We start from the raw sequence: 108,688 nt of genomic DNA, 5'->3' as shown, positions 1-108,688 counted from the left end.
CATAGTCGGCATCCACCAGCGTGTCCCAGAACCACTTTTCACCGTGGCGCCAGTCGATCAGCAGGTGCTTCACCAGGAAGCTGGCGGTGATCATGCGCACGCGGTTGTGCATCCAGCCGGTCTTCCACAGCTGCCGCATCCCGGCATCGACGATGGGATAGCCGGTGCGGCCCATCTGCCAGGCCTCCAGTTCCTCCTGAATCACGTGGCCGCGATTGGGATTGCGCCAGAAGTTCGTGTCGTAGAGGTCGCGATAGGGTTTCTCGCCATAGTCGGGAAACTGGCAGGCCAGCGTCTGCGCATAGTCGCGCCAGATCAGCTCGGCCCGGAACATGCGCGCGCCGGAACTCGTGTGGCGGCTCATCCGGTCCCAGAGCATGCGCGGGCTGACTTCTCCGTGATGCAGGTGCGGCGACATGCGGCTCGTGGCATCCTCCGCCGGCAGGTTGCGGTCGTCGGTGTAGTCCTTGCTGACCTCCAGAAACTCATCGAACCGATCCATCGCCGCAGCGGTCCCGTGCTGCCCGCTCCAGAATTCGCGCATGCCGCCGGCCCAGTCGGGATTTGACGGCAGCAGGCCCCAGTCGTCCAGCTTGTCGCTGTCGGGCCAGCTGTCCGGGCTGGAAAGGCTTGGTTCGGGCAGGATGTCGAACCCGTCGATCGCATCGAACATCGAATCCTTGAACGGCGTGAAGATTTTGTAGGGAGTGCCGCTGCCGGTAGTGACGGTGCCCGGCGGCAACAGGTAGTTGCCGTCGTGCAACTCCAGCGGAACGGTGTCCTTCAACTTGCCCTGCGCCTTGCGCCACCAGGGTTCGTAATGGCGCAGCGCATGGACGCATCCGGCGCCGGTCTCCTCCACCAGAGCGGGCAGTACGTCGCAGACGTTGCCGCGCCGCAACACCAGCCTAGACCCGTGGCGGCCAAGGTCCTTGCCCAGTTCCTCCAGCGCATGGTGAAGCCACCAACGGCTGGCTCCGCCCAGCTTGCGCCCCTCGGCAAAATCCTCGGGGGTTTCGTCGTCCAGTATGTAGACCGGAATGACCGGCCCTGCCTGCGCTGCAGCGGTAAAGGCCTGGTGATCGCAAAGGCGCAGGTCGCGCCGCAGCCAGACGATTTGTGGTGCCGAGATACTCCGTCTCCAGAAGCCGTGGTTCGTGTCTGCAATTAATCTAGTTGGGCCGCGGTTCCGAACATAGACCATCGGGCAGGGTCACGCTGAAACGCCCTTCGGTGACGCTGTAATAGCGGGCATCGCCCAGCAGGTATCGACTGTCCTTCAGCCTCGTGATCACCGGTGCCCTGCTCCAGAACAGAAACGCGTCCACCTGATCGCTGCGCTGGCGCCCGGCGGCCAGATCGCAGGCGGAAAGCGGCACGTTGCCCACCCGCTCCCCATTCACGAAGTAGCTGCCGCTGCCGCTTACCCCGATGCTCTCGCGCTGCCAGAAAGTCAGCGGCGGCGGCGAGGATATCGTCTCCACGAATGCCGTATCGGCCATCCTGTCCACTTGCGAGATTGCATAGTTGGCGACGATGTAGATGCCGCAGAGCCCCAGCGCCGCGCGCGCCGCACCGCGCCATTCGCCCCCGCGCTTCTCGCGCCGTCGCGAAAGCCAGGTTCCGCCGATGAGCAGCGCCCACAACCAGACATCGATGATGAACAGCACGTCGCCGTAGAACCAGCGACTGGAAAACGGCTCCAGCAAGCGGATGCCGTAGACGTTCAGCCAGTCGAGCGCCGGATGGCTGAGGCACGCGATCAGCGTAACGCCGTAGAGCCATCCGAAATGGACGGGGATTCTGCCTTCCGGCCGCTTGCCGCGAGAGCCCTGCCAGCGATCCCACCCCCACAACAGCGTCGCCAGCACCAGTGGCAGCAATACGAGTGCAATCGGCCCGTGGGTAATTCCGCGACGGAAGGCCAGGTGCTCGACGCCCTCCAGCCAGAAGAAGCATGCCGCATCCACATCGGGCAGGTTGGCGCCAAGGATCAGCGCGGGCATTGCCAGCCCGGTCTTCTTCTTCAGCCCGGCCTGACCGATCAGCGCGCCCGTCAGCGAATGTGTGAGATTGTCCATCGAGGCGCGACCTTAATGCGCACCTATCAAAGCACTAGCCCCCGCAGCCTCTTTTCCGCCGGCCACCATGGGGCTAGGCAGTTCGCATGAAGGGGACCTACGACGAGGCGGACTATCTCTCAAACGCACCGCGCGCGGTGCGCTGGCGTCCCGCGTGGTTACGACTGGGCCTGCCGATCGTCGGCATCTTCGTTGCGGCCGGGGGCATCGCAGCAGCCATCGGCCTGACGTCGGAGGAAATCTACGAGGCCGAAGCGGAGATCGAACTCATCACTCCGGCGGGTCTGGGCGAAGACGCTGCCCTGCCGCTCCCGGCGGAACGGATCGCCGCGGCCCGTACATCCGCCGTGGCGACCCAGGCCGTCGTGCAACTTCGCCTGCTGGACGACCCGGCGTTTCTTACAGCGCACCCCTCGCTCGATACCGCGCAGACCGATCCGGCCCAGTTGCGCGCCCGCGCGGCCTCAATCTTGCTGGCGAACATGGATACCGGGATCGATGATGGCGGCAGCATCGCCAGCATCTCATACCGCTCTCCCGATCGCTTCCTGGCAACCAGGATCGCCGATGGACTTGCCCTCGCCTTCATCCCCGTCGACGCCCAGCGCATGACGGGCGTCGCCAACGGCTCGCGAGCCGAGCTGGAAGCGCTGGTGGAACAGGTAAAGGGCGAACTCGACGCGGCCGAGCGCAGCCTGACCGAAGGCATGTCCGAAGCCGAGATCGTCGCCCTGCCCGATGCCGAGGCCGACCTGCTCGACGTGGACGGCAGCGACGCACTGAGCGCCGACGCCCGCCGCGCCCTGCAATCGCAACTGGAGCAGGTTCGGGCGCGGCTGGACGAAGTGGAGGCGGCGATCCTGAGCGGCGAGCTGGATACCAGCGATCCTGTCGTGACCCAGTTGCAGGAAAGGCGGGCCGGCCTGGACGCGGAATACCAGGCGATCGTGCAACAGTTCCGCGAGGACTATCCCGCGGCGCAGGACCTGCGCGAAAGAATGGACGTGATCGACGCCTCCCTGCAACGCGAGGCGGTGCGCCAGGCGGAGGATCTTTCGGCAGAAGCGCAGCAGTTGCGCATCCAGGAATCGGATATCCGCGCCCAGCTGGAGACACTGGGCTTCGAGGTCGCCGAACGCGGGACGGCGGGCATGGGCCTTGGCGACGTGCGGCAGGATGTCATGGAAAAGCGTGAACTCTACCAGTTGCTGCTGGCTCGCCTGGCTACGGCAGACGGAGAGGAGCTGTCCACCACGGCCCGGATAATCCAGCCCGCCTGGTTGCCGACCCGGCCCATGCTGCCGGACTGGCGCATCCTGATCGGAAGCGCATTGGCGATTGCCCTGCTGCTGTCGATCCTGCTGGTTTTCCATGACCGGCGGCGCCAGCGGGCCGCCTACTGATCACTTTGCCCCGTGGCCGGTGAGCACGACCTTGGCCGTGCGCATCAGGATCAGGAAATCCAGCCAGTACGAGAAGTTCTTGATGTAATAGAAGTCGTACTGAAGCTTGAAATCGATGTCCTGCAGATCGGTAACGTGGCCCTGGTTCACCTGCGCCCAGCCGGTGATGCCGGGCCGCACGATATGGCGATAATCGTAGAAGGGAATTTCCTGCTGGTACCATTCGCCGAGGTCCAGCGCTTCAGGCCGTGGTCCGATCCAGCTCATGTGACCGAGCAGGATGTTGATCATCTGCGGCAGCTCGTCGATCCGCGTCCGGCGCAGGAAAGCGCCCAGCCTGGTGATGCGCGGATCGTTCTCGCCCGTCATCGCCATGGCGCGTCGCTCCTCCAGGTCCTTCGATAGCTTTTCCCAGCGCATCGTGCGGAACTTGGTGACCTTGAAGGGCCTGCCCCGGAAACCGACCCGTTCCTGCCGGAACAGCACCGGGCCAGGCGAATCCAGTCTCACGAGCAAGGCCACCACCAGCAGCGGCAGGAAAAGCAGGGGAAGAAGGATCAGCACGAGGACAATGTCGAACAGCCGCTTCACGCGCATGAAGGTCATGTTCGGAAGCAGCGAGCCGAAGCTGTTTTCCGACAGGTGTTCCACCCACACGCGGCCCGTCGCCGCTTCGTAGACCTGCTTGAAATGGAATACCGGCACGCCTTCCAGCGCGGCATTGGCAAGCAACCGCTCCCAGTCGTCGTCCAAGTCGGCGTGCAGGTCGGCAACGATGATTGCCCCTTCATGCCTTGGCAGAACCGGTGCGATCAGATTCTGCACGATCAGTCCGACGTTGCTCAGCCTTTTGATCCGCCCTCCCGGCACGGTGTACAGGATCGTGCGATCCGCGCGCGTCGCGGCCGTCATCACGCCGATGTAGACGATGACGGAGCAACTGAAATTGATCAGCAGCACCTGGCTCGAATAGTCGAAGCGGAAAGCAAGGATGATCAGCGACACCGCGCCGAAACTGGCGATGAAGGTGGGCAGCACCGCGCCAAGCTGTTTCACGCCCGGATAGATGTTCACCCGCCGCGCAAAGAACACACCCGCCACCAGCGCGATGCTGGAGGCGATGACGCTGTTCTGCGCCGTGGGATTGTAGAACGCCGCGATGATCCCGTTGAAATAGAAGAACGGCGGCAGGAGAGCGCCGAAGACGATGCAGACGAGCACCTGGAAGGCGAATGACCGGTAGATGCTCCGGCCATCCTGGATCAGCTCTGATGGAGCTGCCATGCGCATGACCCGGTCCACTCCCACCTCTTGCTATCGCTTCCTTTGCCACAGGAGCCGGACAGGCCAGGCCGAAGCGGAACCATGCCTTAAGCCGACCCCGCCGGAAGCGCAAGTTAGGGCCTACACGGGGTCAGTCGCGGTACCGCTGACGGTCCAGGTCTGGCCCTTGGCCAGCAACTGCGCGAGGCTGGTATCCTTGCCTTCGCTGGCGCGGCGCTTCTCCTCGTGCACGGCTTCTTCGTAGGTAGACGCGGGATTGTCGTAGATGACGCCCAGGGGCATGGGAAACTCGCCAAACGGCAGTTCCACCAGCATGTGCGCAAGCATGCGGTTGGTGGCATCGTGCACCAGCACGCCCGCCGCCTCTGCATCGCCATCGGGCACATCGACCACGTCGAACGAGAAGGTCTGCGCGTTCAGCTTCAGGCCCTTCACGCCGCCGGTCTTCTCGCTGCCGAACAGCATGGGCTTGCCGTGTTCCAGCCAAAGCTGCTGCTGGTCGGCGCCCTTGGGCTTGGCGAAATCGTCGAACACGTCCTTGTTGTAGACGATGCAGTTCTGGAAGATCTCGATGAAGGCGGCACCCTGGTGCGCATGAGCGGCCTTCAGAACGTCGGGCAGGTTCTTCGACACGTCGATGCCGCGACCCACGAACCGCGCGCCCGATCCCAGCGCGAAGGCGCAGGGGTTGGCCGGATGGTCCACCGAGCCCAGCGGTGTCGAGGGTGTGCGGGTGTGCTCGCGGCTGGTGGGCGAATACTGTCCCTTGGTCAGGCCGTAGATCTCGTTGTTGAACAGCATGATCTGCATGTTCACGTTGCGCCGCAGCACGTGCATCATGTGGTTGCCGCCGATCGACAGGCCATCGCCGTCGCCCGTCACCAGCCACACGTCGAGATTCGGATTGGCCAGCTTGATGCCCGTGGCAAAGGCCGGCGCGCGGCCGTGGATGGTGTGGAAGCCGTAGCTCTCCATGTAATATGGGAAACGGCTGGAACACCCGATACCGCTGACGAACACGGTATTCTTGGGATCGGCGCCAAGTTGCGGCAGCGTGCGCTGCACGGCCTTGAGAATGGCATAGTCGCCGCAGCCCGGGCACCAGCGAACTTCCTGGTCCGTCTCCCAGTCCTTCAGCGTGGTTTGGATGGGTGTCATTTCGTTCATTTCTCGACTCCCACGGGGTTGGGAAGCTGATCGTCGTTGGCGCGCACCTTGCCGCCGCATTTCTGATCGAGGCAGCGGCCGATGGCCTCTTCCAGCTCGGCGATCTTGAACGGCTGGCCGCTCGTCTTCGTCAGGCTTTCTGCATCGATCAGCAATTGGTCGCGCAGCAGTGTCTTGAACTGGCCGGTGTTCATTTCGGGCACCAGCACGTGGTCGAAGCCGGAAAGCAATTCGTCCAGGTTTTTCGGCAGGGGCCAGATGTGGCGCACGTGCACGTGCGAAACCTTTGCGCCCTTGTCGATCCAGCGGTTCACCGCCTGCTTGATCGGGCCATAGGTGCTGCCCCAGCCTACGACCACCAGGTCACCGCTGTCCTCGCCCCAGGCAACTTCCTGGTCAGGCACGTCGATGCCCAGCACCTTGTCGCGGCGCAACTGCGTCATGCGCTGGTGATTGTCGGGCGAATAGTCGATGTTGCCGGTCGTCTCGTGCTTCTCGATCCCGCCCACGCGGTGCATCAGGCCGGGCGTGCCGGGCTTCACCCACGGGCGCGCGCCCTTCTCGTCGCGGCGGTAAGGCTCGAAGGTCTCGCCCTCGGGAATTTCTTCCAGGAACCTGGCCGGGAATTTCTCGTAGGCGGACGGATCGGGCACTTTCCACGGCTCGGCGGCATTGGCGATGTAGCCGTCTGTCAGCAGCATGACGGGGGTCATGTACCGGGTGGCGATGCGGCAGGCCTCAATGGCGACCTCGAAGGCGTCGGCCGGGCTGCGCGCCGCGATCACGGGCATCGGTGCGTCTCCGTTGCGGCCGTAGACCGCCTGGTAGAGGTCGCTCTGCTCCGTTTTCGTCGGCAAGCCAGTGGAGGGGCCGCCGCGCTGCGAGTTCACGATCACTAGCGGCAGTTCCACCATGATGCCGAGACCCATGGCCTCGGTCTTCAGCGCGATGCCGGGGCCGGATGAGCTGGTGACGCCCAGTTGCCCGGCATAGCTCGCTCCGATGGCGGCGCAGATGGCGGCAATCTCGTCTTCCGCCTGGAAAGTGGTGACGTCGAATTCCTTGAGCCGCGCCAGGTGGTGCAGGATCGCGCTGGCGGGCGTGATCGGATAGCCGCCGAAGAACATCGGCAGCTCGGCCAGTTGAGCGCCCGCGACGAGGCCCAGCGACACGCTCTCCGCGCCGGTGATGGTGCGGTAGAGGCCCGGTTCTGCGGGACGCGGCGGCAGATGCACCTGCTTCAGCGGGCCGGAAAGCTCTGCCGTCTCGCCATAGGCATGGCCTGCGTTCAGCGCAGCGATGTTCGCCTCGGCAATGTCGGGATTGCGGCGGAACTTCTGCCGCAGCCATTCCTGCAACGGCTCGCGCGGCCGGTCGAACATCCACAGTGCCAGGCCCAGCGTCCACATGTTCTTGGACCTGAGGGCATCCTTGTTGCCGAGGCCGAATTCCTTCACCGCCTCGATCGTGCGTTCGGAAATGTCGAAGGCCAGCAGGTCGTATTCGGCAAGGCTGCCGTCTTCCAGCGGGTTGGTCTGGTAATGCGCCTTGTCGAGATTGCGCTGCGTGAAGGCACCGCTGTCGGCGATGATCAGGCCGCCGGGTGCCAGCGATGCGAGATTCACCTTCAGCGCCGCCGGGTTCATCGCCACAAGCACATCGGGCGCGTCGCCGGCGGTGTTGATCTGGCGGCTGCCGAAATTGATCTGGAAAGCCGAAACTCCGAACAGCGTGCCCTGCGGCGCGCGGATTTCGGCGGGGAAATCGGGGAATGTCGCAAGGTCATTGCCAGCCAGCGCGGTGGACAGCGTAAACTGTCCGCCGGTCAACTGCATGCCGTCGCCACTATCGCCCGCGAAACGGACGACCATGGAATCCAGTGCTTGGGTATCGGCCTGTGTGTCAGCCGTCTGTCTCGCCATCAAAAACTCTTTCTGCCGCTCAGGAGCATATGGCCCCAAGGGTATGACGGCGACCTAGGTTCCCGTTGCGTCCGAAACAATCAAGTTTTTCTGTTTCGGCGGCAATAGCTGGCATTCGCCTCTCCACCATCCTAGATCGCTCGCCATGACGAGACCCGACCGCCTGCAATACCGCCCCTGCGTGGGTACCATGATGATCAACGCCGCCGGAGAAGCCTTTGTCGGCAAGCGGATCGACAACAAGGAAGGCGACTGGTGGCAGATGCCGCAGGGCGGCGTGGACGAGGGCGAGGACCTGGACGAGGCCATGTTCCGCGAACTGGGCGAGGAAACCGGAGTGTCCACGCGGCACCTTCAGATCGTCCACCGGCTGGAGGAAGAGCTTTTCTACGACCTGCCCAAGGAACTGCACGGGAAGCTGTGGGGCGGCAAGTACAAGGGTCAGCGCCAGGCCTGGTATCTGGTCCGCTTTACCGGAGAGGACCGGGACATCGACCTGGAGGCGCACAAGCACCCCGAGTTCTGCGAATGGAAGTGGGTCGACCCGGACCTGCTGCCCGAGCTGATCGTGCCCTTCAAGCGTGGCGTTTACGAAACGGTGCTCGCCGGGTTCAAGGACAAGCTCTGAACGCAAAGGTCCAGAGGCCGGCTCAGTTCTGAATCAGTTCGTCTTCCCCAGGCATGACCTCTGCGGTCATCATCGGCGGACCGCGATCGATGGCGGCGGCAAGCTGCACCGTCTCCACGCAGGTATCGCCGCAAATGCTCTGCAGCTTTTCCAGGTTCTCCCGCGCGGCGGTCAGGGCGCCCTTCTCCACCAGCGCCTCGCCTTCGCCGGTGATGGCGGCGAGGTTTTCCGGATCGCGCTCCTGCGCTTCGCGGTAATAATGGATGGCCTTGCCCTGCAGTCCCTCGACGCGGGCTGCATTGGCCAGTTCCAGGTAGACGGCCGTGTAGCCGGGGTCGACGGTCAGCGCTGCTTCGAATGCATCGATCGCGGCTTGCGTATTGCCCATGTCGAGCGCCGAGCGCCCCTCGGTAACCAGCGCCTGCGCCCTCGGATCGACCTGATATTCGTTCGCGTTGCCGATACTTGCCTGCACAGCGAGTGCGAGAGAAAGGGCTGCGGCAACGGGTCCGAAACGCATGGCGTACTCCTTGAAGCTGGACGGGTAAGAGGTGTGAGATGCGTCCATCAACTCAGGTGTTAACACGCCTTAGCTATACGTGCGATGAAAAATCCGTCCGTTCCGTCACGGGACGGTGAGAGGCGAATTCCGGCGCCCCTGGGCGTTCCAAGCGGCAGATCCAGCGCCTGCGCCGTCCAGTCGGGATTTCCGGCCAGGAAGGCGTCGACCTGCCCTGCCCCCTCCTCGTCCAGCAGCGAACAGGTGACGTAGGTGATGGTGCCGCCCGGCTTCACCAGTTCCGCCGCGAGACCCAGCAGCCGCGCCTGCAACTGGACAAGCCGCTTCAGGTCGCCGTCCGACAGCCGCCAGCGCGCCTCGGGATTGCGTCGCCAGGTGCCCGTGCCCGAACACGGCGCATCGACAAGCACCCGGTCGGCCTCTCCCAGCCACGCCGCCAGCGCATCGGCCTCGCGGCCCGGATCGAGCAGCACCTCGGCTTCGATCTGCGCCCCTGCCCGCGCGGCCCGCGGACCCAGCTGCGACAGGCGGCGGCGATCGGTATCGGCGGCAACGAGCGTGCCCCGGTTTTCCATCGCGGCGGCAAGAGCAAGCGTCTTGCCCCCTGCCCCGGCGCACAGGTCCACCACAGTCTCACCCGCCTGCGCGCCAATCGCCTTGCAGGCCAGCTGGCTGCCCAGGTCCTGCACCTCGATCAGCCCTTTCTCGTAGGCATCCCAGCCGGTGACGGGAGTACCCGTCGGGAATCGAAGGGCGTCGGGCAGGGAAAGGCTCTCTCCCTCCTCGGGCAGGTCGGGTGCACCCTGGCGCACCTTGAGCCGGTTGATCCGAACATCCAGCGGCGCGCGGCCCAGCAAGGCCGCGGCCTCTTCCTGCGTCACGCCGGAGGCGATCAGGCGGTCTTCCAGCCATTCGGGCGCGATACCGCCTTCCGCAGGCCGTTCGTTCTCGCCGATAGCCGCGGGGCCATATTGCGAGCCGTCGAACAGGGCGCGCAGGTCCGGCTGCTCTTCCGCCAGTCCGAGCATGGCCGCCCGCCCGCTGTCAGGCACCGGGCCACAGGCGCGAACGGCTTCGAAAACGTGCTCGCGAATGGCGCGCTTGTCCTTCGATCCGGCGAAGCGGTGCGACTTGAACCAGTCGGCCACCAGCCTGTCTGCCGGCGGCCCGTTGCCGCGCGCGGCGGCGATGACCTGGTCGAGGATCTCGATAGCTGCCTGTACGCGGGCCGAAGGGGTCATTTGCTCTCCATCATGGAACGCGAACCGCCCCTTTTTCAAAAACTCGTGCGGGCCAGATAATCCTTACAGAACATGATCTTGCCGCGAAACCCGGCGCACAACGTGTAACCTTCGGCGATCGAGCGGGGTCGGCGTGCAAATCCTGCCTCACGCCCTGCCGGCTAGGCCGCCTTGCCACGCAGGCAAAACCGGGCCGGCCGCGCCCTACCGCGTCGGGTAATTGGGCGCCTCGCGCGTGATGCTGACATCGTGCACGTGGCTTTCCGAAAGGCCTGCATTGGTGATGCGGATGAAGTTGGCATTGGTCTTGAGGTCGGCGATGGTGGCGCTGCCGGTGTAGCCCATGGCCGCCTTGATGCCGCCCACCAGCTGGTGGATCACGTCGCGCGCCGGGCCCTTGTACGGCACCTGTCCTTCGATACCCTCGGGAACCAGCTTCATCTGGTCCTTGATGTCCTGCTGGAAATAACGATCCGCACTTCCGCGGGCCATCGCCGAGACGCTGCCCATGCCGCGATAGGCCTTGTAGCTGCGGCCCTGGTAGAGGAACGTCTCGCCCGGCGCTTCCTCCGTTCCCGCCAGCAGACTGCCGACCATTACCGTGGAGGCACCCGCGGCCAGCGCCTTTGCCGCGTCGCCGCTGGTGCGAAGGCCGCCGTCGGCGATCACCGGAACGTCGCCCGCCGCGCTGGCGGCGTCCATGATCGCGGTCAGCTGCGGCACGCCGACGCCCGCCACGATGCGCGTGGTGCAGATGGAGCCGGGGCCGATCCCCACCTTGATCGCGTCCGCGCCCGAACCGATCAGCGATTTCGCGGCCTCGGCCGTGGCGATGTTGCCCGCAATCACCTGGACGTTGTTGGAAAGCTTCTTCACCCGGTCCACCGCTTCGCCAACGGCCTTGTTGTGACCGTGCGCGGTGTCGATGATGATCACGTCGCACTCGGCATCGACAAGCGCCTCGGTGCGGGCGAAGCCCTTGTCGCCCACGGTGGTTGCCGCGGCGACGCGCAGGCGACCGCCGGTATCCTTCGTGGCATCGGGGTTGAGCACGGCCTTCTCGATGTCCTTCACCGTGATCAGGCCGACGCAGTGATAGTCGTCGTCCACCACCAGCAGCTTTTCGATCCGGCGCTGATGCAGGATCTTGCGCGCCTCGGCCTGGGTCACGGCCTCGCTGACGGTGGCGAGATTGTCGCTCGTCATCAGTTCCTTCACCGGCTGACCGGGATTATCGGCAAACCGCACGTCGCGGTTGGTGAGGATGCCCACCAGCTTGCCGCTCTTGTCGGTTACCGGGATGCCGCTGATGTTGTGACGATCCATCAGCGTCTGCGCATCGCCCAGCGTCGCATCGGGATGGATGGTGATGGGATTCACCACCATGCCGCTTTCGAAACGCTTCACGCGGCGCACGGCGTCGCACTGTTCCTCAACGGTCAGGTTGCGATGGAGAACGCCGATCCCGCCCAGCTGCGCCAGCACGATGGCCATTTCGGACTCCGTCACCGTGTCCATGGCAGCGGAGACGATCGGGATGTTCAGCCCGATCTCGCGCGTCAGCCGCGTTCTGGTGCTGACCTGCGAGGGAAGGATTTCGCTTTCGGCGGGCTGCAGAAGCACGTCGTCGAAAGTAAGGCCGGTACGGATTTCCATGAGGCGTGCCACTTCTTGGGTCGGGGTGATTCGTGGCGGCCCATGTAAACGCGGAATGTGGCAATCGCTAGGGGGCCAGGCATGGAAAACGCACAAGAGGCGACATTCGCAGCCTGCTTCATTTCGAGACGGCCGGTATCGAACGGTTGAGTCGATCGCCCGGATAGCAGTTTCTTGGCGCTCCAAGATCGGAGCGAGTGCAATGAATGTCTCTGAAGACAGGGCCAATGAGGGACAGCGTGCCGCCAAGCGGCCGGCACTGAAGGAATACCGGCTGATCTACCTTGCCGGCGAGGACGGCATCGGGAAACGCGTGGAATTCAGCGCCCCCAATCTGGAAGACGCCGTCGCCAGGACCTTGCATGACGCGATGGGCCGGGTCGTGCAGGTGTGGGAAAACGGCGAGTTCGTTCGCACCGTCTACCCCGCCAAGCAATCCTGAGACTGCCCCCGGCCAATGCGCCGTTGTCTCCTGGTTACGTCAGCCGAGCGAGTCGATCGCCGCTTGCAGTCGTCCGCGAACCTCTTCGGCTGCAGCGTTCAGACCTGAATTGCCGATGGCCTGCATGGAAGCGACGGGATCGATTGCTGCCACCTCGGTCTTGCCGTCCCCTGCATCCTGCACGATGACATTGCAGGGCAGCATGGTGCCCACCTTGTCTTCCAGTTGCAGCGCCTCGTGCGCCAGCTTTGGATTGCAGGCCCCCAGGATCACGTAGGGGCGAAAATCGACATCGATCTTCGTCTTCAGAGTTTCCTTGATATCGATGGACGTGATTATTCCGAAGCCCTGTTCCTTCAGCGCCTCTTCCGTGCGTGCGACAGTTTGCTCGAAAGGTAGGTCAAGCGTGGTCGGGATATAGTAACTCATGATCTTCTCCTTCCCCCCGCCAAGGCGGCAACGTGCCAAAGGTTCCTGTCACTGGGCGGTCCATCCGCCGTCGATCTCGTAGTTCGCGCCGGTGATATTCTGCGCCACGTCGCGGCACAGGAACACGGCCAACGCGCCAACCTCCTCCACCTGCACAAATTTCTTGGTCGGCTGACGGGCCAGCAGCACGTCGTTCATCACCTGCTCGCGCGTCATGTTGCGGCTCTTCATGGTGTCCGGTATCTGGCTTTCCACAAGCGGGGTCCAGACATAGGCGGGACTGATGCAGTTGGCGGTCACGTTGTGCTCGGCCAGTTCCAGCGCAAGCGTCTTCGTCAGGCCCGCGATGCCGTGCTTGGCGGCGACGTAGGCAGCCTTGAACGGGCTGGCGGTCAGCGAGTGGGCGCTGGCGGTGTTGATGATGCGGCCCCAGCCCTTGGCCTTCATGTGCGGCACGGCGAGGCGCGCGGTGTGGAAGGCGCTGGAAAGGTTGAGCGCGATGATCGCGTTCCACTTCTCGACCGGGAACTCCTCCACCGGGGCGACATGCTGCATCCCGGCATTGTTGACGAGCACGTCCACCCCGCCCGCGGCTTCCATCAGTTCCTCGGCCCCTTCCACCGTGGTGAGGTCGGTGTTGATGTGGCGGGCCGTCATTTCCTCGCACAGGCTGGCGATCTCGGCCTCGTCGCCAAATCCGTTCAGGACCACGTCGGCACCCTCGGCATGCAGGGCGCGGGCGATGGCAAGGCCAATGCCCGAGGTCGATCCGGTGACGAGGGCACGCTTGCCTTCGAGGAACATAACGGTCTCCTTACAATTGATATGTGGCTAGGGACTTAGTGCCCTGTCGGCTACGGTCCAGCCAATTCGGCGGGAAATAGCAAGGGGATGCGGCGTGCGACTGAATCCGTTCAACCAGGGGGACATCAAGGTGCGCCGCGGTGGCAGCGGTGGCGGCATGCCGGGTGGCAAGCTGGGCTGCGGCGGCATCGCCATCGTGCTGATCGGCGCGCTGGTATTCGGCCTCGATCCCGCGCAGATGCTGGGCACGGTGGAGCAGATGGGCACGCAGGGGCCGCCGCGGCAGGAGGCACCGTCCAACGAGAGCGCGATGGAAATCTGCGACGACAACCAGTTCGCGATGGAAACCTGCAACGCCCTCGCCTCGCTCAACCAGACCTGGGAAGATCGCTTCAACGAAGCAGGCAACGCCAACCTGTTTGCGCAGCCCACGCTTACCTTTATCCAGGGCAGCAGCGTCAATTCCGCCTGCGGCGCGGCATCGGCAGGGGTCGGGCCGTTCTACTGCCCGGCGGACCAGGGCATCTACATCCACACCGGGTTCTACGAACAGCTGGCGCAGATGGCGGGCGAAGGCGGCGACTTCGCGCGGCTGTATGTCGTGGCCCACGAATACGGGCATCATGTCCAGTCCCTCTGGGGCATTTCCGACCAGATTCGCAGCGCCCAGGCGCAGAATCCGCGCATGCAGAACCAGTTGCAGGTGCGCATGGAACTGCACGCCGACTGCTATGCCGGGGTGTGGGCCGGCCGCAACCGCAACGCCATCGAGCCCGGCGATTTCGAGGAAGGCATGAACGCCGCCGCCGCCATCGGCGACGATACGCTGACCGGTGGCCGCGTGAGCAGCGAGAACTTCACCCACGGCACCAGCCGCCAGCGCATGGAAGCACTGCGCCTGGGCCTGGAAACCGGCGATGACGAGCGGTGCGATGCAGCATACCTCCGCGCCTGACCGCCTCCTTCGCACCGGGCCGCTCGCGGGCGTCCTGATGGCTCTGTCGGCAGCTGTTGCTGCCGTCCCCGCCGCCGCGCAGGAAGACGTGACCGAGACCGATCCCGACATCGTGGACGTCGCGCTGACGCCGCTCTCGGATCTCAACCTCGCTCGCGACCCGATCCCGCCGATCCTCGTCTGGGCGCTCGAAAATCCCTACACCAACGATGGCCTGGAGGACTGCGCCGCCATTCGCGCCAATATCGCGGATCTTGACGCGGTTCTGGGTGACGACATCGACACCGAGGCGCCCGACGAACGGCGGCTGACCGTCACCAGCGTGGCCCAGCGCGCCATCGGCATGTTCATCCCCTTCCGGGGCATCATCCGCGAGATATCCGGCGCGAGCGAGCACGAGCACGACTTTCGCCAGGCGATTGCCGCCGGGCTGATGCGCCGTTCATACCTGAAGGGTCTGGGCGAGGCGCGCGGCTGTCCCTACCCCGCGCGCCCGATGCCCGATGCCATGCTGACCGCACTGAAGGAGGGCAAACCGCTGGTGGCGGCGCCGCCCCAGCCCGAAGCGGCCGAGGTCGACTTCGAAATCCGCTTCGTTCCAAGCCCCGTCGTACAGTCTACCGACTGAGCGGCGGAAATCAGGCGCGCGTGGCGTGCACCGCGATTTCGCGGTCTTCCTCGCAATCCTCGTCCCTGTCGAGGGCAGGCGCGAAGACCGGAGCCGGTACGCTGACGCGCATCGGAGCGGATACCTGGATCGGCGAAACCATTTGGCCGCGCCAGCTCCAGGCAACCGATGCCGCGCGGGCGTTGGGTGCCGCGGTGCGCGCTTCAGCCTTGGCTTCGACGCGGCTCATCATCCGCCGTTCGCGCTGCAATTCCTCGATGGCTTCCTGCAGCTCGCGAACGGCTTCCTCGCGTTCCATGGCAGGAATGTCGCGGTTGTTGCGAATCTCGCGAAGGGCAGCCCGCATGCCGGCGACTGCGCCGTCCATGCCCAATAGGGCACTGTCGCGGATAATGCTTTCGCAGATCACCAGCGCCGACCGGCCGTTGCCGAGATCGCGTTCGACGACGCCGCTTTCGTCCACGCCTTCGCAATCCAGTTCCACGTGCGGAGCGCGCGCGGCCACCACGCGTGCATGTTCGGCCTGCTCGCGGGCATGGGCGCTCATTTCGGCGGCATGTTCGGCCTGCTCCCTGGCTCGCTCGACGATGACCTCGATTTCCTCCTGGCGCAGTTCCATTTCTTCCTCGAGGCGCTCCATCATCGCCTCGATCTCCCGTTCGGCAATGGGTGAGCCGTTGCGGCTGAAGCGATGGCGGATTACGCGGCGCTCGCCGGTTTCCTCGTCGACATGCACCATGACGTGCTCTTCATCGGGATTGATGCTTTCAATCGAGGGCGCTTCGGGTGCCTCCGGCGCAAGCGGAGCATCCGGCGCCAGCGGAGCGGCGCCCGGCTGCGGAGCCATCGGCGGTTCAGGCGGCAACGGGGCCTCGGCCTGCGCGTAGGTGATCGACGCGGTCAGCGGCAGGGCCAGCGCGGTGGTGGTGATGGCCGCGATGCCGATACGGCGGCGACGGCTGGAAACTTCGGACATTGTGAGGCTCCTCAAACGGTGAATGATCGATTTCTCGCCAAGCACCGGACAAGCCATGGGAGCGGCCAGGGCAAGATGCTGACCGGTCGCGAAACCGGCAATCACCTTGGCATAGGCCGCCCGTTCGGGCTGCGCGCGACCGGCGACAACGCGCGCATCGCACGCTGCCTCCTGGTCCCGCCGCATCGCTCGCCAGCCCCACCAGGCGAGCGGATTGAACCAGTGCAGGGCCAACAGCGGCTGGGCCGCGATGTTGGCAACGAGATCGTAGCCGCGATGGTGCGCAAGCTCGTGCGCAATCGCCAGGTCGCGGGCATTAATGTCGTGGTGCGCCATGAAGGCGGGCGGCAGCGCCACCACCTTGTCGGCGATGCCGAAGGCAACCGGGCTGGACACGGCGGGCGTTTCCACCAGCCGCACCTTGCCCGCTTCTCCCACGGGGATGCTGTCCTCCAGCAGGTCGCACCGCATGCGAACGTATTCGCGCACGCGCCAGCCGAGGAATATCAGTGCCCCGCCGATCCACAGCGGCAGCAACAGGTCGGTGACGGTAATGCCCACCATCGGCGCAGCGGCCGCGGCGGCGTCGGATACGGCGGCCTTTGCCGCCGGATCGGAAATGATCACCATCAGCGGCTGGGCGGCTTCGGCGGCCAGCGCCTCCGGCTCTGCCGGGGCCATCCACGCCGGCAGCACGATCGGCGGCATGATGAAGCGCAGGAAAGGCAGCGCCCACAGCGCGTAGGCGACCTGCGGGCCGCACCAGCGCGAAATCGGGCGGCGAACAAGCAGCACCAGGCCGATCAGCAGGCCGGTGTAAATGAAGGTATCGACCAACCAGTCCCCAAACCCGCTCATTTCTTCATCTCCTGCAGGAGGCGTTCGATTTCGGCGATGTCATCGTCGCTCAAGGCTTCCGCCTGGGCCAGGTGCGCGAACAACGGCGCGGCACGGCCTCCGAAAAGGCGTTCCATCAGCCGCTTGCTCTCGGTACCGACATAGGCGGAACGAGCGATGAGAGGGGTATAGAGAAAACGGCGACCGTCAGGCTGGGTCGCAAGGGCGCCCTTCTGAACCAGCCGCGAAAGCAGGGTCTTCACCGTGGGAATGGACCAACCGCGTTCCTTGCACACGGAATCGCAAACTTCGGCGGCGGTTTGCGGGCTGCGTTTCCACAGCGCCTCCATCACCGCGTGTTCGGCATCGCTGATGCGTTCCGCACCGGCTTCGCCTTGGTCTGTTTCAATCCGGGCAACCACATCGTCCTCCCTGAACGATTACGTTTGTAGGCAGTACGATTACGCCTGTAATCTGAATTGTCGATGAATGCAAGTTTCAGCAGCTACTTTCTCCGCCGCCTCGCCACCGAGGCTGGGCGATAACCGGAAAATGTGTAACCTCGATGGCGGAAGGGACGAATGGACGAGCAGGCGAACATTCCCGCCGACAGGCTGGACCAGCTGATGGCATCCGCCCGCGAGGGGAATTCCGCGGCCTACCGGCTATTTCTGGCCGAGGCCGCGCAGCGTATCCGCGCCCGGCTGGCCCGCAAGATGGGCGCGGACAGTGAAGTGGAGGATCTGGTGCAGGAAAGCCTGATCGCCATCCATGAAAAGCGTCACACGCTCGACCCCGGTCGGCCGGTGGCCCCGTGGATGTACGCGATCGCCAATTACAAGCTGATCGATCACTGGCGCAGGCGCGGCCGCAGCCCGGTCGACCTGGACGAGGACGCGGACATGGCCATCGCCGCCGATACGCTGGCGGGCATGGATATCGAATCGCTGCTGGATCGCCTGCCCGCCCCGCAGGCGGAGGCGATCCGCCTGACGCATATCGAGGGGCTGACCAATCGCGAGGCCGGAAAGCGCATCGGCATCGGCGTTTCCGCCATGAAGCTGCGCGTGCATCGCGGCATGGCACGGCTGCGGGAAATCATCGGCGAAGACAGGACATGAGACAGACCGAAACCCTGATCGATTCGCTGGCGCACGAAGGCGGCGCCCCGCCCGCCGGTGCGCTTGCGCGCTTTGCTGGCCCGCTGGTGGTCGCAGCGCTGCTGTGCGCCCTGGGCGTATCTCTGGTGCTGGAGGGCGCCTTCTCGTCCAGCGCAATAAACGGATACGCACCGATCTTCGTCAAATGGGGTTTTTCCATCGCCCTCGTCCTGCTCAGCGGCTCTGCCCTGTGGGCCATCGGCCATCCCGGCAAGCGCACGGGCGGCGCGTTGATCGCCTTGTCGGTGCCTTTCATCCTCGTGGCGATCCTGCTGGCGCTGGACCTGGCGGTGGGCGAGCGGACCTTTCCCGGTGAAACCTGGCGGCGCTGCCTTTCCGCCATGACCATCATGAGCCCGCTGGCCTTTGCCGGCGCGATCATGGCCACCCGCTGGCTCGCGCCCACGAACCTGCGCCTCGCGGGGCTGGCCGCGGGCCTGTTCGGCGGGGCCGTGGCGATGACCGCCTATTCGCCGTACTGCCCGGAACTTGGCATGGCCTACATGGCGGTGTTCTATTGCCTGCCCATCCTGGCAATGGCAGGGATCGGCTGGATGATCGGGCCAAGATTGCTTCGCTGGTGAGAGACAAGGACGACTACTCCGTCCGCCGCCTGTCGGACTGCCACAAGATCGCCGATTTCCGCGCCCTGGCGCGGCGGCGGCTGCCTTACCCCGTGTTCAACTACATTGACGGCGCGGCGGACGACGAGGCGACGAAGGACCGCAACACCGCCGCCTTTGCCGATGTGGACCTCGTGCCCGACGTGCTGGTGGGCGCCGACGGGCTGGACCTTTCCACCACCATCATGGGCCGTGAGAGCGCCCTTCCCCTGATGCTAAGCCCCACCGCGCTGCAACGCATCTTTCACTGGCAGGGCGAGCGTGCCGTCGCCGCCGTGGCCGAAAGGCACGGGCTGTGGTTCGGCATTTCCAGCCTCTCCACCGTCAGCATCGAGGAAGTTGGCGAGCGCTGGAGCGGCCCCAAGATGCTGCAATACTACTACCACAAGGATCGCGGTCTCAACGCCGCGCTGGTGGAGCGTGCGAGGGCAGCCAAGTTCGATGCCATCACGCTGACCGTCGACACGATCGTTTCCGGCAATCGCGAACGCTGCAAGCGCACCGGCTTCACCACCCCGCCGCGTTTCACGCCGTCCAACCTGGTGAGCTATGCGCTCCACCCCAGGTGGGCGATGAACTTCCTGCTGCGCGAGAAGTTCGACCTGCCCAATCTTTCCACCCATGTTTCGGCGGGCAGCGGGCAGGCCATCTCCATCCAGGACTATTTCAACTCGATGCTCGATCCGGGCCTCGACTGGAAGGCCGCGGAGCAGTTGCGGGACGACTGGGGCGGCACCTTCTGCCTGAAGGGCATCATGTCGGTGGGCGACGCGCGCCGCGCGGCGGACATGGGCGTGGATGCCATCATGGTGTCGAACCACGGCGGACGGCAACTGGATGGCGGGCGCGCGCCGTTCGACCAGCTGGCCGAGATCGTCGATGCCGTTGGGGACCGGGTCGAGGTGATCCTCGATGGCGGAGTCATGCGCGGCAGCCACGTGGTGAAAGCGCTGAGCCTGGGGGCGAAGGCGGTCAGCGGCGGGCGGCTCTACCTCTACGCGCTGGCGGCCGCGGGCGAGGCAGGCGTGGAGCGTGCGGTGACGATCCTGGAGCAGGAGATCACCCGCGCCATGCAGCTGATGGGCAAGGCTCGCCCGGCAGACCTTTCGCGCGAGAACCTTCGCTCCCGCTGACCGGAACGCCGCGCCCATGCGCCAGTTGGATGGGCATGAGCACCAAATCGGACGCCGACACCATCCGCACGAGCCCCCAACTTCGCCTGATCGGCAGCGTTGACGAAGCCATGTACGCCGAATTCCGCGACCAGCTGCACAATGCCCCCAAGAAGGGGCCGCTGGTGGTGGCCCTGACCACCCTGGGCGGCAACCCGGAAATCGCCCGCACTATGGCCGACGACGTGCGCCTGCTGCGCGAACCGGGGCGCGACATCTTCTTCCTCGGAAAATCGGCGGTCTATTCCGCAGGCGCCACCTTCATGGCGGGCTTTCCCGTGTCGCACCGCTACATGACGAAGGATTCCAGCCTGCTGATCCACGAGCGGCAGATCACCAAGACGATCAACCTTTCGGGGCCGCTGAAAAGCTGCATTTACCAGCTGAAGGCCGCGCTCAACGAGATCGAGCATTCCATCGAGATAGAGGAACAGGGCTTTCGCGAGATCGTGAACGGCAGCAACGTCTCGTTCGAGGATGTTCGCGACCGGGCGCCCGAGAACTGGTATATCGGCTGCGACAAGGCGAAGGAACTGGGCCTGATCTGCGGCGTGATCTGACCCTGCCCCCTCGCCCCCGTTCGCCTTGGCGTCAGGCGTAAGCGCCCTCGCCCTTACCCTCGCTGCGACCCACGGCGGACCAGTCCAACTTGCGCGTGGCGAACATGATACCTGCCAGGGCTGCGAACAGCAGCAGCGATCCGATCACCAGCGAGTAGGTTTCCTCGTTCAGCAGCACGTAGAGTACCGTGTAGAGCGCGGCGAGCATCGCCCCGATGAACCCCGCCCGCTTCCACGTCCCCAGGATCGCGGCGCTGTAGGCGGTCAGCAGGCCGATGATCGCCGTCGCCGCCACAAGATAGGCGAGCGCGAAGCCGATCACCTCGGCAAAGGCCAGCAGCATCACGAAGAACAGCACCAGCCCCGCGCCAGTCAGCAAATACTCCGCCGCAGCAACGCGTGCGCCGCCGACCACGTCGAACATCAGAAGCGCGGCAAAGGTGAACCCGATGAAGAGAAAGCCGTATTTCACCGCGCGGTCCACCTGGCTGTAGAGATCGACCGGCTCGACAAGGCCGATCGATGCCGCCTGCACCGTCTCCACATCGGCATCGGCGTCGCTTGCAGGCCGGTCGCCCACGGACAGCAATCCGTGCCCCAGTGCGAGGTTGGTGATGCCGGGATAGACGGCGGTGAAACCCTGCGCGCCGGTTTCAGTCTGCGAGGGTTCGGGCAAATAGCCTCCGGTAAAGCTGGGATGAGGCCAGGGTGACGTTACGCGCCATTCGGTCTCGCCCCCGCGCGGGATCAGCGAAAGCGAGCGCGTGCCTCGCAGGCCATAGCTCCAGCGCACCTGCAACGCACCCTCCCCGTCCCAACGGGAAAGGGCAGCGGAGAAACCCGATCCGCCGGTGGCCGAGGGACCATTGCCGGGCCTGAGGTCGAGCGCCTCCCCGCCTGCGGTGACACTGGCCCCATCGGAGAGGCCGCGCGTGTCGGAAATGCCGAAACGCAGTTCGGCCTCGTCGAACAGCAACGTGTCGCGGGCAATTCCGAGACTGTCCAGCTCGCTCGTCAGCGCAAAGCGGGCGGTGCCTTCCAGCGCGCCCGAATAGACCACGCTCTGGTAGATCGCGTAACCCTTGCGATCTGGGTCGAGCCGGGTCTCGACAGACTGGGATTGCGGAGAAACGAACAGTTCGCGCCGCACCTGCCGTCGCCGCTCGGTCGCCACGCCATCGACCGTCTCTGCCTCCACCACCTCATCGCGGAAGGGGATCACCAGCACGGGCCCGGTAACGGTCTGCGAGCCGCCCCAGCCGCGCGTGATATGCGCCTGCGCCTGCTGCGACTGGTTTTCCCGGTCGTAGACCAGCGCGTAGACCATCAGCAGCGGCACGATCAGCACACCGGCAACCAATCCTGCCAGCATCAGTTTCGAGCCGGGGCTTCGTTCACGTCTCATCGTTCGGTCCTCCTGTTTTCTGCGATGAACCGTGCATTGAGAGCGACGAACTGAATATCGAGTGAACTCGCGCGCGCACGCGAGGTGCATGTTCATTGCTGCGCCAACCCCGTCGTTGCAGGATGGGAGGCATGCTGAAACGATTCGCCTTCCTGCTCGCCCTCGCCGCTTCTCCCCTTGCCGCGCAGGAAGCCAGCGAGCTCCCTGCCCAGCGCGAGTACGCGACCACCGACGTGGTGCTGGAAACCACCATGGGCGACATCGTCATCGCCCTGGAAACCGAGCGCGCACCTGTCACGGCGGCGAATTTCCTGCGCTACGTGGAAGAGGACCGTTTCGACGGCACGGTGTTCTACCGCGCCATGCCGCTCGACTGGGGCGAGCAACCCAATGGCCTGATACAGGGCGGCACGCAGTGGGATCCCGAGAGGGTGCTGCCGGGCATCGAGCACGAGCCGACCAGCGAGACGGGCCTCAGCCACACGCGCGGGGCGCTGTCGATGGCGATGGGCGAGCCGGGCACGGCCAACGGCGACTTCTCGATCATGCTGGGCGATCAGACCGGGCTCGACGCCGATCCCGATTCAGAAGACCCCACGCGTCGCGCAGGCTACGCCGTGTTCGGCTACGTGACCGAGGGGATGGACGTGGTCGAAGCCATCCACGCCCAGCCGACCGACCCGGAAAAGGGCGAAGGCTGGATGAAGGGCCAGATGCTTGCAGAGCCGGTGGAGATCGTGGAAGCGCGGGTCCACGAACCCGCTGCCGAGTAGTCCGGCACGAGACTGCCATCAATCCGGCAGGACAATCCTTTGTGTCCTGGGGTTCTCTCCCAGCCTGCTCATCAGGATCGCCGCGCGCTGGGCCTGGCGGGTGAAGCTGCGCAGGTCCACGCTCTCGCCCTCGGCATGGCTGCCCGTTCCGTCCGGCCCCATGCCTGCCAGGCCGTGCGCATAGGGCGCGACGAAGCTGATATCGGCGGCCCCGCGACGTGCGGGCGGAAACACGCCCATCTCGTCCAGCCCCATGTCGGCGTTGATCGCATTCAGGGCCGTGAGCAGGGCAGTGTTGCCTTCGCTGGGCGACATCGGCGGGTAGCGGAAGGAGAATTCGATCTGCGCATCGGTGCCGGGCAGGTTCTGCTCGACGATGGCCTCCATCGCAGCGACGGTGCGGTCGGTCTGCTCCTGGGTCAGCGTGCGCAGGTCTCCGCGGGCCACGGCGCTGTCGGCGATGATGTTGGTCTTGCCGATAGCTGAGGCGGAAAGATTGTCTTCCCCCAGTTCCGCAGGCGTTCCGCCGGCCATGAAGCCAACGTTGTAGGTGAGGTTTTCCTCCGGCAGCTCCACGCGGAAGGCATCGAGGATGCGCGCCATCTCATAGATCGCCCCGTAGCCCGCGCTATCGGAGAATATGCCCGAGGAATGGCCGGTGCGGCCCGTCGTGGTTAGCGTCCAGCTGTTGGAGGAGCGGCGGGCCACCACGCCCATGTCCCTGCCATCGACGACGGACAGGCCTTCGAACCCCAGCGCTACGTCGGCCCATTGCCCCGCTTCCACCAGGTCGGCGCGCGCCTGGTCGATGGGGTTGCCGACGTCTTCCTCGTCCCCCGTCAGGGCGACGACGATATTGGCGCCATGGAGGGTTCCCGCCGCCTGCATCGCGCGCAGGGCGGACAGGATCACGACGATGCCGCCCTTGTCGTCCACGACACCGGGACCGGTGGCGGTATCGCCGTCCCTGACGAATTGCTGGAATGGCGAATCCGGCTCGAACACGGTGTCGATATGGCCGATCAGCAGGATCCTGGGCGCGTCCGAATCGCCTTCCATTCTGGCGAAGAGATGTCCCGCCCGGTCAACGTGGTCCTGCGCGATCCACTCGACATCGAAACCGAGCGCCTCGAATTCGGGCGTCAGCATCTGCCCGACTTCGCGCACGCCCTCGTGGTTGTGGGTGCCGGAATTGACGTTGGTAATCGCTTCCAGCAGCGCGACGTCCTGCGCGAAGCCTTCCTCGACCGTCTCGATGATGGTCTGCTCGGCCGGCGAAAGCTGGGCCGCGGCGGGGGTGGCAATGGAAACGGCGAGTACGGGGGCGAAGGCGGCAAGCGAGCCGCGACGAAAGAGTTCTGTCATGCCTGCGAGGCTAGTGCGGCGACCCGTCAGCGGCAAGCGCGCTCAGCATTCCTCGGCGGTGTTTTCCGGGATGGGCCCATCGGGCACGCGCGCCGGGTGGAGATGGAACGGATCCGATGCCAGCCGGTGCGATGCGGGATAGACCTGCGCCAGCGCCGCGTAGAGCGCCGGATCGTAGGCGGCCAGGTCCTGATGACCAAGGATCTGCCGCCCGTTCACGACAACCAGCTTGTTGGAATCGAACCAGAACTGCGCCCCCTCCGCCCAGTATTCGTGCAGCGTGGTGATCGCGTATTCGTTGTGCCAGCGGCCCTCCTCCTGCGCATCGGCATAGGCCTGCTCGATCTGCCCGTAGAGCGCCGGATCGGCCGCCTCTATCGCGTAGAGGATGGCGTGGGCGAATTCGTGCACCAGGATCGTCTCGCCGTAATAGCGGCTTTCGCGAAGGCCCAGCACGTCCTCTTCCGCCGCGACCGTCCGCTGCCCGCCGATCCCGCGCACTCGTGCATCCCAGTACTGGCGGTCGGTCAAGCTGCCGATACGCTCTGCGTAATGCAGCCGTTCGCACCGTGTCAGGCGCGGATCATCGGGATCGGGCTTCGCCCAGCTGGCAAACTCCGGCAGGTCGAGAAGTGCCTCGTCCCGCGCCATGATGGCGACGCGAAAGTCCTGCCGAACGAGCTCGGCAGCAAGGTCGGGCCGGGACGAAAGCATTCCGCGCACCATGTCGCGCGCGGCCAGCAGCGCCTCGTCCTCCACGCGCGGCGAAGAACGGATCGCAAGACCGGCGGCCTCCACCTGCCTGGTATAGAAACCATCACCCTCGATGCGTTCGATGGGCGTGGCGCAGGCGGCCAGCGAGATCAGCGCAAGCGCGACACTCGCCCGCCTCATGCCTGCATCAGTAAACGCGCTTCTTCGGCTCGATATAGGTCGCATCGTCGGTCAGCGTGTATTCGTGGACCGGGCGATAGTCGATCTTCACCTCGCCGCCATTGCCGCCCCAGCCTTCGAACCAGGCCGCGGTGTGCTTCATCCAGTTGGCATCGTCACGCTCGGGATAGTCCTCGTGCGCGTGGGCGCCGCGGCTTTCCTTGCGGTTCTCGGCGCTGGACATGGTGACGACGGCCTGGGCCATCAGGTTGTCCAGTTCCAGCGTCTCGATCAGGTCGGAATTCCAGATCAGCGAGCGGTCGTGCACCTTGATGTCCTGCATCCGCTTGTTGGTTTCAGCCAGCGACTTGACGCCGGCAGCCATCAGTTCGCTGTCGCGGAACACGGCAGCGTGCTTCTGCATGGTCTGCTGCATTTCCTTGCGCACGGCGGCGGTGGGGCTTCCACCATCGGCGTGGCGGAAGTGATCCAGGCGGCCCAGTGCGAAGTCCGCGCTGTCGCCGGGCAGTTCGTCGTGGCTCTGGCCGGGCTTGATGAGCTCCGCCAGGCGGAAGCCGATCGCACGGCCGAACACCACGAGGTCGATCAGCGAGTTGGAGCCGAGGCGGTTGGCCCCGTGCACCGAGACGCAGCCCGCCTCGCCCGCGGCAAACAGGCCCGGAACCACGGTGTCGGGATTGCCGTCCGGCCCGATGGTCACGACTTCGCCGTGATAGTTCGTGGGAATGCCGCCCATGTTGTAGTGGACGGTGGGGGTGACGGGCAGCGGCTGCCGCGTCAGGTCCACGCCCGCGAAGATCTTGCCGCTTTCGGTGATGCCGGGCAGGCGCTCTGCCAGCACCTTGGGATCGATGTGATCGAGGTGCAGGTAGATGTGATCCGCATCGGGGCCGACGCCGCGCCCTTCGCGCATTTCCAGCGCCATGGAGCGCGAGACGACGTCGCGGCTGGCGAGGTCCTTGGCCGAAGGGGCATAGCGTTCCATGAACCGCTCGCCCTCGCTGTTCGTCAGGTAGCCGCCCTCGCCGCGTGCGCCCTCGGTAATCAGCACGCCCGCGCCGTAGATGCCGGTGGGGTGGAACTGCACGAATTCCATGTCCTGCAGCGGAAGGCCCGCGCGCAGCACCATGCCGCCGCCGTCGCCGGTGCAGGTATGGGCACTGGTGGCGGTGAAGTAGCAACGGCCATAGCCGCCGGTCGCCAGCACCACGCCGTGGCTGCGGAAGCGGTGGATCGTGCCGTCGTCCAGGCACATGGCGATCACGCCGACGCAGACGCCGTCCTTCATGATCAGGTCGATGGCGAAGTATTCGATGTAGAAATCGGCGCTGTACTTCAGGCTCTGCTGGTAGAGCGCGTGCAGCATGGCGTGGCCGGTACGGTCCGCCGCGGCGCAGGTGCGCTGCACCGGCGGGCCTTCGCCCATGTTCTGCATGTGTCCGCCGAACGGGCGCTGGTAGATCGTTCCGTCCTCGTTGCGGCTGAACGGCACGCCGGCGTGCTCCAGCTCGTACACCGCCTGCGGCGCTTCGCGGGCCAGGTACTCGATGGCGTCCTGGTCGCCCAGCCAGTCGGCACCCTTCACGGTATCGTACATGTGCCACGACCAGTGGTCGGGCGTGTTGTTACCCAGCGAGGCGGCAATGCCGCCCTGCGCCGCCACGGTGTGGCTGCGGGTGGGGAAAACCTTGGAGATATTGGCGGTCTTCAGACCGGCTTCGGCGGCACCCATCGTGGCGCGAAGGCCGGAACCGCCGGCGCCCACGACCACGACATCATAGGTGTGGTCGATGATCGGGTAGGCGCGGCCACCGATTTCGAAAGTCTCTTTGCGGGCCATCAGGCGGCTCCTGTCGAGAAGGCGAGGCTGGCGATGCTGAAGAGGCCGTACGCGGCCCCTGCAAAGCTGGCGATGTTGAGCACGAGGATGGCGGCGAACTTGCTGCCGGCTTCGTGGACGTAGTCCTCGATCAACACTTGCAGACCCAGCCGCGCGTGCCAGAAGGTGGAGATCACCAGCAGCGCCACCATGAAGGCGGGCAGCGGAGAGGACAGCCATTCGGACACTCCGGCGTGGGAATAGTCGCCCATCAGCGCCAGCGAGATGCCGAGGAACAGCACCGTCACCAGGTTGCCGACGGCGGTGAAGCGCTGCATCAGCCAGTGATGCGCGCCCTCGTGGGAAGAGCCAAGGCCGCGCACGCGGCCGATCGATGTTCCGTTACCCATATCCGATATGTCCTAGCGAAGCAGGATGAAGGCCCAGAAGGCCACGGTCAGCACCACGCCCGACGCCATGGAGACGACCGAGAAGGTGCGATTCAAGTCGATCTCGTAACCCGCGCCGAGATCCAGCACGAAGTGGCGCAGGCCAGAGCTCATGTGATTGAAAAAGGCCCAGGTCAGCCCGATCAGCACCGCCATGCCATACCAGCTGGAGGCGTGGCCTAGGAACGTCTCGTAGGCATCCGGCCCCGCGGCCAGTGAGCCCAGCCACCACAGCAGTACGCCCAGCCCGACAAGGGCCATCCCGTCGCCGGTGACGCGGTGGAGGATGGATACCGCCATGTGCGGTCCCCATTTCCAGATTGACAGGTGCGGTGATAGCGGGCGGTTGGCCATGGTAAGTTCCGTCGCGAGAGTGTGAGCCTCAAGGCGTGCCCTCCCTCTAGCGATTGTGGCGCGCGTTACAAGCGGGCCTTCGGGCAGGTATGCCCGTTTTCCCGCAGGATGCCGATGAAATCCCGCGGACTTCCCCACTGCGCGCGCGCTCGCTATGAGCGGAAGCCATGACCAATATTCTCGTCACCGGCAGCAGCAGGGGCATCGGGCAGGCGATTGCCGATCAGCTGGCAGAACGCGGTTGCAACGTCATGGGCCATGCCACGCGTGCAATCGACACCCGCACCATAGCGGCCGACTTCGCCGATCCCCCCGCCCCGCAGATGCTGTGGCAGGAAGCTCTCGACCGCCTCGACGGCCGGATCGACGTGCTGGTGAACAATGCCGGCCTGTTCGAGCAGATCCCGCTGCACGCCAGCGACATCGAATGGCTGGATCGCTGGGAAGACACCCTGCGCATCAACCTGACCGCCGCCGCTCAGCTCAGCCGCTTTGCCGTGCGGCACTGGCAGGATCGCGGTTGCGGCGGGCGCATCGTCCATATCGCCAGCCGCGCCGCCTATCGCGGCGATTCTCCCGGCCACTGGCACTATGCCGCCGCGAAGGGCGGCATGGTGGCCATGCACAAGACCATCGCGCGCGCCTATGCCGGCGAAGGCATCCTGTCCTTTGCCATAACGCCCGGTTTCACCGACACCTCGATGGCGGGCGACTACCTGGAAAGCCGTGGCGGCCCCGGCCTGCTGGCCGACATTCCGCTGGGCCGCGTGGCAGAGCCGGAGGAAATCGCCGATATCGCCGTGTTCTGTTCGCTCGACGCACCGCCCAGCATGACCGGCGCCGTGATCGACGCCAATGGAGCCAGCTTTGTCCGCTAGGCGAGCCTTGCTCGCGGCAATCCTGCCGCTGTCGATGGCGGCATGCGTGGCTCCGCAACCGCCCGTGCCCGCGGCCAGTGCCTCGGTGCTGGATGCCGCGCGCGCCGGTGCTCCTGCCGCATCCGAATGGGCGCAGGCCTGCACCGACTGGGACGACTGGGACAAGCGCGCCCGGCCTTTCCACGTCTATGGCGACACCTACCACGTCGGCACCTGCGGCATTTCCGCCGTCCTGGTGGCCGGGGCAGATGGCCACGTGCTGATCGACAGCGGCACGCGCGACGGGGCCCGCGTCGTACTCAGCAATATCCGCACGCTGGGCTTCCAGCCGGAAAACCTGCGCGCGGTGCTGACCAGCCACGAGCACTTCGACCACGTCGGCGGGCTGTGGTGGATCCATCAGAACAGCGGCGCCAGGGTGTTCACCTCTCCGGAGGCGCTCGAAGTCATCGAGAGCGGGGAAGCCGACCCCGCCGATCCGCAGTACGGCATGCACGAGGCGATGCGCCCGATCGCGCGCAGCCTGGTCAGCGCGGTGGAACCGGGCGAAGTTATGACCATCGCCGGACACGATTTCCTGCCGGTCGCGACACCAGGCCACACGCCGGGCGCGCTGACATGGCAGTGGGAAAGCTGCGAAGGCGGCACCTGCAAGACCATCGTCTATGCCGACAGCCTTTCCGCCGTCAGCCGCGATGACTACCGGTTTTCCGACCATCCGGCCTACGTGCAGGCCTATCGCGACGGCCTTTCCCGGCTTGCCGCGCTGGGTTGCGACATCCTGCTCACGCCCCACCCCTCGGCCAGCGGCATGCGCGACAAGCTGCTGGCGGGCGACTGGGAGAGCGGCATGGGCTGTGCCCAGTATGCCGCGGACAGGCTGCAACTGCTGGAGGCCCGGCTGGCGCAAGAGGCCGCATCGTGAGCTGGAAACTCTCCACCGTCGCCACCAAGCAGGCGGTGGAAACCGCGCTCGAGCGGCGCGATGCGACCATCGGCTGGGACGAGAGCATCGTGCTTGCCGGGTTCGAGGTCGATCCAGAGGAACCGATGATCTGGCGGCTTGATGCCTACACCAACGGCAAGCCCACGGACGTTGAACGCGCCGCGCTGCACGCGCTCTTCGACGATCCCGACCAGCCGATCCTGGCCGAGAAGCTGCCCGATACCGACTGGGTGGCGGAAAGCCAGAAGGGCGTCGATCCCATCCTCGCCGGTCGCTTCCGGGTTCGCACGCCCGATCACGCCGCGCTGGGCGACAAGCGGCTGACCGAATTCGTCATCCCGGCGGCGCAGGCCTTCGGCACCGGGCAGCATGCCACGACAGCGGGCTGCCTGAGCATGCTCGACCAGATGCATGCCCAGGGTCTGCACCCTCGGCGTGTCGCCGACATCGGCACCGGCACCGGTTTGCTGGCCTTTGCCGCGATCGACCTGTGGCCAGGCGCCTATGCCACCGCCAGCGACATAGACCCGATCTGCGGCCCCGCGGTGGTCCATAATTGCCAGCTCAATTCCATCCCGCTGGGTACGGGGCGCGGACAACTGGCCATGTTGATCGCCGACGGCATGGACGATCCGGCCCTGCAGGCGCGCGCACCCTACGACCTGCTGATCGCCAATATCCTGGCCGGCCCCCTGATCGACATGGCCGGCGACTTCGCGGACGTCGTCGCCCCGCGCGGGAGCATCCTGCTGGCGGGACTGCTGGAACGGCAGGAAAGCGGAGTGCGCGCCGCCTACCTCCGCGCGGGCTTTCGCCTGCATCGCCGCATCCTGAATGGTGAGTGGAGCATCCTGTGGCTGCGTCACCGCTACACCGGATAAGGCGCCCGCTCCTGCGCGCCTCGCTGGTTCTTGCCGGCGTGCTGGCCCTGATTGTCCTGGGCTACCCACTTGCTGGCTGGATCGGCAGTTCGATACCCGAGAACGCATCGAGCGCGAATGCCCGCGAAGCCGAGCGTTCGGTCGAGATCATGGTCGAGACGAACGGCACCCACACCGGCATCGTCGTCCCTGTCCTCACCGCGGCCAAGGACTGGCGCGAAACCTTTCCCAGCGCCGCCATGCCCGATGCCTATGGGCGCGTTCCGACCCATCTTTCGATCGGGTGGGGAGAGCGCGAAGTGTTCCTCCACGTGCCGACCTGGGGAGATCTGCGGGTGGAAACGGCGCTGCGCATCGCCACGGTGGGTGGCGATGCGCTGATGCGGGTGAGCCACTACGTGCGCCCCCTGCCCGGCAAGCACCATCGCCCGGTGCGCCTGTCATCGGCACAGTACGAAAGGCTGGTCGCCGCGATAGAGCGTCCGCTGCCGCCGGTCCCGCCCGGAAACACGCGCGAAATCCTCAGGGGCACCTATGTCGACGACGCCTACTACGAGGCGGCAGGCAGCTACACCATGATCAACAACTGCAACACATGGGTGGGTGATGCGCTGGCAGAGGCCGGCATCGAAATGGGCATGTGGACCCCCTTCGCCGGCGGCGTGATGAAATGGATTCCGACGCCCCAGGCCACGCCCTAGAACTGCGCCATGGTAAACACGGCGTTTACGACAGACGTTCATCACCATTGTCGCCCGTGCGAGGTGGTTATAGGGTTATCGTCGATCGTCAAATTGCTGGGGTCTGGTTCGACAGATGGCAAATCGTAATGCTGAACGTCACGACATTTCCATTCAGGGCACCCTGCGCACGGGGAACGGAAAGCGCGAAGTAACCATCGTCGACCTGTCGGATCGCGGCTGCCGCCTGTTCGACAGGATGGGCTACCTTTCGCCGGATCTGGCCGTGACGATCAGGATTGGCCCGGTCGGCCCGATAGAGGCGACCGTGCGCTGGCAGGAACAGCCCTATGCGGGGCTGCTCTTCGTCAATCCGCTCTATCCTGCCGTGCTCGATCACATCCGCACCCATTTCGACCTGCGCGACCTTGGCCGCGGGGAGATCGACGCTCCGAATACGGACGGCTGACCCGCGCCGGCGCGGAACATACCGGCCATCCCGTCACTTCCTCTTGCGAACACGCAATCCTGCCAAGAGGAATCCCATGACCAAGACACTGCTCATCACCGGCGCATCGACGGGTATCGGCGAAGCGACGGCGCGCGCCGCGGCGAGTGCCGGCTGGAACGTCGCCTTGATCGCCCGCTCCCAGGACAAGCTGGAAGCGCTGGCGAACGAAATCGGGGACGCCGCCCTCGCCCTTCCCTGCGACGCGACGGACCGCGATGCTCTGAACAAGGCCGTGGAAAAGGCGGTAGAGCAATTCGGCGGGCTCGACGCCGTCTTCGCCAATGCCGGCAAGGGCGTCGACAACCCCGGCGTGGAGAAAGGCAAGCCGGAGGAATGGCGCGGCATGGTCGATCTCAACATCATGGCCGTGCTCTACACCGCGCACGCCACGCTGCCGCACCTGCGCAAGACGAAGGGCATGTTCGTCGTCACGGGCTCCAAGGCGGGCCGCGAGCATTTCCAGGGTTCGATCTACAGCGCCACCAAGTGGTTCGTGCAGGGGTTCGCCGGCAACCTGGCGGAAGAGATGCGCGAATGGGGCGGGCGCTGCACCGTCATCACGCCGGGCATGGTGGACACGCCCTTCTTCGACGAGGGCAAGCCCACGAAGCTGCAGTCCCAGGACATCGCCGACGCAGTGATCTTCGCGCTGCAGCAGCGCGATACATCGTGCGTGCGCGAAATTCATCTGATGCCGAACGACTAGACGGCGCTTCGAAGGCGCATTGCTGCACTGCACAATCTAGGGTATCCTCGCGTAGGAAACGCGGAGGTACCGATGCTCGAATCCACCCGTTCGCTTTTCGCAGCGCAAACCGCCCGGTCGTTCCTGCCCATGGCGGTCGATGCGAGCGTCGCCAAAGATCCGGCTCGTGCAGCGCTCCTCGAAAACTTCCGCCGCCGCAATGCCCTGCTGGATGCGCTGTTCTACGACATCGGCAAGATATCGCAGGACGAGGCACGGTCCATCGCGCCGCATCTCGCGCGCGAAGGGGCGATACTGGTGGTGCCTCCCAGCGGCGAAGGCGAGCTCGTTCTGTGCCCCACTCTCGAGGATTACCTCGCGCACGGCCGTGAAGTGGAGACGATCGCGGTGGCGGGCGTGGGCAGCTCCGCTCTGGGCACGGCGGCCTTTGCCCGTAACGTGGCCGATGCCACCGGTGGTCCGGTGGCGGGAGTTGTTTCGGGTTATGGCCTCGCCGACCTGCTGACCGAGGCGATGGGCGGCTTCTTCTGGTTCGGCGCGCTCAATTCGCTGCGCCACGGCTTCGAGATGCTGGACGAGATGGGACGAGAGGCAATGGTCGGCACCGAGTCGACCGGAGGCACGCTCGTCGATGCCGTTCGCCAGAGCCGCGATACCCGCACCCTCGTCGCCCTGCTTTCCCATCCGGATTTCCGCTTCAGGCTGCTGACCGGACATTCCAAGGGCAACCTGGTGCTGTCAGAAGCTCTCTACGAGATGCAGAAGCACGCGCCGGGCGACCTGGCGAGCGTTGCCACCGGCGGCCGGATCGCCACGGTCAGCGCGCTGATCCGCATGCCTTCCGCCTTTACCGACGTCGTCGACATTTTCGGCGCGTGGGACTGGTTCGGCGGCATGAATTCGCGCGGCGGCATCAAGGCAGACATGCTGGTGGCCAACGCCTGGCATCACACCAATACCGAATTGCCCGCTCACCTGGACGTGACGGCGGCGCTGCGCAGCGCGCTCTAGCCTGCGGCCGCGACGATTTCGGCCCAGCCCGCCTCGTCGATCACCTCGATACCCAGTTCCTCGGCCTTCTTCAGCTTGGAGCCCGCGCCGGGCCCTGCCACCAGCAGATCCGTCTTGGCGCTGACCGACCCGGAGGCCTTTGCCCCCAGCCGTTCGGCCTGGGCCTTGGCTTCGTCGCGGCTCATGGTTTCCAGCTTGCCGGTGAAGACCACGGTCTTGCCGGCCACCGGGCTGTCCACGCTTTCCACTTCGTAACGCGGCGGCGAGACCTCGGAGAGCAGGTCGTCCCAGACTTCCCGGTTGTGCTCTTCGTGGAAGAAATCGCCCAGCGCCTCCACCACGGCGCTGCCGATACCGTCGATGCTGGTCAGCGATGCCGCTGCATCCTCGTCACCCGCGCGCGCCTTTTCGGCGGCCTCGCGCAATGCGGGGAGATCGTGAAAATACTTCATCAGGTCGCGCGCCGTCACGGCGCCGACGTGACGGATGCCCAGCCCGAACAGCAGCCGCGCGGCATCGGGCTGCCGCCGCGCCTCGATGCTGGCGAGGAGGTTCTCGACCGACTTTTCCTTCCATCCCTCAAGCGCCAGGATATCGGCCTCGCGATCCTTCAGCCGGAAGATGTCGGCGGGACCGTTGTCCAGCCAGCCGTGCTCCATGAATTCGACGATCGTGCGCTCGCCCATGCCGTCGATATCCAGTGCCGCGCGGCTGACGAAGTGCTTGAGCCTTTCGAGCTGCTGCGCCTTGCAGATGAGGCCGCCGGTGCAGCGCACGTCGACCTCGCCTTCCTCGCTCACCGCTTCGCTGGCGCAGACCGGACAGTGATCGGGAAATTCGAAGGCGGGGCGCTCCTCTTCGCGGGTGAGGTTCTCCACCACCTGGGGGATCACGTCACCGGCGCGCTGGATCACCACCCGGTCGCCCGGACGTACACCCAGCCGCTGGATCTCGTCGCGGTTGTGCAGGGTGACATTGGTCACCGTCACTCCGCCCACCAGCACCGGGGTGAGGCGACCGACAGGCGTCAGCTTGCCGGTCCGGCCCACCTGGATGTCGATGCTCTCCAGCGTCGTCTCGGCCTGCTCGGCGGGAAACTTGTGCGCCAGGGCCCAGCGCGGAGCCTTGGCGACAAAGCCCAGCCGCTTCTGCCAGTCGAGCCGGTCGACCTTGTAGACCACGCCGTCGATCTCGTACGGCAGCGCGGCGCGGCCTTCGGAAATGCTGCGATAATGCCGCAGCATATCCTTCACATCCTTGCACAATTTGAGATCGGGCGAGATCGGCAGACCCCACTCCGCGATGCGCTGCATCACCTCGTGCTGGGTGTCGCCCGGCACCTCGCTTGCAGCGCCCCAGCCGTGCGCCCAGAACCGCAGCGGCCGCCTTGCCGTGACCTCGGCATCCTTCTGGCGCAGAGAACCGGCGGCGGCATTGCGCGGATTGGCGAACAGCTTTCCGCCTGCTTTCTCCTGCGCAGCATTGAGCGCGGCAAAGTCCTCTTTCGCCATGTAAACTTCGCCGCGCACCTCGAACACGTCGGGCACATCGTCGCCGGAAAGCGTCTGCGGAATATCGGCGATATGGCGGACGTTGGGCGTCACGTTCTCGCCCACCTGACCATCCCCGCGCGTTGCGGCGAGCACCAGTTCGCCCTCCTCGTAGCGCAGAGAGCAGGACAGCCCGTCGATCTTGTCTTCGGCGGTGAAGTCGACCGCCTCGTCCTCGTCCAGCGACAGGAAGCGGCGCACGCGGGCGACGAAATCCTCCACCTCCTCGTCCGAAAAGGCGTTGTCGAGGCTCATCATGCGAACCTCGTGCGTCACCTTGGAGAGGGGAGAGGCGCTGATTTCGTGCCCCACCACCCTGCTGGGAGAATCCTCGCGGACGAGATGTGGGAATTGCTCCTCGAGTTCGGCGTTGCGGCGGACCAGCGCATCGTATTCCGCGTCGGAGATCTCCGGATCATCCTCTGCGTGATAGAGCCGGTTGTGCTTCGCAATCTGCTTCGCCAGCCGCATCAGTTCGTTGGCGGCCTCTGCTTCGGTAATGTCTGCGCTCACTGGACTTTTCACTCGGCGATGAGCCTCGGGTCGCGGGTAAACTCCCATTTGTCGCCGTTCCACTCTCCGCGATAGAGGTAGCTCATCGAATTGGCGCCGTTGGAGCGGTAGCCGCCCCAGGCCGAGCAGCTTTCTTCACTGGCACAGGTAAAGTTGTGCAGCGTGAATACCAGCGCGGGCTGGTCCGTCTCGGTATCGCGCCAGCCATTGGCCGTACGCGAACAGCGCGACATCGGGGCCAGTTGCGGGAAACGCGCGATGAGCGCGGTTTCGTCAGCCGGCGGCAGTGCCTCTTCCTCGCGCCCGTCGTGCCAGCTCGCACAAACGGTCGGCGGATTGGTGATATCGGAGGCGAAGTAGCCCGCCAGCACGTGCTCGATCATGGCAAGGCGCGGCGCATCGAGACGCTGGGCCAGCGGCGGCAGCGGACCGGGCGTGGAGGCGACTTCAGGCTGCACCGTGCAGGCCGCAAGGCCGAGCAGAGCCGCTGCTGCGAACAATTTCATTGTGCAGTCCTTCCTTCAGGTACCGTTTGATCGACCGACTCATCCCGGTCCGGAATGTAGGCCGGTGATGGCGGAGCCGCCAACCAGAAGATGGCCGTCGCAATAATCGGGATGACGATCATCCATACGACCCATGGCACCACGCGCCATGCCGCACCTCGAATAATCTCGACGGCGTTGGCAAAGCCGAGCCCCAGCGGGATGGCGTAAGCTCCGAATACGATCCAGCCGGTCAGGGTCACGGTCCCTGCGAAAATGAAGAAGCCATAGATCGCGATCAGCAAGAAAATGGCCAGCCCGGAGATCGTGACAAGCAGCGTTCCGATCAGCAGGCTGATCGCCTGCGCCGGCCTCGATCCGACTGCCCCTTCCGGCACCCGGTCCATCACACGCCTTCCAGCAACCTGTCCGCCTGCGCGCGGGCCTCCTCGGTGATTTCCGCTCCCGAGAGCATCCGGGCGATTTCTTCCTGACGACCGCCCTCGTCCAGCAAGGCGACGGAGGTTTTCGTCACCGTGCCCTCGCTCGACTTGGCGATCATGTAATGCGTGCGCCCGCGCGCGGCGACCTGCGGGCTGTGGGTTACGGCGAGCAACTGACCGCCCTCCCCGGCAAGCCGCGCCAGCCGTTCGCCGATGGCACTCGCGACCGCGCCGCCCACGCCGCGGTCGATCTCGTCGAAGATCACCGTGGCGGCCCCGCCCTGCTCCGCCAGCGCGACCTTCAGCGCGAGGATGAAACGCGAGAGTTCCCCGCCCGAGGCGATCTTGTTGAGCGGCGCGAAGTCGGCACCCGGATTGGTGGCGATCAGGAACTCCACCGCGTCCATCCCCTGCGGGCCCCACCTTTCCTCCGGCTGTTCCGTCACCGCCGTCCTGAACCGGGCGGCATCGAGCTTGAGCGGAGCGAGTTCGGCAGCCACCGCCTCGTCGAGTTGCGAGGCAGCCGCCACCCGATTGGCATGCAGCGCCTCGGCCCGCGCGCGGTACACTTCGTGCGCTGCGCGTTCGGCCTTTTCCAGATCGGCGAGGTCGGCATCGCCCTGTTCGATGGCATCTAGGCTGGCGCGCAGGGTTCGCATCACTTCCGGCAGGTCGTCGACCTGGCACGAATGCTTGCGCGCGAAGGCGCGCAGTTCGAACAGGCGCGTCTCGATCCGGTCCAGCTCGAGCGGATCGTGCTGCATCGCCTCGGCGGCGGCCTGCAGCTTCTGCTCCGCCTCGCCCGCCTCGATCACCGCTCTGTCCAGCGCGCCAAGCGCTTCCGCCAGCAGGGGATGTTCCTCGGCAATGCGATCCAGCTTGCGCGCGGCGACGCGCAGCGATGCTAGCGGCGAATCCGATCCGTCCCAGACCTGTCGCAGGTCTTCCAGGTCGCCCGCCAGCTTCTCGCCTTTCTGCATGTCGGCGCGGGTATTGGCGAGGTTCTCCTCCTCGCCTTCCTGCGGTTCGATGTTCGTCAGTTCGGAAAGATGGGCCAGGAGCAGGTCCTGGTCGGCCTTTGCCTGCTCGATGCTCTCGTGCGCCTCGTCCAGTTTCCCGCTCGCCTCGCGCCAGGCCTCCCACGCCTTCGTCACGCCGGCAACGTCTGCACCCGCGTAGCGGTCGAGCAGGGCGCGGTGACCGCGCGGGTTCACGAGACCGCGATCGTCGTGCTGGCCGTGCAGTTCCACCAGCGAACCCGCCAGCGTGCGCAGCAGAGCGACGCCCACCGGCTGATCGTTAACGAAAGCCTTCGAACCGCCATCGGCCTTCAGCCGGCGGCGCACGATCAGCGGCTCGCCCGGCTCTATCTCCACTTCGGCTTCGTTCAGGGCCTCTCGCAGCGGCTGCGGCAGGTCGGCAAACTCGAAGCTGGCGGTCACGCTCGCCTGCTCCTCCCCTGCGCGGACCAGCGCGGTATCGGCGCGATTGCCCAGCACCAGACCCAGGGCATCCAGCAGGATGGACTTGCCCGCGCCCGTCTCGCCGGTCAGGACGCCGAGGCCCGGCCCGAAGGCAAGGTCCAGCGCCTCGATCAGCACGATATTCCGGATAGAAAGCGCGGTGAGCATAAGCGCTAGGGCTTTACGGCTCAGGCTGTCGCAGCGCAACGATTGCCCGTCGCTAATAGGTGGAGTGTTAGATTTTCTTAACCAATGTGTGCGCTTACTTTGGAAAGCAATTCAGGAGGTCTGGCCGCGATGTCGGTGCTCACGATCAGGTCATACAAGAGATATGCCGCTCGGCTGCCGATCGAGCTGCGCCGCGACGGCCGCAAGACGGTGTCGGGCCTGCTGATCGAATTGTCGCAGCAAGGCGCCCGCCTCAGCGGACTGGGACGCGGAAAGTACGAGACCGGCGATCAGGTAGTGATCGTCGCCCCCACCGGAGAGGAATACGAGGGCACGATCCGCTGGGCTCACGACGGGCTGGCCGGCGTGCGGCTGAACAGTTCGCTGCACCTGCCGGAAATGCGCGACCTGCTGGACCTCAATCGTCGCGAGCAGACCGGCGTGGACTGGCGCTACGGCACCTGACCGGCTGACCTAGCCCTGCACGCGCTCCGGCGCGTGTTCTTCCATCAGCTCGAAAGCCTTCTCGTACCATTCGGTGCCGGGATAGTTGGCGCCCAGCACGGCCGAATAGCGCTGCGCCTCTTCCGGGATGCCGAGGGCAAGGCTGCTCTCGGTCAGGCGATAGAGCGCTTCGGGCGTGTGGCTGGTGGTCTGGTAATCCTCGATCACGTTCTGGAAGCGCAGCTGCGAGGCAAGCCATTGCCCGGTGCGCTGGTAGAATCGCCCGATTTCCATTTCCTTGCCCGCCAGGTGATCGTTGACCAGGTCAATCTTGAGGCGCGCGTCGTCGGCGTAGGGGCTTTCGGGGAAGCGGCGAACGATTTCGGTGAGCGCCTGCAACGCCTGCTCGGTAATCGCCTGGTCGCGTTCCACGTCGCTGATCTGCTCGTAATAGCTGATCGCGATCAGGTAGTAGGCATAGGGCGCATCGGCGTTGCCGGGGTGGATCGACAGGAAGCGCGAGGCCGACTGGATGGCACGGGTATAATCCCGCGCGGCATAATATGAGAATGCGCTCATCAGCTGCGCCCGGCGCGCCCAGGGCGAATAGGGATGCTGGCGCTCCACCTCGTCGAAGAGGCCCGCGGCCATCGTGAGGTCGCCGCGATCGAGCCTGTCCTTCGCCGCACTGTAGAGCGATTCGACGTCGCGCGCGACGTAGGCCAGATCATTGGGGCCGGTATCGGCGCCGCCGGCACAGCCGGTCAGCAGCATGGCACAGGTGGCGCCAAGCAGCGCGCTACGGGGAGAAAACTTCGCGGTCATGCGTCGCCTATAACTAGGCCTGCGCTGAACGCCAAGTGAAGTGCGCGGCGCTTTGCCGCTTTCTGCGACCGGCGGGTAGTTGCAGTCGAGAACGTCTCGACGTTTGTCGGACTCGGTCTGCCGATCGTCGACCCCGTACGATCTTTGTCGAGTCCAAGCGCAGGCCGGTCGACCATGGAATGCAGCGCCCCCGTGCCTTCTCTAGATAACAATCAGCGCTCCGGCCCAGCCCCCCCAAAGAATTCCCGGGGCCGGAGCTTCACAGAGGAGGAAAGACCATGAAGACGATTTCGATCAAGAGCGGCATCGCCGCAGCTCTCACCGCCGGCGCCCTGATGGCCGCCCCCGCATACGCCGCGAACATCGAAGGCCACAGCGTCCAGGTTCGCTATGCCGACCTCGACCTTTCGACCAAGGAAGGCCAGGAAACGCTGGAACGCCGCCTCGACCGCGCCGCGCAGGAAGTCTGCGGTATCGATCGGCGCACTTCGGCCCAGGCCCTGCCGACGAGCGAATCGCGCAGCTGCTACCGCGAGACGATCAAGAATTTCGAGAGGGAAATCGCCGTCCGCACGGCAGAACAACAGCGCGGTTGAAGCCCGACCCGATTTCTGGATGAACCGATACCGGGTCCCAACCGTGCGTAGGGTAAGATGCGCAACGGGCTAGAGCCAACTAGCGAAAATGGCAAGGTATCGTCTGACCCGCCGTCGAAGAAACCTCAGGGAGGCTTCGCGGCGGGTCTTTTTTGCCACTCTCCCGCGGGCCGGGGACTGGTGCAACATGGCCGCGCTTTCTATAGCCTTGTGCCATGGCCAAAGCCCTTTTCGAACTCAATCCCGATCTCGATCGCAAGTCCCTGGCTGCGCAGTTTGACTCCGCCGGACGCCTGCAGGTCGAAAACGTCCTGACAACCCAAACCGCGCGCGAACTGCGCGAGGTGCTGGCCAACGGCACCGAATGGGGCATCGCGCTCCAGGCCGGTGCCTATGCGGAGCCGAAGAGCTGGCGCGGCCGCGAGGTGCGTGACCGGGCGACCGGGCAGCAGGTGGTGGAACTGGTCAAGGCGACGGACAAGGCTGCGGCGGAGCGTGACTACGCCTTTCGCTGCCACCGCTATTCGCTGGTCGAAGGGATGCAGCAGCAATGGGAGCCAGGCGGCCCGCACGACCTGCTGCTGGAATATCTCAACGCCCCCGATTTCCTGGGCCTGATGCGCGATGTGACGGGAATTCCCGAACTGGCGAAGGCCGATGGCCATGCCAGCTGCTTTGGCCCCAACCATTTCCTGGGCAGGCATATCGACAGCCACGTGGGCGAAGGCTGGCGCGTGGCCTACGTGCTGAACCTGACGATCGACGACTGGTACCCCGACTGGGGCGGATACCTCGTGTTCTACGACGACGACGGCAATATCGAGACCGGCTTCATGCCGCGCTTCAATACGCTGAACCTGTTCCGGGTGCCGCAGGCGCATGCGGTCACCTATGTTCCGCCCTTCGCTCCGCGCGGACGCTATGCGATCAGCGGGTGGCTGCGCGATCGGTGAGCATGTCGCCGGACCAGTATCGCGCCGAGGCCCAGTCGCTCGCAAGCAGCGGCGACCTTGCCGGTGCGCAGCGGGTCTTCGACCGTGCGTGCGCGGATCATCCCGATAACGCGCCGCTGGCCAACAGCGCCGGCAACCTGGCCATGAAGGCTCGCGATGCCAGCGCTGCCGAAAGTGCCTTTGCACGGGCGGCCAGGCTTGACCCGGACAGCATCGACTTCGCGACCAATCATGCCATCGCTCTTTCCGCGCTCGGTCGGCATCGGGATGCGCTGGCAGTCCTCGCCCCACTTGAAAGCGCCGGTGAGCGGAACGCGCGATTCTGCTCCGTACGCGCCAGCGCGGCGCGCGCCGTGGGAGACCTGGCGCAGGCGGCCCGGTGGTACGATCGCAGCATCGCCCTTGCTCCCGGCGGAGCGAAAGCCGTGCATGGCCGCGCACGCGCCGCCCTCGAAAGAGGAGAGGCCGACGCGGTGCAGCGGTTCGAACGCGCCGTCAGCCTCAACCAGTCCGACGCCGAGGCATGGCTGGGTCTGGCCGAGGCGCTGGACCTGGCGGGCGAGAAGGAAAGGGCGCGCGATCTTGCCGAGCAGCTTGTCGCCCAGGCGCCGCAATGGATAGCCGCCTTGCGCCTGCTGGCGCAGGTCAGGCTGGCTGCGGGCGAACCCGATTTCGCCAGCCATTTCGCGCAGGCGGCAAACAAGGCTCCGTCCGATCCCGCCATCCTGCGGGCGCACATCACCGTGCTGGAACAGCATGATCTGTTTGCGGAAGCGCTTGAAGTCGCCGGCAAGGCGGCGGAACGGTTTCCCGATCTCCCCGAGTTTCCACTGCTGCAGGCAAGTTATGCCGGGATCCTTGGTGATGACGCCCAGGCCGAGGCGCTCTTCGCTGACCTGAAAGCCAAAACGCCCGAGCGCTGGCTGCTGGAGGCCCGGTATCGCCTGAGGAGCGACGATTTCGAGCGCACCGGTCGACTGCTGGACAAGGTTATCGAGGCCGAGCCGTGGCACATCAACGCCTGGGCGGTGCGCGACCTCTTGTGGCGACGCAGCGGCGATCCCCGGGCCGAGTGGCTGCACGCGCAGGAAGGACTGGTGCGCATGGTGGAACTGCCCGATGCGCAGCGCGTGCTGGAGCAGGTCGTGCCGCTGCTGCACCGCCTGCATGATGCTTCCGCCTTCCCGCTGGGACAGTCATTGCGCGGGGGCACGCAGACGCGCGGGAGGCTGCTCGACCGGCATGAGCCGCAAGCCGCGATTCTTCGCGATGCGCTGACGGCGGCGCTGGAAGACTACCGCTCCACCCTCCCCCCTCTCGACGAGACCCACCCGCAGCTGCGCCATCGCGATACGCCATGGCTCATCACCGGTTCGTGGTCGGTCAGGCTCTCCGGCGGCGGGGACTTCCATGCCTCGCACCTGCATCCCGAGGGCATTGTTTCCAGCGCGCTGTATTGCGAGCTGCCGCCCCATCTCGGCGAAAACGAGGACCTCGAAGGGCACATCGAGCTGGGACGCCCGCCACCCAAGCTGCGCGTCGATATTCCACCCCTCTACACGCTCAAGCCCAGGGCCGGTTACCTCGCGCTATTCCCCAGCACCCTCTATCATGGCACCAGGCCCTTTTCCGGGGGCACGCGCATGACGGTTGCTTTCGACGTGCAGACAGCGATGCAGGGACCATGAGCAAGGCAGACATCAATCGCGCCTGGGACACCTTCTGGGAACGCCAGCAGCGCAAAGGCCCGCAATCCGGCGGAACAGGCGAAGGCGGGTGCATGCCGGACAGCTGGAACCGGATCGAGCACCAGCGCGCGCAAATCTGGAAGGACTTTGCCAGGAGCCTGCCCAAGGGTGCGCGAACACTGGATCTCGGCACGGGCGACGGGCTGGTGATGGCCCACATGCTGCAGTCACGGCGCGACCTGAAACCGCTGGGCATCGACCGCGCGACCGCGCTGCCCAAACCGCCGCGCGGCGCCAGGATGCGAGGCGGCGTGATGATGGAAGAATTGCCGCTGCCCGACGGCCAGTTCGCCGTCGTCACCAGCCAGTTCGGATTCGAATACGGCGAAACAGATCGCGTCGCGTCCGAGATCGCGCGCGTCTTGAAACCGGGCGGACGGGCTGCGCTGATGACGCACAGGCTGGACGGACCGATCGTGACCCACAATCGCAGGAGGCGCGAGCAGATTGCCTGGGCGCTGGAAGAGCAGCAATTGCTCAAGCTGGCGCGAAACAGCCTGGGTCTCCGCAGCGCGGGAATTGCCGCCCTGCCCAGGCCCATCATCGAAGCGCCGGAAAAGGGCGCCGCCCTGCACGGGCCGAACTCGGCCGCGTGGGAGATTGCCGAGGCGATCCGCCGCACGCTGCATCTCGGGCGACAGGACGATCCCGCCCAGGTCGCCGCCATTCTTGATGAAATCGGCCAGCAGGCGCAGAACGAACTGGGGCGCATCGAGTCTCTGGAAGCGGCGGCACAGGCGGTGAGCGATGGCGCAGCGCTGGTGAAGCTGATGGCCGATGCCGGTCTGGCCTGCGCCGAGCAGCGCGAACTGCATGACGGCGCCTCCGCCGCGCCCTTCGCGGATTTCCGTATCTTCCGCGCCGCCCAATAGTTGCGCCTCGCCCAGCGCGGCCCACGAAGGCCGCCAGCGCGACCTCGCTCCGACAAACAAAAAGGCGGGAGACCCGTAGGTCCCCCGCCTCTTTTCGTTGCGATTTCTCGATCGGGTGTCGCTTAGAAGCGGAACACGGCCGAAGCGAAGAAGTCGCGACCCAGCACGTCGTAGGTCGACGGGTAGGTGTTGGCCTGTTCACCGTTGTTACGGTCGCCGAGCAGCAGCGTGTTGGTGTCGTTGATGACTACACCGTTGGCATTGAACTCCGGCGCGGTCGGCAGGGTGTCGAACAGGTTGTTCACACCGACCGTGAAGGTGACCATGTCATTGTAGTCGTACGACACCGTCAGGTCGATCAGGTCGTAGGCGCTGATGCGCTCAACGAAGTAATCGAAGCTGGGATCGTCATCGTCAACCGCGGACAGGTGGCGCCAGCGAGTCGAGAGGGTCAGCGGACCATCGACATAGCTTGCACGCGACGTCCACTTGAACGAGGCCTGCGGTTCACCGCACTCCACACCGAACTCGCCGGCGCACTCGATCACGTTGGTCGGATCGAGCTGGTCAGGTGCCAGCGCGTTCGATTCCGTCCAGGTGCCGAGGAACGACAGGTTCAGGTCCGAAGCGCCGTTGCCCAGGACGGAGAACGGCAGGTCGAGACCGTAGCTGACCTGAAGGTCGATACCGCTCGTCTCGATGCTCGCCACGTTCGCACCGCCCAGACGGGGCGGATTGGCGCGGGTGAAGGCACCGTTCGAGTCACGCGTTCCGACGAAGCCCGAGCACTGCGGAGCGCTCAGATCCTGAACGGTCAGGAAGCAGAGTTCCAGAGCCGTCTGGGCACTGATCGTGATGATGGCATCGTCGATCGTGATGTCGAAGTAGTCGGCGGTGATCGTCAGACCGGGGATGAAGGTCGGCTGCAGCACCACACCGAAGGTGTAGCTGTCAGACGTTTCTTCGAACAGGTCGGGGTTACCACCGAACAGCGCCTGGATCTGCGGATCAGGCTGCACCACCGGGTTCAGACCGTTGCCGCTGGGCGGAACGATGCCGATGTTGGAGGCCGGAACGCCGTTGGCGATACACAGATCGCGAAGCGCACCGGTCGGGGTCGGGCCACCCACGGAGGTGCCGTTGCCCGCGCAGGGGTCCACCACGCCCGGGAAGCCGACTGCCGAACCCTGGAAGAGTTCGTTCACGTTCGGCGCACGGACCGCACGCTGATACTGCGCACGGAAGGTGATGTCCGGGATCGGAGCGAATTCGATACCGCCCGCGTAGGCCCAGACGCCGCCAACTGCCTCGAGCGAGTAGTCGGAGTAACGACCGGCGCCCGACAGTTCGATGCGCAGACCGCTTTCGGTTTCGAACGGGATGGCAATTTCGCCGAAGACTTCGTTGACGTTGTAGCCACCTTCGGTCGGTTCACCGGCGTTGAAGCCAGCGACGTCACCCGAAGCGAGGAACTCGTCAGGAATGAAGCGAGCGCTCACTTCACGATATTCGCCACCGAGTGCGAAACCGATCGGTTCGGCTGCACCAAGAGCGAAATCACCGAAGGTACCGGAGATCGCAGCCGACGCCACCTGAAGCGCAGAGATGTCGCCATTCTGTGCCTGGATGATGAACGAGTCGGTCATCTCGTCGGTCAGCTGGTTGCGACCGTAGGGGTTGATGAGGATGTCGCCCGTGCCTTCGAGGCCGGCACGCAGACGCGACAGCGAAGCGTTGCCCTGCTGGATGTTGGCGTTACGCGTACGCGAATACATGTAGTACGCATCGTACGACAGGTAGTCGGTAATGTCGCCACGCAGGCCACCGAGCACGCGGAAGGCGTTGCGCTCGTCCAGGTTCGCACGGTTGCCGCCTTCGAGAAGACGACGGTTGAACTGGATCAGAACACGATCGTCGTTCGCCTGGGCACCGGTTTCCGAAGCGTCAAGCGCTGCGAACTGGTCGCGGGTCGCCTGATCGATATAGCCGGCTGCAAGCAGCTCTTCGTAAGGAAGCGCAACGTTGTTCAACTGAACCGGCGTCGGAGCCAGTTCGGAGTCGACGCGGTTGTTGACGTAGGTGACTTCGCCGTAGAATTCGACGGCTTCGGCGATCTCGTAGCTACCATAGCCACCGAGCAGGTAACGCTCTTGCGGAAGCTGCAGGTAGTTGACCGGTGCGAAGTTGTAGAAGTCGGTCGCGCCGTTGTAGCGGCTGATCGAACCCGGCGAACCGAAGAAACCGTTGCCGTTGTTGGCGAACACCGTACCGGTACGGTCGCCATTGCCCTGGTAGGCAATGCGGCTTTCCGGAACGAAGGACGAACCGCCCTGTACCAGCGGGTCACCGCCGAGGTTGAACTCGGAGAACTCGCGCTCGCCCTGGAAGATCGATTCACGGTTGTAGTATTCACCGTAGACGGTCACGTTGCCGCGGCCATCGGCGAAATCGGTGCCGAGAGCGCCGTGGATTTCCCAACGGTCGCCATCGCCGCGATCGGTGATCGCGTACTGGCCACCGAACTCGGCGCCATCCAGCTCACGCAGGCGGAAGTTGACAACGCCGGCCAGCGCGTCCGAACCGTAAACGGCCGAAGCACCACCGGTCACGACGTCAACGGAATCCAGCAGGAACTGCGGGATCGTGTTGAGGTCGACGATCTGGTTGGCATCGTAGAACATCCAGCGACGGCCGTTGACCAGCAGCATGGTGCGGGTTTCGCCCAGGCCACGCAGGTTCAGCGAGGCGGTGCCGTTACCGGGGTTGTTGGAGAAGGAGGTGACGCCGGGCACAACCTGCGGCAGCGAGTTCACGACGTTTTCGACGTTGACCGAACCCGACAGCTCGAATTCCGCGCTGTCGACGACCGCGACGGGCGCGGCGGTGTCGGTGTCACGACGCTGAATGCGCGTACCCGTAACGGTGATGGTGTTGTCCGCAGCTTCGGGCTGCAGGGTCGGATCTTCGGGCTGAGCGTCCTGTGCGAACGCCGGGGAGGCAACCAGCGATCCGAAGATCACGGTGCTCGCTAGCAGCGAAGCCCTCGTCTTGTTGATAATCATTCAAAATGCTCCTGGTAAGAGGGAGAATTCATCGAAAGGCAGACAACCTTTGCGTACGGGTCTTCTGGCCCGATTCCCGCTCTGGTAGTCCAAACTCCACCTTCCTGATGTTGCCTCAAACACGATTGTGCATTGCCACACAACGCCCCTGTGAACAGGTTTCACACGAGAACGTTTCGTGTGACATTTATGAAACAATCCGTGAGGTCAGGCAGTTGCGCAAAGTCCGAAGTCAGCGCACGATTATTCCCAGAACGCGACACTCCGACATTCGATACTTTCACGAATGTTCGGGCGGTCCGCCGAGGCATCCACGAACGCCGAATGCGGGCATCGCCATGTCCTCTCGTGGTCGCTGTCGTGGAACTTGAACAGCAGGACGTCGTCGCGCTGCATGCCCGAGAAATACCACCAGCGGTGGGACGGATGATAGGAGAAGATGGTCGCCGCCATCAATTCGTCCTCGCCCGGCACCGGGGCCGTAAGCGCCTCGCCCTCGGGAAATTCGTCGACGATGATGAGGGTGTTGTCCTTCTCCTCCCCGCCGAAGCTGGTCCGGCCGTCGCACAAGGCCAGCGGCACGTCCTGCGGGGGCGGAGAGAATGTGCGCCAGTGGCTGGTGATGAGGAAACGTTTGAACCCCGGTCCGTCGGGAAAGCACTGTTCGTAGGTCGCGCGCGCCATGCGTTCGGCGGTCGCGGTACTGACATCAACGTGCGCCTCGCCCGCGGGCGGCTGCAGCCCGCCTTGGTGCGTATAGCCTTCGGCCTTCTTGCTGGCGTGTTCGGACAAGTCCGCGCTGGTGCGCAGCATCCAGCCGCGCGCTGCGCATCTGTCGGCACCGGTCAGCCGAACAACGTCGGCCTCCACCTCCCGCTGGTATATCCGCTGCACTTCCTCCCGATCGTGGAAATCGGTCACGGCGCTGGGCGACCTGGCGATGGTGAAGCCGTGGGTGTCGAGCTGGAAATGATCGCGCAGGGGCATGCCGTCGCGAATGATCACTTCATGGTCGGAATAGGTTCCGGTGTTGAGCTCCCTGCCCTGGCTCACGTAGCGCCGCGTCACGAAATCGCCTTCGTCCACGTAGCGCATCATCGCGCGCACCTGCCGCGCGCCGTCTTCCACCGAATTCTCGATTACAGTCGCCATCGTCTTCCTCTCGCGGCCTGTCCTGCCGCCTTTGCGAGGACATGCCACGAGACACTGGCGGGCGGCAAGCGATCCGCTATGCTGCGGCCGGACGAGAGGGAGTATGCATATGGGACCGCTACCGCAGGGCGTGGACGATCGCGCGATCTGGGACATCTGGCAGTCGCAGTTCACGCTGCCGGCCGTCACCGTGGCGGACGAACTGGGGCTGTTTCGCGAGATCGGCAACACGGCAATGACTACGGCGGAGCTGGCAGAGGCACTGTCCGCGGACGAACGCGCTCTTGGCGTCCTGCTGGGTGGCCTTGCCGCGCTGGGGATGGTGGAACTCCGCGACGGACGATGGTCGGCAACGCCGCCTGCGCGCACCTGGCTGCATCCTGACGCGACGGGGTACTGGGGAGGCTTCTTCTATCGCTTTCGCGAGACGATTCCGCTGCACGCCCAGCTGATCGACATGGTTCGGACCGGGAAGCGGCCCGAGAACCGGGTCGCGGGAGGCCCCGAATGGGAACGCGGCACGATGAGCGCCGAGGTCGCCAGGCGCATTTCGGACTTCATGCATGCCCATTCGATGGGGCCGGCCCGCGGTGCCGCCGTGCAGCCGGTGTTCGCGGAGGTGGACCGCCTGCTGGACGTGGGCTGCGGATCGGGCGTCTATGGCATCGAGATCGCGCGCGCCAACCCGCAGATCGCCGTGACCCTGCTCGATCTCAAGGAGATGGTCGCCGAGGCGCAGACCCACGTCGATGCCGCCGGATTGTCCGGCCGGGTATCGACATGCGGGCTGAACATGTTCGAGCAGGAATGGCCGACGGGATACGACGCGCATTTCTTTGCCAACATCTTCCATGACTGGTCGGAAGAGACCAACGCCATTCTCGCCGCGAAGTCCTTCAAGGCGCTGGAACCGGGCGGCCGGATCTTCCTGCACGAGATCCTGATGGACGACGATGGCACCGGCCCCTGGCAGGCCGCCAGCTTCAGCATCATGATGCTGCTGGGTACGCTGGGCCGACAATATACCCTGCCCGAGTTCCGGGCGATGCTGGAAGCCGCGGGGTTCGAGGACGTGCGAGCCTGCCTGAGCGGGGGCGGCTACTATTCGCTCGTTTCCGCCCGCAAGCCGGGCTGAGGCCCGCTACGCAGCGCTCAGGGCAGGCGGTTACCCGTTTGGTAACCCTGGGGTGCTATTCCCTGCCCTCGACTTGGGGGGGGAAACCGACAGATGCGCAGTATCATCACCGACGAATCGGGAGCCACGGCCATCCAGTATGGTCTGCTCGCCTCGCTGGTCGCGGTCCTGCTGGCCGCCACTTTCGTCACGCTGGGCGACAACCTGGCCGATACCTACGACGGCGTCGACGAGGACTATCGCGACGCAGCGAACTGATTTCGCGCCCGATGCTCCATCAACACCGCGTTAACCGCGCCTAGAAACCCCGTTCCTGAGGGGACTGCTAACCGCGCTGATCCATTATCCATGCGCGCTATGTGGCAGTGGGGACCGCCGCGGCGCAGTTTGGAGACTTGAGCAATGCAGATGGCAAAAGCCCTCTTCAGGGACGAAACCGGCGCGACCGGTATCGAATACGGCCTGATCCTGTCGCTCGTGGCCATGGCCGCGATGACCGGCTTCGACCAGTTGGGCAAGGTGGTGGACGGCAGCTTCGGCGAAACCGCCGAGCGCTATGAGGAAGTGACCGCCAACTGATCGCGCTCCGGCTCGTAGGGCCGGACCGACAGCGACGCTCCTTCCATCGGCACTCCGCCCGGCCTCGCCTGGCGGACCGGATCGATTCGCCAGATCACGATCACCGGGCGCCTCCACCCCAGACTGGAGGCCATTTGTCACGCGCGCGTCGTCGCGAGACGGTATCGGGCGAGCCAGGATCGCCTCTGCCGCCCCGAGCGCTGCCTCGGAAGGATGTCGCTTCACGAAATCACGGGAAAATAAGTGAAATCCGCCAGAAGAATTCTGTCCGTGCATGGTCCGGCGCGTCGCTCACGATTTCGACGGCGTTAACTATTAGGGATTAGCGGCGACATTTTCGGTGCGCTGCTCTTGTCTTTTCGAAGAATTAGGCGCTGAATGGCCTGCACAGCCACGTTCGGCTGTATTTGGAGTGCGCCATGGAGGAATGCAATACTACTGAGGGCTCGAAGCTGCAGAGCGATCGCAGGGCCTTTCTCAAGGGCTGCGGAAAGTATTCGCTTACCGTTCCCCCAGTAATGACCGTACTTCTATCGACGTCGCTGTCTTCGCCTGCAATCGCGAAGTCCGGCGGAGACGGAGGGGGCAAGATCAAGGGACCGAAGGGCAACAACGGACTTGGCAACGGCATCGATCCGCCGCCTCCCGGCAATCCCCCGCGGAATGACGGACCGGGCACCGCGCCAGGCAAACCGGGCAACCGGCGCTAGACCTGCAGCCCTGTTCCAATCGCGAAAAGTGGTCCCGTATCCGGGCCATGGGTAGGCCATGCGTCTCCGGATAGCCGAGAACACCGCGTTTAAATCATTCGATGGCAGGCACAGCGTCTTCGCTGAAGAGAGCCAGCGCCTGTTCGAACTGAATCCATCCGCCTTGAGAGTGCTCGCGGCGATGGACGAGCCCGTTCCACTTGCGAGGTTGCGCGAAGAAATTGCGCACGACCTCGCGGGCGGAGCCGCGGCCCTGGACGGACTGCTCGCGGAATGGTCGTCCTGCGGCCTGATCGAGCTGCTCCCCGATAGGCCTGGAAGCGCCCCAGCCGATGGCGCGCTCGCGCTCATCGAATCCCCAGCCGGGCCGGCGCGAATGCAGTGCCTCGGCACGGATTGCGACTGGTTCGCCCCTTACAGTCATCTTTCAAGTGACGGTGAACAAGCACCAGTCATCGACGCCTGCGGACAGATTGCCGGCACTCTCGGACTGATCCGGATCGAAGGCGGCCGGACAAGGATCGTGCCCCGCGAATTACTCGCCGCAACATTCCGCTTCCATCTGGTCGAGGCGCTTCTCGAGCATAACCAAAGCGTGGCTCTTCATTGCGCGGTGCTGGTGAAGGAAGGCTCTGCAATCGTGCTGATGGGCCCTCCCGGCACCGGCAAGTCGACCATGACGCTTTTCGCCGGCAGGGCGGGATTCGCCATCGGCGGAGACGACATTGCTTTCCTCGACAACGAGACGCAATCGGTGGCCGCGCTTGCATTGCCGCTTACGCTGAAGAGCGGAAGCCGGGAGAAAGCGCGTGGAGCGGGCTTTCCGATCGATACGACGCGGATCGTACCCCGCAATGACGGCGTCGACGTCCTCTACCTGCCCATCCCCAATGACCCCATCGGCGGCGCGATACCGGTCCGTGCCATCGTCAGGCTCGATCGCAGCGACGAGAAGCAGCCAGCGCTTCGAGCATGGACCAAGACCGATTGCCTCGATCTGCTTTGCCGCGAAGCCCGCTCGCGCTCCGGCAGCGCGTCGATAGAGACCTTCCGCGCACTGCTTGGCATGGTCGAACAGGCCGAAACGCTGGTCCTTTCCTACGACGAGGCGGAACATGCCGTCTCGCTGCTCGAACGTCATGTCTCGGGCTGAACAGGCGAACCTTGCCGCCTTGTGCGCTGCGTTGAAGGGCGAAATCCAGCATGGGGTCGAATGGACCGCCATGATCGCCCTCGCCAACCGCACCCTCGTCACCCCGGTCCTCGCCTCCACTCTGGCCGGGCACGACTGCATCCCGGAGGAAGTGCGAGAGTTCCTCGATCACATCGCCGCGCGCACGCGAGCGAGAAACGAGGCGATGCGCGCGCAACTGGAGGATGCCGCGGATGCCCTGGCGCAGGCGGGCCTTCAGCCGGTTCTCCTGAAGGGAGCCCAATTCCTCGCGGATGGATCGCAGGCGTCAGGTGAAAGGCTTTTCGCCGATCTCGATCTCCTGCTGCCTCGGTCGCAGGAAGAACAGGCGGTCGCCGCGCTGGGGCGCAAGGGTTTTACCCGCGATTCCTCCAGCGTTTCGCCCGAGGACGGGATGAACCTCAAGCGCGAGAGCGATGCTGGCGGGCTCGACCTGCATTTCCGCCTTCGCGCCCTGCCCGGCGCGCCAGGATACGACGAACTGCTCCCCTTCACGGTCCCCGCAACCGTCGGAAATAGCGAAGTCCTGGCGCTGAATCACAGCGCGCAAGCCGCCGTGCTGATCGCCCACGACCAGATCCAGGAGCGCGATTACTGGTGCGGCCTGATCGACCTTCGTCACATGCTCGACCTGCACCAGATGACACAGCGCCACGGTCCGCTCGATATCGAGGCCTTGCACCGGCTGTTCCCGACAGGTGCCTCGCGCAGGGCGCTCGACACGCAGCTGCTCACCGCCAGTCGGCTGTTCGGAATGCCCCTGCCGCCTGACTGGAGGCCAAGGAGCTGGGCAAGGGTTCAGGCAGCCCGGCGCGAATGGCAACTCGCCCGGCCCGGAGCGATGCCGCTGCTGACCGCGGCGAGCCTGGTCGCCGACCTCCCCGCTCTAGCGTCGCCGCTGGCCGCCCTGCCCGACTGGCGCTACCGCGCCCGCTACCTCAGGCGCATGTTCGCTTCCAGGAAGCCGACCAAGGTGTGACGGTTTTCCGGTCGAGACCGGCAAGTCCCAGAGGGGCGCGAGCCTACTCCTCGCCCATCCGCAAGGCTGCGATAAATGCCTCCTGCGGGATGCTCACGCTGCCGTATTCGCGCATCCGGGCCTTGCCCTTCTTCTGCTTCTCCAGCAGCTTCTTCTTGCGCGTAATGTCGCCGCCGTAGCACTTGGCGGTCACGTCCTTGCGCAGGGCGGCGATGGTTTCGCGGGCGATGATCTTGCCGCCGATGGCCGCCTGAATGGGGATCTTGAACAGGTGGCGCGGGATCAGGTCCTTCAGCCGCTCGCACATGCCGCGGCCGCGTTCCTCGGCCACCGAGCGGTGGACGATCAGCGAAAGCGCGTCGACCGGCTCGGCGTTCACCAGGATGTTCATCTTCACGAGGTCACCCTCGCGCAGGCCGATCTGCTCGTAATCGAAGCTGGCATAGCCGCGGCTGATCGACTTCAGGCGATCGTAGAAATCGAACACCACCTCGTTCAACGGCAGTTCGTAGGTCACCTGAGCGCGGCCGCCGACGTAGGTCAGCTGGGTCTGGATGCCGCGCCTGTCCTGGCACAGCTTCAGGATCGCGCCGAGGTGCTCGTCGGGCGTGTAGATCGTGGCCTTGATCCACGGCTCCTCGATCATCTCGATGCGGTTGACGTCGGGCCAGTCGGCGGGGTTGTGAATGTCCACCACCGCCGCGTCCTCGTTCTTGGTGTGGGCGAGGTGCACGCGGTAGACCACCGATGGCGCGGTGGTGATCAGGTCGAGGTCGTATTCGCGGCTGAGGCGTTCCTGGATGATTTCCAGGTGCAGCAGGCCGAGGAACCCGGCGCGAAAGCCGAAGCCCAGCGCGGCGCTCGATTCCATCTCGTAGCTGAAGCTGGCATCGTTCAGACGCAGCTTGCCGATGCTCTCGCGCAGCTTCTCGAAATCCGCGGCGTCCACGGGGAAGAGGCCGCAGAACACCACGGGCTGCACTTCCTTGTAGCCTTTCAGCGGAGCGGAAGCGCCGTTCTTCACCGTGGTGATGGTGTCGCCGACGCGGGCCTGCTCCACCTCCTTGATCTGCGCGGTGATGAAGCCGATCTCGCCCGGCCCGATCTCGGGCAAGTCGGTGCGTTTGGGAGTGAAGCAGCCGACGCGGTCGATCAGGTGCTCGGTGCCGCCCTGCATGAACTTGACCTCAAGCCCTTTCTTGAGGACGCCGTCCATCACGCGCACCAGGATGACCACGCCCAGGTACGGGTCGTACCAGCTGTCGACCAGCATGGCCTTGAGCGGGGCGTCGCGGTCTCCGGTCGGGGGCGGAATGCGCTTCACAAGCGCTTCCAGCACGTCCTCGATGCCGAGACCTGACTTGGCGCTGGTCAGCACGGCGTCGCTGGCGTCGAGGCCGATGATGTCCTCGATCTCCGCCTTCACCTTTTCGGGTTCGGCGGCCGGCAGGTCGATCTTGTTGATGACGGGCACGATCTCGTGGTCGTGTTCAATCGACTGGTAGACGTTGGCGAGCGTCTGCGCCTCCACCCCCTGCGCCGCGTCCACCACCAGCAGTGCGCCTTCGCAGGCCGCCAGCGAGCGTGACACTTCGTAGGCGAAGTCGACGTGGCCCGGCGTGTCCATCAGGTTGAGCTCGTAGGTCTCGCCGTCCTTCGCGGTGTAGTTCAGCCGAACGGTCTGCGCCTTGATGGTGATCCCGCGCTCGCGCTCGATATCCATGTTGTCGAGGATCTGTTCCTTCATCTCGCGCTCGGTCAGCCCGCCGCAGACCTGGATCAGGCGGTCGGCCAGGGTGGACTTTCCGTGATCGATGTGGGCGATGATGGAGAAATTGCGGATGCGCGACAATTCGGTCATGGCGCGCCTTTAGCCGCCTGCCCCGCGCGTGTCAGCCGGAATGTGCGGCCTAGCCTGCGCGCGAGGCCCCGCGGCCGACATCGACCTGCATGAACCGCGGCCGCTTCGACGTCTTGGAACTGCGCTTGACCGCCGCCGCCAGGTGATGCCCTTTTGGCAGGGCCTGGAGCGGCATGCCCACCGAGGCCAGCAGATAGGGCGAGACACGGTGCCTGGTGCATAGTCCGCCCGCCCCGTCCGAAACCAGCGGCGTCTCGAATTCCACGCCTTGCGTCGCGTCCTGCGAGCGGCGCACCTTGCCGACCACGATCTGCCCCTCGCCAAGGTCGATCGCCAGGTCGGTGCCGATCGGCACGTCCAGCAAGCCTTCTATGCGGGCGCCCGTGCGCGAGAGATCGCGCAGCATGGCAACGTAGTGATGGTCCTCGTGCACGACGCCGATGCGGCGGTAGAGCGTGCGCCTTTCGGCGCGATGCTTGGCCGGGCCGACAGGCTCGTAGGCGAGCTTCCCCGATGTCAGTTTTTCCAGCACATCCGCCTGCGGCACGGCGCGCGAGAAAATGAAGCCCTGGACGAAGTCGATGTCCAGCGCGCTCACCGCGGCCAGCTCGTCCATCGATTCCACGCCTTCGGCAGTGGTCGTCATGTTCATCGCCCGCGCCAGGGTGGTGATCGCCTTGATGATGGGATGGTTGGTATTACCATCATCGGCGCAGCCACGCACGAACCCCTGGTCGATCTTGATCTTCGTGAAGGGCGCCTTGCGCAGGTAGGACAGGGACGAATACCCCGTTCCGAAGTCGTCCAGCGCGAGTTTGACACCCAGCTTGCGAAGCTTCGCGAACATCGTCTGCGCGCTGCCGACGTCTCCCATGAACACCGTCTCGGTGATCTCGAGCTCCAGCCGCGAGGGCGGCAGGCCGGAATCGTTCAGCGCCTTCTCCACCAGATCGGGCAATTCGTCGTTGAGGAACTGGCGCGCCGAGACATTGACCGAGACGGTAAGCTCGCCCGGCCAGGCCGCTGCATCGCTGCACGACTGCCGCAGTGCCCATGCGCCCAGCTTGTCGATCAGGTTGCTTTCCTCGGCGATGGGGATGAAGACCCCCGGCGAAATCGGACCGTGCTCGGGGTGATCCCAGCGCATCAGAGATTCAAAGCCGCGAACCACATGATCCTTCGCATCGACCTGCGGCTGGTAATGCATCTCCAGCTCGCCGCGATCGATGGCATCGCGCAGATCTTCCTCGATCTCGCGTCGGTCCTCGGCCGTTTCCTTCAGGTCGTTGGAATAGAAGCGGAACTGGCCGCGCCCCCCTCCCTTGGCGGCATAGAGCGCAAGGTCGGCGGACTTGACCAGCTCGGCAGGCTCCACCCCGTCGTATGGCGCCACGGCGATACCGACGGAGGTTCCGATGATCGCCCGGCTTCCCTCGATGGAATAGGGCTGCGAGATCATCTGGATCATGCGGTTGGCCATGTCGCCCAGCCGCCCGCGGTCGTCCAGGTCGGGAACGATCAGCTGGAACTCGTCGCCGCCGATGCGCCCGATCTCCGCTCCGGTCGGCGCGACCCGCTGCAACCTCTGGCTGACCTGGCGCAGCAGCTCATCGCCGGCCGGATGCCCAAGCGTATCGTTCACGTGCTTGAACCGATCGAGGTCCAGCATGATCAGCGCGCAGTTGCGCTTCTCGACCTTGCAGGCGTTGAGCGAGGCCGTCAGCCGCTGCGTCATGCGGTGCCGGTTGGAAAGCCCGGTCAGCGCATCGAAGGCCGCCATTCGCGAGGTCTTGCGCTTTTCCTCGTAGGTGGCGGTGATGTCCTTCGCGATGCCGCGATAGCCGGTGAATTCGCGGTTCTTGTCGAAGCCGGGACGACCGGTCAGGAGCCACCACTTCGCCCCGCCCTCGGTATCCTCCTCGCCCTTCAGGCAGACGACCAGTTCCGTGAAGCTGGAACGCGAGCTGAGCAGGTAGGAGATCGGCTTCGCCTCTTCCGCATCCTTCTCGTCGGTGACCGTGCGCAACAGGGCGGCAATCGGTTCGCCGATGACGGGGCGCTCCGCGTCGAACCGGGCAGTGGCCTTGGGGGAAAGATAGGTCAGGTTCCCTTCGGCGTCGGTTGCCCAGAACCAGGCGAGGTCGCTTTCCTCGAAACTGGCAAACATCTGCAGGCGCTCGCGATCGCTGATTGCCGGAATGCGGCCCGCTGCAACTTCGGCGTCGGGCACGCGAACGGGCGCGACGTCGCCGCTGGCGTTTCGTCCCCTCCAAATGTCGCGAACGCCCATGTACTTACTGCTCCGGAGCACCTGAAATCTTGCCCGACGCCTATCGGGCCATTCTCATCATGTTGTTTAAACGGACGAAGTTAATAAGGTAAGAAAGTCACCGCCCGCCCAGACGGGTCAGCCGGCCTTCTGCGCCAGCTCGTGGACGATCGGCGCTGGCGGCGGCGCCTGAAGCACGGCGATTTTGCCGCTATTCGTGCGCTCCAGCGGCTCTGCGAACTCCACCCCGATGCGGTTTCCTGCCGACCAGCGGACCGTGCCGGTCACGAAACTGCCCGACGACAGTTCCAGGCGCAGGTCGGTTCCGACGACGACGTCCCACGGTCCCTCGATCTGGGCTCCGGTGCTGGAGATATTGCGGATGGTCCCGTCGTAGCGCACGCCCTTGTGGTGGAGCACGAACCGCCGCAGCATCGACTGGCGCAGCGGGCGGCTCCTGCGCGGTCCACGGGCAACGGCCGCGAGGCCGTACTGCATCCTCTGGAGGGCGGCCTCGCCGCTCATCGGCTTTTCGTAGATGAAGCCCTGCACGTGGCTGCAGCCGTGCATGCGCACCATTTCAAGCTCGTCCTGCGTTTCCACGCCTTCTGCGGTGGTATCCATTCCCAAGGCCTCGGCCAGGCTGGTGATCGAGGCGATGATGGCGCCGTTGTGGCTTCCCTCCACGGTCGCCCCGCGCACGAAACTCTGGTCGATCTTGATCTTGTCGAGCGGCGCGCGCTTCAGGTAGCCGAGCGAGGAATAGCCGGTTCCGAAGTCGTCCAGCGCCAGCCTTACGCCAAGCTTCTTGAGCGCGGTGAACATGGCATCGGTGCCGTAGTCGTCGGACAGGAAGACGCTTTCCGTAATCTCCAACTCCAGCCGCGAGGGGTTCACGCCCGACGATGCCAGCGCGCTCGCGACGATCTTGGGCAGCTGGGGATTGGCGAATTGCAGGGGCGACACGTTGACCGCCACGCTGACTTCCCTGGGCCACTTGGCAAGGTCGTCGCACGCCTGCCGCAGGGCCCATTCCCCCATCTGCTGGATCAGTCCGGTATCCTCGCCTGCCGCGATGAAATCCTCGGGCGAGATCCACCCCTTCACCGGGTGCTGCCAGCGCATCAGCGCCTCGAACCCGGTGATCTTCTCCGTCGCCGTCGAGACGGCGGGCTGATAGTACAGTTCCAGTTGCCCGTTCGAAATCGCGTCGCGCAGGTCTTCCTCGAGCTGGGATCGGGCTTCCGCCTGGGCGTGAAGGTCTTCGGAATAGAAATGGAAGCATCCGCGCCCGGCCCCCTTGGCCGCATAGAGCGCGAGGTCGGCGGTGCGAAGCATTTCCTCGGTGGTCAGTCCGTCGTCGGGCGACAGGGCGATGCCGACCGAGGCGCCGATCGTGACCCGCTTCCCATCGATGGCGTAAGGCTGCGACAGCGAATGGATGATGCTCTTCGCCAGTTCGCCCAGCGGCTCACGCAGTACGCGATTGGGGAGGATGACGAGAAACTCGTCGCCACCTAGGCGTCCGACCTGGCCTTCCTTGCCGATCACTCTTTCCAGTCGCTGGGCCACTTCCTTCAGCAGCTTGTCGCCAGCCGGGTGGCCCATGGTATCGTTGACCTGCTTGAACCGGTCGAGGTCCATCATGAAGACGGCGCAGTGCCGGTGCGACTTCTGCTTGGCGGAGAGCACCTTTTCCAGCGCCTGGGTCATCTGGTGCCGGTTGGCGAGCCCGGTTAGCGAATCGTAGGCAGCCAGCCTGGTCGCCCTTTCCTGGCTCCTCCGGCGCTCGGTAAGATCGGTGCCCGAACCGCGAAAGCCCAGGAAGCTGCCCGACTTGCTGAAGATCGGTCGGCCTGAAATGGACCACCAGCGCTCCTCTCCCTTGATGTCGGCGCGCACCGGCAACTCGCTGAAGGAAGAACGGGCGGAAAGGTGGAAGGCCAGGGTGCGCTCGCTCTCCTGCCCGCTGTCGCCAAGGTCGAACATCGTCGTCAGCGGCTGGCCGATGAGGCTGACGGCCCTTGCTCCCAGCGCCTCGGCCACGGCCTCCGACACATAGGTCAGCAGCATCCTCCGGTCGGTTTCCCAGAACCAGCCCTGCCCCGTCTTCTCGTAGTCGGAGAGGATTTCCTGCGCGCGCTTGCTGATTCTCTCCTGCGCTTCCTGCAGAGATATCTCGTTCTTGTCCCGCTCCAGCTGTTCGCGCGTAACCAGCAGGGCGACCAGCAGTCCGAACAAAAGCGACAGGACCGAAGTCATTGAAAAGAAAAACACCGATATCGGCGCCCAGATAGCCAGCTGCGCCGAGAATATCGCCATGGGTTGTCGCCGCAGGTAGAGAACGGCGGTCGACACGACGGCCAGTTTGGCTGCGATAGCGGCGCTCCACTCGATCCCGCCTTCTGCCGCCCAGAGTGCCATGCCCATGCCGAACAGGAAGAACGGCACGACGACGACCAGCACCAGTCCGATCGCTCTTGCAGGGTCATCGTAACCCGAAACGATGCGCCAGATGACTCCCACGGGCAGGACGCCGGTAACGGCGATCAGCAGCATGATGGCAGGCGTTGCGGACGGCACGTGTCCTTCGACAACGTAGACCAGGTAGACCGCCGCGATCATCGCCAGGCGAAGGAGAGGCCAGCTCTTGGGGAAATACTCCTCCGCGGCATTCTGATCGCCCGACAGGTCCATCTTGCGCAATGCCGTGCCGGCCCGCCGATCCGATGCGCGATCGACCTTCCGATTACCGGCCCTTGATGACTTCTGGTTGTCTTGCGCTGTGCGGGCGAGCGGCTCCGCGTCCGGAACCGACCGGCCGGGTGCGTGTATTCGAGCCCTCTCAATTGCCTTGCTGGCGCGCTTTGACATGCGCCCGATCTAAGTGAAAACCCTTCGAAAAGAGTAAATCTCCGAACTGTTCATAAATAACTTTGTTCTTGTCTTGTCAGGGTTTTCAACCGTTGCCGATGAGGGTTAAGGCGTTAGACTTTGAAAAACTGACCCGCTCCGCCAGCGAGGAGATCACGTGCGGCACATTGCGATCATCGGCTCCGGACCTGCGGGGTACTACGCGGCAGAAGCCGTGCAAAAGCAGCTTGGCGATGACGTGAAGGTCGATATTTTCGACAGGTTGCCAGTACCTTACGGCCTGATCCGCAGCGGCGTTGCACCAGATCACCAGTCCATCAAGGGGGTCTCCCGCCGGTACGAGAAGACGGCCCTGACCGACAACGTGCGCTTCGTGGGCAACGTGGCTGTGGGCAAGGACATCGACATGGCGCAGCTGCGCGAGATGTACGATGCCGTGATAATCGCCACCGGCGCGCCGCTGGACCGGGAACTGGGAATTCCGGGAGAGGAACTCCACAACGTTTTCGGCAGTGCCGCCTTCGTGGGCTGGTACAACGGCCATCCGCAGTTCGCCGATCTCGACCCCGATCTTTCGGGTAGCACGGCGGTCGTCATCGGCATGGGCAATGTCGCGCTGGACGTGGCGCGGATGCTGTCGAAGAAGGAAGCCGAGTTCGACGGCTCCGACATCGTCGGTCACGCGCTTGACGCTTTGTGCGCCAGCAAGATCGAACGGGTGATCCTGCTGGGTCGCCGCGGTCCCCACCAGATCATGATGACGCCCAAGGAACTGGGCGAATTGGGAGAACTGCACCACGCCTTCCCCCACATCTCGCCGGAAGACCTGCCGGACGAGGCGGAGGACGCGATACTCGAACCGGGCCTGCGCAAGTCGGTGGCGCTGCTGCGCCAGTTCGCCGCCACGCCCGAGCACATTCGCGGGGAGAAGCGGATCGCGCTGGAATTCGCTTTCTTCGCGCAGCCCAAGGCGATCCTTGGCGATGGCAAGGTCGAGGCCGTCGAAGTGGAGCGCACCGTCCTGGCAAAAGGCCGCGCCAAGGGAACAGGAATGGTGGAGCGCATTCCGGCCGACCTAGTGATCAGCTGCATCGGCTATCGCACCGCGCCCATTCCCGGCGTGCCGTTCGACGAGCGCGCGGGACGCTTTGCCAACGACGGCGGGCGCATCCTGCCGGGCCTCTATTGCGTGGGCTGGGCCATGCGCGGGCCAAGCGGCACTATCGGCACCAACAAGCCCGACGGCTTTGCCATCGCGGAGAAAATCGCCACCGACATCGCCAACGGCACCCTGGGCCGGGCGAACAAGCCGGGCCGCGCGGGCTTCGATGCCTTTGCCGCCGAGAACGGATTGAACGTGGTCACCTTCCAGGACTGGAAGAAGATCGAGGAAGCCGAGGCTCGCGCCGCGCGCGAAGGAGCCCCGCGCGAGAAGTTCGTCGATATCGAAGCGATGATGAAGGCGATGGACTAGCCCGCAGGGCTATCCGGCGCCGCCAAGAACGCCGCCAAACACGTTATCCGGATCGTAGCGCGCCTTCACCGCCTGCAGCCGCTCGAAATTGGGGCCGAAGCCCTCCTTCGCGCGTCCCAGCTCGTCCCGGTCGAGGTAGTTGAGATAGACGGTCCCGTCGGAGAACCGCTTCAGCCGCTCGAACACCGCGCGGGCAGCGTCCACGATCTCGTCGTCCTTCGCCGGATCGCTCCACCCGGCGGAAATGCCCAGGTTGTAGCGCGCATGGCGGTTGGCGAAGGCGGTTTCCTCCACTCCTACGCGACCCACGGCCCCGCCCAGGGTTTCCATGAATATCTGGGTGTACTCTCCCGACAGGGACTGCGCCGCATCCACCAGCACGTCGGTCAGGTCGTCGCTGAGGTCGTCAACGAAGATCGACTTCCAGTAATACCGCCCGCCGTGCGGGGAGGCACCGCCGAAAGTCTTCTGGAACTCGACGTAGGGGACGGTATCCGTGAAGCCGAAGATCATGTCTCCCAGTTCCAACAGCGGCTGAACGTCCGACACAGCCGTTTCCGGGTCGCCGACATGACAGGCCACCGCCGCCACCGCAGGCTTTCCATGCCACTCTGCGGGGAATGGTTCGATGGGCGGGACCTTCAGGAATACCGGCACCAGCGTAAGCTCGTCAGGCGCGCCGTGCATGAAATCCTGCACGAACCGCATCACGTCATGCGCCTTGTCGAGCGGGTAGAACCCCTGTGCCACGACCACGTTCGGGCCGATGGGATGGAGGCGGAAATCAAAGCGGGTGACGATGCCGAACTGGCCGCCCCCGCCGCGCAGCGCCCAGAACAGGTCGGAATGACTGTCCTCGTTCGCCTCCACCACGCTGCCGTCGGCCAGCACGACTTCGGCACCGATCAGGTTGTCTATGGTGAGGCCCAGCTTCCGGCACAGGAAGCCGATCCCGCCCCCCAGGGTGAGGCCGGCAACCCCGGTTTCGGGTTCGACGCCCGCCGTAACCGCCAGCCCGTGCGCCTGCGTGGCGGCATCCAGCTCTCCCAGCAACACGCCGCCACCGACGCGGGCGATCCGTTGCCCGGCATCGACTTCGACCTGCTTGAGGCCGCCCATGTCCACCAGCAGGCCATCCTGCGGCAAAGATGCGCCGGAAACCGAGTGCCCGCCACAGCGGGCGACTGCGACCATGCCGTTCTCAGCCGCATGGCGAACGGCGGCCACGACGTCCTGCGTCGACGAACAGCGCGCGATCATCGCCGGGCTGCGGTCGATCATGCCGTTCCAGCCGAAGCGCACCGTTTCGAATTCGGCGGATTCGGGCAAGATCAGGCTTCCGGTGAAATTCTGGATGTTCATCGCTGTCCCCCTTCGCAATAGACGAAGGGAGACTAGCAACCCCGGGTCAACGGAGCAAAGGCGATCGTAACCGCCCCGCCCGGCGTCAGACGCGCATCGGCATCAGCACGTAGAGCGCCGGGCTGGATTCATCCTTGCGGATCAGCGTGGGCGCCCCGGCGTCGGCAAAGTGCATTTCCACCGTGTCGGAATCGATCTGGTGCAGGATGTCCTTGAGATAGCTGGCGTTGAAGCCGATCTCCATGCCGTCCGAACCGTACTGGCCGGGCACTTCCTCGGTGGCGTTGCCGTTGTCCGGGCTGGTGACCGTCAGCGTTACCTTGTCCCCCTCGAGGCCCATCTTCACCGCGCGCGTCTTTTCGGTGGCGATGGTGGCCACGCGATCGACGCCGGCGAACAGCGACTTGGGATCGACTTTCAGCAGCTTGTCGTTGCCGGTGGGAATCACGCGGCTGTAATCGGGGAACGTGCCGTCGATCAGCTTGCTGGTCAGCACCACGCCGCCTTCTCCGCCAAGGGTGAAGCGGATCTTGGAAGGCGACAGGTCGATGGCAACGTTGCCCTCCATCCCCTCATCCAGCAGCTTGCGCAGTTCGGCGACGGCCTTTCGCGGCACGATCACGTCGGGCATGCCTTCGGCCCCGGCCGGGCGACCCAGCGTGAAGCGTGCCAGGCGGTGTCCGTCGGTGGCCGCGGCCTTCAGCACTCCGCCATCCTCGTCCGCGACGTGGAAGAAGATGCCGTTCAGGTAATAGCGCGTTTCCTCGGTGGAGATGGCGAAGCGCGTCCGGTCGATCAGTTCGGCGAGGGTAGCAGCCGGCAGTTCGAAACTGGTCGGCAGGTCGCCTTCGACGATCACCGGGAAGTCGTCGCGCGGCAGGGTCGGCAGCGTGAAGCGGCTGCGCCCGGCCTTTACGGTCATGCGGTTATCGGCAGTTTCCAGGCTCACCTCGCTGCCATCGGGCAGCTTGCGGGCGATGTCGAACAGCAGGTGCGCGGATACGGTGATCGCACCGCCGCTCTCCACGCTGTTCGCTTGGAGGTGTTCCACCACCTGCAGGTCCAGGTCGGTCGCCATGATCTTCACATGGCCTTCCGCATCCGCCTCTATCAGGACGTTGGAAAGGATGGGAATTGTATTCCGCCGCTCCACCACCGACTGGACGTGAGACAGGCAGCGAAGCAGTTTCGCGCGTTCGATGGTGGCCTTCATGGCAGTTACGTTCCCCAAACTCTGACGCTGCGGTGCCGGGAAAGCCCGGAATCGCATGACTGCGCCGGTAAATTACCGTTCCATCCTTAGCGAAGGCATATTCGCGGGCAAGGATTCGGATGGAAGAGGACGGATTCCTTGGGGAAAAGTACGGATTTTGTTTTGCGAAGCCGCGGATGCGGCTTCGCAAGACGAACATCACCCCAGCATCGCCATGCCGCCATTCACGTGCAGCACCTGGCCGGTGACGTAGCCAGCTTCCTTCGAGGCAAGGTAAGTCACGGCAGCGCCAATATCGTCACCCTCGCCCATGCGGCCCATCGGGATTCGCCCGTTGATCGCATCCTTCTGCTTGTCGTCCAGCGCGTCCGTCATGGCCGAGCGGATGAAGCCGGGCGCCACGCAGTTCACGGTAATGCCGCGCGCGGCCAGTTCCTGCGCCAGACTGCGGCTCATGCCGACCACGCCGGCCTTGGCGGCGCAGTAGTTCATCTGCCCGGGATTGCCCGTCGCGCCCACCACGCTGGTGATGTTCACGATACGGCCGAAGCGGTTCTTCATCATCGGGCGGGCGCTTGCGCGCATCAGGCGGAACGTGGCCTCGAGGTTGATCTTGATGACCTCGTCCCATTCCTCGTCCTTCATGCGCATGGCCAGGTTGTCGCGGGTGATGCCGGCGTTGTTCACCAGGATATCGATCCTGCCCAGCGTATCGATGGCCGCGGGCACCAGTTCCTCCACCTGGGTGGTGTTGGAAAGGTCGCAGGTGATCTCGACGTGGCCATCGTGATCGTGGTGGGCGAATTCCTCGTTCAGCTGTTCTCGAAACGAGCGCAGCTTTCCGCCGTTGGAGCCGGACAGCGCCAGCCGCGCGCCCTGCCGCGCCAGCGCCTTGGCAATGGACGAGCCGATGCCGCCGCTGGCACCGGTGACGAGTGCGGTCATTCCCGTAAGGTCGAACATCATCAGATCTCCTTGGCCAGAGCCTCGATTTCTTCCATCGTCGTTACGCTGGTGACCGTGGCATCAGGCGCGATCTTGCGGATCATCGGGCCCAGCACCTTGCCGCCCAGTTCGACGAAGTGGGACACGCCTGCGTCCTGCATCGCCAGCACGCTTTCGCGCCAGCGCACGCGACCGGTGATCTGCTCCACCAGCAGTTCCTTCTCCTTCGCCGCATCGGTGACTTCGGCGGCGGTGACGTTGGCGTAGAGCGGCAGGCGGAAGGCCTTGGGCGGCGTATCCTTCAGCGCGAACTGCATGCGCTGCGCGGCAGGCTGCATCAAAGAGCAGTGGAACGGGGCGGATACGGTCAGCTTCACGGCGCGCTTGATGCCATGTTCCTTGGCCAGTTCCACCGCGCGGTCGATCGCCTCGGCATGGCCCGAAAGCACGACCTGCGTGGGATCGTTGTCGTTGGCCACTTCGCATACCTGCCCCTCGGCGGCGGCATCGGCCAGCGCCTGCGCCTTTTCGAGGTCCGCCCCCAGCAGCGCGCACATGGCACCAAGACCGATGGGCACCGCATCCTGCATGGCGATGCCGCGCGTGCGCAGCAGCTTTGCCGTGTCGGTAAGGGTGAAGGCGCCCACGGATGCCAGCGCGGAATATTCGCCCAGCGAATGGCCGGCGACGCAGTGACCCTTCTCGGTGAGGGAAAATCCGCCGTCTTCCAGCACGCGGGCCACGGCGATGGCATTGGCCATGATGGCGGGCTGCGCATTGGCCGTCATCGTCAGTTCGGATTCGGGCCCTTCGGCCATCAGTCGCGCCAGCTTCTGGTTCAGCGCGTCGTCCACTTCCTCGAAAACTTCTCGCGCGACGCTGCTGGCTTCGGCGAGGTCCACGCCCATGCCGACCTTCTGGCTCCCCTGGCCGGGGAAAACGAATGCAATCATGTAAACTCCTTGTGTCTGCGCGCGGGCCTATGCCCGGTTGGCCGCTTGCGCAACTCCGAAGGGTACGATGGCGTTCGCGGCATCGTGGCCGATATCGGCGCGGCCAAGGTAGGGAATGCCGGTGCGCTCGCACCAGTAGCTGGCGATTTCCTCCTCGTTCAGACCGAAGGGCCGGTCGTTCTCCGGCACGGCGCTGATGCGGCCAAGGCGCAGCCCGGCAATCCCCCCAAGATGCTGGGTGACGTGGAAGAACAGCCTGTCCACCGCATAGAGATGCTCGGCCACCTCCTCCACCAGCACGACGTGGCCCGAAAGGTCGGGCATCAGCTCCGTGCCGCACAGCATGGCAAGGGTGATGAGGTTGAAGGCGGCGGTGGGCCGGTCGTCCAGCCCCGCCTCCAGCGGGACGGCCTCGCCCGAGAGGTAGCGCAGCACGCGGCGCACGGCATCCTCTCCGCCCTCGCGCTTTATGTCGCCCGCCAGCGGACCATGCACCGGGCGGCCGATGCCGTGGCGATAGAGCGCCCCCAGCAGCGTGCCCGCATCCGAATAGCCGAGCCAGGTCTTGCTGCGCGCGGGCTGGGTCATCGCGGCGATGGCCGGGGCGGCGATGCGGTTGGAGCCATAGCCGCCCATGGCGAACCAAACCGCGTCCACATCCGGGTCGTTTGCGGTGGCCACCAGCGCGTTCAGCCGCGTGGCATCGTCGCCCGCGAAGTGGCCGTGGTGTTCGAAGCATTGCGGGTGGAATTGCAGCTCCACCTGCGGGAATTCGGTCTCGGCCAGTGCCAGCACGGCCTCGGCCCGCTTGCGGCGAACGGGCTTCCCGGGACACAGGCATGTGATGCGTGTTTTCATGCGCTTCCACACTAACAGCCACTTCACAACTTGCTATCCCTTGCGTAGGCACGAGGCCACTTTCGCAGGCAGCGCAGCCGCTCCGCGCAAGACGGCTTCCACGGGAGAGGGCACCAGTTGGACAATTCCTATTTCTTCTGCGGCATCGGCGGTTCGGGAATGCTGCCGCTCGCCCAGATCGTGAAGGGCCTGGGGGCAAAGGTCGCCGGATCGGACCGCAGTTTCGACCAGGGCCGCACACCGGAAAAATTCGCCTGGCTGGAGAAGCGCGGCTTCGCCCTCTTTCCGCAGGACGGCAGCGGCCTGACCAGTGCGGACCAGGTGCTGGTGGCCAGCGCCGCGATCGAGGATAGCGTGCCCGAAGTCGCCCGCGCGAAGGAACTCGGCTGCACCCGGCTGACCCGGGCGCAACTGCTGTCGCAACTGTTCAACGAGGCGCCGGTCTCGCTGGCGGTGGGCGGCACCAGCGGCAAGTCCACCACCACCGCCATGCTTGGCTGGATCATGCACCGCGAGGGCATGGAGCCCACGATCATGAATGGCGCGGTGATGAAGAACTTCGCCCATGCCGACAATCCCTTCGCCAGCGCGGTGGTGGGCGACGGGGGCGTGTTCGTGAGCGAGGTGGACGAGAGCGACGGCTCCATCGCTCTTTACGATCCGACCGTCGCCGTGCTGCTGAACGTCAGCCTGGATCACAAGAGCATGGAGGAACTGCGCCACCTGTTCGGCGATTTCCTCCGCCGTGCGAAGACTGCCGTGGTCAACCTCGACGACGACGACGCCGAATTCCTCGCGAAGACGTGCAAAAAGGTCGTGTCCTTCGCCATCGACAACCGCAAGGCGACCATCGGGATCGAACCGGGCACGATCGAGGAACGGGCCGACGGGATCGACGCGCTGCTGGTGGATCGGCGCGAGGACGTGGGATACTCGCTGCGCCTCCCCATGCCGGGGCGCCACAATCTGGAAAACGCACTGGCGGCTATCGCTGCGGCGGTGGCGGCGGGTGTCGACGTGCACGATGCGGCAACGGCGCTGGCCAGCTTCAAGGGCCTTGCCCGCAGGTTCGACGTAATGGGCACCAGCGAGCGCGGCGTGACCGTGATCGACGATTTCGGCCACAACCCCGAAAAGGCCCGGGCAACGCTGCGCACCCTGAAATCGCAGGAAGGCCGGGTGATCGCCTTCTTCCAGCCGCACGGCTACGGCCCGCTGAAGCAGATGGGCACCGAACTGGCCCAGACCTTCGCCAGGGAACTCGGCCCCGACGATGTCACGATCATGTGCGCCCCTGTCTATTTCGGGGGCACGGTGGACCGCAGTCAGGGTAGCGAACGGATCGTGCAGCTCATCCGCGATGCGGGCGGCAACGCCGAATATCACGAGACGCGGGAGCAGTGCGGCGACCGCATCGTGGAGATCGCCCGTCCGGGAGACCGCGTGGTGGTGATGGGCGCGCGCGACGATACCCTGACGGTGTTCGCGCGAGGACTACTGGAGCGGGTGTGAGCACATACACCAAGGCTTGGGTTTTCAACGGAATATGGACTCTATTCCTGCTGTCTTTCCTCATACCGTTTGCAATCGCCGCGTTTGGCGGACCCGAGCATGAGATAGTGCTGCTTATCGGTTTAACCGGATATCTGGTATGCGCATATTTCTCTTTTGGCTTTCCGCGTTGCTCGAACTGTATGCAGCCAGTCAATGAAGCACTCTCGACCGAGCACGGATCGCGAACTCGCAGGTTCTTCGCAATCCGCCCCGACCGCCCGCCGCGCGAGTGTGGTTATTGCGGCCACGACCTGACCTGAAAGTCTTTGGCAAGGGTTGGCGGTTATGCTGCCATTTCAAATCGCAATCGTGCCAAGGACAAAGGCCGGAAAATGCAGAAGAGTTACCGCCTGGGCGGAGTGGGCATGCTGGATGCCGCGCCCGGGACCTACATGGTCCACGCCTATTTCGACGACAACCAGGTCGACCTGGTCAAGGCGAACGTGATCGGCTGGCAGGTGGCGCAGGATCGGCGGCTGACCCCGCTGGTGCTCGATCCGCGCGCCATGGACGATGAAGGCTGGGTCATTCTGCATCCCGATGGCCGCATCGAATCGGAAGACGGGCGCAACTGGCCCAGCGAGGAAGCCTGGCTGATGAGCGAGCGGCGCGAGCGGCGGCGCAACGCCGCCTGACGCCGCCTTGCCTCGGGGTCTAGTGCCCTGCCCCTGTTTCGTGGCCGAGCCCCAGCACCTTGTGCAGCAGGAACACGATTACCGCACCCAGCAGCAGCCCGGTCAGCGCCGATAGCCCGGCGAACGTGACCCAGCCCAGCAGTCCCCCGGCGATCTGCGAGACGCCGTGTTCGATGCCTTCCACCCAGTGCTCCGGCCCCGAAATGCCCACCTCGGCAAGGCCGTGCAGGATGATGCCGCCGCCCACCCACAGCATGGCGATGGTGCCGATGAAGGAGAGTGCCACAAGCAGCTTTGGCATGGCCTTCAGCAGAAAACGCCCGAACTTCTTTCCCGCGTCGGTGGTCGCCTCCTTCGCCAGGTGCAGGCCGACATCGTCCATCTTCACGATCAGCGCCACCGTGCCGTAGACCGCCACGGTCACCGCAATCCCCACGATGGCCAGCACCCCGGCGCGGGTGAGCAGGTCCTCGGCGGAAACCTCGTTCAGCGTGATCGCCATGATCTCCGCCGACAGGATCAGGTCGGTGCGGATCGCGCCCGACGTGCGCTGTTTCTCGAACGCGGCGGGGTCGTCGATATCGTCTTCCACGGTCTTGCCGTGCTTTTCGCCGCCCAGCTTCTCGATCACCTTCTCCGCCCCTTCGTAGGACAGGTAGGCCCCGCCCAGCATCAGGATGAAGACGATCGCCTGCGGCAGGAATTCGCTGAGAATCAGCGCACCGGGAAGCAGGATCACCAGCTTGTTGAAGAGGCTGCCCTTGGTGATGTTCCAGATGATCGGCAGCTCGCGCGCCGGAGAAAGTCCGGTCACATAGCTGGGCGTCACGGCCGCATCGTCGATCACCACGCCCGCCGTCTTGCTGCCCGCGCGTCCGGCAGCGGCGGCAATGTCGTCCACGCTGGCAGAGGCGGTGCGGGCGATGATCGATACGTCGTCGAGCAGGGCAACCAGGCCACCGGGCATCAGAATTTCCTTCTTGTCGCGAGAGAGCTAACTACGCCCGGCAGGCCTTTTCTATCCTGCGGCCCGCATTCGCTGAGGTCAATCCGCGCGATAGACGGTTATGACCACGTGCGGCTGGGTGACGGAAGGATCGAAGCCCAGCGTGCCCACATAGGCCCCGCGCGTCAGCCAGTCGTAGTCGCCCAGCGGCGCCTCGAACACCGGGCTGGTGCGCACGGGCGGCGGAGGCGGAGCGCCTGGCGCGGGCATGCACAGCGTCCCGGTATTGACCACGTTCACCACCACGCCATCGTCGGTGCGCAGGAAATAGTCGGCGATGATATCGGTGCAGCCGTCGGAACGGTCGAGTTGCCAGTCCCACCCCATCGGCAGGATCTCCCCGCGCATTTCAGGCCCTTCGAAGGTGCCGCCGGTAATCGGTATGATCCTTCGCGTGCCGCGCGGCGTTTCTCCCACCGGAATCACCTCGCCCAGCGTCACTACCGAGCGATAGAGCAGTTCGAGGCCCGGCTCGGCCGCGGGCGGCGGCGAAGGCGCGTCCTGAGCGGTGGCGGCAGCGGGCAGAAGCATGGCGACGGTGGCGGCGATAAGATGGCGCATTTATGGTGATCCTCCCTGACGGACCCCTCCTAACCCCGCTTGCAATTGTGCGCAATTTCGCTATGTGCGCGCCTTCCACTGCATCCGGGCATAACTCGCCATCGGTGGAAATCGAAGAAAGCCGGAGGGACGTGCACGGAATTCGCCGTGCCAATGTCAGCGATCGGCATGAAGTGAAAGGAAGCGCACATGGCTCTTTACGAGCATGTTTTCCTCGCGCGTCAGGATCTGAGCCAGGCTCAGGTCGACGCGCTTGCCGCCAGCGCCACGGAAATCGTGGAAGCTAACGACGGCAAGGTCGTGAAGACCGAGACCTGGGGCCTCAAGAGCCTCGCCTACAAGATCGACCGTAACCGCAAGGCGCATTTCGTAATGCTCAACATCGAAGGGCCCGGTTCGCTGGTGTCCGAGCTGGAGCGCCAGAATGCGATCAACGAAGACATCATCCGCTGGCTCACCATCGCCGTGGAAGAGCACGAAGACGGCCCGTCCGTGATGATGCGCAAGAACGACCGCGAAAAGAAGAAGCGGTCCGACCGGGAGGACCGTAACTGATGGCACGCCCGTTCTACCGCCGCCGCAAGTCGTGCCCCTTCTCGGGCGCCGACGCTCCGCAAATCGATTACAAGGACGTGCGCCTGCTTCAGGGCTTCATGTCCGAACGTGGCAAGATCGTGCCCAGCCGCATCACCGCCGTTTCTGCCAAGAAGCAGCGTGAACTGGCCAAGGCGATCAAGCGCGCCCGTCACCTGGGCCTGCTGCCCTACATCGTGAAGTAAGAGGAGAAGACACATGGATATCATCCTCCTCGAACGTATCGGCAACCTCGGCCAGATCGGCGACATCGTCTCCGTGAAGGACGGCTATGCCCGTAACTTCCTGCTGCCGCAGAAGAAGGCGCTGCGCGCCAACGATGCGAACAAGAAGGTGTTCGAAGCCAACCGCGACCGCCTGGAAGCCGAAAACGCCGAACGGCGCACCGCTGCTGAAAAGCAGGGCGAAAAGGTCGACGGCACGGAAATCGTGCTGATCCGCGCCGCCTCCAACGCCGGCCAGCTGTATGGCTCCGTGAACGTGCGTGACGTGGCTGCCGGCCTCGTCGCCAAGGGCCACGACGTCGACAAGCGTCAGGTCGTCATGGGCGCGCCGATCAAGACCATCGGCATGTTCGACGTGACCATCGCGCTGCACCCCGAGGTCGAAGTGACGGTGAAGGCCAACGTGGCCCGCTCCGAGGACGAGGCCGAGCTGCAGAGCCAGGGCGTCGACATCCTCAAGCAGGCTGCCGAGGAAGAAGCCGCGGCCATCGCTGGCGAGGGTTTCCAGGAAGAGCTCGATCCCGACCGCGAACTGGGCGACCTGCCCACCGTGGACGGCGAAGGCAACCGGATCGAACAGCCGACCGAAATGCCCGGCGACGGCCAGGAAGCCAGCGACATGCAGGCCGAGGCGTCGGAAGACGAAGAGACCGCCAAGGACGCCTGAGGCGTCTCACCGGACTAAAACACGAAGGGCGCTGCCAGCGATGGCGGCGCCCTTTCTGTTTCAATACTTCCTAAGGCAATTGTCGGGATAGTCGGCCTGCCCGTTCCTATGCAATAATGTTGCATGAGGCGGCGGAAGAGGATGGCGGTCCATGCGTACGGAAATCGATCTCGACGGGGCCGCAGAGGCCGGGATCATCAACGAGGCGACCGCCATCGCTCTGCTGGCCATGCTTCCCAAGCGGCTTGAAGCGCAGTTTCCGCGAACCTACCTCAGGCTGCAGGGCCAGCGGCCCACGCGGCGCCGGGCGCCGATGTGGCCGTCGAAACCGGGCAAGTCGCTCTAGCCCGGCTGAGCCTGCTCCAGCAAATCACGGTAATGCTCGAACAGCGTGTCGCTGCCCGTCTCTGGCGTGGCATCGGCATCGTACTTGCCGGTGACCGGGTTCAGCACCAGCATCGATTCGGTCGCGTAGTATCGACCGATCCGCGCATACTCGGCCTTCTCGGTCGCGCGCCTGGAGAAGCGGGCGGCGGAATCGAGCATGGAGACGATGCCGTCCATCGCCTTGATCGGCATGTGACGGAAACGCGGCTCTTCCCCCAGCAGGCGAAACAGTTCCTCCCCCTGCTGGCGCGGGGTGATGGCGGAGCCGGGGCCGCCGATGGGAAGGATGCGGTCGTGAAGGTCGGGATCGGAAAGGGTCGCGACGATGTAGCGCGCGCAGTCACGGTCGCTGATCGGCTTGCACCGCGTCAGTTCGCCGTCCCCGAACAGCACGAAAGGCTTGCCGCGCTTCACCCGCTCCACCTGGCCGGAGAGCGACTTGAAGAACGCCGTGGGGCGCACGACGCTCCAGGTCAGGCCGGAAGCCTGAAGCTCCGCCTCGAATGCCAGCTTGGCATGCTGGAAGGCGAGACGCGGACGCTGCACGCAGATTGCCGACAGCATGACCATCTGCGGCACGATATTGGCCTTTGCCCCCTTCAGGATGTCGGAATTGGCCCTGTGGTCTATCGCCCAGGCATCGTCCGGCACCCCGCTGCGCGAGGCGAGGCACGAGATCACCGCATCGAACGGTTCACCGGCAAAGGCATCACGCATGATGGAGGCAGGATCGGTTACCTCGCCGAACCGGCAGACCGCCCCTGCCCTGCCCAGCGCGCCGGTTTCCGCATCGGCGGCACGGCCGGGGCGCAGGAAGCAGGTGACCGCGTGTCCCTCTTCCAGCAAGGCGCAGGCGGTGGCCCGGCCTATCGTCCCGCTGGCCCCGAACAACAGGACACGCTTGCTTTTCGCGTGGCTCAATCCACCACCGCCAGCCCGTCACCCCCCGGACCGGCCGGCAGGCGGCGCAGAACCTCGCCGCTGTCGAAATCGATCTCGGCGATCGTGTCGGCGGCCGTTTCGGCGGCATAGAGCCGGTCGCCATCCTCGCTGAACACCAGCGTCACCTGCACGGCGTCCCTGCTGCCCGAAACAGGGATCGTGCGCGCCACTTCGTTGGTGCTAGTGTCGATCACCGACAGGTTGCCGCCGCTGAAATTGCTGCTGACGATCCAGTCGCCCGAAGGATGGGCGGCAAGGCGGATCGGCACCTCTCCCGTCGCGACTTCGGCGCGGGTTTCCAACGTCTCGGGGTCGAGGCGATAGGCCATGCTATCCGAATTGGAAGAGACCCACAGATCCTGTCCGTCGGGCGACAGCGCGATTGCCTCTATGTCGGAGCCGACGCGGCGACGCAGAACCTCCTCGCCCGTTGCAAGGTCGTAGCGAACCACCGTGCCCTCCGGAATGATGGTGCCCCAGGCATTGCGCATCGCATCGTCCACCGCGATCAGGTGCGCGCCCGGCCCGCCGCCTCCGATCTCGGTGACCTCGGGATTCTCGCTGGCGGCATCCTCGATCACGAACAGCGATCCGCGCCCTTCCCCGCCCGCGACCACGCGGCCGTCGTCCAGCCAGATCGCTGCGTGAACGCGCGCATTCTCGCCCAGTTCGATGGACTGCACGGGCGCGAGGTCGCTGGTGGTGTAAACCTCTACCGAAGTGCCCGAGTAGCAGGCGACCATGACGTGCGCGCCGTCGGGGGATACGGTCAGTTCGTGCGGATCCTCGCAGGTGTCGGCGCGGTGCGTTTCCTCGCCATTGGCCAGGTCCAGCCGCGAGAGGCTCGCATCGCGCTTGTTGGCGACGAACAAAGTCCCCTGACTGCCATGCTCGAACATGACCGGGCCCGGAATTTCAGCCTCCGAACTCGCACTGCACGCCGAAAGCGCAAGAGTGGCGGCGACAATGGAAGGAAGGCGCATCGGATCAGGCTCCCACAAGCTTGGCAGCCGTCAGCTTACCACCTGCAGTTACGAAAGAAAGTCGAGGATGGCGCGGCCCATCTCGCGCTTCGTCACGCTGCCCATGTGATTGCCCGGCACCACGGCGATCCGCGCATCGGGCAATGCGTCCCGCAGCCGTTCGGGAGAGCCGTTGTCGCGGTCCTCGTCCCCGATCAGCACCAGCGTGGGCATGTCCAGCCGGTCGAGCTCGTCCAGCGCGATATCCTCCACTCCGCGCGTCAGCAGCAAGCGGGCGGCGACGGGATCGATGCCCTGCCCTTTCATGAAGCTCTTGGCGAGGAAAGCCGGATCGCCGCGCTCGATCTCGTCGAAGCGGTCGATCATGTCGACGAAGAAGGCGCTTCGCTTCTTCCAGTTCGAAAGGCCCTCTATGCCCATGCCGCCCAGCACCAGCCGCCGCGGTCGCAGGCCGGAGATCACGGCGCTGGTCGCCACCCGCGCGCCCAGCGAGAAGCCGACGAGGTCGTAGTCGTCCAGCCCCAGCGTCTCCACGATGTGCAGGGCATCGCGCACCAGGATGCCCGCGGAATACAGTTCCGGGTCGGTCGGCGCTTCGCTGTCCCCGTGCACGCGCCAGTCGGGCATGATCGCCTCGAAGCCGTTCTCCGCCAGCAGCGGGGCATGGCCGTACTTGATCCAGTTCATCTGCGCGCTGGAGAACAGGCCGTGGAGCATCAGCACCGGCCGGCCTTCGCCCATGCGATGCACGGCAATCCGGGTGCCGTCAGGCGCGGTGATTGTGTCGGCGGTGACGGCGCTCATCGCGCGATGCAGTTCTCGCCCGCCCACAGCGCCTGAACCGCGGCATCGTCGCCCTCGCCCGCGAACAGACCGGCGATATCCGGGCCTTCCGCTGCACCGATGACGAATTCCTCGCCCACGGTGCTGTCTTCCACCATGTTGACGTTCTCGCCCGCCAGCAACTGCGCGCGCGACGTATCGGGCACATAGGGTGCCTCGGCGTAGTAGCCGACGAACTGGTCGTCGCGGAAATTCAGCGTCACGCCTTCATAGCTGGTGAAGGTGAGGCCGCACTCGTTCGGCTCGGCGCTTTCGTCCACCGCGCTGCCCAGCACGTTGCCCAGCGTCGCTTCCGTCGGGGCGCGGGCGGAGCCGAAGGGCACCGCCAGTTCCTCGAACCCGCTCTGGGCCGGGATCACGATGCCGGTGCCCTGCAGGTCGATCGCGGCATCCTCCATCGGCGCCACGGTTTCGGCCGCTTCGGGCGCGGCGTCCATGCCTTCTTCACCAGGAGCATCGCCGCAGGCTGCGAGCGCCAGCGGCAGGGCAACGAGAGCAAGGGCAGGACGAAATGGACGCATGGACTGTTATCCCTTCTGCAAATGACGACGGCCGAGAAGCTCGGCGATCTGCACCGCGTTGAGCGCGGCACCCTTGCGCAGATTGTCGGAGACGCACCATAGGGTCAATCCGTTGTCCACGGTGCTGTCCTCGCGCACGCGGCTGATATAGGTCGCGCCGTCGCCCGCGCTTTCCACCGGGGTGACGTATCCACCGTCCTCGCGCTTGTCGACGAGCATGATGCCCGGCGCCTCGCGCAGGATGTCCTGGGCCTGCTCGGCGGTGATTTCCTTCTCGAACTCGAGGTTGATCGCCTCGGAATGGCCGACGAAGACCGGCACGCGCACGCAGGTAGCGGACACCTTCACCTTGGGATCGAGAATCTTCTTGGTCTCGACCACCATCTTCCACTCTTCCTTGGTGGAACCGTCATCCATGAACACGTCGATGTGCGGGATGACGTTGAAGGCGATCTGCTTGGTGAACTTGCGCGGTTCCACCTGGTCGCCAACGAAGATGGCGCGGCTCTGTTCGAACAGCTCGTCCATGCCCGCCTTGCCCGCGCCGGAAACCGACTGGTAGGTGGAGACCACCACGCGCTTGATCGTCGCGGCGTCGTGCAGCGGCTTGAGCGCCACCACCATCTGCGCGGTGGAGCAGTTGGGATTGGCGATGATGTTCTTGCGCTTGTAGCCCTCGATGGCCTCCGGGTTCACCTCGGGCACGATCAGCGGCACGTCCGGGTCCATCCGGTAGAGCGAGGAATTGTCGATCACCACGCAGCCCGCAGCGGCTGCCTTGGGCGCATAGGTCTTGGTGGCCGCGCTGCCGCAGGCGAACAGGGCGATATCCCAGCCGGAAAAATCGAAGTGCTCGAGATTCTTGCACTTCAGCATCTTGCCGGTGTCGCCGATCTCTATCTCGGTGCCGGTCGACCGCGAGGAGGCGACGGCAGCCACCTCGTCCATCGGAAATTCCCGCTCTGCGAGGATGGCGAGCATCTCGCGCCCGACATTTCCCGTCGCTCCGACAACTGCAACCCGGTAACCCATCTTGAAACGCACTCCTGAAACAGACGGGGGCTAGCTAGCGTGCCTTTTCGTGCATGCAACAGCAAAGGCGGTTTCACGCGATACCGGCGGGTGGGCGATTGGCTTGCCAGGCACCAGGGGGCGCTCCCCATCCGCTCAGTAAATTCGCGTTAACCGTGTCTGGTAACCCGGTGTTAAACATACCGGTTCAATCCTGCTCAACGTGACGCGGGAAACCCTGGTCCCTTCAGTCACTATCGATCCCGGTTAGATCGATCGTCGCGCGAAAGACAAAGGGGCGGCCTCCACCTTCCGGGAAGCCGCCCCTTAATCTTTTCTGCGGGTCGAAGGTCGCGCTTACTTGGCGACGTTCTCCCGGCGTTCGGCGATACGAGCGCGCTTGCCGGTACGGCCGCGCAGGTAATACAGCTTCGCACGACGCACCACGCCGCGGCGGACCACGGTGATGGAATCGATGTTGGGCGAGTAGAGCGGGAACACGCGTTCCACGCCTTCGCCGAAGCTGATCTTGCGAACGGTGAAATTGGAGTTGATGGAGCGGTTCGAACGCGCGATCACCACGCCTTCGAAGTTCTGCACGCGGGTGCGCTGCCCTTCGACGACGCGCACGCCGACGCGGACGGTATCACCAGCACGGAAATCGGGGATTTCCTTGCCGTCGGTGAGGCCCTGGATTGCTTCGGCCTCAAGTTCCTGGATCAGACCCATTGGTCGTTCCTTTTAGTCATCGCGCTGCTCGCCAGAGGCAGACTGGCCCGGAGCCCCACCGTGGCGCTCCCAAAGGTCCGGCCTGCGTAACCGTGTATCGTGTTCGCTGCGTTGCTTTCGCCACGCCGCGATCTTCGCATGATCCCCCGATCGCAGCACTTCAGGGATCGTGCGCCCTTCCCATTCATAAGGTCGGGTGTATTGCGGGTATTCGAGCAAACCGTCCTCGAACGATTCCTCTGTCCCGCTAGAAGCCGCGCCCATTACTCCGGGAAGCAGCCGAATGCAAGCATCGAGTATGGCCAGGGCGGCAGGTTCTCCGCCCGACAGGACGATGTCGCCCAGGCTGACCTGCTCGATCTGCGGTCGTGCTTCGAACAGGCGCTCGTCGAACCCCTCGAAACGGCCGCACAGGAGTGTGACGCCCGGCCCGGCGGCAATCTCGCGGATGCGGGCCTGGGTGATTGGCGTGCCGCGCGGAGTCATGGCAAGCACCGGGCGGGCATCGGCCACGCTGTCCACGGCCGCCGCCAGCACATCGGCCTTCAGCACCATGCCCGCGCCGCCGCCCGCAGGCGTATCATCCACCGTGCGGTGCCTGTCGCCGGCGAAGTCGCGGATCTGCACCGGTTCGCACGACCAGTCCCCCCGCTCCAGCGCACGGCCTGCGAGGCTCACGCCCAGCGGTCCGGGAAACATGTCCGGGTAGAGGGTGAGGATGGTCGCGGCGAAAGTCATTCGAACGCGCTCGTATCACGAACTTCGGCCCGGTGCTGCCGTCGACGCAGGACGAGGGCCAGCAGCCATACGACCGGCCAGGCCAGCAATGTCGAAAGCCCCAGGCCGACCCAGAAGAAGGAATCGCCTGCCAGTGCGATAATGTCCGGGGACAGGCCCAGGGCGGCAAAGAGGAAGGCCGCGAATATCAGGCATGCCGAAATCAAGCTGGCGAGCAGTGATTGCACGGCGGCCGAGCCGATCCTGCGGCGACGCGCGAACAGCGCGAGAAGAAGGCAGGCGACGGGAACCATGATCGCCGCCGGGATCAGGTTTTCCCAGGCGGCGAAGAATTCGACGATGAAATAGACAAGGGACATCGGCATTACGCTAATCGGGCGGTCACTCCGCTCGCCCTTTCGCCCGGCTGCGCGCGTAGGCATCGCCCAAAAGGCCGACCCCGAAGCCGGTCACACCCGTCAGCACGCCGATGACGTAGAAAGCCATCGCCCAGATCGGACCGGTGCAAGGCTCCTGCTGGCAGGTCATGTCCTGCGTCAGCGTGATCCACAGCGCGTAGGCGAAGGGCGGCAGGCAGACGGGCAGCGCGGCCAGCGCGGCGTTCTTCATGTTGCGCGATTCCGGGCGGAAATGCGCCAGCGCGAAGCCGATGGGAAACGGCACCACGATCACGATGACGAAAATGACGAGCGCGTCGAACATGAAGCTCGGTTAGGCCGGACGAGGCGGCAAGGCAATCTTGGAGCGTGCGGCTATCCGCCGCAGCCGCCGCAACCGCCCCCACCGCAACCGCCGCCCCCGTCTCCGTCACCGCCGCCATCGGCATAGCCGCCACCGCCCTGCTGGCGCATGGCGTGAAGCGATTCGAAGGGCGTGCCCACCAGGACGGCGGTGCCGAACAGGCCGACGGCCATGCCCGTTTCCGCGCGGGTGGGCGCACTGCGCAGGCGGGAGGAATGGTCCTGCGCCTCCGCCAGGGCCTCGTCGCCCGCTTGCGTGCGCGGATTGAACTTCGCCAGTCGAACAAAGCCCAGCACTGTCACGGCGATCAGCATCAGGGTGAGGTAGCCCACCGGCTCTCCCTGAGCAGCGCCTGCTTGCAGCCGGAACGTGCCGATCACCAGCAGTACGGCGTAGGGCAGCACCGGCAGCAAACGGAACTTCAGCCGCTCGTCCGGGGCGATCAACAGCCCCCGGGCGGCAAGGTCCCGGTCGATGTCGCGGGCGTGGGCGTCCAGCGCCTTGCGCGCGTCGGACCAGCGGAAATCGCCGGGCACGCGCAGGACGGCTCGCTCCGCCTCGGTCTCCGGCTGGGGATGGGTGGACTTTATGATTGTCTTCTTCCGGGTGCGAAGGTCTCCGCGGGCGAACAGGTTGGCCAGCACGCTTTCTCCGAAGCGGGTGCGCCCTCCGGCCAGGTACGCGAGCTTTTCCGCATCGTTGACCTGTGACAGGCGTCCCTCGGGCCGCAGCGCGCCGGGTATCCAGAACCCCGCCACCACCGCCGCCGCGATCAGGAAGCCGAAGAACCAGAGGAAGTCGCCACCCGAATAGCTGGAAAAGCCGATTTCCATACCCCTACCCTCCCCACATCAGGCCCAGCGCAATGCCGATGCCCAGCGTCACCACCAGGGCGAAGAACAGACGGACGATGCCGCCTGCGTCCTTCAGGAACATAACCTGCGAAGGGCGAATCCGGAAGGCGCGGGGATGATCGCCGAACCGTTCGACCGGGGGCGACCAGATATCGGCCGGCGGCGCCTCGCCGAATGTCTCCTGATAGCTTTTCATGGTGAGCGCATACTGCTCGTAATAGCGGTCGCGCTCGTCGCGGCCGCCGGCCGTGGGGCCGTGATGGAGCGATGTGCCCAGCACCTCGGGGCAGAAGCGCTGCCAGTAGTCGCGGCTGTAGGTAAGATGCAGGTGCCAGGCCTGGTCCACCTGGTCCGATGGCGTGACCTCGTGCCCCGCCGTCACCGCCAGGAAACAGAAACGGTAGTATTCGTGGATCACCCGCTGCGCATAGCCGGGCGTCCAGCGGTTTTCCCGCGCCAGCCGGTTGCGGAAGGAGAGGACCGCGGTTTCCGGGCCGATGCGATAGGTGAACAGGCGCGCACGCAGCGCGTCCAGCTCAGCCTTGCGCGAAAGCTCCCGGTCCATGGGGCATGAATATCACCCGCACTTTACGAAAACCACTCCGTCGCCCTCGATCGTCGCACCGCCGACGTCGACGGGATCGTAGCGGGCATCGGTGGCGGGGCGCAGCACGGCCAGGCCGTCCGGCCCGCGGCTCTCGATAGGCATGTCCGGCAGGGGTTCGTCCCAGTCGATCACCGGATACCGGCCCACCGCGACACGGCCCGTTTCGGGCGTGCCGTTCACGCTGGTCTCGATGACGAGCCCACCGGTAGGTGTGGAACTGATCTGGAAATCCGGACGGTCGCAGTCGGCATCCACGCCCTTGGCGACCCAGCTTCCCAGAACGTATTGCGCGGTGACGGCAATGCCGCCGGCGCGGGCCGGATCGCGATCGCGGGCAGGCGGCTGCATGGGGGCGATGCTATCGGGTATTATCGTGCCTTCGCCTTCCATGCAGAAGCTGGCATCGGCCTGCTCGCCGACGATCTCTACATAGTCTCCGGCGGTCACATTGGCGTCAGGCGCATTGAAGGCCCATCGCTCTCCATCGGGCGTCACCAGCACCATGCATTCGGTGCCCTGCTCGATGCGGCCTTCCCGCGCTATCGTGGTGGCATCGCCCGCGGGACGGGTGCCGGCAGCGGGGTCGGTATCGGAACCGGTGTCGGTCTGGGGTGGCGGTGAGCCGGTCTGGTCCCCTCCGCCCGAACAGGCGGCCAGCAACAGCATGGGGACAACGGCAGCGGAGCTGGCGAAAATATTCCTCATGGGAAATCAACACTGCGCGCGGCAAGAGTTCCCGATCAGCCCTCGATCAGTTCGGGCTCGTCAGATTCAAGCTCGGGCGTGTCGGTCCTGCCGCGACCCAGCCTGGTGGTAGCCCACCACGCGGGCGGAAGGCAGCAGACTGACAGGATCACGAAGCTGAGCATGACCAGCGCCAGCACGCTGAGGTAGAAATCATCGTCGGCGACCTCGGCTTCCAGGAAGAAGCCGCCGAAGATCAGGCTCACGGGAAGGAACGCCGCAAGACCCGAGGCCCACAGGATGCGCGCCCTCTCTGCAATGCGCGGCATCAGCAGGTGCAGGCCCAACGCCAGGCCGGCGGACATTCCGGCGATAAGCCCGATGGCCAGCAGTACCCAGAGAACCCACATGCTTTCAATCCTTCTGCCTCGCGTCCCGCAGGTGTATTAACGTGATAGCACGCCTGCCGCAAGACGCGGCGTCACTGATCGGCGAAGTCCTGGGTGACGGTAAGTGTCTCGGCGTCCCAGCCGGGTACGGCTTCCACGCGCATGGGGACCATGAAAGTCTTGCCGTTCGCGCGCCTGATCTCGATCACGTCGCCCGCGCCGAAATTCTCCACCGCGATCACTTCGCCCAGCTCTTCGCCGGTGGTGGACACGGCGGCCAGGCCGATCAGGTCGGCGTGGTAGTATTCGCCCTCTTCCAGAGGAGGCAGGGCGGAGCGCGGCACGGTCAGCACGGTTCCGCGCAGCGCCTCTGCCGCGGTGCGATCCGGCACTTCCGCGAAGCGGGCGACGGCGCCGCCCTTGTTGTCGTCGCGGATCTTCTTCAGCGTCAGCGCGCCGTCATTGAAGGACTTGTGGCCCTTCAGAGTTTCGAACCCCTCGCCGAACAGCTTCAGACGCACTTCGCCCGCCACGCCGTGCGCGCCGGTAACGGCGGCCAGCGTGACGGGGCGTGAAGCATTATCGGACACGAGGTGCGAATTCCCCGAGAAAGATCAGCCTTCCGACTTTTCTTCTTCGGCCTTTTCTTCGCCAGCATCCTCGGCAGCGGCTTCCTCGGCAGGAGCCTCTTCCTTGGCTTCCTCGGCGCTTTCCGCGGCTTCGGCAGCAGTGCCTTCCTCGGCGGCAGCTTCCTCGGCGGGCGCTTCCTCTTCAGCAGGGGCTTCGGCAGCTTCGGCCTTGGCGGCTTCTTCGGCTTCCTTGCGCTCGGCTTCCTTGGCCGCCTTTTCCTCGGCGCGTTCCTTGGCGTTCGCGCCAGGTTCGCCCTTCTGCGGGTTGTTGCGCGCCTCACGCTCGCGGATGCCCGCGGCGTCGAGGAAACGGGCCACGCGGTCGCTCGGCTGTGCGCCGACGCCCAGCCAGTAACGCACGCGGTCCTCGTCGAACTTCACGCGGTTGTCGTCGTCCTTGGGGAGCATCGGGTTGTAGGTGCCCAGCTGCTCCAGATACTTGCCGTCACGGGCACGACGGCTGTCGGCCGCCACGATGCGATAGTACGGACGCTTCTTGGCGCCGCCGCGCGAGAGACGAAGGGAGATTGACATTGTAACTTACCTTTCCAGTCCAAATCTTTGAAAAAACTATTTCTTCTTGAGAAAATCCTGCATTTCGGGGGGCAGCTGGCCGCCGGGAAGGCCCGGCATCCCGCCGCCCGGCAATCCGGGGGCACCGCTGGGCGAACCGCCCATTCCGCCACCGCCGCCGCCGAACAGCGCGGCAAGACCCTTCATGCCGCCCATCTTCTTCAGCTGCTTCATGGCGCGGCCCATTTCCTGGTGCATCTTCAGGATCTTGTTGACCTCCTGCACCGAGGTGCCGCTGCCCGCCGCCACGCGCTTCTTGCGCTTGGCGTTGAGCAATCCGGGGTTGGCGCGTTCCTTCTTGGTCATGGAGCCGATGATGGCATCCATGTGCACCAGCACCTTGTCGTCCATGTTGGCGTTCGCCATGGCGGCCTTGGCCTTCTTCATGCCCGGCATCATTCCTGCCAGCATGCCCAGCCCGCCCATGTTCTGCATCTGCTGCAGCTGCTTGCGAAGGTCGTTCAGGTCGAACTTGCCCTTCATCATGCGGTTGGCCAGTTCCTCGGCCTCTTCCGCTTTGATGCTCTCGGCAGCCTTTTCCACCAGCGAAACGACGTCGCCCATGCCAAGGATGCGGTCGGCAACGCGCGCCGGGTGGAAGCGCTCGATCGCGTCGAGCTTCTCACCGGTACCGGCGAACTTGATCGGCTTGCCCGTTACGGCGCGCATCGAAAGCGCCGCGCCGCCGCGGGCATCGCCGTCCATGCGGGTGAGGACGACGCCGGTCAGCGGCACTTCCTCGGTAAAGCTCCTGGCGACGTTCACCGCGTCCTGACCGGTCAGGCTGTCCACCACCAGCAGCACTTCGGCGGGATTGGATACGCCCGCGACGGCCTTCATCTCGGCCATCAGCGCCTCGTCCACGTGCAGGCGGCCCGCGGTATCCAGCATCAGCACGTCGACATTCTGCAACCGCGCCGCTTCCAGCGCGCGCCTGGCAATGTCCACCGGCTGCTGGCCCGGCACGATCGGCAGGGTGGCGACGCCCGCCTGCTCGCCCAGCACGGCCAGCTGTTCCTGCGCCGCCGGACGATTGACGTCGAGCGAGGCCATCAGCGGCTTCTTGCCCTGCTTATCCTTCAGCAGCTTGGCGATCTTGGCGGTGCTGGTGGTCTTGCCCGAGCCTTGCAGGCCGACCATCATCACGACGGCGGGCGGCTTGACGTCGAGGTTGATCGGCACGGCCTCGCCGGCGCCTTCTTCCTCGCCGCCCAGCATGGTGATCAGCTCGTCGTTGACGATCTTGATGACCTGCTGGCCGGGGGTGACCGACTTCAGCACTTCCCGGCCGATGGCGCGTTCGGTGACGCGGGAAATGAAATCGCGCGCGACGGGCAGCGCCACGTCGGCTTCCAGCAGGGCGACGCGAACTTCGCGCATGGCATCGCGCACGTCCTGTTCGCCCAGCGCCCCGCGACCGCGCAGACGGTCGAAGACGGAATTCAGGCGATCGGACAGCGTATCGAACATGCGCTACTCAGCTCCATTACGACCCATTCGGGCCAAACGCGAAAAACGCCGGCGGACGAGAACTCGTCGGCCAGCGTAGGTCCGAAGACCCGCTCAACAATGCACCCAGCCTGGTGGCGGGGCGGTATTTCCGTTTTCGATGGTGGAGCCTAGCGGGATCGAACCGCTGACCTCAACACTGCCAGTGTTGCGCTCTCCCAGCTGAGCTAAGGCCCCTAATCCATCGATGCCCGGCATCCTATCAGATGCCGTTTCCGACCGCCAGTGCGGCCGGGAGGCAGCCCTTTATTGCGGGGCCGCCTCCAGTGCAACCCCTAATTATCGTCCTCCTCGTCGTCGTCCGCCGTCTGCACGCCGAGGTCGTCGTCTCCGCCCAGGTCGACATCGTTGTCGGGCGAATCGTCGTCTTCGTCGATATCTTCCAGATCGTCGTCGGCGAGATCGGAATCCGATTCCTTCTTCTCGTCCTTCTTCTCTTCCTCGAACGGGATCGGCTGCTTGGACTTGAGCACCGGCTCGGGCGTCCATTCGTTGCCGCATTCGATGCAGGTGACCGGGTCTTCCTTGCCCAGGTCGTAGAAGCGTTCACCGCATTTGGGGCAGGTTCGCTTGGAGCCCCATTCTGGCTTGACCATGTGTATGTCCTTAACTCGTCCGGGAGTTTCCGGGAAATTCGTGTGCTGTCCGCCGGCTGTGCGGAATCGCAAGCGGGCGCGCCTTGCCATAGGGGCATGCCGCTGTCAAAGCGCCTGCTTGAACGAGACCAGATAGGCACCCGCTTGAGCCATTCCAACCCGCCCTCTTCCAGACGGTTTTTCGCAACCGGGCCGCTGACCGGCCGGATTCGCGTGCCCGGCGACAAATCCATCAGCCACCGCTCCATCATGCTGGGCGCGCTGGCAGTGGGCGAAACGCGCGTGACAGGCCTGCTGGAAGGCGAGGACGTGCTGGCTACCGCCGCCGCCATGCGTGCGATGGGCTCGCAGGTGGAGCGCGGGGAGGACGGCACCTGGCGCATTCACGGCGTGGGCGTAGGCTCGCTGCTGCAGCCGGGCGGCGCGCTCGACATGGGCAATTCGGGCACGTCGACGAGGCTGCTGATGGGCCTTGTCGCCAGCCACCCGATCACCGTCATGTTCACCGGCGATGCCAGCCTTTCGAAGCGACCGATGGGACGGGTGATCGATCCGCTTTCGCAGATGGGCGCATCCTTCGAGGCATCGCCGGGCGGCACCCTGCCCCTCATGCTGCGCGGCATCTCGCCCGCCGTTCCGATTACCTACCGACTGCCCGTCGCCAGCGCGCAGGTAAAAAGCGCGGTGCTGCTGGCCGGACTGAACACCGCCGGGACGACCACGGTGATAGAGCCCGTGCCGACGCGCGACCATTCCGAGCGGATGCTGCGCGGCTTCGGCGCGAAGCTCGAGGTGGGCGAGGAGAACGGCGAGCGCGTGATCGCCATCCATGGAGAGGCGGACCTGAAGCCGCAGGACATCACCGTGCCGGGCGATCCATCCTCCGCCGCCTTCTTCGCCGTGGCCGCGCTGCTGGTGGAAGGCAGCGATCTCGTGATCGAGAACGTCGGCCTCAACCCCACCCGCGCCGCGCTTTTCGACGTGCTGCGAGACATGGGCGGACACATCGAGGAGCTGGACCGCCGCGAAGTAGGCGGAGAACCCGTGGCGGACCTGCGCGTGCGCCATTCCGCGCTGACGGGCGTGGAGGTCGACCCCGCCGTCGTTCCGGCGATGGTGGACGAATTCCCGGTCCTGTTCGTTGCCGCCGCGCTGGCGCAGGGCACCACGACGACGAGCGGGCTGGAGGAACTGCGCGTGAAGGAATCCGATCGCATTGCGGCCATGGCCGCCGCGCTCCAGCTGGCCGGGGCGCGCGTGGAACAACGCGCCGATGGCCTGGTTATCGAGGGGACTGGCGGCGAACCCCTGCGCGGCACGCCCGGCGGCGCACAGGTCACCACGCATCTCGACCACCGCATCGCCATGAGCATGGCCGTGGCAGGCCTTGCCAGCACCGATGGCGTGACCGTTGACGATACCGGGCCCATCGCCACGAGTTTCCCGAACTTTACGGACTTGCTCGAACAGATCGGCGCCCCCACCTAAACCGTGCAATTCAATCGGAGATCGACCGTGTCCAACAGCTTCCGCCGTCTTGTCGCACCTGCCCTGCTGGCCCTTGCCGCCTGCTCCAGCGCCGCCCAGGCCGCGACCTACACCATGTTCAAGGACCCGAACTGCGGGTGCTGCGATCACTGGGCCGACCACGTGCGCGAAGGGATGGAAGCCGAAGTCGCCGTCTCCCAGAGCACCGACATGGGCGCGGTGAAGGACGAGCACGGCGTGCCCGCCCAGCTTCGATCCTGCCATACGATGATCGTCGATGGCTACGTGATCGAGGGCCACGTTCCCGCCGCCGATATCGCGCGCCTGCTGGAAGAGCGCCCCGAAGGCGTGCGCGGCCTTGCCGTCCCGGGAATGCCGGTCGGTTCGCCGGGGATGGAAATGGGCGATCGCACCCAGCCCTACCAGGTGGTTGCCTTCGGCGATGCGGGAATGTCCGTCTTCGCCAGCTACGAGTGATGGGTACCGACCTCGATATTTACAGCTATATCGGCTTCGTCGGCACGGCCTGCATCATCGGGGCCTATTTCTACCTGACCGCTGCGGACAGGCCCAACCCGTTCATCCTGCACGGAACGAACCTCGCCGGCGCGGCATTGCTGACCATATCGCTGCTGGTCCACACCAACTGGCCCAGCCTGGTGCTGGAAGGCTTCTGGGCGGCCATCGCGCTGTGGGGCCTGAGCAAGGCTCTGAAGGGCCGCAGACGCACCGAGGAAGGAGCGCGCGAAGGATGATCATCGCCGTCGACGGACCCACCGCCAGTGGCAAGGGCACCATCGCCCGCGCGCTGGCGAAGCATTTCGGACTGCCGCACCTCGATACCGGACTGCTCTACCGCGCGGTGGGCTGGCAGGTGAAGCTGAACGGCGGCGATCCGGATGACGAGGACGATGCCGTGATCGCCACCGGTTTCCACGACAGCCTGCTCGACAATCCCGAACTGCGCAGCGAGGCCGTGGGCGGGCTTGCCAGCCGCGTCTCCATCCACCCCGGCGTGCGCGAGGCGCTGTTCGAGCGGCAGCGCGCCTTTGCCACCCAGCCGGGCGGCGCAGTGCTGGACGGGCGCGACATCGGCACCGTCATCGCCCCCGAGGCCGACGTGAAACTGTTCATCACCGCCAGCACCCCCGCCCGCGCGGAACGGCGTTTCCGCGAACTGCGCGACGCCGGGCGCGAGGTTGAACTGGAAGAGATTCTCGCCGCGCTGGAACGCCGGGACGAGCGCGACAAGAACCGCAAGGACGCGCCGCTGAGCGTGGCCGACGATGCCTTCGTCATCGACACCACCGAATTCGACAAGGAAGAAAGCATCGCGGTGGCCATCGGTGCCGTCGAGGAAGCGACCGGGCACCCGCCCCGCCCGTGAGCCGGGAGAGCGCCCTCACCGTGTTGACGGCGCTGTGGCTAACCATGCTGGTATGGTCGGGCTGGCAGCCCTTCGACCGCGCGACATGGCTGATGAAAGTGGCCCCGGTGCTGATCGCCCTGCCGGTGCTGTGGCTGACGCGAAACGTCTTCCCGCTGACCCCGCTCGCCCTCGTCCTGATCGGGTTCCACGGGTTCGTGCTGATGCTGGGCGGTGCCTACACCTACGCCCGCGTGCCGGTCGGCTTTACCGTGCAGGACATGCTGGATCTCGCGCGCAATCCCTACGACCGGTTCGGCCACCTGATGCAGGGTTTCGTGCCCGCCATCGTCTTTCGCGAACTGCTGCTGCGGCTTTCCCCGCTGCGACCGGGCTGGCTGCTTACCGTGCTGCTGCTCGCCTGCTGCCTTGCCGTCAGCGCCACCTACGAACTGATCGAATTCGGCGCGGCCATGGCGCTCGGCCAAGGCGCGGAGGAATTCCTCGGCACGCAGGGCGACGTATGGGATACGCAGTGGGACATGCTGATGTGCCTGATCGGCGCGGCGCTGGCCCTGCTGCTGCTGTCGCGCTGGCACGATCGACAGCTGGCAGGGATTTCCCGGGCCTAGCCCTCGGCGGTCGTTGCCTCGGCCCTCTGCGATGGCGTCAGTGCGTTGTCTCAACCTCCCGCTTCAGCCCTTCCATCAGGCCCAGCGCGAACAGACCTTCGACCACTAGGAACAGCGGGCCGACCAGGAAACTGCGCAGGTCATCGACGAAAGCCGGTTTGCGGCCCTCGAACTTGTGACCCACCAGCTGGAATATCCAGCCGACCACGAACAGGCCGATTCCCCCGCCGAGCCAGGCCGCGTGAGAAACCCAGGCAATCGCGTGGCCCGCGGCGGTAAACGCCGCCAGAAGAACGGTCATCACAACGCCCATGCCGAGATTCAGACGAAGATAGAAAGCGGCCGCCAGCGTCGCGGCAATCATCGCGGGCGTCACGACCAGATTACCGATGCCTTCTATATCGATGCCCAGGGCGGGTCGCGCCAGCAGCGTGGTGATGGCGAGAACTATCATCGGAATGCCCACCACGTGCGTCAGCACGTTGCGGTGATCGTGATGATACTCACGGTATTTCGAAAGCTGCTTCGCCATGGTCATCCAACTTTCCTACACCCGATCAGGGAAGTGAAAAAGTCCTGGTGATGACGTCCGCCGATCTCCCGCGCTGCAATCCGCCTCGCCCTGTGCGGCGGCAGGGGGTGATTTCGCCTTCAGGACAGTGTTCCATGTGTTCCATATTAGCCGCCGGGCGCGGGGTACGCGGAGTCGCTTTCACCTTGCCAAACCGCCCGTTTTCGCCTAGGCGCCCGGCCGTTCGACAGACAGATCACATGTCTGCGAGCGCGACAACCTGCATGGTCGGCTTTCCACCGGGGCGCAACGACGTCCATGCCGGCAGCGTTTCGTGCCCGCCTCTCATGCTGTCTGAAGAACGCCTGCGTCGGCAATCGGCCCCGCAGGCATGTCGGCCCTTTGGCCCGTCCTTCGCAATTCCGCGAATGGCGGAGAAAAGACCCCCGGAACAACCGGGTGGCCGGAAAAACGTGAACTAGGAACTGCAAACATGGCAACATCTGCCAACCCCAGCCGCGACGATTTCGCGGCTCTTCTTGACGAACAGCTCGGCGGTGCCGAGGGCGGCTTCGAAGGCCGTGTCGTCAAGGGCACCGTCACCGGCATCGAAAACGGCATGGCGATCATCGACGTCGGCCTGAAGAGCGAAGGCCGCGTGAACCTCAAGGAATTTGCTCGCGGTGAAGACGAGCACGGCCTCAGCGTCGGCAGCGAAGTGGAAGTCTTCGTCGACCGCGTCGAGAACGCCGACGGCGAAGCCATGCTGTCGCGTGATCGTGCCCGCCGCGAAGCCGCGTGGGACAAGCTGGAAAGCGAGTTCGGCGAAGGCAAGCGCGTCGAAGGCCGCATCTTCGGCCGCGTGAAGGGCGGCTTCACCGTCGACCTCGACGGCGCCGTGGCCTTCCTGCCCGGCAGCCAGGTGGACATCCGCCCCGTGCGCGACGTCACCCCGCTGATGGACGTGCCGCAGCCCTTCCAGATCCTCAAGATGGACCGTCGTCGCGGCAACATCGTCGTCTCGCGTCGTGCCGTGCTGGAAGAAACCCGCGCCGAACAGCGCAGCGAACTGATCGACAAGCTGGCCGAAGGCGAGATCACCGATGGCGTGGTGAAGAACATCACCGACTACGGTGCCTTCGTCGACCTGGGCGGCATCGACGGCCTGCTGCACGTGACCGACATGAGCTACAAGCGCGTCAACCACCCCAGCGAAGTGATCGAGATCGGCCAGACCGTGACCGTGCAGATCATCCGCATCAATGCCGATACGCAGCGCATCTCGCTGGGCATGAAGCAGCTGGAAAGCGATCCGTGGGAAGGCGTCGGCGCCAAGTACCCGGTGGGTGCGAAGGTCACCGGCCAGGTCACCAACATCACCGAATACGGCGCCTTCGTGGAACTGGAGCCGGGCATCGAAGGCCTGGTCCACGTTTCCGAAATGAGCTGGACCAAGAAGAACGTCCATCCGGGCAAGATCGTCTCCACCTCGCAGGAAGTGGAAGTGATGGTTCTGGAAGTGGATTCGGAAAAGCGTCGCATTTCGCTCGGCCTCAAGCAGGCCCAGCGCAATCCGTGGGAAGAGTTCGCCGAAGCCCACCCGATCGGCTCCACCGTTTCGGGCGAAGTCAAGAACGCCACCGAGTTCGGCCTGTTCATCGGCCTGCCCGGCGACGTGGACGGCATGGTCCACATGTCGGACATCGCCTGGGGCATCTCGGGCGAGGACGCCCTGGCCCTGCACCGCAAGGGCGAGGAAGTCGAAGCCGTGGTTCTCGACGTCGATGTCGACAAGGAGCGCATCTCGCTCGGCATGAAGCAGCTTGAAAAGGGTGCTCCCACCGAAGCGGGTGCCCAGGGCACGCTGCGTCGCGGCGAAGTCGTCACCGTCACCGTGCTCGAAGTCCGCGATGGCGGCCTCGAAGTTCAGGTGGGCGACGATGGCGCGACCGGCTTCATCAAGCGTTCGGACTTGGGCCGCGACCGTGACGAACAGCGTCCGGATCGCTTCCAGACCGGCCAGAAGGTGGATGCCATGGTCACCGGCTTCGACCGTTCGAAGAAGCCCAACTTCTCGATCAAGGCGCACCAGATCGCCGAAGAGAAGGAAGCCGTGGCACAGTTCGGCTCGGCCGACTCCGGCGCCTCGCTCGGCGACATCCTGGGCGAAGCCCTGAAGAAGGACGAAAAGAAGTAGGATCTCGTCCTGCTGACAATGCGAAAGGCCCGTCTGCCCAACCGGCAGGCGGGCCTTTCCTACATCTGGCCCTCGTGTAGAATGGCGGCCATGCACGCCACCTGCCAATGCGGACAGCTGACAGCCGCCATTTCCGGCCAGGGAACCGGCGTGATGTGCCACTGCAAGGCCTGCCAGCGCCGCACCGGCGCGCCGTTCGGCATGAACCTCTATTTCAACGCTGCGGACGTGGAACTGTCGGGCGAGGCCACCGAATACACTCGCAAGGCCGATAGCGGCGACGACTTGACCCACGGCTTCTGCCCAACCTGCGGCACGCCGGTCTACCTGCGCACGGCGCGTCATCCGGGCGGGATCGGCATCTCCGTCGGCGCAATCGAGGGAACGTCCACCCCACCTGCTCGCTCCGTATTCGAGGAGTGCCGCCATCCATGGGTGGTGGTGCCCGACGAAACGCAAAGCTTCCAACGCGGAAGGGATGGAAAATGAGCCAGCTTCAGGTCCACCAGTTCCCCTGTCTGTCCGACAATTACGGCTTCCTGCTCCACGATCCGGACAGCGGCGAGACGACCTGCATCGATACCCCCGACGGAGAGGCCTATCTGCGCGAGGCGACGGCAAAAGGCTGGACGATCACGCAGATCTGGAACACGCACTGGCATCCGGACCACGCCGGCGGGAACGAGGCGATCAAAGCGGAAACCGGGTGCAAGATCACCGCGCCGCTACTGGATGCGGAGAAGATCGCCGGGGTCGACCGCACGGTGCGCGATGGCGACTACGTGAAGCTGGGCGAGCATACCGCGCGGGTGATCGACGTGAGTGGCCACACCATGGGCCACATCGCCTATCACCTGCCCGACAGTTCCATCGCCTTCGTGGGCGACAGCGTGTTCGCGCTGGGCTGCGGACGCATGTTCGAGGGCACGCCGCCGCAGTTCTGGGACAGCCTCGCGCGGATCAAGCGGTTACCGAGCGACACGACGCTCTACTGCGCGCATGAATATACCAAGGCCAATGCGGCTTTCGCGCTGCATGCCGATCCCGACAACCGGGCGCTGCAGGCCTACGCGGAAGAAATCGAAAGGAAGCGCGCGGCAGGCGAGCCGACCGTGCCCTTCCCGCTTTCGCGAGAGCTCGACACCAACCCGTTCCTGCGCGCCGACGACCCCGCCATGCAGGCCCGCTGGGGCGGCGCTGCCCCGCACGAGACCTTTGCCGCCCTGCGGGAGGCGAAGGACAACTTCTAGGCGAATGCCGCCTCAGTAGGCGGCGGTGAAGCGCTGGCGGCTGTGCTGGTGCTGTTCCAGTTCGTCGACCATGGCGATGGCATAGTCGGCATAGCTGATCCTCGAGTTGCCCTCGGCGTCTGTCACCAGATCGTCGCCGCCCAGGCGGAAGCTGCCCGGCCCCTGCCGCTCGCCTTCGAAGATGAGCATGGCGGGAGAGAAGAAGGTCCAGTCGATCTCCTTCTCCTTGCGGAGCTCCTCGAGGAAGGTGATCGCCGGTTTCACAATGGGCTTCAGGTTTTCCGGAAAATTGGGCGAATCGTAGAGCATCACCCCGTCCGGCCCGTTCAGACTGGCCGCGCCGCCCATCACCAGCAGGCGATCGACCCCGGCCTGTCTCACCGCGCTCAGCAGCGTGTCGCAGGAGACATTGAAATGGATCGCGCTGATCACGGCATCTGCGCCTTCCAGCAGCGGCGCCAGTTCGTCCGGGTTGCTGGCGTCGCCGGCCTTGGCGGTTACGCCGTCCGCCTCCGGTATCGCCTCAGGCTTGCGAGCGATGCCCGTCACCGTATGGCCACGCGCCGCCAGTTCCTTCACGATTTCGGAGCCGCCCTTCCCGCTCGCGCCAAGTACCGCAACATGCATTCCCACTTCTCCCCTTCACGACGCCCGGCGCGCCCATCATTTTCGCCAGACTAACCCACCGCCTTGCCTCGTGGAAAGAGTCAAGAAGGCCTGCCACCGCACCCGGCGGATCGCGGGCCTCGTGCAAACTCGGAACATCGGCGCCGACCTAAGTGTTTCCCCTTGTAATAACAGGAGACAGAACATGAAAATTGCGCCATTCGCTGCCCTTGCAGCAGCCTCGTCCCTTGCCGCCTGCGTCCCTTATGTTGGTGCCACGGGCGAGCCTGTGCCCGAGTCCGAGATCGAGCCCTATTCCAGCTGGCCCAGCGAACTGGAGGGCCGCACTATCGATATCGTGACGGAGGACGGGATCGGGAACCGGGTGAACTTTCAGCCCGGCGGGCAGATGGAAATCCTCGTTACCAGGCGCGGCCCCGTGGTCGAGGGCGTCTGGGGCTTCGAAGGCGAAGACACGCTATGCGTGGCCTTTGCCCCGCGCGGCGAGGAATGCTGGCCCTACGAACCCATGGTCGTCGGCGAAACGCAAACCGTGACGAGCAATCGCGGGCAGACCCTGCAAGTCACGATGATCGACAACTAGACGAGAAGCCGCCGAACTGCGGCCCAAACGACAAGCGCCGCGAGCCCGTTGGGTTCGCGGCGCTTCGTTTTTCAACCCGGGCAGATAGTCAGAGCTTGGCGATCATTTCGTCAGCCAGCACCTTGTCGGCGGCGGCATCGTGGTTCTGGCCGATCAGCTGCGCGGCAGCCGCGGTCGAGGCATCGGCAGCCCGTGCGCGAAGGTCCGCCAGAGCCTGACGTTCGGCAGAGGCGATCTTGTCCTGCGCCATGCGTTCGCGGCGGGCGACCATGGCTGCAGTGTCTTCCTCAGCCCGCGCCACGATACCATCGGCCTCGCGGCGCGCGTTCTCGATCATCGCCTCGGCATCCTTCTCGGCACCGGCGATCTTGGCGGCATATTCCTCTCGCAGGGCCTCGGCTTCGGCGCGCAGCTGCTTGGCTTCCTCGAGGTTGGCCTTGATCGCGGCGATCTTGTTGTCGAGGCCCCCGGCGATGGTCCTGTGAACCTTCGCGCCCAGGAATGCGAACAGCAGCAACACGGCCATCGCGATGGAAACCCACTGGAACGGTGCCAGACCCAGCAGTTCGGGTTCGACATGCGTACCCGCCTGGCCGTGGTCGTCGGCAACTTCGATCATCGCCTCTTCGGTGGCGAAGACCTCGGGAACGTCCTGCGTGGTGGTCGGATTAACCATTGGCCATCGCCTTCTGCACTGCCGAGCGGGCGGCGTTCTGGGTTACGGACACGTTGGCGAGGCGCGCGGCGATATCCTGCGCCGCTTCCGCAGCGACGGTCTCGATTTCCGCTGCCGCTTCGGCGCGGCTGGCCTCGATGCGCGCCTCCGCTTCCGCAAGCTGTGTGTCGATGCGCGACTGCACTTCGGCCAGCTTGCTTTCGTTGGAGGCCTGGGCCTTGGACTTCGCCTCGGTCACCAGCGCCTGCGCCGCCTCGCGGTTGGCATTCTCGCGCTGGCGCCAGGCTTCTTCCGCCTCGTCAGCGGCATCCCTGGCGGACTGGGCCGCGGCCAGATCGTCGGCGATCTGCTTGTCGCGCAGGCCCACGGTGTCCATCACGCGCGGCACCATGCCGCGACCGATGACGAAGTAGACGAAGCCGAAAATGACCAGCAGCCAGAATATCTGGCTGGCGTAGGTTTCGGCCAATTGGGCTATCTGGGGCATGGACGGATTCCGCCTATCTGCGCGAGATTAAAAATCGAGAAGCCAGCCGGACGCGAGTTCGCCCGGCTGACTGGAGTCGAGGTCGATCAGGCGACGAAGATCAGGATCATCGCGACGACGAAGGCCAGCAGGCCGAGAAGCTCGGCAGCGGCGAAGCCGATGAACAGGCGGCCCTGCTGGCCGTCTGCGGCGCCCGGGTTGCGAAGCGCGGATTCGAGGAACGAGCCGAACACGTTACCCACACCGATCGCGGCCATACCCGCGCCGATAGCAGCAAGACCGGCACCGATCAGCTTGGCAGCTTCCATATCCATGAGATTATCCTTTCAAGTGAATTCGTTGAGGAGAGTTATTGCGAACTTAGTGCAGGTTCTCGGCGTCGTTGATGTAGAGCGACGAGAGCAGTGCAAAAACATAGGCCTGGATGCCTGCCACCAGGATTTCCAGGGCGCAGATGCCGATCATCAGCAGGAAGCTGGGCACGCCCACCAGCAGGCCGAACCCGGCGCCGGCATTCCAGCCGTCGATCACGAAGCTGGAGAGCACTTCCAGCAGCACGTGGCCGGCCATCATGGCGACGAACAGTCGCAGGCCGAGGCTGAAGGGGCGCACGAGGAAGGAGATGAGCTCGATCGGGAAGATGACCGGAATCATCGGCCACGGCGTACCGTGCGGCACGAACAGGCTGAAGAAGTGGAAGCCGTGCTTCCAGAAACCGACGATCAGCACGATCGAGAAGGAAATGATCGCCAGAACGCCGGTGACGGTGAAGTGGCTGGTGAAGGTAAAGGGGTGGATGCCGACGAGGCCCAGCGGCAGCAGGCCGAGAAGGTTGGCGAACAGGATGAACATGAACAGGCTGAAAATGTAGGGCACGTACTTCCGGCCCGCCTTGCCCACGTTGGCTTCCAGCATGTCGTCAACGAAACCGGTGAAGCTTTCCACCATCATCTGCCAGCGACCGGGCACCAGCTCGCGCCTCATGCCGCCGAGCATGAAGACCCACAGCACGACGGCCGTGATGAGCATCCACAGCGCCGAGTTGGTGAACGCGATGTTGAAACCGGCGACGTCCATGTTCTCACCCAGCAGCGGCTGGATGGTGAACTGGTACATCGGGTCGACCTTGGCCGTTTCGCCTGCCACGTCTTGTAAAGCCCTTGTTTCTACCCGGTCAGTCGCCCGAGGGCGGCTGGCTGGAGGAACGAATGATATTCCTGAAGGCGACCACTATTCCGAGGAACAGGCCGATCAGCAGGGCCCAGGGATTGGTGTCGGTCAGCCAGCCGATGGCATATCCGACAACCGCACCGCCGAGAATTCCACCAAGCAGATCCGCCAGCACCTTGTTGCCAGCCTTGTAGCTGGCATCGGAGCCTTTGACTTGCGGCCGGTTGCGTTGATCTTCCCGCTCGCGCGCGGCTTTCAGCCGCTCCTCGAGCGCGTCGATCCGCGCATCCTCACCGATGGATTCCCGTGCGGGTTTTTCATCGCTCATGTCGGCTCCCCTAAACGAAGGAATTGACAAGGGCAACGAAGCCACCCGCCGAGGGCGCCGCCCCCTTAGAAGGGGGGTGTTTGCGAGTCAACCGGTGGAGGGGTCGGTTTTGCCGATATCTTCGCGAATGCAGCATCCCAGATGCAGGCATTGCACGAGTTCCCCTGGGCCTGCGACCAGCGCCTTGCGCCCCTTCTTCGCCGTGCTAGCATCCAGTCTCGGCTTCGGGGGGAGCGCGCGTGACACGGATTACGAAAGAACGATTACTTTATTTCGTCCTGGCGCTGTTCATCACGAGCTGCGTCTTCTGTGGTTTCTTCTACACCTACATTGGCCCCTGGTTGGACAGCGGAACGGCTGGCGAACTGCCGACGGCCGTCCACGTTCACGGCATCAGCTTCCTTGCCTGGTACGCCTTGCTATCCATCCAGGCAGCGCTGGTGATGCTGGGTGCCGTGAAAATCCATCGCTGGCTAGGCGTGGCCGCAATTCCGCTCGCGATCCTGATGGTGGCGACCGGGTTGCTTGTCATTAGCGTGCGAATGCAGACCGGTCTGTACGAAGGCGATCAGTTCTGGGCGGCCTTCAGCCTTACAATCCTCTCCAACCTCGTCCTTTTCACGGGTTTCCTCACCCTCGCCCTGCTCAGGCGCAAGCGACTGGATCAGCACCGCAGGCTGATTATCGCAGCCGCGGCCACCGGAAGCGGAGCCGCGATCTTCCGCATCCTCTTCACACTGGTAGGGCCGGGTTTCTACGCGGTTCCGGCCGGCATCCTCTTGACCAACCTGTTCCTCGTCCTGGCCATGATTGGAGACAGGATCCTGCTGGGAAAGGTCCACCGGGTCTATTGGGTGACTCTGCCCATAGCAGTCGGGCTTGAAATGGCCTTTCTCGGTCTCGCCTTCACCGAACCCGGAATAGAACTTCAACGCGCGATGGTCAGGCTGGTGGAGCCATCATTCACACTTTACTGAAAAAAGTCCGCCTTACGGACAGCGCGGATCGCGTTGCGGCGGGCCGCTGCCGCGCTGCTGCCACGAGCCGTCGGGAGCCTGGTACATCTCGCCCGGCGAAGTGCGCGAAATGGCGAGGCAGCCGGCGGTGAAGGCATATTCCTCCAGAGTGGCGTTGTTGGCCTGGGCCTGTTCGGCATAAACGGCGCGGCGGCGGATGTTGATGTCGTCCACCATCGCGCGAAGTGCAGGCGTGGCGGCACCGACGATGCCGAGATAGCCGTCCATCTTCTCGCCCACCTGCCCCGCTTCGCGCGCGGCCTGATAGGCCGGATCGCGCTGGGCCTGCGCGGGCGATGCCAGCATGCCCAGCATGGCCGCGGCTCCGGCAACCTTCAGGAAAGTCTTGGCAATTGTCATAAATTTTGCTCCTCGCGACTGCCCCCCGTCAGAAAATCGAGGCGTTCTCGTCAATCGTGTTGCCGGCGTCTTCGGCCAGGCGGTAGATAACTTCCTGCGTGATGTTGATGTTGAGTTCTATCACGATCGGTTCGTCAGGCGCTTCCAGCGTGATGCACCCGACGAGCGGGATCGCACCCGACAACGCCACCACCGCGGCCACCTTGCGCCTCTTCCCCCGCATTCGGGGACTATGCGCGCGCTTGCCGCAATTCGTCAATTTCGCAAAGATCATGGCACAGGCTCGCTTTCCTGGGGCTGAACATCGGACTGGTTGGTTTCTAGGGCTTCCTGCAAAGCGCGCTCGGCTTGGGCCGCCGCCTCCGCCTCCTGCTCTTCCACGGCCTCCTGATCGATCGCCTCCCGCAGGCGTTCGCCATCGACGGTCAGCAGGCCGAGGTCGCGCGGATCGCGCACAGCGGCAGGATCGTAAAGCGCGCGGATCGAGGTAATCAGCTTGTAGAAGGGAGCACGGATGTTGATCCGCAGCTCGATCGGCAGGTCGTCTAGCGCGCGAGTGATGATATTGCTCTCGGCGGTCTCGCCCTGCCCGATCCCTTCGAAGCGGACCTGCGTCACCAGTTCGCCAGTGAGCGGGCCGTTCATGGCGATTTCCATGTGGTCGTATCGAAGATCGCGCAGGGCGGCGAAGGCATAGTTGGCGAAGAAGCCCATGTCCTCGTAGGTAAGTTCGCCCACGTAGGCCACATTGCCGCCAGGCGGACGGGAAACGAGCAGGCCGCCTTCCAGCGATCCGTTGCCCTCGGCATCGAACACGATCGGCACCGTCCCGTCGAATGTGCCGGTGGCGGCGAGATTGCCCAGTTCCATGTTTTCCACGAAGCGAGAGGCCTCCAGCCCCTCTATCACCAGGACATAGGCGCGAACTTCCTCAACGCCGATGCGGATATCGAGTGGCCGCAGCGTGAGGGTGCCGCCCATGAAGGGCCATGTGCCACCCTGCAACGTCAGGATTTCGCCGTTCCTCAGCTGGAAGGCGACCTCGCCGTCGAACACCTCCACGCCCGGATTGATGGCAGCGATCCGGATGCGCTGATCGGGCGCGGTGGTGAGGCCGAGAAGGTCGGTGAAGACCACCGTTCCGCTGGCCCCCTGCACTGGTCCGAAGGCTGCTGCCAGATCCAGCGAGGTCGAGCTGAACTCGCCGCTCGAGGTGACCTCGTTCTCGTTCCAGTTGATGCGCCCGGTTCCTGTCACCGTCCCCTCGACATCGCTGACGACGCCCAGCGCGAGGCACGTCAGGCCGCGGTGGTCCGCCGACGCGGTATCGTCGATGCCCAGGCACTGCGCCGCGGTGGGCGCGGGTTGCAGCCCGTTGCCGAACGTCAACCCGTCCACGATCAGATCGGCATGGCCGGCCCCCGTGCCCAGATCATGGGCAATGCGAACGCGGCTTATTGCCTGCCGGGTGACAGGCTCGCGAAGAACCGCATCGGCCTGGATCAGGTTGTCGAACAGCGACAGGCTTGCGCCTTGCGCGATCAGCGGCTCGAAACGGTCGTTCTCCTCGCGGTCCTCTACCCGCAGGTTGCCGCCCTCGATGACGAAGCGATCCTCGGCATAGGACCACTCGCCAGAAGCATCGAAGATATCGAGAGGCACGCTGGCAAGAAAGACATCGGCACCGGTGAATTCGCCGCCGATGCGCTGGGCGGAAAGGTCGGCGCGAAGATCGGTTATAGTGAAACGCTGGGCATTGTCCTGCGGGCCAAGCACGACTTCCATGTCGCTCGCCGCAAGGGTGCCCGGCCAGGCCACGCCCACGGCTCCCGTACTCAGGCGTATCGGGGTTTCGGCAAGCTCGCCCGACAGGTCCAGCGCGTCGAAGCCTGCCGCCACTCGCAATCCCCCAGGCCCGTAGCGCACGATCGGCTGGCCCGACGGAGGGCACACGGTCAGTGTGTCGCGATCCAGCCTGAGGTTCGCCAGCGCCAGGCTGTCGAACCGGATCTGGCGGCATCCCCTCCACAGCGCCAGGTTCCCGCCCGTGCTCCACATGGCATCGACGGGGAGGACCAGCCCGGAGACCGCGCCGCCCGGAAGCGGACCGCTGGCCACAACGCGTCCATTGAGGGCGATGTTTCCGTTCCCGCCCTGCAACACACGCATTTCGGGCAGCGCGAGCGAGGCCTGTCCGGCGGTGTATTCGCGCATGGCCATGCGCAGCTCGAGCGCGCCGTTGTCCCCCTGCTCCATCCGGCCGCTGATGAGCGGCAGACCGTTGCCCCCGGTCTGGAAGTTGCCGGCGAAACGCGGGAAGCCTTCCGCACCTATGGTGACCTCTCCGCGCGAGAGCGAAAGGAGCGTTGCCCCGCTGCCGCCGCGCAGGCGCGCCTCGGGAACGACCAGGCTGGTTCGCTCTCCCAGCCGGCGCGCGGTGAAGGATGCGCCAAGCGCGCTGCCCCGTAGTTCTCGGGCAAGGTTCAGGCCGAGGCGGTTCAGCAGTGGCTCTAGCAGGGTGCCCCGGCTCGCCTGCGCCGCGTCCGCTATCGCGCCGTCGACTTCCGGGCCCATGCGAAGGTCCTCGCCCACGATCTCGCCTTCCACCTCGACACGCTGGAACCCGTCCAGCGCGCGCACGCGCCCTTCCATCGCCAATTCGCCGAAAGCGGCAAACGGCGTGTCGGCATCGCTGGCGGCAAGATCGTAACGGACGTTGAGATCGCCATCGTGCCAAGTGAAGCGTCCATCGCCGCGCACCGCGCCACTCACCTGCGCGAGCGTCAGGGACTCGACGGCAAAGTCGATACTGCCTTCATATTCGGCGAGGTTGCGCTCGGCTTGCAGATCAAGCTCGATACCTGCGTCGCGCAGGGCAAGGCCGCTGTCCTCGCAATCGAGCGAGCCGAAGCGCAGCGGGCCATGGAACTCCGGGCGCTCCGCATCGATAGCCACTTCGCCGTAGAGCGTGACATCCCGGCCCACGCAGCCGCTGGCGGAAAGATCGGGCGCAACCACGGCCAGTTCTCCCGCGAACCCGCCGCGCAGGTGACCACTGCCGGAAAGCTTCAGACCCGCCCGTCCGTAGTCGGTTTCCAGCAGGGCACGGCCATCGTCGATCGACAACAGGACGGCAGGGAATTCGAAGGGCTCGTCACCACCCGTGAAAATGAAGGGATCGAGTTCGCCGAAGCTGGGATTGCCGTCGCGAATGGTGCCGAACAGGCGCGGCCTCGTGAGGCGAATCTCGGTGACGTCGGGCAGGCCGAACCGGGGGGTGATCAGCACTTCCACTCTTTCCACCGTCAGATCGGGCCGGTCGGGATCGCCCACGACGATGTCCGTCAGCACCTGCCTGCGGGGAGAAATGCTTTCGATGGTATAGGTCGCGCGCACGCCGCGTTCGCGAAAGGCATCGGCGATGAAGTTGTCGGCGATCCGTTCGCGCTGCCACCAGGCGAGCAGAACCGCCGCCAGCATGACAACCACGAGCACGCGGAAAGCCCGGCGCAGCATGCGACGCTTGCGACCCCTTGGGCGTGTTTCGCCGGTCTCTTGCGGAGCTTGCGCCATCTGCCGCGACACTTGCGCGAGAGCGAGGAGAAAGGCAATGCGTCACGTTAGGGAGACATGGGGTCCACTTGGCGCAGGATATTCAAACTACAGGCAATTCCACGGGCGCCGGCCACCGCGCGCGGCTGCGCGAACGGCTGCTGCACGGCGGCGCGGAAGCGCTGGCCGACTACGAGGCGCTGGAATATCTCCTGTTCGGAGCGCTGGCCCGCGGCGATACCAAGCCCCTGGCAAAAGCGCTGCTCGCCCGCTTCGGCACACTGGCAAGCGTGCTGAATGCGGACCCTGCCGCCCTTAAGCAGGTCAAGGGCATCAGTGATGCGAGCGTTGGCCAGATCAAGATCGCCGCCCTGGTCGCCCGCAGGATGGCGCGCAGCGAGGTGCAGGACAAACCCGTGCTGGGCAGCTGGCAGTCGCTGCTGGATTACCTTGCGATAGACATGGCGCATCTCCACACGGAGCGTGTGCGCGTGCTCTACCTCAATTCGCGCAACCGGCTGTTGCTGGATCACCATTTCGGGGATGGCACGGTGGACGAGGCCGCGATCCACCCGCGCGAAGTGATCAAGCGCGGGCTCGACCTGGGTGCCTCCGCGCTGATCCTGGTGCACAACCACCCCAGCGGAAACCCGGAACCCAGCCGTGCCGACATCCATATTACCAAGCGCATTGCCGAGGCAGGCAGGCCGCTCGGCCTGACCGTCCACGATCACGTGATCGTCGGGCGCGAGGGCCATGTCTCGCTGCGGGCGAAAGGCCTGATCTAGCCGCTAGAGCGGCGCGACGATCCCGTGCCTTTCATAGAAGTCGGCCAGGTGCGGCGCCATGCGCAGGGCGATGGTGACGTCCTCCTCGCCCCCTTCCAGCCCGGCATGCATCTTCGCCATGCCGCGCAGGTAGTGCGATTCCGCCAGTCCGGGCGAAATGGCCAGCGCCCCGTCGAGATCGGCTATCGCACCTTCGTAGTCGCCTTGGCGAAAACGGATCAGGGCGCGGCTGTCGAGCGCGGCGGCGGCATTGCCGGCCCGCTCGATAGAGCGGGTGCAAACATCCACGGCATCGTCCAGCCCCACATTCCAGAGGCCGCGGAACCAGCAATCGGAGTTCAGGGCTTCCGGGCTTTGCGGGGCCTGCGCCACGGCATCGTCCATCCACGTCCGCGCCTCGACCATCTCCCCCTCGGCGGCAGCGATGGTGGCCATCATCGAGTAGTGCCAGACCATGTCGTCATCGGCGACGGCGAGCGATTCCATCAGTTCGCGCGCTTCGTCGAAGCGGCCTTCGTAAGCCAGTATCTGGGCCACTTCACGGGCGACGCCGTTGTCGAGTTCGAGCTCGTAGGCGGAGCGCATGTCGGCCAGCATGGCCTCCCGATCGCCTTGCGTGCGATGCAGCCAGGACCGCTGGGCAAAGGCCCATGCCGAGGGCTGTTCCGCGATCAGCACGTCCAGATCGGCCATGGCCGCTTCGAAATCGTAGATCGACTGGTGGAAAAGTGCGCGGGCGACCAGCGCCTGGAAATCATTATTCTCGGAGAAGTCGATTGCCTCCTGGTAGGCCGCCAGCAAGGGCGCGGCGCTCTCAGCCCGCGTCGCGTCGTCCATTTCCCAGCGCCACGTGACGCTGTCGGGAGGGATGAGTTCCAGCGTTTCGTTGTCGATGCGACGGGCAGCGCGGCGCGCTTCCGGCAGTTCATCGGGCGCGATCTCGCCCAGCAGCGCGAACGTCTCGGCCAGCGCGTGCAGTTCGCCTCCCTCGATGCTGGCTTCACGCGTGACACGCATGTTGCCGAAGCTGGCCTCCAGCTGGGGATCTCCCTGCAGGGTGAAGCCCGATCCTCCCTGAGGCAGCACCATGCTCATTCCCATGGTCTGGCGCATCGGGCCCGGTGTCATCACCGGAATGTCGCGCCAGGCCGGCCTTGCACGATCGGGATTGAAGCCCTCGAAACCATCGGTGGCATCGACATCGGACCGCAGTCGACCGTCTATCCACTGAAACTGAGGCGGGGTGATGCCCCTCACCACCATCGTCGCGACCGCCTCGTCCTCGTCATAGGCGATATCGAGGGAGCTGACATACATGGAGGAATCGCCGGATCCGGCGAAGGACTGCGCCATCTGGCGCAGCATTGCCGGATTGTCGGCATCCACGACCGCTTGCATCTGCGCGGCCTGGGGCCCGACGAAACTAAGCCTGACCGTCATCAGGGCCGGGAAATCGATGCCGGCGGAATGATCCACCGCGATATCTGCCCGCATCTGCGGCACGGCGAGGTCGCGCTGGGTCATTTCCACCAGTTCGGCCCCACCCTCGCGCAAGGGCAAGGCATAGTGGAAGGGCGGGACGTCGGCGATGGTGGCTAGCCGGGTGGCGGAGCTTGTCCCGTCCAGCCAGTATTCGGTGCCGTCTATCACCGTGTGCACGATCACGTGGTTGAAGGCAGCGGGCAGCGGCAACAGTTCGGGCACGGCATCACCCATCACCGTGCTGACGAGCACCGGCTCCGCATCGATATCCATTTCGCGCAACAAGGCGAGGAGAAGCACGGTCTTCGCCTTGCAGTCGCCGTAGCGCACATCCCAGGTCTCGTCGGCAGACTGCGGCAGGTAATTGCCTCCGTCGAGACCGTTCAGAAGGTAACTGACCTCGTCCTGCACCAGCCGCACGGCCAGCGCGGCGCGGGCGAGCGGATCGTCGGTCTGCTGCATGATGTCGCGCGCCTGGGCGGCGACCGGCGAATCGGCAGAAAGCTGCGCGGCGGCATCGAAATGCGGGGCCATGACGGCAGAGACTTCCTGCCAGTCGGCAAAACTGCCTGCCCGCAGGATGGACGGACGGCGATAGCGCGGGGGCGCGTCGAGCGGCAGCGGGTCGGGCTCGGCAAGCGGCAGATCGACGCTGATGTAGCGATATCCGTTGCGCAATTCGGGCTCGGACAGCGCAACCTTGTCCTCCACGTCCCAGTAGATTTCCTCGTCCGCGGGCCAGCTCATCACCGCCCGCGCGGTGCCGACCTGCCACGGGGCCGTCGGCAGGAACTGCGTGGCCTGCACTTCATCGCCAAGGGCCTGGTCGTCGGTGGACACGGTATGGGCAATGCGCAGCACGTCGCCTTCGCGCAGGCCGGGCACGGAAACCGTCGCGGTCAGGCTGCCGTCGAGCAGGCGCTGCTCCAGCCCCTGCTCGCGCCGCAGGACGTCGAACGTCACGCCCTGCTCCAGCAGGTCGATAACTTCGTCGCCGCGATGGATTTCCATGCGGTGGATGACAAGATCGCCCTTGTCCGGCAGCCATTGCAGGGTCTGCGTGTTCAGCTGCATCAGCGACTGCGGATTGTCGATCCGCTGCGCCCAGTCGAGGTAGGCCCAGGCCACGCCGTCCTCCAGCCGGTGCTGCCAGTCGTAGAGCAGCGTGGACGTGCCGCCCTCGGAAATCACCGCTGGCACGTCGCTTTCCTCCACCCACGCCGGGGCGGGCTGGTAGAGCGGCTCCTCGCCGGCATATGCGGGAGCGCTGATGGCCAGCAGCGGCAGGATGGCGATGGACTTGTGCATGATGTTCCCCTGTTCGCCACATGCCCTAGCGCGGCGATCTTGCTGTAATCTCACCACGAAGAGCATTTGAAAGCAACGATGGCCTTTGCGCACCTTGCCAATTGCAGGCGCAGGCCCTAGCCGCGCAGCCAAATCCACACACCCAATCCTGCTTCCCGGAGTCTACGATGGTCCCCCGTTACGCCCGCCCCGCCATGACCGCCATCTGGGAGCCGGAAACCAAGTACGAGATCTGGTTCCTGATCGAGGCGCACGCGACGCAGAAGCTGGCCGAGCTCGGCGTCGTGCCCGAAAGCGGCGCCAAGGCGCTGTGGGACTGGTGGAAGACCGATCCGAAAATCGACGTGGAAGCGATCGACGAGAAGGAGCGCGTGCTGAAGCACGACGTGATCGCCTTCCTCGACTGGGTGGCGGACCAGGTGGGGCCGGAAGCCAGGTTCATGCACCAGGGTATGACCAGTTCCGACGTTCTCGACACGACCTTGGCGGTGCAGCTGACCCGCGCCACCGATATCCTGCTGGAGGATCTCGACGCGCTGCTCGATGCGCTGAAGCGCCGCGCGCAGGAGCACAAGTACACCGCCACCATCGGCCGCAGCCACGGCATCCACGCAGAGCCGACCACCTTCGGCCTCAAGCTGGCGCAGGCCTATGCCGAATTCGACCGCTGTCGCGACCGGCTGCAGGCCGCCCGCGCCGAAATCGCTACCTGCGCCATCTCCGGCGCGGTGGGCACCTTCGCCAATATCGATCCGAGCGTGGAGGCCTATGTCGCCGAGCAGCTGGGTCTGACGGTGGAGCCGGTGAGCACGCAGGTGATCCCGCGCGATCGCCACGCGATGTATTTCAGCGTGCTGGCCGTGATCGCATCCTCGATGGAACGGCTTGCGGTGGAAGTTCGCCATCTCCAGCGCACCGAGGTGCTGGAGGCGGAGGAATACTTCTCGCCGGGCCAGAAGGGTTCCAGCGCCATGCCGCACAAGCGCAACCCGATCCTGACGGAGAACCTGACGGGCCAGGCCCGCATGATCCGCGGCTACGCCATCCCGGCGCTGGAAAACGTGGCGCTGTGGCACGAGCGGGACATCTCCCATTCCAGCGTGGAGCGGTTCGTCGGCCCCGATGCCACCATCACCCTCGACTTCGCCCTCGCCCGCCTGACGGGCGTGGTGGACAAGCTGCTGGTCTATCCCGAACGGATGCAGAAGAACCTCGACAAGATGGGGGGCCTCGTCCACTCGCAGCGCGTCCTGCTGGCCCTGACGCAGGCGGGCATCACCCGCGACAACGCCTATCGCCTGGTGCAACGCAACGCGATGAAAGTGTGGGAATCGGACGGCCAGATGTCGCTGCTGGAATTGCTGAAGGCCGACCCGGAAGTGACCTCCGCCCTGTCGGAGGCGGAGCTCGAGGAGAAGTTCAACCTCGACTATCATTTCAAGCACGTCGACACGATCTTCGACCGGGTTTTCGGAGCTTGATCGCCCTGCCCTTCCCAAGCCGGAAGGGAGCGCCTAGCATCGCTCGAAACGAGGCAAGGACAGGAAGATAAACCATGCAAATCGTTCGCACAGTTGTCTGGGTACTGCTGCTGGTCGGCCTGCTGCTGTTTTCCATCGCCAACTGGGATCCGACCGTCACGGTGCGTATCTGGGAAGGCATCGTGGTGGACACCAAGATTCCCGCCATCGTGATCGTTGCCTTCGCCATCGGTTTCGTGCCGATGTGGCTGTATCACCGCGCCAGCAAGTGGCGTCTGCGGCGCAAGATCCAGAGCCTGGAGAACGCCGCGCGCACGGCTGCGACGACCCCGGTGGCCCGCTCGGACGACGAGGTAGTGGAAGACACCCAGCGTGCCGAACCGGAACTGCAGGAGACGGACGACACGCCCTTGCGCCCGACGGGGACCTCGACCGGGACCTATGACCCGCCCGGCTCGACCGCGGCCGACGACACGACGCGCGCCGACGGCACCACGCATGCCGACGACGACAGGCGCGGCAAAGATCCCTTATGAGCAATCCGATCTACCTGGCGCTGGACGTGCCGCAACTCGACGCGGCCAAGGCGCTGGCAGAGAAAGTCAGGGGCCATATCGGCGGCGTGAAGCTGGGGCTGGAATTCTTCTGCGCCCACGGCACCCACGGCGTGCACGAAATCGCGCACCTCGGCCTGCCGATCTTCCTCGACCTGAAGCTGCACGACATTCCCAATACCGTTGCGGGGGCAATGCAGTCGCTGCACGTGCTGGAACCGGCCATCATGACCGTCCACGCCAGTGGCGGGCGCGCGATGATGGAAGATGCCAAGGCCGCGGCTGGCGAGAACACGAAAGTCGTCGCCGTTACCATGCTCACGAGCCTGGACGAGCGCGACCTCGAACGCACCGGCGTTTCGGGCACTCCGCACGATCACGTGATGCGGCTCGCCGATCTGGCGCACGATAGCGGCCTCGACGGCATCGTGTGTTCGGGGCAGGAAGTGAAGTCGGTTCACAAGCAGTGGAAGGACGGCTTCTTCGTGGTCCCCGGCCTTCGCCCCGGCGGCAAGGCGACCGGCGACCAGAAGCGCGTGGTAACCCCGCGCCAGGCACGCGATGACGGTGCATCGGTGCTGGTAATCGGTCGTCCGATCAGCCGCGCTGACGATCCGCTCCAGACCGCGCGCGATATCGAGGCGACGCTGTAGAGCTTTTTTCCGGCCCGGATCGTCCGGGTTAACCCTTCCCCAACCATCTTCGCTTCACTAGTTGGACACACATGGCCGACCAGCTCATCAAGATTTGCGGACTGACCACTGCGGAGACGATTGACGCCGCGGTGAAAGCCGGCGCGACACACGTGGGCCTGGTGCATTTCGAGAAATCACCGCGCCATCTCTCGATCGAGAAGGCAGCGGAACTGCGCACGCGCGTGCCGAAATCGGTGAAGGTCGTGCTGCTGACGGTGAACATGCAGCCCAAGCCCACGGCAGAGGCCTTGCAGGAAATCCAGCCGGACGTGCTGCAACTGCATGGGCAGGAAAATCCCGAGTGGCTGGCACTGATTCGCGAGAACTCGGATCTCGAGGTCTGGAAGGCCATCGGGGTAAAGGATCGCGCCGCGCTGGAGCGCGCTTCCAAATACAAGGATTGCGCACACCGCCTGCTCTACGATGCCGCTGCCGGCGCCTTGCCGGGGGGCAACGGGCTGGCGCTGGACTGGCGGCTGCTGCTGAACCACCGCCACGTGCTGCCCTGGGGCCTCGCGGGCGGTCTAGGGCCGGACAACGTCGCCAATGCCATCCGCTACACCGGCGCGCCGCTGGTGGATGCCTCTTCGGGCCTCGAAAGCGAGCCGGGCAAGAAGGACCCGGCATTGATCGAGGCGTTCTGCAAGGCGGCAAAGGAAGCGCGCGCCAAGGCGGCTTAAGGAAAAAGGGCGAACCCGCGGGATCTTCGGGTTCGCCCTTTCCCCTGCACTCGCGGAAGGTCGCGTCCTCCCGCGAAAGCCGGGTTTCAGAAACGCGCGCCGATACCGGCCACCAGCGTATCGCCATCGGCAAAGTCGCTGAAGAAGTGGCGGTATTCGGTCTTGAAATAGACCATTTCGCCCAGCGCATACTGGAACCCTGCGCCAAGGTGAGGCACGTCCTCGCCTTCGCTCACGGTATAGCCGCCGGCTGCGAAGAGACGGCCATTCTCGCCCAGGCGAGTGCCCAGGCGACCGGTCAGTCCGGCGTAGATGTCGCTGTCGTCGACCAGCACCTTGTCGGCCGACACTTCGGCGCCGACGAACAGGCTTTCGCCGAGATCGAAGTCGTAACCGGCGGCCACGCCGACGGTCGCTTCCTCGGCGTCACCTGCCCAGAAAATGCCGCCACGAGCTTCCACGCGGGCCTCGTTCGCGGCTGCGGGCATGGCGATGAAACCGCTGGCGATGCTCAGCGCCGCCAGCGCGATGTTACGGGTATTCATGTCTTTCAATTGCTCCTGGACCGGCGGACCCCATGTCCGCCGATGTCCTGAGCGGGCCGTTGCCGCCGAACCTTCTGCATGTGAATCGCGCGGTCGACCAACACCTTTCGCCGTCCGCCCGGCGACGCGTGTGCGACATTAGCAATCGACAAGCCGCCGCTGGACTTGCACCCCCCGCTCTGCAAAACGCCGAATCGATGACCGAGACCAAACCCAATTCGTTCCGAAACCAGCCCGACGATCGCGGGCATTTCGGCCAGTTCGGCGGCCGCTACGTCGCCGAGACGCTGATGCCGCTGATCCTGGACCTGGAGCGCGAGTATGACGCCGCCAAGGCCGATCCTGCGTTCAAGGAGGAATTCGACGACCTGCTGGAGCACTATGTCGGCCGCCCCAGCCCGCTCTATTTCGCCCCGCGCCTGACGGAAGAGCTTGGCGGTGCGCAGATCTGGTTCAAGCGCGACGAGCTGAATCACACGGGCGCGCACAAGATCAACAACTGCATCGGCCAGATCCTGCTGGCGAAGCGCATGGGCAAGACCCGTATCATTGCCGAAACCGGCGCGGGCCAGCACGGCGTCGCCACGGCCACCGTCTGCGCGCGGTTCGGTCTGCCCTGCACCGTGTTCATGGGCGCGACCGACGTGAAGCGGCAGCAGCCCAACGTGTTCCGCATGAAGCTGCTGGGCGCGGAGGTGGTGCCCGTCACCAGCGGGCGCGCGACACTGAAGGATGCGATGAACGAGGCGCTGCGCGACTGGGTCGCGAACGTGCACGACACGTTCTACATCATCGGCACCGCCGCAGGGCCGCATCCCTATCCCGAGCTTGTCCGCGATTTCCAGAGCGTGATCGGGCGTGAAGCGCGCGAACAGATGCTGAAGCGCACGGGCCGTCTGCCCGATCTGCTGGTTGCGGCCATCGGGGGCGGCTCCAACGCCATCGGCCTGTTTCACCCCTTCCTCGACGATCCCGAAGTGAAGATGCTGGGCGTCGAGGCGGCAGGGCGCGGCCTGGATGGCGACGAACACGCCGCCAGCCTTGCAGGAGGCTTCCCCGGCATCCTGCACGGCAACAAGACCTACCTGCTGCAGGAC

The 108,688-nt window shown here is 65.0% G+C and carries 115 protein-coding genes and 1 tRNA gene (2 of these 116 running past the window's edge); 51 read left to right on the top strand and 65 right to left on the bottom strand.

From position 1 onward, the window contains the following. On the bottom strand, positions 1-1,132 hold the 5' portion of the coding sequence (locus AAA989_RS13875) for a cryptochrome/photolyase family protein (RefSeq protein WP_338245554.1). It extends 269 nt beyond the left edge of the window; only the first 1,132 of its 1,401 coding nucleotides appear in the window; its start codon is at positions 1,130-1,132; its stop codon lies off the left edge, out of view. Positions 1,133-1,172: 40 nt separating this feature from the next. Beyond that, a complete protein-coding gene (locus AAA989_RS13870; protein WP_338244546.1) occupies positions 1,173-2,081 on the bottom strand; it encodes a metal-dependent hydrolase in 909 nt (302 codons plus the stop codon). Positions 2,082-2,167: 86 nt separating this feature from the next. Here AAA989_RS13870 and AAA989_RS13865 point away from each other — a divergent pair, with 86 nt between their 5' ends. Continuing rightward, positions 2,168-3,484, top strand: a complete 1,317-nt coding sequence (locus tag AAA989_RS13865; RefSeq protein WP_338244545.1) for a GumC domain-containing protein — start codon at positions 2,168-2,170, stop codon at positions 3,482-3,484. Here the strand turns inward: AAA989_RS13865 and AAA989_RS13860 are convergent, their stop codons facing one another. The 3 genes from AAA989_RS13860 to AAA989_RS13850 form a co-directional block, all read right to left on the bottom strand. Beyond that, entirely contained in the window at positions 3,485-4,768 is a 1,284-nt protein-coding gene (locus AAA989_RS13860; RefSeq protein WP_338244543.1) for an exopolysaccharide biosynthesis polyprenyl glycosylphosphotransferase, read from the bottom strand. A gap of 120 nt (positions 4,769-4,888) precedes the next feature. After that, positions 4,889-5,935: a 2-oxoacid:ferredoxin oxidoreductase subunit beta gene (locus tag AAA989_RS13855; protein WP_338244541.1), complete on the bottom strand. Its 1,047-nt coding sequence runs from the start codon at positions 5,933-5,935 to the stop codon at positions 4,889-4,891. Further along, positions 5,932-7,857, bottom strand: a complete 1,926-nt coding sequence (locus AAA989_RS13850) for a 2-oxoacid:acceptor oxidoreductase subunit alpha (RefSeq protein WP_338244539.1) — start codon at positions 7,855-7,857, stop codon at positions 5,932-5,934. The genes AAA989_RS13855 and AAA989_RS13850 overlap by 4 nt, the downstream gene beginning before the upstream one ends. Before the next feature lie 145 nt (positions 7,858-8,002). On the opposite strand from AAA989_RS13850, the gene AAA989_RS13845 reads away from it, so the two are divergent. Next, positions 8,003-8,485, top strand: coding sequence for an RNA pyrophosphohydrolase (locus tag AAA989_RS13845; RefSeq protein ID WP_338244537.1), 483 nt, complete (start codon positions 8,003-8,005; stop codon positions 8,483-8,485). A gap of 22 nt (positions 8,486-8,507) precedes the next feature. Here the strand turns inward: AAA989_RS13845 and AAA989_RS13840 are convergent, their stop codons facing one another. The 3 genes from AAA989_RS13840 to guaB form a co-directional block, all read right to left on the bottom strand. Beyond that, a complete protein-coding gene (locus AAA989_RS13840) occupies positions 8,508-9,005 on the bottom strand; it encodes a tetratricopeptide repeat protein (protein ID WP_338244536.1) in 498 nt (165 codons plus the stop codon). Between the two features lie 59 nt (positions 9,006-9,064). After that, positions 9,065-10,246: an RsmB/NOP family class I SAM-dependent RNA methyltransferase gene (locus tag AAA989_RS13835; RefSeq protein ID WP_338244534.1), complete on the bottom strand. Its 1,182-nt coding sequence runs from the start codon at positions 10,244-10,246 to the stop codon at positions 9,065-9,067. A gap of 204 nt (positions 10,247-10,450) precedes the next feature. After that, complete coding sequence (gene guaB, locus AAA989_RS13830; RefSeq protein WP_338245552.1) at positions 10,451-11,902, bottom strand: IMP dehydrogenase; 1,452 nt, start codon at positions 11,900-11,902, stop codon at positions 10,451-10,453. A gap of 202 nt (positions 11,903-12,104) precedes the next feature. Between guaB and AAA989_RS13825 the strand changes: the two genes are divergently transcribed. Next, positions 12,105-12,344 (top strand): hypothetical protein, encoded by a 240-nt coding sequence (locus AAA989_RS13825; protein WP_338244533.1) that lies wholly within the window; start codon positions 12,105-12,107, stop codon positions 12,342-12,344. Between the two features lie 39 nt (positions 12,345-12,383). Here AAA989_RS13825 and AAA989_RS13820 read toward each other — a convergent pair whose 3' ends face one another. After that, the gene (locus AAA989_RS13820; protein WP_338244531.1) at positions 12,384-12,773 is read right to left on the bottom strand and encodes a DUF302 domain-containing protein; all 390 of its coding nucleotides are present in this window, start codon (positions 12,771-12,773) and stop codon (positions 12,384-12,386) included. Positions 12,774-12,821: 48 nt separating this feature from the next. Beyond that, complete coding sequence (locus AAA989_RS13815; RefSeq protein ID WP_338244529.1) at positions 12,822-13,577, bottom strand: 3-hydroxybutyrate dehydrogenase; 756 nt, start codon at positions 13,575-13,577, stop codon at positions 12,822-12,824. A 94-nt stretch (positions 13,578-13,671) separates the two neighbouring features. Here AAA989_RS13815 and ypfJ point away from each other — a divergent pair, with 94 nt between their 5' ends. Both ypfJ and AAA989_RS13805 read left to right on the top strand, forming a co-directional pair. Further along, positions 13,672-14,532 (top strand): KPN_02809 family neutral zinc metallopeptidase, encoded by an 861-nt coding sequence (gene ypfJ / locus AAA989_RS13810; protein WP_338244527.1) that lies wholly within the window; start codon positions 13,672-13,674, stop codon positions 14,530-14,532. A gap of 37 nt (positions 14,533-14,569) precedes the next feature. Then, the gene (locus tag AAA989_RS13805; protein WP_338244525.1) at positions 14,570-15,160 is read left to right on the top strand and encodes a hypothetical protein; all 591 of its coding nucleotides are present in this window, start codon (positions 14,570-14,572) and stop codon (positions 15,158-15,160) included. Between the two features lie 10 nt (positions 15,161-15,170). Here the strand turns inward: AAA989_RS13805 and AAA989_RS13800 are convergent, their stop codons facing one another. Both AAA989_RS13800 and AAA989_RS13795 read right to left on the bottom strand, forming a co-directional pair. Then, entirely contained in the window at positions 15,171-16,994 is a 1,824-nt protein-coding gene (locus tag AAA989_RS13800) for a M56 family metallopeptidase (RefSeq protein ID WP_338244523.1), read from the bottom strand. Continuing rightward, positions 16,991-17,395 carry a BlaI/MecI/CopY family transcriptional regulator gene (locus tag AAA989_RS13795; protein ID WP_338244521.1) on the bottom strand — a complete coding sequence of 135 codons (405 nt, stop codon included), beginning with the start codon at positions 17,393-17,395 and terminating at the stop codon, positions 16,991-16,993. Before AAA989_RS13795 ends, AAA989_RS13800 begins: the two co-directional genes overlap by 4 nt. Positions 17,396-17,554: 159 nt before the next feature. Here AAA989_RS13795 and AAA989_RS13790 point away from each other — a divergent pair, with 159 nt between their 5' ends. The 4 genes from AAA989_RS13790 to AAA989_RS13775 are packed head-to-tail and all read left to right on the top strand — an operon-like array spanning position 17,555 to position 20,488. Further along, positions 17,555-18,094: a sigma-70 family RNA polymerase sigma factor gene (locus AAA989_RS13790; RefSeq protein ID WP_338244520.1), complete on the top strand. Its 540-nt coding sequence runs from the start codon at positions 17,555-17,557 to the stop codon at positions 18,092-18,094. Beyond that, positions 18,091-18,717, top strand: coding sequence for an NrsF family protein (locus AAA989_RS13785; RefSeq protein WP_338244518.1), 627 nt, complete (start codon positions 18,091-18,093; stop codon positions 18,715-18,717). The genes AAA989_RS13790 and AAA989_RS13785 overlap by 4 nt, the downstream gene beginning before the upstream one ends. Continuing rightward, a complete protein-coding gene (locus AAA989_RS13780; RefSeq protein WP_338244517.1) occupies positions 18,714-19,889 on the top strand; it encodes an alpha-hydroxy acid oxidase in 1,176 nt (391 codons plus the stop codon). The genes AAA989_RS13785 and AAA989_RS13780 overlap by 4 nt, the downstream gene beginning before the upstream one ends. Positions 19,890-19,924: 35 nt before the next feature. Further along, complete coding sequence (locus AAA989_RS13775; RefSeq protein ID WP_338244515.1) at positions 19,925-20,488, top strand: peptidase S14; 564 nt, start codon at positions 19,925-19,927, stop codon at positions 20,486-20,488. A 31-nt stretch (positions 20,489-20,519) separates the two neighbouring features. On the opposite strand, the gene creD is transcribed toward AAA989_RS13775, so the two are convergent. Next, positions 20,520-21,893, bottom strand: a complete 1,374-nt coding sequence (gene creD, locus AAA989_RS13770) for a cell envelope integrity protein CreD (protein ID WP_338244513.1) — start codon at positions 21,891-21,893, stop codon at positions 20,520-20,522. A gap of 131 nt (positions 21,894-22,024) precedes the next feature. On the opposite strand from creD, the gene AAA989_RS13765 reads away from it, so the two are divergent. Beyond that, positions 22,025-22,666, top strand: coding sequence for a peptidylprolyl isomerase (locus tag AAA989_RS13765; RefSeq protein WP_338244511.1), 642 nt, complete (start codon positions 22,025-22,027; stop codon positions 22,664-22,666). 18 nt (positions 22,667-22,684) lie between these two features. Here the strand turns inward: AAA989_RS13765 and AAA989_RS13760 are convergent, their stop codons facing one another. From AAA989_RS13760 to sdhC, 5 genes are read right to left on the bottom strand one after another with little or no spacing between them, the layout of a single operon-like run. Then, complete coding sequence (locus tag AAA989_RS13760; RefSeq protein WP_338244509.1) at positions 22,685-24,031, bottom strand: M20/M25/M40 family metallo-hydrolase; 1,347 nt, start codon at positions 24,029-24,031, stop codon at positions 22,685-22,687. 42 nt (positions 24,032-24,073) lie between these two features. Next, the gene (locus AAA989_RS13755; RefSeq protein WP_338244507.1) at positions 24,074-24,925 is read right to left on the bottom strand and encodes a glycoside hydrolase; all 852 of its coding nucleotides are present in this window, start codon (positions 24,923-24,925) and stop codon (positions 24,074-24,076) included. A gap of 7 nt (positions 24,926-24,932) precedes the next feature. Next, entirely contained in the window at positions 24,933-26,765 is a 1,833-nt protein-coding gene (gene sdhA, locus AAA989_RS13750; RefSeq protein ID WP_338244505.1) for a succinate dehydrogenase flavoprotein subunit, read from the bottom strand. Continuing rightward, a complete protein-coding gene (gene sdhD, locus AAA989_RS13745; RefSeq protein WP_338244503.1) occupies positions 26,765-27,154 on the bottom strand; it encodes a succinate dehydrogenase, hydrophobic membrane anchor protein in 390 nt (129 codons plus the stop codon). The genes sdhA and sdhD overlap by 1 nt, the downstream gene beginning before the upstream one ends. 12 nt (positions 27,155-27,166) lie before the next feature. Further along, positions 27,167-27,547, bottom strand: a complete 381-nt coding sequence (gene sdhC, locus AAA989_RS13740; RefSeq protein WP_338244501.1) for a succinate dehydrogenase, cytochrome b556 subunit — start codon at positions 27,545-27,547, stop codon at positions 27,167-27,169. 167 nt (positions 27,548-27,714) lie between these two features. On the opposite strand from sdhC, the gene AAA989_RS13735 reads away from it, so the two are divergent. The 7 genes from AAA989_RS13735 (at position 27,715) to AAA989_RS13705 (ending at position 33,160) form a co-directional block, all read left to right on the top strand. Continuing rightward, complete coding sequence (locus tag AAA989_RS13735; protein ID WP_338244499.1) at positions 27,715-28,425, top strand: SDR family NAD(P)-dependent oxidoreductase; 711 nt, start codon at positions 27,715-27,717, stop codon at positions 28,423-28,425. Beyond that, a complete protein-coding gene (locus AAA989_RS13730) occupies positions 28,415-29,350 on the top strand; it encodes an MBL fold metallo-hydrolase (RefSeq protein WP_338244497.1) in 936 nt (311 codons plus the stop codon). Before AAA989_RS13735 ends, AAA989_RS13730 begins: the two co-directional genes overlap by 11 nt. Then, positions 29,347-30,252 carry a 50S ribosomal protein L11 methyltransferase gene (locus AAA989_RS13725; RefSeq protein ID WP_338244495.1) on the top strand — a complete coding sequence of 302 codons (906 nt, stop codon included), beginning with the start codon at positions 29,347-29,349 and terminating at the stop codon, positions 30,250-30,252. Before AAA989_RS13730 ends, AAA989_RS13725 begins: the two co-directional genes overlap by 4 nt. Further along, the gene (locus tag AAA989_RS13720) at positions 30,225-30,953 is read left to right on the top strand and encodes a DUF2459 domain-containing protein (RefSeq protein WP_338244493.1); all 729 of its coding nucleotides are present in this window, start codon (positions 30,225-30,227) and stop codon (positions 30,951-30,953) included. The genes AAA989_RS13725 and AAA989_RS13720 overlap by 28 nt, the downstream gene beginning before the upstream one ends. Before the next feature lie 115 nt (positions 30,954-31,068). After that, positions 31,069-31,401 carry a PilZ domain-containing protein gene (locus tag AAA989_RS13715; RefSeq protein ID WP_338244491.1) on the top strand — a complete coding sequence of 111 codons (333 nt, stop codon included), beginning with the start codon at positions 31,069-31,071 and terminating at the stop codon, positions 31,399-31,401. Between the two features lie 76 nt (positions 31,402-31,477). Next, positions 31,478-32,149 (top strand): SDR family oxidoreductase, encoded by a 672-nt coding sequence (locus AAA989_RS13710; protein WP_338244489.1) that lies wholly within the window; start codon positions 31,478-31,480, stop codon positions 32,147-32,149. 72 nt (positions 32,150-32,221) lie between these two features. Beyond that, the gene (locus AAA989_RS13705; RefSeq protein ID WP_338244487.1) at positions 32,222-33,160 is read left to right on the top strand and encodes a hypothetical protein; all 939 of its coding nucleotides are present in this window, start codon (positions 32,222-32,224) and stop codon (positions 33,158-33,160) included. Here AAA989_RS13705 and ligA read toward each other — a convergent pair. From ligA to recN, 4 genes are read right to left on the bottom strand one after another with little or no spacing between them, the layout of a single operon-like run. After that, positions 33,157-35,271 carry an NAD-dependent DNA ligase LigA gene (gene ligA, locus AAA989_RS13700; RefSeq protein ID WP_338244485.1) on the bottom strand — a complete coding sequence of 705 codons (2,115 nt, stop codon included), beginning with the start codon at positions 35,269-35,271 and terminating at the stop codon, positions 33,157-33,159. The two genes, AAA989_RS13705 and ligA, sit on opposite strands and share 4 nt — an antisense overlap. After that, positions 35,232-35,729 (bottom strand): hypothetical protein, encoded by a 498-nt coding sequence (locus AAA989_RS13695; RefSeq protein WP_338244483.1) that lies wholly within the window; start codon positions 35,727-35,729, stop codon positions 35,232-35,234. Before AAA989_RS13695 ends, ligA begins: the two co-directional genes overlap by 40 nt. Then, complete coding sequence (locus tag AAA989_RS13690; protein WP_338244481.1) at positions 35,726-36,115, bottom strand: hypothetical protein; 390 nt, start codon at positions 36,113-36,115, stop codon at positions 35,726-35,728. Before AAA989_RS13690 ends, AAA989_RS13695 begins: the two co-directional genes overlap by 4 nt. Then, positions 36,115-37,782, bottom strand: a complete 1,668-nt coding sequence (gene recN, locus AAA989_RS13685) for a DNA repair protein RecN (protein WP_338244480.1) — start codon at positions 37,780-37,782, stop codon at positions 36,115-36,117. The genes AAA989_RS13690 and recN overlap by 1 nt, the downstream gene beginning before the upstream one ends. A gap of 129 nt (positions 37,783-37,911) precedes the next feature. On the opposite strand from recN, the gene AAA989_RS13680 reads away from it, so the two are divergent. Then, entirely contained in the window at positions 37,912-38,247 is a 336-nt protein-coding gene (locus AAA989_RS13680; RefSeq protein ID WP_338244478.1) for a PilZ domain-containing protein, read from the top strand. Positions 38,248-38,256: 9 nt separating this feature from the next. Here AAA989_RS13680 and AAA989_RS13675 read toward each other — a convergent pair whose 3' ends face one another. Further along, positions 38,257-39,051, bottom strand: coding sequence for an outer membrane protein assembly factor BamD (locus AAA989_RS13675; protein ID WP_338244475.1), 795 nt, complete (start codon positions 39,049-39,051; stop codon positions 38,257-38,259). Between the two features lie 278 nt (positions 39,052-39,329). Between AAA989_RS13675 and AAA989_RS13670 the strand changes: the two genes are divergently transcribed. The 4 genes from AAA989_RS13670 (at position 39,330) to AAA989_RS13655 (ending at position 43,220) form a co-directional block, all read left to right on the top strand. Continuing rightward, on the top strand, positions 39,330-39,647 hold the full coding sequence (locus tag AAA989_RS13670) for a UrcA family protein (protein WP_338244473.1): 318 nt from the start codon (positions 39,330-39,332) through the stop codon (positions 39,645-39,647). 215 nt (positions 39,648-39,862) lie between these two features. Continuing rightward, positions 39,863-40,600 (top strand): 2OG-Fe(II) oxygenase, encoded by a 738-nt coding sequence (locus AAA989_RS13665; protein ID WP_338244471.1) that lies wholly within the window; start codon positions 39,863-39,865, stop codon positions 40,598-40,600. 2 nt (positions 40,601-40,602) lie between these two features. Further along, the gene (locus AAA989_RS13660; RefSeq protein WP_338245550.1) at positions 40,603-42,288 is read left to right on the top strand and encodes a 2OG-Fe(II) oxygenase family protein; all 1,686 of its coding nucleotides are present in this window, start codon (positions 40,603-40,605) and stop codon (positions 42,286-42,288) included. Beyond that, the gene (locus tag AAA989_RS13655) at positions 42,285-43,220 is read left to right on the top strand and encodes a class I SAM-dependent methyltransferase (RefSeq protein WP_338244469.1); all 936 of its coding nucleotides are present in this window, start codon (positions 42,285-42,287) and stop codon (positions 43,218-43,220) included. Before AAA989_RS13660 ends, AAA989_RS13655 begins: the two co-directional genes overlap by 4 nt. Positions 43,221-43,342: 122 nt before the next feature. Here the strand turns inward: AAA989_RS13655 and AAA989_RS13650 are convergent, their stop codons facing one another. Together AAA989_RS13650 and AAA989_RS13645 are read right to left on the bottom strand one after the other, a co-directional pair. Next, positions 43,343-46,282 carry a TonB-dependent receptor domain-containing protein gene (locus tag AAA989_RS13650; protein ID WP_338244467.1) on the bottom strand — a complete coding sequence of 980 codons (2,940 nt, stop codon included), beginning with the start codon at positions 46,280-46,282 and terminating at the stop codon, positions 43,343-43,345. Between the two features lie 243 nt (positions 46,283-46,525). Further along, entirely contained in the window at positions 46,526-47,434 is a 909-nt protein-coding gene (locus tag AAA989_RS13645) for a CmcJ/NvfI family oxidoreductase (protein ID WP_338244466.1), read from the bottom strand. A 109-nt stretch (positions 47,435-47,543) separates the two neighbouring features. On the opposite strand from AAA989_RS13645, the gene AAA989_RS13640 reads away from it, so the two are divergent. The 6 genes from AAA989_RS13640 to AAA989_RS13615 all read left to right on the top strand — a co-directional run bounded on the left by AAA989_RS13640 (position 47,544) and on the right by AAA989_RS13615 (position 52,029). Further along, positions 47,544-48,569 (top strand): methyltransferase, encoded by a 1,026-nt coding sequence (locus tag AAA989_RS13640; RefSeq protein WP_338244464.1) that lies wholly within the window; start codon positions 47,544-47,546, stop codon positions 48,567-48,569. A gap of 93 nt (positions 48,570-48,662) precedes the next feature. Continuing rightward, a complete protein-coding gene (locus tag AAA989_RS13635) occupies positions 48,663-48,827 on the top strand; it encodes a Flp family type IVb pilin (RefSeq protein ID WP_338244461.1) in 165 nt (54 codons plus the stop codon). 150 nt (positions 48,828-48,977) lie between these two features. Beyond that, positions 48,978-49,148, top strand: coding sequence for a Flp family type IVb pilin (locus AAA989_RS13630; RefSeq protein ID WP_338244459.1), 171 nt, complete (start codon positions 48,978-48,980; stop codon positions 49,146-49,148). A 518-nt stretch (positions 49,149-49,666) separates the two neighbouring features. Continuing rightward, positions 49,667-49,858: a hypothetical protein gene (locus AAA989_RS13625; RefSeq protein WP_338244457.1), complete on the top strand. Its 192-nt coding sequence runs from the start codon at positions 49,667-49,669 to the stop codon at positions 49,856-49,858. Positions 49,859-50,039: 181 nt separating this feature from the next. Continuing rightward, positions 50,040-51,011: a hypothetical protein gene (locus AAA989_RS13620; protein ID WP_338244455.1), complete on the top strand. Its 972-nt coding sequence runs from the start codon at positions 50,040-50,042 to the stop codon at positions 51,009-51,011. Further along, positions 50,998-52,029, top strand: a complete 1,032-nt coding sequence (locus tag AAA989_RS13615) for a nucleotidyltransferase family protein (RefSeq protein WP_338244453.1) — start codon at positions 50,998-51,000, stop codon at positions 52,027-52,029. Before AAA989_RS13620 ends, AAA989_RS13615 begins: the two co-directional genes overlap by 14 nt. Positions 52,030-52,072: 43 nt before the next feature. Here the strand turns inward: AAA989_RS13615 and lepA are convergent, their stop codons facing one another. The 3 genes from lepA to AAA989_RS13600 form a co-directional block, all read right to left on the bottom strand. Continuing rightward, positions 52,073-53,890, bottom strand: coding sequence for a translation elongation factor 4 (gene lepA, locus AAA989_RS13610; RefSeq protein WP_338244450.1), 1,818 nt, complete (start codon positions 53,888-53,890; stop codon positions 52,073-52,075). A 49-nt stretch (positions 53,891-53,939) separates the two neighbouring features. Continuing rightward, a complete protein-coding gene (locus AAA989_RS13605) occupies positions 53,940-56,180 on the bottom strand; it encodes an EAL domain-containing protein (protein ID WP_338244448.1) in 2,241 nt (746 codons plus the stop codon). 117 nt (positions 56,181-56,297) lie between these two features. Next, positions 56,298-58,856 (bottom strand): EAL domain-containing protein, encoded by a 2,559-nt coding sequence (locus AAA989_RS13600; protein ID WP_338245548.1) that lies wholly within the window; start codon positions 58,854-58,856, stop codon positions 56,298-56,300. A gap of 334 nt (positions 58,857-59,190) precedes the next feature. Between AAA989_RS13600 and AAA989_RS13595 the strand changes: the two genes are divergently transcribed. Beyond that, positions 59,191-60,507: an FAD-dependent oxidoreductase gene (locus tag AAA989_RS13595; protein ID WP_338244446.1), complete on the top strand. Its 1,317-nt coding sequence runs from the start codon at positions 59,191-59,193 to the stop codon at positions 60,505-60,507. Between the two features lie 9 nt (positions 60,508-60,516). On the opposite strand, the gene AAA989_RS13590 is transcribed toward AAA989_RS13595, so the two are convergent. The 5 genes from AAA989_RS13590 to AAA989_RS13570 form a co-directional block, all read right to left on the bottom strand. Further along, a complete protein-coding gene (locus tag AAA989_RS13590) occupies positions 60,517-61,869 on the bottom strand; it encodes an FAD-binding oxidoreductase (RefSeq protein ID WP_338244444.1) in 1,353 nt (450 codons plus the stop codon). An 85-nt stretch (positions 61,870-61,954) separates the two neighbouring features. Continuing rightward, entirely contained in the window at positions 61,955-63,082 is a 1,128-nt protein-coding gene (gene dnaN, locus AAA989_RS13585; RefSeq protein WP_338244442.1) for a DNA polymerase III subunit beta, read from the bottom strand. A gap of 198 nt (positions 63,083-63,280) precedes the next feature. Beyond that, on the bottom strand, positions 63,281-64,045 hold the full coding sequence (gene fabG / locus AAA989_RS13580; RefSeq protein WP_338245547.1) for a 3-oxoacyl-[acyl-carrier-protein] reductase: 765 nt from the start codon (positions 64,043-64,045) through the stop codon (positions 63,281-63,283). Between the two features lie 2 nt (positions 64,046-64,047). After that, positions 64,048-64,980 carry an ACP S-malonyltransferase gene (gene fabD / locus AAA989_RS13575; RefSeq protein WP_338244440.1) on the bottom strand — a complete coding sequence of 311 codons (933 nt, stop codon included), beginning with the start codon at positions 64,978-64,980 and terminating at the stop codon, positions 64,048-64,050. 27 nt (positions 64,981-65,007) lie between these two features. After that, a complete protein-coding gene (locus AAA989_RS13570) occupies positions 65,008-65,838 on the bottom strand; it encodes an LD-carboxypeptidase (RefSeq protein ID WP_338244438.1) in 831 nt (276 codons plus the stop codon). 159 nt (positions 65,839-65,997) lie between these two features. On the opposite strand from AAA989_RS13570, the gene AAA989_RS13565 reads away from it, so the two are divergent. Together AAA989_RS13565 and AAA989_RS13560 are read left to right on the top strand one after the other, a co-directional pair. Further along, positions 65,998-67,350, top strand: coding sequence for a glutamate ligase domain-containing protein (locus tag AAA989_RS13565; RefSeq protein ID WP_434781457.1), 1,353 nt, complete (start codon positions 65,998-66,000; stop codon positions 67,348-67,350). Positions 67,351-67,724: 374 nt separating this feature from the next. Next, positions 67,725-68,027: a hypothetical protein gene (locus tag AAA989_RS13560; RefSeq protein ID WP_338244434.1), complete on the top strand. Its 303-nt coding sequence runs from the start codon at positions 67,725-67,727 to the stop codon at positions 68,025-68,027. Positions 68,028-68,046: 19 nt separating this feature from the next. On the opposite strand, the gene AAA989_RS13555 is transcribed toward AAA989_RS13560, so the two are convergent. Together AAA989_RS13555 and AAA989_RS13550 are read right to left on the bottom strand one after the other, a co-directional pair. Further along, on the bottom strand, positions 68,047-68,994 hold the full coding sequence (locus tag AAA989_RS13555; protein WP_338244432.1) for a DUF808 domain-containing protein: 948 nt from the start codon (positions 68,992-68,994) through the stop codon (positions 68,047-68,049). A 78-nt stretch (positions 68,995-69,072) separates the two neighbouring features. Then, on the bottom strand, positions 69,073-69,594 hold the full coding sequence (locus AAA989_RS13550; protein WP_338244430.1) for a DUF3237 domain-containing protein: 522 nt from the start codon (positions 69,592-69,594) through the stop codon (positions 69,073-69,075). 189 nt (positions 69,595-69,783) lie between these two features. Here AAA989_RS13550 and rpsF point away from each other — a divergent pair, with 189 nt between their 5' ends. The 4 genes from rpsF to AAA989_RS13530 all read left to right on the top strand — a co-directional run bounded on the left by rpsF (position 69,784) and on the right by AAA989_RS13530 (position 71,425). Beyond that, positions 69,784-70,149, top strand: a complete 366-nt coding sequence (gene rpsF, locus AAA989_RS13545; RefSeq protein ID WP_338244428.1) for a 30S ribosomal protein S6 — start codon at positions 69,784-69,786, stop codon at positions 70,147-70,149. After that, positions 70,149-70,373: a 30S ribosomal protein S18 gene (gene rpsR / locus AAA989_RS13540; RefSeq protein WP_338244426.1), complete on the top strand. Its 225-nt coding sequence runs from the start codon at positions 70,149-70,151 to the stop codon at positions 70,371-70,373. The genes rpsF and rpsR overlap by 1 nt, the downstream gene beginning before the upstream one ends. A 13-nt stretch (positions 70,374-70,386) precedes the next feature. Next, a complete protein-coding gene (gene rplI / locus AAA989_RS13535) occupies positions 70,387-71,079 on the top strand; it encodes a 50S ribosomal protein L9 (RefSeq protein WP_338244424.1) in 693 nt (230 codons plus the stop codon). A 151-nt stretch (positions 71,080-71,230) separates the two neighbouring features. Next, entirely contained in the window at positions 71,231-71,425 is a 195-nt protein-coding gene (locus AAA989_RS13530) for a hypothetical protein (protein WP_338244422.1), read from the top strand. Here AAA989_RS13530 and AAA989_RS13525 read toward each other — a convergent pair. The 18 genes from AAA989_RS13525 to AAA989_RS13440 form a co-directional block, all read right to left on the bottom strand. After that, on the bottom strand, positions 71,422-72,387 hold the full coding sequence (locus AAA989_RS13525) for an NAD(P)H-binding protein (RefSeq protein WP_338244420.1): 966 nt from the start codon (positions 72,385-72,387) through the stop codon (positions 71,422-71,424). The two genes, AAA989_RS13530 and AAA989_RS13525, sit on opposite strands and share 4 nt — an antisense overlap. Next, on the bottom strand, positions 72,384-73,391 hold the full coding sequence (locus AAA989_RS13520) for a YncE family protein (protein ID WP_338244418.1): 1,008 nt from the start codon (positions 73,389-73,391) through the stop codon (positions 72,384-72,386). Before AAA989_RS13520 ends, AAA989_RS13525 begins: the two co-directional genes overlap by 4 nt. 48 nt (positions 73,392-73,439) lie before the next feature. Then, positions 73,440-74,195 (bottom strand): alpha/beta fold hydrolase, encoded by a 756-nt coding sequence (locus AAA989_RS13515; RefSeq protein WP_338244416.1) that lies wholly within the window; start codon positions 74,193-74,195, stop codon positions 73,440-73,442. Then, a complete protein-coding gene (locus tag AAA989_RS13510; protein ID WP_338244415.1) occupies positions 74,192-74,755 on the bottom strand; it encodes a hypothetical protein in 564 nt (187 codons plus the stop codon). The genes AAA989_RS13515 and AAA989_RS13510 overlap by 4 nt, the downstream gene beginning before the upstream one ends. Positions 74,756-74,761: 6 nt before the next feature. Beyond that, positions 74,762-75,787 carry an aspartate-semialdehyde dehydrogenase gene (locus tag AAA989_RS13505; protein WP_338244413.1) on the bottom strand — a complete coding sequence of 342 codons (1,026 nt, stop codon included), beginning with the start codon at positions 75,785-75,787 and terminating at the stop codon, positions 74,762-74,764. A 336-nt stretch (positions 75,788-76,123) separates the two neighbouring features. Further along, positions 76,124-76,495 carry a 50S ribosomal protein L19 gene (rplS, locus tag AAA989_RS13500; protein WP_338244411.1) on the bottom strand — a complete coding sequence of 124 codons (372 nt, stop codon included), beginning with the start codon at positions 76,493-76,495 and terminating at the stop codon, positions 76,124-76,126. Positions 76,496-76,507: 12 nt separating this feature from the next. Further along, positions 76,508-77,233 (bottom strand): tRNA (guanosine(37)-N1)-methyltransferase TrmD, encoded by a 726-nt coding sequence (gene trmD / locus AAA989_RS13495; RefSeq protein ID WP_338244409.1) that lies wholly within the window; start codon positions 77,231-77,233, stop codon positions 76,508-76,510. Then, positions 77,230-77,598 (bottom strand): hypothetical protein, encoded by a 369-nt coding sequence (locus tag AAA989_RS13490; protein WP_338244407.1) that lies wholly within the window; start codon positions 77,596-77,598, stop codon positions 77,230-77,232. The genes trmD and AAA989_RS13490 overlap by 4 nt, the downstream gene beginning before the upstream one ends. A gap of 16 nt (positions 77,599-77,614) precedes the next feature. Next, positions 77,615-77,935, bottom strand: coding sequence for a hypothetical protein (locus AAA989_RS13485; protein ID WP_338244405.1), 321 nt, complete (start codon positions 77,933-77,935; stop codon positions 77,615-77,617). Positions 77,936-77,985: 50 nt separating this feature from the next. Beyond that, positions 77,986-78,807 carry a TIGR04222 domain-containing membrane protein gene (locus AAA989_RS13480; RefSeq protein ID WP_338244403.1) on the bottom strand — a complete coding sequence of 274 codons (822 nt, stop codon included), beginning with the start codon at positions 78,805-78,807 and terminating at the stop codon, positions 77,986-77,988. A gap of 4 nt (positions 78,808-78,811) precedes the next feature. Beyond that, complete coding sequence (locus AAA989_RS13475; protein ID WP_338244401.1) at positions 78,812-79,393, bottom strand: glycine-rich domain-containing protein; 582 nt, start codon at positions 79,391-79,393, stop codon at positions 78,812-78,814. A gap of 12 nt (positions 79,394-79,405) precedes the next feature. Then, positions 79,406-80,140 carry a DUF5818 domain-containing protein gene (locus tag AAA989_RS13470; RefSeq protein ID WP_338244399.1) on the bottom strand — a complete coding sequence of 245 codons (735 nt, stop codon included), beginning with the start codon at positions 80,138-80,140 and terminating at the stop codon, positions 79,406-79,408. Between the two features lie 35 nt (positions 80,141-80,175). Beyond that, positions 80,176-80,529: a hypothetical protein gene (locus AAA989_RS13465; RefSeq protein ID WP_338244398.1), complete on the bottom strand. Its 354-nt coding sequence runs from the start codon at positions 80,527-80,529 to the stop codon at positions 80,176-80,178. 71 nt (positions 80,530-80,600) lie between these two features. Beyond that, positions 80,601-81,098, bottom strand: a complete 498-nt coding sequence (gene rimM / locus AAA989_RS13460) for a ribosome maturation factor RimM (protein WP_338244395.1) — start codon at positions 81,096-81,098, stop codon at positions 80,601-80,603. A gap of 24 nt (positions 81,099-81,122) precedes the next feature. Further along, positions 81,123-81,671, bottom strand: a complete 549-nt coding sequence (gene rpsP / locus AAA989_RS13455; protein WP_338244393.1) for a 30S ribosomal protein S16 — start codon at positions 81,669-81,671, stop codon at positions 81,123-81,125. 36 nt (positions 81,672-81,707) lie between these two features. Further along, entirely contained in the window at positions 81,708-83,180 is a 1,473-nt protein-coding gene (gene ffh, locus AAA989_RS13450) for a signal recognition particle protein (protein ID WP_338244391.1), read from the bottom strand. A gap of 140 nt (positions 83,181-83,320) precedes the next feature. Then, positions 83,321-83,396, bottom strand: a tRNA-Ala gene (locus AAA989_RS13445). A gap of 98 nt (positions 83,397-83,494) precedes the next feature. Further along, positions 83,495-83,815: a TIGR02300 family protein gene (locus tag AAA989_RS13440; RefSeq protein WP_338244389.1), complete on the bottom strand. Its 321-nt coding sequence runs from the start codon at positions 83,813-83,815 to the stop codon at positions 83,495-83,497. 144 nt (positions 83,816-83,959) lie between these two features. On the opposite strand from AAA989_RS13440, the gene aroA reads away from it, so the two are divergent. Genes aroA through AAA989_RS13415 form a run of 5 tightly spaced genes read left to right on the top strand, consistent with a single transcriptional unit; the run spans position 83,960 to position 87,301 of the window. Continuing rightward, positions 83,960-85,303 carry a 3-phosphoshikimate 1-carboxyvinyltransferase gene (gene aroA / locus AAA989_RS13435; RefSeq protein ID WP_338245545.1) on the top strand — a complete coding sequence of 448 codons (1,344 nt, stop codon included), beginning with the start codon at positions 83,960-83,962 and terminating at the stop codon, positions 85,301-85,303. A 27-nt stretch (positions 85,304-85,330) separates the two neighbouring features. Continuing rightward, complete coding sequence (locus tag AAA989_RS13430; protein WP_434781448.1) at positions 85,331-85,780, top strand: DUF411 domain-containing protein; 450 nt, start codon at positions 85,331-85,333, stop codon at positions 85,778-85,780. Further along, complete coding sequence (locus AAA989_RS13425; protein ID WP_338244387.1) at positions 85,780-86,058, top strand: CBU_0592 family membrane protein; 279 nt, start codon at positions 85,780-85,782, stop codon at positions 86,056-86,058. The genes AAA989_RS13430 and AAA989_RS13425 overlap by 1 nt, the downstream gene beginning before the upstream one ends. Further along, complete coding sequence (gene cmk, locus AAA989_RS13420; RefSeq protein WP_338244384.1) at positions 86,055-86,690, top strand: (d)CMP kinase; 636 nt, start codon at positions 86,055-86,057, stop codon at positions 86,688-86,690. The genes AAA989_RS13425 and cmk overlap by 4 nt, the downstream gene beginning before the upstream one ends. Beyond that, the gene (locus tag AAA989_RS13415) at positions 86,687-87,301 is read left to right on the top strand and encodes a DUF2238 domain-containing protein (RefSeq protein ID WP_338244382.1); all 615 of its coding nucleotides are present in this window, start codon (positions 86,687-86,689) and stop codon (positions 87,299-87,301) included. Before cmk ends, AAA989_RS13415 begins: the two co-directional genes overlap by 4 nt. A 37-nt stretch (positions 87,302-87,338) precedes the next feature. On the opposite strand, the gene AAA989_RS13410 is transcribed toward AAA989_RS13415, so the two are convergent. Beyond that, positions 87,339-87,839, bottom strand: coding sequence for an Mpo1 family 2-hydroxy fatty acid dioxygenase (locus tag AAA989_RS13410; RefSeq protein ID WP_338244381.1), 501 nt, complete (start codon positions 87,837-87,839; stop codon positions 87,339-87,341). A 466-nt stretch (positions 87,840-88,305) separates the two neighbouring features. On the opposite strand from AAA989_RS13410, the gene rpsA reads away from it, so the two are divergent. Genes rpsA through gloB form a run of 3 tightly spaced genes read left to right on the top strand, consistent with a single transcriptional unit; the run spans position 88,306 to position 91,259 of the window. Continuing rightward, on the top strand, positions 88,306-90,009 hold the full coding sequence (gene rpsA, locus AAA989_RS13405; protein ID WP_338244379.1) for a 30S ribosomal protein S1: 1,704 nt from the start codon (positions 88,306-88,308) through the stop codon (positions 90,007-90,009). A gap of 18 nt (positions 90,010-90,027) precedes the next feature. Then, positions 90,028-90,498, top strand: a complete 471-nt coding sequence (locus AAA989_RS13400) for a GFA family protein (RefSeq protein WP_338244377.1) — start codon at positions 90,028-90,030, stop codon at positions 90,496-90,498. Further along, positions 90,495-91,259, top strand: a complete 765-nt coding sequence (gene gloB, locus AAA989_RS13395; protein ID WP_338244375.1) for a hydroxyacylglutathione hydrolase — start codon at positions 90,495-90,497, stop codon at positions 91,257-91,259. The genes AAA989_RS13400 and gloB overlap by 4 nt, the downstream gene beginning before the upstream one ends. 12 nt (positions 91,260-91,271) lie before the next feature. Here the strand turns inward: gloB and AAA989_RS13390 are convergent, their stop codons facing one another. After that, positions 91,272-91,886, bottom strand: a complete 615-nt coding sequence (locus AAA989_RS13390; RefSeq protein ID WP_338244374.1) for an NAD(P)-dependent oxidoreductase — start codon at positions 91,884-91,886, stop codon at positions 91,272-91,274. A gap of 184 nt (positions 91,887-92,070) precedes the next feature. Here AAA989_RS13390 and AAA989_RS13385 point away from each other — a divergent pair, with 184 nt between their 5' ends. Continuing rightward, positions 92,071-92,469, top strand: coding sequence for a hypothetical protein (locus AAA989_RS13385; RefSeq protein ID WP_338244373.1), 399 nt, complete (start codon positions 92,071-92,073; stop codon positions 92,467-92,469). An 88-nt stretch (positions 92,470-92,557) separates the two neighbouring features. Here AAA989_RS13385 and AAA989_RS13380 read toward each other — a convergent pair whose 3' ends face one another. The 5 genes from AAA989_RS13380 to AAA989_RS13360 form a co-directional block, all read right to left on the bottom strand. Continuing rightward, positions 92,558-93,145 (bottom strand): F0F1 ATP synthase subunit B, encoded by a 588-nt coding sequence (locus AAA989_RS13380; protein WP_434781447.1) that lies wholly within the window; start codon positions 93,143-93,145, stop codon positions 92,558-92,560. Next, positions 93,138-93,632 carry a F0F1 ATP synthase subunit B family protein gene (locus AAA989_RS13375; RefSeq protein WP_338244372.1) on the bottom strand — a complete coding sequence of 165 codons (495 nt, stop codon included), beginning with the start codon at positions 93,630-93,632 and terminating at the stop codon, positions 93,138-93,140. The genes AAA989_RS13380 and AAA989_RS13375 overlap by 8 nt, the downstream gene beginning before the upstream one ends. Before the next feature lie 86 nt (positions 93,633-93,718). Next, positions 93,719-93,946, bottom strand: a complete 228-nt coding sequence (locus tag AAA989_RS13370) for a F0F1 ATP synthase subunit C (RefSeq protein ID WP_057884388.1) — start codon at positions 93,944-93,946, stop codon at positions 93,719-93,721. A gap of 46 nt (positions 93,947-93,992) precedes the next feature. Continuing rightward, positions 93,993-94,778, bottom strand: coding sequence for a F0F1 ATP synthase subunit A (locus tag AAA989_RS13365; protein WP_338244366.1), 786 nt, complete (start codon positions 94,776-94,778; stop codon positions 93,993-93,995). 28 nt (positions 94,779-94,806) lie between these two features. Then, complete coding sequence (locus tag AAA989_RS13360) at positions 94,807-95,130, bottom strand: AtpZ/AtpI family protein (protein WP_338244364.1); 324 nt, start codon at positions 95,128-95,130, stop codon at positions 94,807-94,809. Positions 95,131-95,369: 239 nt separating this feature from the next. Between AAA989_RS13360 and AAA989_RS13355 the strand changes: the two genes are divergently transcribed. After that, positions 95,370-96,107, top strand: a complete 738-nt coding sequence (locus tag AAA989_RS13355) for a hypothetical protein (protein ID WP_338244362.1) — start codon at positions 95,370-95,372, stop codon at positions 96,105-96,107. Between the two features lie 12 nt (positions 96,108-96,119). On the opposite strand, the gene AAA989_RS13350 is transcribed toward AAA989_RS13355, so the two are convergent. The 3 genes from AAA989_RS13350 to AAA989_RS13340 are packed head-to-tail and all read right to left on the bottom strand — an operon-like array spanning position 96,120 to position 100,079. Then, positions 96,120-96,506 carry a YdbL family probable chaperone protein gene (locus AAA989_RS13350; protein ID WP_338244360.1) on the bottom strand — a complete coding sequence of 129 codons (387 nt, stop codon included), beginning with the start codon at positions 96,504-96,506 and terminating at the stop codon, positions 96,120-96,122. A gap of 28 nt (positions 96,507-96,534) precedes the next feature. Then, positions 96,535-96,729, bottom strand: a complete 195-nt coding sequence (locus AAA989_RS13345) for a YnbE family lipoprotein (protein ID WP_338244358.1) — start codon at positions 96,727-96,729, stop codon at positions 96,535-96,537. Between the two features lie 47 nt (positions 96,730-96,776). Next, positions 96,777-100,079, bottom strand: a complete 3,303-nt coding sequence (locus tag AAA989_RS13340) for an intermembrane phospholipid transport protein YdbH family protein (RefSeq protein WP_338244356.1) — start codon at positions 100,077-100,079, stop codon at positions 96,777-96,779. Between the two features lie 68 nt (positions 100,080-100,147). Between AAA989_RS13340 and radC the strand changes: the two genes are divergently transcribed. Further along, positions 100,148-100,846 (top strand): RadC family protein, encoded by a 699-nt coding sequence (gene radC, locus AAA989_RS13335; protein ID WP_338244355.1) that lies wholly within the window; start codon positions 100,148-100,150, stop codon positions 100,844-100,846. Positions 100,847-100,849: 3 nt separating this feature from the next. Here the strand turns inward: radC and AAA989_RS13330 are convergent, their stop codons facing one another. Further along, positions 100,850-103,636, bottom strand: a complete 2,787-nt coding sequence (locus tag AAA989_RS13330; RefSeq protein ID WP_338244353.1) for a DUF3857 domain-containing protein — start codon at positions 103,634-103,636, stop codon at positions 100,850-100,852. A 167-nt stretch (positions 103,637-103,803) separates the two neighbouring features. Between AAA989_RS13330 and purB the strand changes: the two genes are divergently transcribed. The 4 genes from purB (at position 103,804) to AAA989_RS13310 (ending at position 107,046) form a co-directional block, all read left to right on the top strand. Further along, complete coding sequence (gene purB, locus AAA989_RS13325) at positions 103,804-105,117, top strand: adenylosuccinate lyase (protein ID WP_338244351.1); 1,314 nt, start codon at positions 103,804-103,806, stop codon at positions 105,115-105,117. A 74-nt stretch (positions 105,118-105,191) separates the two neighbouring features. Beyond that, positions 105,192-105,653: a LapA family protein gene (locus AAA989_RS13320; protein ID WP_338244349.1), complete on the top strand. Its 462-nt coding sequence runs from the start codon at positions 105,192-105,194 to the stop codon at positions 105,651-105,653. Continuing rightward, a complete protein-coding gene (gene pyrF / locus AAA989_RS13315; protein ID WP_338244346.1) occupies positions 105,650-106,324 on the top strand; it encodes an orotidine-5'-phosphate decarboxylase in 675 nt (224 codons plus the stop codon). The genes AAA989_RS13320 and pyrF overlap by 4 nt, the downstream gene beginning before the upstream one ends. Before the next feature lie 71 nt (positions 106,325-106,395). Then, positions 106,396-107,046, top strand: coding sequence for a phosphoribosylanthranilate isomerase (locus AAA989_RS13310; RefSeq protein WP_338244345.1), 651 nt, complete (start codon positions 106,396-106,398; stop codon positions 107,044-107,046). An 86-nt stretch (positions 107,047-107,132) separates the two neighbouring features. Here AAA989_RS13310 and AAA989_RS13305 read toward each other — a convergent pair whose 3' ends face one another. Further along, complete coding sequence (locus AAA989_RS13305; protein WP_338244343.1) at positions 107,133-107,591, bottom strand: outer membrane beta-barrel protein; 459 nt, start codon at positions 107,589-107,591, stop codon at positions 107,133-107,135. 197 nt (positions 107,592-107,788) lie between these two features. Here AAA989_RS13305 and trpB point away from each other — a divergent pair, with 197 nt between their 5' ends. Beyond that, positions 107,789-108,688, top strand: partial view of a tryptophan synthase subunit beta gene (gene trpB / locus AAA989_RS13300; RefSeq protein ID WP_338244341.1) — the 5' portion only. The gene runs 318 nt beyond the window's last position; the window shows 900 of its 1,218 coding nt (coding positions 1-900); its start codon is at positions 107,789-107,791; its stop codon lies off the right edge, out of view.

It is taken from the genome of Aurantiacibacter hainanensis (genome assembly GCF_036321025.1).
In the GTDB taxonomy this organism is placed as follows: Bacteria; Pseudomonadota; Alphaproteobacteria; order Sphingomonadales; family Sphingomonadaceae; genus Alteraurantiacibacter; species Alteraurantiacibacter hainanensis.
Note: the sequence above shows the minus strand (reverse complement) of the source record. Positions and strands in the feature narration are given on the sequence as shown.

What these genes read in the sequence shown, in the direction of transcription:
- AAA989_RS13870 (WP_338244546.1), bottom strand. Translation starts at nt 2,081, where the DNA reads ATGGACAATCTCACACATTCGCTGACGGGCGCGCTGATCGGTCAGGCC.
- AAA989_RS13865 (WP_338244545.1), top strand. Translation starts at nt 2,168, where the DNA reads ATGAAGGGGACCTACGACGAGGCGGACTATCTCTCAAACGCACCGCGC.
- AAA989_RS13860 (WP_338244543.1), bottom strand. Translation starts at nt 4,768, where the DNA reads ATGGCAGCTCCATCAGAGCTGATCCAGGATGGCCGGAGCATCTACCGG.
- AAA989_RS13855 (WP_338244541.1), bottom strand. Translation starts at nt 5,935, where the DNA reads ATGAACGAAATGACACCCATCCAAACCACGCTGAAGGACTGGGAGACG.
- AAA989_RS13850 (WP_338244539.1), bottom strand. Translation starts at nt 7,857, where the DNA reads ATGGCGAGACAGACGGCTGACACACAGGCCGATACCCAAGCACTGGAT.
- AAA989_RS13845 (WP_338244537.1), top strand. Translation starts at nt 8,003, where the DNA reads ATGACGAGACCCGACCGCCTGCAATACCGCCCCTGCGTGGGTACCATG.
- AAA989_RS13840 (WP_338244536.1), bottom strand. Translation starts at nt 9,005, where the DNA reads ATGCGTTTCGGACCCGTTGCCGCAGCCCTTTCTCTCGCACTCGCTGTG.
- AAA989_RS13835 (WP_338244534.1), bottom strand. Translation starts at nt 10,246, where the DNA reads ATGACCCCTTCGGCCCGCGTACAGGCAGCTATCGAGATCCTCGACCAG.
- guaB (WP_338245552.1), bottom strand. Translation starts at nt 11,902, where the DNA reads ATGGAAATCCGTACCGGCCTTACTTTCGACGACGTGCTTCTGCAGCCC.
- AAA989_RS13825 (WP_338244533.1), top strand. Translation starts at nt 12,105, where the DNA reads ATGAATGTCTCTGAAGACAGGGCCAATGAGGGACAGCGTGCCGCCAAG.
- AAA989_RS13820 (WP_338244531.1), bottom strand. Translation starts at nt 12,773, where the DNA reads ATGAGTTACTATATCCCGACCACGCTTGACCTACCTTTCGAGCAAACT.
- AAA989_RS13815 (WP_338244529.1), bottom strand. Translation starts at nt 13,577, where the DNA reads ATGTTCCTCGAAGGCAAGCGTGCCCTCGTCACCGGATCGACCTCGGGC.
- AAA989_RS13805 (WP_338244525.1), top strand. Translation starts at nt 14,570, where the DNA reads ATGGCTCTGTCGGCAGCTGTTGCTGCCGTCCCCGCCGCCGCGCAGGAA.
- AAA989_RS13800 (WP_338244523.1), bottom strand. Translation starts at nt 16,994, where the DNA reads ATGAGCGGGTTTGGGGACTGGTTGGTCGATACCTTCATTTACACCGGC.
- AAA989_RS13790 (WP_338244520.1), top strand. Translation starts at nt 17,555, where the DNA reads ATGGACGAGCAGGCGAACATTCCCGCCGACAGGCTGGACCAGCTGATG.
- AAA989_RS13785 (WP_338244518.1), top strand. Translation starts at nt 18,091, where the DNA reads ATGAGACAGACCGAAACCCTGATCGATTCGCTGGCGCACGAAGGCGGC.
- AAA989_RS13775 (WP_338244515.1), top strand. Translation starts at nt 19,925, where the DNA reads ATGAGCACCAAATCGGACGCCGACACCATCCGCACGAGCCCCCAACTT.
- creD (WP_338244513.1), bottom strand. Translation starts at nt 21,893, where the DNA reads ATGAGACGTGAACGAAGCCCCGGCTCGAAACTGATGCTGGCAGGATTG.
- AAA989_RS13765 (WP_338244511.1), top strand. Translation starts at nt 22,025, where the DNA reads ATGCTGAAACGATTCGCCTTCCTGCTCGCCCTCGCCGCTTCTCCCCTT.
- AAA989_RS13760 (WP_338244509.1), bottom strand. Translation starts at nt 24,031, where the DNA reads ATGACAGAACTCTTTCGTCGCGGCTCGCTTGCCGCCTTCGCCCCCGTA.
- AAA989_RS13755 (WP_338244507.1), bottom strand. Translation starts at nt 24,925, where the DNA reads ATGAGGCGGGCGAGTGTCGCGCTTGCGCTGATCTCGCTGGCCGCCTGC.
- sdhA (WP_338244505.1), bottom strand. Translation starts at nt 26,765, where the DNA reads ATGGCCCGCAAAGAGACTTTCGAAATCGGTGGCCGCGCCTACCCGATC.
- sdhD (WP_338244503.1), bottom strand. Translation starts at nt 27,154, where the DNA reads ATGGGTAACGGAACATCGATCGGCCGCGTGCGCGGCCTTGGCTCTTCC.
- sdhC (WP_338244501.1), bottom strand. Translation starts at nt 27,547, where the DNA reads ATGGCCAACCGCCCGCTATCACCGCACCTGTCAATCTGGAAATGGGGA.
- AAA989_RS13735 (WP_338244499.1), top strand. Translation starts at nt 27,715, where the DNA reads ATGACCAATATTCTCGTCACCGGCAGCAGCAGGGGCATCGGGCAGGCG.
- AAA989_RS13715 (WP_338244491.1), top strand. Translation starts at nt 31,069, where the DNA reads ATGGCAAATCGTAATGCTGAACGTCACGACATTTCCATTCAGGGCACC.
- AAA989_RS13710 (WP_338244489.1), top strand. Translation starts at nt 31,478, where the DNA reads ATGACCAAGACACTGCTCATCACCGGCGCATCGACGGGTATCGGCGAA.
- AAA989_RS13705 (WP_338244487.1), top strand. Translation starts at nt 32,222, where the DNA reads ATGCTCGAATCCACCCGTTCGCTTTTCGCAGCGCAAACCGCCCGGTCG.
- ligA (WP_338244485.1), bottom strand. Translation starts at nt 35,271, where the DNA reads ATGGGAGTTTACCCGCGACCCGAGGCTCATCGCCGAGTGAAAAGTCCA.
- AAA989_RS13695 (WP_338244483.1), bottom strand. Translation starts at nt 35,729, where the DNA reads ATGAAATTGTTCGCAGCAGCGGCTCTGCTCGGCCTTGCGGCCTGCACG.
- AAA989_RS13690 (WP_338244481.1), bottom strand. Translation starts at nt 36,115, where the DNA reads ATGGACCGGGTGCCGGAAGGGGCAGTCGGATCGAGGCCGGCGCAGGCG.
- recN (WP_338244480.1), bottom strand. Translation starts at nt 37,782, where the DNA reads ATGCTCACCGCGCTTTCTATCCGGAATATCGTGCTGATCGAGGCGCTG.
- AAA989_RS13680 (WP_338244478.1), top strand. Translation starts at nt 37,912, where the DNA reads ATGTCGGTGCTCACGATCAGGTCATACAAGAGATATGCCGCTCGGCTG.
- AAA989_RS13675 (WP_338244475.1), bottom strand. Translation starts at nt 39,051, where the DNA reads ATGACCGCGAAGTTTTCTCCCCGTAGCGCGCTGCTTGGCGCCACCTGT.
- AAA989_RS13670 (WP_338244473.1), top strand. Translation starts at nt 39,330, where the DNA reads ATGAAGACGATTTCGATCAAGAGCGGCATCGCCGCAGCTCTCACCGCC.
- AAA989_RS13665 (WP_338244471.1), top strand. Translation starts at nt 39,863, where the DNA reads ATGGCCAAAGCCCTTTTCGAACTCAATCCCGATCTCGATCGCAAGTCC.
- AAA989_RS13660 (WP_338245550.1), top strand. Translation starts at nt 40,603, where the DNA reads ATGTCGCCGGACCAGTATCGCGCCGAGGCCCAGTCGCTCGCAAGCAGC.
- AAA989_RS13655 (WP_338244469.1), top strand. Translation starts at nt 42,285, where the DNA reads ATGAGCAAGGCAGACATCAATCGCGCCTGGGACACCTTCTGGGAACGC.
- AAA989_RS13650 (WP_338244467.1), bottom strand. Translation starts at nt 46,282, where the DNA reads ATGATTATCAACAAGACGAGGGCTTCGCTGCTAGCGAGCACCGTGATC.
- AAA989_RS13645 (WP_338244466.1), bottom strand. Translation starts at nt 47,434, where the DNA reads ATGGCGACTGTAATCGAGAATTCGGTGGAAGACGGCGCGCGGCAGGTG.
- AAA989_RS13640 (WP_338244464.1), top strand. Translation starts at nt 47,544, where the DNA reads ATGGGACCGCTACCGCAGGGCGTGGACGATCGCGCGATCTGGGACATC.
- AAA989_RS13635 (WP_338244461.1), top strand. Translation starts at nt 48,663, where the DNA reads ATGCGCAGTATCATCACCGACGAATCGGGAGCCACGGCCATCCAGTAT.
- AAA989_RS13630 (WP_338244459.1), top strand. Translation starts at nt 48,978, where the DNA reads ATGGCAAAAGCCCTCTTCAGGGACGAAACCGGCGCGACCGGTATCGAA.
- AAA989_RS13625 (WP_338244457.1), top strand. Translation starts at nt 49,667, where the DNA reads ATGACCGTACTTCTATCGACGTCGCTGTCTTCGCCTGCAATCGCGAAG.
- AAA989_RS13620 (WP_338244455.1), top strand. Translation starts at nt 50,040, where the DNA reads ATGGACGAGCCCGTTCCACTTGCGAGGTTGCGCGAAGAAATTGCGCAC.
- AAA989_RS13615 (WP_338244453.1), top strand. Translation starts at nt 50,998, where the DNA reads ATGTCTCGGGCTGAACAGGCGAACCTTGCCGCCTTGTGCGCTGCGTTG.
- lepA (WP_338244450.1), bottom strand. Translation starts at nt 53,890, where the DNA reads ATGACCGAATTGTCGCGCATCCGCAATTTCTCCATCATCGCCCACATC.
- AAA989_RS13605 (WP_338244448.1), bottom strand. Translation starts at nt 56,180, where the DNA reads ATGGGCGTTCGCGACATTTGGAGGGGACGAAACGCCAGCGGCGACGTC.
- AAA989_RS13600 (WP_338245548.1), bottom strand. Translation starts at nt 58,856, where the DNA reads ATGGACCTGTCGGGCGATCAGAATGCCGCGGAGGAGTATTTCCCCAAG.
- AAA989_RS13590 (WP_338244444.1), bottom strand. Translation starts at nt 61,869, where the DNA reads ATGAACATCCAGAATTTCACCGGAAGCCTGATCTTGCCCGAATCCGCC.
- dnaN (WP_338244442.1), bottom strand. Translation starts at nt 63,082, where the DNA reads ATGAAGGCCACCATCGAACGCGCGAAACTGCTTCGCTGCCTGTCTCAC.
- fabG (WP_338245547.1), bottom strand. Translation starts at nt 64,045, where the DNA reads ATGTTCGACCTTACGGGAATGACCGCACTCGTCACCGGTGCCAGCGGC.
- fabD (WP_338244440.1), bottom strand. Translation starts at nt 64,980, where the DNA reads ATGATTGCATTCGTTTTCCCCGGCCAGGGGAGCCAGAAGGTCGGCATG.
- AAA989_RS13570 (WP_338244438.1), bottom strand. Translation starts at nt 65,838, where the DNA reads ATGAAAACACGCATCACATGCCTGTGTCCCGGGAAGCCCGTTCGCCGC.
- AAA989_RS13565 (WP_434781457.1), top strand. Translation starts at nt 65,998, where the DNA reads ATGCTGCCGCTCGCCCAGATCGTGAAGGGCCTGGGGGCAAAGGTCGCC.
- AAA989_RS13560 (WP_338244434.1), top strand. Translation starts at nt 67,725, where the DNA reads ATGCAGAAGAGTTACCGCCTGGGCGGAGTGGGCATGCTGGATGCCGCG.
- AAA989_RS13555 (WP_338244432.1), bottom strand. Translation starts at nt 68,994, where the DNA reads ATGCCCGGTGGCCTGGTTGCCCTGCTCGACGACGTATCGATCATCGCC.
- AAA989_RS13550 (WP_338244430.1), bottom strand. Translation starts at nt 69,594, where the DNA reads ATGCGCCATCTTATCGCCGCCACCGTCGCCATGCTTCTGCCCGCTGCC.
- rpsF (WP_338244428.1), top strand. Translation starts at nt 69,784, where the DNA reads ATGGCTCTTTACGAGCATGTTTTCCTCGCGCGTCAGGATCTGAGCCAG.
- rpsR (WP_338244426.1), top strand. Translation starts at nt 70,149, where the DNA reads ATGGCACGCCCGTTCTACCGCCGCCGCAAGTCGTGCCCCTTCTCGGGC.
- rplI (WP_338244424.1), top strand. Translation starts at nt 70,387, where the DNA reads ATGGATATCATCCTCCTCGAACGTATCGGCAACCTCGGCCAGATCGGC.
- AAA989_RS13530 (WP_338244422.1), top strand. Translation starts at nt 71,231, where the DNA reads ATGCGTACGGAAATCGATCTCGACGGGGCCGCAGAGGCCGGGATCATC.
- AAA989_RS13520 (WP_338244418.1), bottom strand. Translation starts at nt 73,391, where the DNA reads ATGCGCCTTCCTTCCATTGTCGCCGCCACTCTTGCGCTTTCGGCGTGC.
- AAA989_RS13515 (WP_338244416.1), bottom strand. Translation starts at nt 74,195, where the DNA reads ATGAGCGCCGTCACCGCCGACACAATCACCGCGCCTGACGGCACCCGG.
- AAA989_RS13510 (WP_338244415.1), bottom strand. Translation starts at nt 74,755, where the DNA reads ATGCGTCCATTTCGTCCTGCCCTTGCTCTCGTTGCCCTGCCGCTGGCG.
- AAA989_RS13505 (WP_338244413.1), bottom strand. Translation starts at nt 75,787, where the DNA reads ATGGGTTACCGGGTTGCAGTTGTCGGAGCGACGGGAAATGTCGGGCGC.
- rplS (WP_338244411.1), bottom strand. Translation starts at nt 76,495, where the DNA reads ATGGGTCTGATCCAGGAACTTGAGGCCGAAGCAATCCAGGGCCTCACC.
- trmD (WP_338244409.1), bottom strand. Translation starts at nt 77,233, where the DNA reads ATGACTTTCGCCGCGACCATCCTCACCCTCTACCCGGACATGTTTCCC.
- AAA989_RS13490 (WP_338244407.1), bottom strand. Translation starts at nt 77,598, where the DNA reads ATGCCGATGTCCCTTGTCTATTTCATCGTCGAATTCTTCGCCGCCTGG.
- AAA989_RS13485 (WP_338244405.1), bottom strand. Translation starts at nt 77,935, where the DNA reads ATGTTCGACGCGCTCGTCATTTTCGTCATCGTGATCGTGGTGCCGTTT.
- AAA989_RS13480 (WP_338244403.1), bottom strand. Translation starts at nt 78,807, where the DNA reads ATGGAAATCGGCTTTTCCAGCTATTCGGGTGGCGACTTCCTCTGGTTC.
- AAA989_RS13475 (WP_338244401.1), bottom strand. Translation starts at nt 79,393, where the DNA reads ATGGACCGGGAGCTTTCGCGCAAGGCTGAGCTGGACGCGCTGCGTGCG.
- AAA989_RS13470 (WP_338244399.1), bottom strand. Translation starts at nt 80,140, where the DNA reads ATGAGGAATATTTTCGCCAGCTCCGCTGCCGTTGTCCCCATGCTGTTG.
- AAA989_RS13465 (WP_338244398.1), bottom strand. Translation starts at nt 80,529, where the DNA reads ATGTGGGTTCTCTGGGTACTGCTGGCCATCGGGCTTATCGCCGGAATG.
- rpsP (WP_338244393.1), bottom strand. Translation starts at nt 81,671, where the DNA reads ATGTCAATCTCCCTTCGTCTCTCGCGCGGCGGCGCCAAGAAGCGTCCG.
- ffh (WP_338244391.1), bottom strand. Translation starts at nt 83,180, where the DNA reads ATGTTCGATACGCTGTCCGATCGCCTGAATTCCGTCTTCGACCGTCTG.
- AAA989_RS13440 (WP_338244389.1), bottom strand. Translation starts at nt 83,815, where the DNA reads ATGGTCAAGCCAGAATGGGGCTCCAAGCGAACCTGCCCCAAATGCGGT.
- AAA989_RS13425 (WP_338244387.1), top strand. Translation starts at nt 85,780, where the DNA reads ATGGGTACCGACCTCGATATTTACAGCTATATCGGCTTCGTCGGCACG.
- cmk (WP_338244384.1), top strand. Translation starts at nt 86,055, where the DNA reads ATGATCATCGCCGTCGACGGACCCACCGCCAGTGGCAAGGGCACCATC.
- AAA989_RS13410 (WP_338244381.1), bottom strand. Translation starts at nt 87,839, where the DNA reads ATGACCATGGCGAAGCAGCTTTCGAAATACCGTGAGTATCATCACGAT.
- rpsA (WP_338244379.1), top strand. Translation starts at nt 88,306, where the DNA reads ATGGCAACATCTGCCAACCCCAGCCGCGACGATTTCGCGGCTCTTCTT.
- AAA989_RS13400 (WP_338244377.1), top strand. Translation starts at nt 90,028, where the DNA reads ATGCGAAAGGCCCGTCTGCCCAACCGGCAGGCGGGCCTTTCCTACATC.
- gloB (WP_338244375.1), top strand. Translation starts at nt 90,495, where the DNA reads ATGAGCCAGCTTCAGGTCCACCAGTTCCCCTGTCTGTCCGACAATTAC.
- AAA989_RS13390 (WP_338244374.1), bottom strand. Translation starts at nt 91,886, where the DNA reads ATGCATGTTGCGGTACTTGGCGCGAGCGGGAAGGGCGGCTCCGAAATC.
- AAA989_RS13385 (WP_338244373.1), top strand. Translation starts at nt 92,071, where the DNA reads ATGAAAATTGCGCCATTCGCTGCCCTTGCAGCAGCCTCGTCCCTTGCC.
- AAA989_RS13380 (WP_434781447.1), bottom strand. Translation starts at nt 93,145, where the DNA reads ATGGTTAATCCGACCACCACGCAGGACGTTCCCGAGGTCTTCGCCACC.
- AAA989_RS13375 (WP_338244372.1), bottom strand. Translation starts at nt 93,632, where the DNA reads ATGCCCCAGATAGCCCAATTGGCCGAAACCTACGCCAGCCAGATATTC.
- AAA989_RS13370 (WP_057884388.1), bottom strand. Translation starts at nt 93,946, where the DNA reads ATGGATATGGAAGCTGCCAAGCTGATCGGTGCCGGTCTTGCTGCTATC.
- AAA989_RS13360 (WP_338244364.1), bottom strand. Translation starts at nt 95,130, where the DNA reads ATGAGCGATGAAAAACCCGCACGGGAATCCATCGGTGAGGATGCGCGG.
- AAA989_RS13350 (WP_338244360.1), bottom strand. Translation starts at nt 96,506, where the DNA reads ATGACAATTGCCAAGACTTTCCTGAAGGTTGCCGGAGCCGCGGCCATG.
- AAA989_RS13345 (WP_338244358.1), bottom strand. Translation starts at nt 96,729, where the DNA reads ATGCGGGGGAAGAGGCGCAAGGTGGCCGCGGTGGTGGCGTTGTCGGGT.
- AAA989_RS13340 (WP_338244356.1), bottom strand. Translation starts at nt 100,079, where the DNA reads ATGGCGCAAGCTCCGCAAGAGACCGGCGAAACACGCCCAAGGGGTCGC.
- AAA989_RS13330 (WP_338244353.1), bottom strand. Translation starts at nt 103,636, where the DNA reads ATGCACAAGTCCATCGCCATCCTGCCGCTGCTGGCCATCAGCGCTCCC.
- purB (WP_338244351.1), top strand. Translation starts at nt 103,804, where the DNA reads ATGGTCCCCCGTTACGCCCGCCCCGCCATGACCGCCATCTGGGAGCCG.
- AAA989_RS13320 (WP_338244349.1), top strand. Translation starts at nt 105,192, where the DNA reads ATGCAAATCGTTCGCACAGTTGTCTGGGTACTGCTGCTGGTCGGCCTG.
- pyrF (WP_338244346.1), top strand. Translation starts at nt 105,650, where the DNA reads ATGAGCAATCCGATCTACCTGGCGCTGGACGTGCCGCAACTCGACGCG.
- AAA989_RS13310 (WP_338244345.1), top strand. Translation starts at nt 106,396, where the DNA reads ATGGCCGACCAGCTCATCAAGATTTGCGGACTGACCACTGCGGAGACG.
- AAA989_RS13305 (WP_338244343.1), bottom strand. Translation starts at nt 107,591, where the DNA reads ATGAATACCCGTAACATCGCGCTGGCGGCGCTGAGCATCGCCAGCGGT.